This is a genomic window from Polyangiaceae bacterium, from assembly GCA_020633205.1.
GTDB lineage: Bacteria > Myxococcota_A > Polyangia > Polyangiales > Polyangiaceae > JAHBVY01.
In genome coordinates, this window is the sequence record JACKEB010000020.1 from 57,672 (window position 1) to 173,014 (window position 115,343).

Here is a 115,343-nt window from a genome sequence, read left to right on the forward strand (position 1 = left end):
CGCTACGTCAAGCACAGCATCCAGCTCGCGAAGCTCGCCGGCTTCGATCTGGTGATCGTCGAGACGAGCGGCATCGGTCAGAGCGACACGGAAATCACCGAGCACTCGGACGTCGCGCTGTACGTGATGACCGCCGAGTATGGCGCAGCCACGCAGCTCGAGAAGATCGACATGCTCGACTTCGCCGACGTGATCGCCATCAACAAGTTCGACAAGCGCGGCAGCCTGGACGCTTTGCGTGACGTGCGCCGCCAGTACAAGCGCAACCACCAGCTGTTTCAAGCGAGCGACGACGAGCTGCCGATCTTTGGCAGCATTGCCTCTCAGTTCAACGACCCGGGGACGAACCAGCTGTACCAGCGCTTGATGCAGACCATCGCGGAGAAGACCGGCGCGAACGCCCTCGGACCGCAACGGGAACTGTCCGCTGCGGAGAGCGAAAAGCGTTACGTCATTCCGCCTGAGCGGGTGCGTTACCTCGCGGAGATTTGCGACAGCAGCAAAGCCTACGACGAGTTCGTGGACACCCAGGCGGGCTACGCCAGCGCCCTCTACCAGCTGCACGGCGCGCTAGGTCTGTTTGGAAGTACAAACGGCGCACCTCCCCCCCAAAACAAGCGCGAAGTCGGCGCCTTGGTGCCGGACCTGAAGAGCGAAGAAGGGGACGCGACCAGGAAGGCGCTGGTCGATCGCTATATCGAGATCGAGGCCAAGCTCGACCGCGAGTGCAAGCGCCTGCTCACCGAGTGGCCGGCCACCGTCGCGCGTTACCGCGCGGATTTCTACGAGTACAAGGTGCGTGACAAGGTGTTCAAGCAGAGCTTGTTCACGGAGTCCTTGTCTCATCTCAAGGTGCCGAAGGTCGCGCTGCCTCGTCATGAAGACTGGGGTGATGTGCTGCGCTGGCTGCTGACGGAGAACCTGCCGGGCGAGTTCCCGTTTGCCGCTGGGGTGTTCCCCCTGAAGCGCGAAGGGGAAGATCCCGCGCGCATGTTCGCCGGCGAAGGCGGCCCCGAGCGCACCAACAAGCGCTTCCACTACGTGTCCCGCGGTCTACCCGCCAAGCGGCTGTCCACGGCGTTCGATTCTGTGACGTTGTACGGCGAAGACCCCGATCACCGCCCGGACATCTACGGCAAGATCGGCAACAGCGGTGTCTCCATCGCCAACGTTGACGACGCAAAGAAGCTCTACAGCGGCTTCGATCTGTCGAGCCCCTCGACCAGCGTCTCGATGACCATCAACGGCCCCGCGCCGATGCTGCTCGGCTTCTTCCTGAACGCTGCGGTGGACCAAGGCTGTGAGCGCTACATCCGCGAGCAAGGCCTGGTAGCTGACGTGGAGAGCAAGATGGACGCGCTCTACAAGGAGCGCGGCCTGCCCCGCCCCCAGTACAGCGGATCACTTCCCGAAGGAAACGATGGCTTGGGCTTATTGCTGCTTGGCGTCAGCGGCGACGAAGTCTTGCCGCTGGAGACGTACAACAAGCTCAAGGCGGACGTGCTGTCTCGCGTGCGCGGCACCGTGCAGGCGGACATCCTCAAGGAGGATCAGGCGCAAAACACCTGCATCTTCTCCACGGAGTTCGCCCTGCGCATGATGGGCGACATCCAGCAGTACTTCATCGACCACCGCGTACGGAACTTCTACTCCGTGTCGATCAGCGGCTATCACATCGCTGAAGCCGGAGCGAACCCCATCAGCCAGCTCGCCTTCACCTTGGCGAACGGCTTCACCTTCGTCGAGTACTACCTCTCCCGAGGCATGAACATCGACGACTTTGCGCCGAACTTCAGCTTCTTTTTCTCCAACGGCATGGACCCCGAGTACTCCGTGATGGGACGCGTTGCCCGGAGGATCTGGTCCAAGGCAATCAAGCAGAAGTACAAGGGCAACGACCGCAGCCAGAAGCTCAAGTACCACATCCAGACTTCAGGGCGCTCCCTGCACGCTCAAGAGATCGCGTTCAACGACATCCGCACCACGCTGCAGGCGCTGTACGCCCTCTACGACAACTGTAACTCGCTCCACACGAATGCCTACGACGAGGCGATCACCACGCCTACCGAGGAGAGCGTGCGCCGCGCGATGGCGATTCAGCTCATCATCAACAAGGAGCTGGGCCTCAACACCAACGAGAACCCGCTTCAGGGCGCGTTCATCATCGAGGAGCTGACGGACTTGGTGGAGCAAGCCGTGTTGACCGAGTTCCGCAACATCTCCGAACGTGGCGGCGTGTTGGGAGCCATGGAGCGCATGTACCAGCGCTCCAAGATCCAAGAAGAGAGCCTGTACTACGAGCAGCTGAAGCACGACGGGCGCATGCCCATCGTCGGTGTGAACACCTTCCTGGATGACAAGGGCTCGCCCACGATTATCCCCGCGGAAGTGATTCGGTCGACCACGGAGGAGAAGGAGTTCGCCATCTCTTCCCGGGATGCCTTCAAGCTGCGCAACAAGCAGCGCGGCGCTCAAGCGCTGACCAACCTGCAACGCGCCGCGGTGGAGAACGCCAACTTGTTCGAGGCCCTGATGGAAACCTCGAAGGTGTGCACCCTGGGGCAAATCAGTGACGCGCTCTACCAAGTGGGCGGGCAGTACCGCCGAAATATGTAGCGCGGCAAACCGAGGGTCTCTCCATACCACGCCCCGAGCGCGGCCTCGGGTACACTCCAGAGGGTGAACTGGGTGACCGGCTGCGGCCTGTTCGTGCTCCTGCTTGGGGTGGTGATGTGCGGAACAGCGGGTTTGATGTGGCGTCGGCATCGCCAAGAGACTGGCTACGTCACTGCTCCGGGTATCGTCACGAGAGTCGATGCGGACTCGAGCGGTGAGTTCGTTACCGTCCAGTTTAGTCCCGAAGGGCAGCTCTTGGTTGGCGGCCAAGCGGTGCACTTCACCGCGGGGGCGAGCACTGGCGAACACCAGGTTGGAAAGACCGTCACCGTTCACTACGACCCACGACGACCACACCGCGCAAATCTACGCGGAGCCGGAGTCCTCGCGGGCGTGGCGGCGTCGCTCGGTGCGTGCGGCGCGCTCACGTTCCCGTTTGCCGCGCTGCTACTGTTGTGGCTCGGGCCGTTGCAAGCCAGCAGGGATGAAGTACTCGGCTCTTTCATCAAAGCGAGTCGCTTGCGTGATTCCGCACGAATAAGCGCGCTGAGCGTCCCTGGCGCAAAGGTGGCGCCAGAATGGCTGGATCGCGTGGCACGCAGCGGCACCTACCACCTGGGCTCGAACAACATCGGCTTTTCCAGTGACGCATGCATCGAAGTCTTCTTCGACAGCGACCCACGGCCTCACTACGTCTACATGCAGAAGCCAAGCGATTGGCGAATCGTGCGCGCAAACGCCAAAGACGCTCATTGCATTGACGATCTGGACGACTGAGGCGCGGTCAGGCAGAAGCCGAAGAACTCTCAGCGGAGTACCCGCTACACTGACTGGGGTGAGTCTGAGCCTTTTGGGGGTCCTGGTGCTGATGATGGGGCTCTGCCTCATCGCAACCAGCATCTGGTTCTGGTTTCGCTACCAGACCAGGAAGCGCTTTGCCACGACCCAAGGTGTGGTCTCGAAGGTCGACCCGGACTCCAGCTCGCGCATAGGCACGGTGCAGTTCAGCCCCGAAGGACAGCTCTTGGTTGGCGGCCAGCCCTACCAGGTGCGAGCGGGCATTCAGACTGGCGTGAACGTCGGAGACGCGATTCCTGTCTATTACGATCCGCACGACCCAAGCCAAGCCACCATCTATGCGCCAGGGCGTTCACTGCTAATCGTCGCGGTACTGGGCGTGAACGGCGCCATCACGCTGCCACTCGCTGCCATGTTGGGTTTGTGGCTGGGACCGCTCCAGGAGGCTCGGGACGACACCCTCGCGGAGTTCATCTACGCCGTCCGCTCAGACAATTCCGCCCGGATTAGTTCACTCAGTGCTACTGGCGCGCAAGTGACACCGGAGTTCGTAGCGCGGGCGAAGAAGAGCGGGGCACATCGCCTGGGCTCGAACAACATCGGCTTTTCCAGTGACGCATGCGTCGAAGTCTTCTTCGACAGCGACCCACGGCCTCACTACGTCTACATGCAGAAGCCAAGCGATTGGCGAATCGTGCGCGCAAACGCAAACGACCCCTACTGCATCGACGACCTGCGCGACTAGCCTGCGCTGAAAAACACCCGCGCCAAACAACAGACGAGCGCGGTGGAGGACCTCGTGGCCGAACTCGACGTTGCCGCGTGGTACATTGATCGAGGCTACATCGCGGCAAGGGCGATCCAAGAAAGCCATCGTGCAGGGGCGACGATCATCTGCCGCCCATGGCCCTCGCAGGAGTTTTTCAGCATCCTGCTAGTGCGCAAGTCGGGCGGAGGTACAGGGCAGCGCTCTACGCCAGGATTGGCTAGGGTCGAAGCATGACCGCAGGGCAAGTTTGTTTGGTCGTGGCAGCATTCGGCGTGGCGGAACTCGGCGCGGCCGCCGTCTTTCTGAACAAACACCTAACGGAGCAACGAGCCGCAAAGCGCGCTACGACTTCGATGGTCGAGCACGGCCCTGGCCACACACCGATGAAGGCCAAGCAGTCGCTCATGCTCGCCGGGGTCGCTCTGATGTCAGCGCTCATCAGCTTCGGTATCGCGGCGTTCATGTGGTTCGTCGTCGCGCCGAAGGGTGTCGATCGCGATCGGGCGGCCGCCGCGTTTCTCGAAGCGGCGCGCACGAAAGATTCCGCACGACTAAGCTCCTTGAGCGCGCCAGGCGCAGCGCTTGACCAGCAGTTCTTCGCCAATGAAGTTGCGGGCGCCAAGAGCGTGGAAGCGACCAGCTACGATCTCGCGTTTGGGGGGCAGTCGTGCATGGAGTTCGAGACGGACAAGGGAAAGACCCTGTTCCTCTACCTTGAGCAGCAAAGTGGCACCTGGCTGGTCGTGCGTGGCGGCCCGATGGACCCGGCGTGCGACAATCAGCTGAACTCCGACTGACCGCGCTCCGCGGCGCCCGAACTCGACTCCTATTTCGCTGACTCAGCGCCGGCGACGCAAACCGCGCAGAAGCTCGTCGTCGTCTTCGTACGGGTACACCGGTGTCTGGCGATCGTCCCCGGCAGGGAAAGTACCCGAGCTCGCACGCTCCGGGGGGCTGCTCGGTCGCCGCACGGGGAAGCCCCCTGACTCGCGCAGCACAGGCTCGCTCTGCTGACGAAGCTCATACGAACCCGAGATCGGGTTCTGCCGCAGGTTGTAACCGGACTGAGGCCGCGCCTCAGGGGGCGGAGGCAAGATGCTCTCTCGACGCGGCCGCTCCGCATCAGCCGGGACGCGTGAGGACGGCACCACCGGGTACTGCCCAGCGGGGTAGCGCGGAGCGGCGTAGCCCCCAGACGGCGCACGTCCCGTAGAGCCTTGCCCTGTGGAACCAGTAGTCCTCCCACCGCCAGGCTTCTTTCCCATGTCTCCACGCTGACGGATTTCCGAAGCTGGACGTCCGTCTTGACGATCTGCGGCAGTACGCGGAGGTGGGGGGGAGGAACTCTCGCGGTCGAATGCGGGCGGTGGTTGCGATTCTCGAACCGCACGGAAACTGGATGATGAGCGAGCGCCAGGGCGTCGAGACTGAGGGGGCAACGTCGTGCGCTCGAAGATGCGATCGACCTCCGCGCTTAGGCTGCCGGCTGCCGGGATACGGCTCTTGCTCAGGCTGCGGCGGGGGCCGGGTGCTCCGGACTGCGCACCCGCGCTCGGCGCTGGCGGCGGCAGCATGCTCGGCTGCCTGAAGCGACCGGAGATGCTCGCGCGATCGCCGATCACGTCAGCGAACAGCTTCAGCTCTTCGGGATTGCGATTGTGACCGAACGTGTAGGCGGCCTTCACGTAGCCAACGCACAGGTGGCGCAGGATTCGCGTCGACCGTGGGTGGCCAAGCACACCGAGCGCAAGCTCGAACCCGACGTCCGTCTCGGTGAGGTCGAACACCACGCGAGCCCCCTCGTAGGGCAGCTCAACCGGGGTACGCAAACGTGCGATGGTGCGCACCACGTCTCCGGGAACGACCACGCTTCCGCGATGAGAGAGCAAGCGAGAGCCGAGGACGAAGCCTGCGCTCTCCAGTACCTTGCCTGAGCCGTCTCCCAACGCGGCATCGATACCCAAGAGCAGCTCCTCTGCCTCGACGAGCGACATGGTGCTGCGCGGGTCAGCTGCGTTGTAGACGTGGTCACTCAGGGACCGCATGAGGCGCGGGATGAGCCGTGCAGCGAGACGCATCGGCACAGACGCGTCACTGCGCTCAAGCGCATCGATCACGTCGCGTACGAAACGACTCCTGAACCGCGGACCCATTGGCGGCGATATTAGGGGTGGATGTGGTTGTAGCGGAAGCAGTAAGAGGGAAGCGCAGCTGGAAAAGCGACCGTTCGACCGGTCAGTCTCGTTTCGTCTCGAAGTCGTGTTCGCGATACCTCCAGAATCCCAGGAAGATAGCTCCAAACAGCACTCGCTCGATTCGCGCCGGGCACACGCGAACGAGGCAAGAGTCGGGACCGGGCGGCTCTGACGTAGCAGGAACACTGGAAGGCGAAGCAACTTGGGACAGGTGAGTGCAGGGCGCTCCTCGGTCACTGCAAGATCCGCAGTCTCTGGTGCCACAGCGGCTGGAGCGGCTCGTTCAGGTGATCGTCCATCCTGCTCGTTAATTGTCCATGTCGAGCGAGCCGAGCTAGGCACTCAGTGTGGGCCAAAGGTCTTCAGTCGTCAGCGCGTTGCTGTGCCTCGCGTCCTTGTGTGCTGGCTGCAGCGACGACGCGCCTTCGCTCTCGGCTGCGTCGAAGGTAACCAGCCGACACGACGAAGAACTCATCGCGCTAACCGAGCGCGTGGCGTTCAAGCGCCACGAGATCGAAAACCGTGAGCGGGTAAGCTGGGAACTACCCAATAAACCGAACGATAGCGCCTGCCCAAACTTGGCGCGCGGCGACAGCGACGCGGATCAGCTGGTGTTGCTCACGGAAGACGATCGCATCGACACCCGGCAGCTCTTGCCGCTTCGCTTGACCAAGCAGCTGACGAGCCGCGATCTGGAAGCGCTCGAACCGCACTACGACCCCACCTCGAAGGCAGGCGCCAAGCGACGCTTGCGCTCCAGGCGTGATGGAGAGCTCGCGCTGGACAAACTTGGCCACCTCGCAAAGCGACGCTTCGCGGCAGTATTCCACGTCAAGCTGTACGTCGAGCCGCACTTCTTCCACAACCCGAAGAAGCGCAAGCCAGAGTGGGGCCCCGGCCTGATGCTTGGCTGGGTGGCGATTCACGAGCTTGGAGAGCCGGAAGCACTGTGTCAGTGGAGCATCGACGTACGCAGCGACATCAGCGATGCACCGCTAGCCCGTCGCCTCCGCGAGTCAACCCGCCACGACCTCATTAGTGACCTCGGCAAGCGTTTCCGTGAGGCAGGGATGCGCGCATTGGGGAAGCTCGAGAGCGGCCTAAGCGCGCCCCCAAAGTAAACTGAGCGGCGCGCCGACCAAGCAGCGCGGCAACCTGGCCGCCGCTACTAAGCGCTACAGCGACGCGCTGCTGCAACCAAGCGCACTCTCAAGGCTGGTACAGCCTACGTTCGCTGAGCACGATGTCCCACCAGCGGAACGTCTGGGCCAAGACGTGGTCGAGCTGCCACGTTCCAGAGTCGATACGATCGCCTTGGCGCCTGCCAACCGGCTTCAGCTCTTCCCCTGGGAGGCAGTAGGCCGACTGCTCCGCGCACTGGAGCAGGTGGAGCACTCCTTCGGAGAACCCAGCTCCGGCGTAGACGATCACGCCAGGCATGCGCATCGAACGCAGGTCTTCGAGAGCGTAAGGGATCTTCTCGTCAACTGTGCCCGGGGAGTCTTGATACTTGCACTCCACCGCAAGCCCGACGCTGCTCGACACGTGGAGCACAAATAGATCGACCCGGCGCTGCTTGCCGATGATGGAGGTGCCGAGGCTCACCTCTTCGTAGATCTGAATGCCGCGATCGCCGTAGGCGGCTTGCAAGTAGCTAGCGATGAGCCGCCGGTACTGATTCCCTGTCAATCCGTCCTCCAGCGCGAGAGGCCGTGAGTCGCCTGCCCCCCGGCCTCTGTCAAGCGCTGCTTGGAAATCTTGATCGCCTCGTCGCAAATGTCCGATCCCATGAAGTGGCGCCCTTGGCGTAGCGCCGCGACTCCAGCCGAACCGGAACCGCAAAATGGGTCAACCACCAGCTCCCCCGGAGCGGTGCTTTGACTGACCAGGACCTCTGACAGCTCCGCGGGCTTTTCCGTGGGGTAACCCTTGTGGATCCGAGGAAAGGACAAGACGTCCGGCACGCCCAAGTCGTTGAGCTTTCGCTTGCCCTTTTCGAAGAACAGGATGAACTCATACCGAGATCGGTAGTGGTACCCCATCCCGATCTTCTGCTTGTCCCAGACGAGCGGCTTCCAGAAGCGAAAGCCTTGAGCCTCCGCGATCGGTTTGGCGGCGAACATCGTCTCCTGATCGCAGAACAGGTAGAAGTGGCGGTGCTTCTTCAGCACGCGATGGACTTCCGCGAACAGCTCGGGGAAACGTGCGTTGGGGAAGATCTGAAACCAGTCGTTGCTGGAAGCCTTGCTGTGCTTCAAACGCGTGGTGGTGCCCACCGCACGGTGCTTCTCCAGTGACTCGTAGGGAGGATCCGTGATCACCAGATCCACGCTCTGATCCTCGAGAGTGCGCAGCCACTCCACGGCATCCGTCTGCGCGAGGTCGAAGCGCAGCTGAGCGTCAGCTCCGAGGCGTGGGGCCTCCTCTACCAATCCGGCGAACAGACTCGACTGTTGAGTGTCACTCCTGCCCATTGCGTTCCGACCTCGACCCTTCGAGACCGCTCCCCGCCCGGTGCGGAGCGCCGTCTTGTGTGGACCAATCGTCGTGTGAAGTAGCAGCTCGCGGCGCTCGCCCCCAGCCTCTAGCGCACCGGCTGCCGAAACAGCTCCGAAGCTCTCAGCCAGCCCGAAACGCCCATCACCCTCTAGTCGTGTGTCCGTCATCCTGCACACACAGATAGCACTGGGCGGGCGTGCAGTCTCTAGGGGCGACGGCCGCCGCGTGACAAATAATGTCCGCCCGAGAGTCCCGCCGCAAGCCAAGGCGAAGGCCACTCGGATCTTTCACGAGCCCTGTCACACAAACTCGAAGTGAAGAGATGTGTCTCGCATCGACCCCGAGCACGTGGGTGTTGCAGCCGCCATTCCCGGCGCTACCGGGGCGGCCCTCCGATACGCGCCATCACGTTGCCTCCCGGATACAACGAAGCGAGGTTCGCATGTCACATCCTCAACGTGGCGCAGGCCGACCTGCGTCAGTCATCAGGTCTGCGACAGCGCCGGCCTGGGCTCGTCCGCCACGTAGTCCGAGTAACCGCTGGCTACGATCGCTGGTTCCCCTCTTGCTGTGCCTCGTGAGCATCCCGGTCCTTGCAAAATCCACCCAGCGCGATCCGTTCGAACAACCCGTCATCCGCCCGCGGGCGGCTCACGTGGACGTCATCGATGCGCACCCAACGCCAAGACGTGAAGCCACGACGACCCGCGGCGTTCCCCTCCCCCCCAAACCCACGGCCGCCGCTCCTCAGGTCAAACCCAGCTGGCTATGGCTGGAAGCCACGCCCGCTGACAACGCAGTGTTGCTACGTACCCCCGCGGCAACGTCGCGTGCAGCTTTCAGCGCTCGGGTCACCATCATGCTCCACGGCATGTGCGACGTCCCTCAGAACGAATGTCCCAGCTTTGCCTCGGCAACCGACGATGCCTGGTTGCTCTGCCCTCAGGCGAGCATCGGTTGCAATGGTGGCGGAGCTACGTGGAACTGGAAGACACGCGTCGAACGAGTAGAGAGAGCGACGGAGCGGGCGCTCTCGGGCCAGGATGTATCCCAGGATACCCCTCGCACTTTGATCGGCTTCTCTCTAGGCGCGAGCACCGCCCTCGAGGTGGCGCAGAACGGCCACGGCCGCTACGACGCACTCGTGCTGATCGCTGGGCGCATCTACCCCGACGCAAAGAAGCTGAAAGCCCACGGCGTGCAGCGCGTCGTGCTCGCCGCTGGCGACTTCGACGGCAGCGCGCCGCACCTCCGCGCGGAATCTTCGCGGCTCGAGCGCGCGGGTGTCGAAACCCGCTTCATGAGTCTTGGCAAGGTGGGACACCAGTTTGCGCGAGACATGCCCACCTGGCTAGATGATGCCCTGACCTGGGCAGAGCGGCGCCCCGCGCAGGCGGGCTCGCTCAAGCCGTCGCGTTGAGACGCGCTCGCTCCAAGCGGCGCTTGGCGTTCATCCCGAGCAACGCGAACGGTAGGATCGGGATCAAGACGCCGAGCATGGCGGTTCCCGCAACAAGGCCAGCAAAGGACGCCATGACGTAGAGCGGGATGTCCGTCGCTCGCGCGCGCGTCGGCTCGTCCACGCCAAGCTCGTCAGCCACTTCCCCGACTCCACGTTGCAGGAGCTGTGGCAGCTCCAATCCGTACAGTGAGTGACTGCGACGCCCACGGACGAACGCGCGAAACGAGCGTCTCGGAGAGAAGAACAACGCGAAGCCCATCGACGACAGGTTCAGCTGCCACGCCGCGAGGAAGCCCTTGCACCCCGCGCCGATCTCCCAGGCAGCGATTTCAATCTCGCCCTGGAGATCCGTTTGGTAGCCGGTCAGCACATGATGGAGGTCGTGGTACCCGACGGCGCGAACGCGGCCAGCCGTGTTGGGGAACGGAAACGGGATCGGCCCGAGTTTGAAGTCGACCCAAGGGTCGTTGTAGCCCCCATCGGGACCGAAATGATTGTCCTCGAAGTACTGTTGCCGAGCGACTGCGAGGGTGTCGGAACGACGGTAACTGGAACTCATGGCGTCCTCCTCAATAATGACCACGGTCATTAATAGTCTCAAGCCTGGGGCTGGGAAAGGCCTGGACGGCCTAAAACGTCCTGTGCGACAAATTGACCATGGTCATAAAAACTGACCCTCCGTCCAGGAACTCGACCCGCTCCAGGCGAGCCGAGAAAAAGCAGGACAAGCGTGAGCGCATCCGAGCCGCTGCTTGGGACCTGTTCACGCGTCAGGGCTACGCCGCGACGACGACCAAGCAGATCGCAAAACACGCGGGCATCGCCTCCGGCACTCTGTTCCTCTACGCGAAGGACAAGCCCGACCTGCTCTGCATGGTGTTCCAAGAGCGATTGCAGCGGGTGTCTGACGCCCAGCTCGCGACTATACCTCGGGAGAGTTGCCTCTTGGATCAACTGTTGTGGGTTTTCCGTGGGGTTTTTGACAACTACGCAGAGCACCAAAGCTTGGCGCGAGAATTCATCGCCGTGTTTCCTGGTAGCCAAGGCCCCAACACGGACCTGCTCCACGGGACGACGCTCGCGTTTCTGCAAGGCATCGCACATTTGGTCATGGCCGCCCAGCGACGCGGCGAGGTCAGCGAGGAGGTGCTACCTCTGCAGGCAGCGTCCAACATCTTCGCCCTCTACTTCGGAGTGCTCTTGCAGTGGTTGAGCGGCATGCTTGACTTCGACCACGTCCTGGAGCCAACTTTGAAGAGCGCCCTCGACCTGCAACTGCGCGGTTTTTATCCTCGCGGAATTATTTCAGCCACGTAGGCTGCAGACTCGCTCGCTCAAATCGCGTAGTGCGCGCGCAGGCGTCGCCCTCGAGGCTCGCTCAAAAGCGCCAAGAAGGCCCCTAACGCCGGCGTCGCGTGACGCCCGTCTCGACGCACCGCGTGCAGGCTGCGGCGAATTGGCTCGCCGCGCAGCCGAACCTCTGTGAGGCGGCCACTATCGAGCTCGGCGCGTACCGCCAAGCGAGACATCATCGAGACACCGAGCCCGGAGGCGACCGCCTGTTTGATCGCTTCGTTACTCCCGAGGCTCATGCTTGGCCGAAGCTGGACACCGCGCTCATCGAGCGCAGCCTCGATGACGGCGCGTGTCCCCGAACCTTGCTCCCGACAGATCAGCGCGACCTCAGCGAGGTCCTTCCACTCGATTGGCGCTCGACCAAGCAGCGGATCGCCCGGTGCGGTGACCATCACCATCTCGTCCTCGCTGAAGACACTGACCAACAGGGCGCTGGAACTCACGAATCCTTCAGTAAGACCAATATCCACACGGTTATCGAGAACCATGTTTTGAATGACCTCGGTGTTGGCTATCTCCAGCTCTAGCTCTACCCCAGGGTGGAGTCGCCGAAACTGACCGAAGACCGCTGGCACCAAGTAGTTGCCGATGGTCGTGCTTGCTCCTACGGAGAGACGCCCCGATGCGACGCCGAGGAGCGCTGCAAGCTCTGCCTCCAGGCTCTGCTCTTCAGCGAAGATCCGCCGAGAGTGTCTCAGTGCCAGCTCGCCGACCTGGGTGAGCTCGATGCCCCGGGCGACGCGATCGAAGAGCGCTGCCCCGAGTGCGAGCTCGAGCTCCTTCAGCTGCTTGGAGACGGCGGGCTGACTCACACGCAGCTGGCGTGCGGCCCTGGTGACCGAGCCGGCATCGGCAACCGCCTGAAAGACCCGCAGCTGGTTGAGGTTCACACCCTGAGGGTGACATATCTTCTAGTTATCTCAACCATCACTATTATGCCTTTTTCTTATTGGGAAAGCTGCACCAAGTTTCCCCCATGGCACTCCAACTTCCAGCTGTTTTGAGCGGTTCCCTGACGTTGACCGGCGCGCCCGTGTACCTGGCGGCGGGTAGGGACTGGACCCGCAGCTTGTCTGAGGCCGAGGTCTTCCGCTCGACCGACGACCTGGAAGCGTCGCTTACGTGGGCCCGCAGCCAGGAAGCCGTGGTGTGCGACCCGTACGCGTTCAGCGTGGATGCGCAGGCGGATAAGCCCACTCCCATTTCCGCGCGCGAACGCATCCGCGCCAACGGTCCCACCGTCGGCCTGGCGCGAGCGAGCTGAGGACTGCCATGTATCAATACGACGCCATCGATCAGCGCATCGTCGAGGAACGAGCAGCACAGTTTCGCGGCCAGGTCGCCCGCCGCCTAGCTGGCGAAATCACGGAAGACGAGTTCAAGCCGCTGCGCCTGCAGAACGGCCTGTACATGCAGCTTCACGCCTACATGCTGCGCGTCGCGATTCCGTACGGCCTGCTGTCTTCTAAGCAAATGCGGATGCTGGCGCAGATCGCCCGGGTGTACGACAAGGGTTATGGACACCTGAGCACCCGCCAGAACATTCAATACAACTGGCCCAAGCTGGAGGATGTGCCCAGCATCCTGGATGACCTGGCCAGCGTGCAGATGCACGCCATTCAGACCAGCGGCAACTGCATCCGCAACACCACCGCGGATGCCTACGCTGGCGTTGCGCGGGACGAGATTGAGGATCCGCGACCGTGGTGTGAGCTCATCCGGCAGTGGTCAACTTTCCACCCGGAATTCGCGTTTCTACCGCGCAAGTTCAAGATCGCGGTAACGGGCGCCCCGAACGACGACCGCGCGGCGGTGCGCTTCCATGACATCGGGCTGCGCATCGTGCAGGGGCCAGATGGCGAACACGGCTTCGAGGTGATCGTGGGCGGTGGCCTTGGGCGCACTCCGTTCGTCGGCAAGGTGGTGCGAGGGTTCCTGCCGAAGCAGTACCTGCTTAGCTACTTGGAGTCGATTCTGCGCGTCTATAACCTGCACGGGCGACGCGACAACAAACACAAGGCGCGCATCAAGGTGCTGGTCGATGCCCTCGGCGTCGAAGAGTTCACGAGGCTGGTCGAGGAAGAGTGGGCGTTGACCCGCGACGCTTCGATCGATGTGACGGAGCAAGAGCTCGAGCGCGTGCGAGCGTTCTTTCTGCCTGCTCACTACGAGTCACTGCCGAACGCCGACTCCAAGCTCGCCGCGATGAAGCTTGGAAAGAACCGCGACTTCGGCCTCTGGGTAGGCAACAACGTCACGCCACACAAGGTGGACGGCTACGGCATCGTCACGATCAGCGTGAAGGCACCAGGAAAGCCGCCCGGCGACATCACGGACACCCAGATGGAATCCGTGGCGGACCTCGCCGACCGCTTCAGTCAGGGTCGACTCGTGGTGACCCACATGCAGAACCTGGTCTTTCCGGATGTGAAGGTCAGCGACCTCGACTCCCTCTGGCGCGAGCTGGTCAAGCTCGACCTGGCGACCGCCAATGCGGGCAAGCTGACGGACATGATCTGCTGCCCAGGGCTCGACTACTGCGCGCTCGCCAACGCGACCTCGATTCCGATTGCGGAGGAGCTGGGTCGCCACTTCGATGACATGGACTACTTGAACGACATCGGTGAGGTGAGCCTGAAAATGAGCGGCTGCATCAACGCCTGCGGTCATCATCACATTGGCAACATCGGTATCCTCGGCATCGACAAGCGCGGCGAAGAGTTCTACCAGTTGATGCTGGGTGGTTCCCCGGGGAACGACGCGAGTCTCGGAAAGATTCTCGGTCCTGCGTTCGCGAAGCACGAAATAGTAGAGGCCGTTTCTCGCGTGCTCGCGCGCTACTTGGAGCTACGCGAGTCTAGCGACGAGCGATTCATCGACGCTTTTCGGCGCCTCGGCGCAGAGCCGTTCAAGGAGGCAGCATATGCAGATCATCAAGGATAAGCAGATCATCGACGACGCGTGGCTGCACCTCGACGACGACACACCCGCGCCCAAGACCGGCGACGTCAGCGTGAGCCTCGAGCGCCTGCGCAAGCAGCTTGAGGCGTTGCGTGGACGTGAAGGTGGCCTCGGTGTCCGGCTGCGCAGCGACGAACTGGCGGGAGACGTCGCTGACATTCTCGACGCCGTGCAGTTGATCTGCGTGGAGTTCCCCAAGTTCACCGATGGCCGCGGCTACACGACTGGCCGCCTGCTAAGAGATCGGCACGGCTTCACGGGGGAACTGCGCGCGGTAGGCCACGTGCTGCAAGATCAGCTCTTCTACCTCGCACGTTGCGGTTACAACGCCTTTACGCTGGCGCCGGGCAAAAGCCTCTCTCGCGCGCTTGATGGGTTTGAAGACTTCAGCGTCAGCTACCAAGCGGCGGCGGACAGTCGCGAGCCGATCTTCAGGCGCGTGACCCGCTGAACGGCGACTGCTCTCTTGAGCGCAGAGGAGTCAGGCGGTGCGCTTGAGCGCCAAGGTGCGCTCCAGCTGACGCTCGAACTCCTCACGCTTGGGGTACGGGCGAATGAAGTCGCCGATCACGACGTTCACTAGATTGATTCCCATCTCCACGATGCGAGATTGGAAGTGGATGTGAAGCCCATCTAGGCTCGACTTGTGCTCGCTGAGCCAAGAAGTCCATTCCTTACGGAAATCAGAGTGGTAGGAACGTAGGGCGCCGGCGTCGACGAAGACCTCGAGGCGCTCGTCGTGGCGAAGCAGGATCTCGAGCTCCCGGGTCACGTGCTCGGCGAAATCCCGCGTAGCTAGCCCACGATAGCTCACCTTCACGAGCCCTGGCGCCAGATGGAAGAGCTGGCAGTCGCCTCCGCGCGAGCTGAGAGCAAAGCCATCGTCCAGGTCGTGGCGAGAGTAGGGCACGAAGTCTGATGGTAGCGGAGCGACCGATCGACACCCACTTCCGGCCGGATTTTGGTGGGGTGAGGTGCGCGTCGGGAGCTGGTGAGTTCCCATCCTGAGACGGCAGCGCCAGAGCTGGGCATGAAGTGGCACAAAACGCAGCGAGCCTCTCCCGATGGAGAGGCTCGCTACAGTTTGGCGGGATGCCCTTATTCGCCGTCGACTCGCGGCGGCAGCACACCCTTCAAGCGGGCGCGCTCACAGCCTCGTTCCACGCCGGTGCTCCCGTCCTCGGTCTTGACCACCTTGAACTCCACGCGGCGGTTCTTTTCCCAGGCCGCAGGAGTGTGTGCGTCTTCCAGTGGGCAGTACTCACCGTAGCCTTGGCTAACCAAGCGCTTGCGAGCGACGCCGCGCTTGACCACGGCCTCGAGCACCGCCCGGGCACGATCTCGGGTCAGCTTGAGGTTGTAGTCGTCCGAAGAGCGCTCGTCGGCGTGCCCCGCGACCTCAATCGCTAGGAACTCCGGGTGGCCCTTGAGCGTCGCAGCAACGGCGTCGAGGATCGGATTTGATTCCGGGAGGATCTCGGCGCTGCCCGTCTTGAACTGCACCTTGTCCAGGATCATGATGTCGCTGCCTTCGATCAACACGCGGCCCTTGTCGGGGCAACCGTCCTCATCGTCTTGGCCGTTGTACGTCTCGGGCTCGTTCGGGCACTTGTCAGAGACGTCGGGGATCTGGTCGCGATCGTTGTCCGGATCCGGGCAGCCGTCCTCGTCGTCCCAGTTGTCCTTGTCTTCGGGATCCAGTGGGCACTGATCCTCGGCGTCGAGGATGCCGTCCTTGTCGTTGTCCGGATCCGGGCAGCCATCCGCGTCTTGGAAGCCGTCACGGTCCTCCGGATCGTCCGGACATTTGTCGCGAGAGTCCATGATGCCGTCGCCGTCGCGGTCGCCATCATTGCCCTCCGGGCAGCCGTCGTCGTCCTCGTCGCCGTCGCGATCTTCCGGAGTGTTCGGGCAGCGGTCATCGACGTCCAAGATGCCGTCGTTGTCGTTGTCCGGATCGGGGCAACCATCGCCGTCCTCGAAGTTGTCGAAGTCCTCCGGGTCATCCGGACACTGGTCTTGGTCGTCCTTGTAGCCGTCGCCGTCGCGGTCGCCAATCGACGGCTCGAACACGAAGCCCATGACCATGCGCAGGTCGGCGGCTTCGAAACCGGTGGAGTAAGCGCGACTACCGCCGCCGAGCATCAGGTAGCTGTTGCGCTCGACGAACAGCTTGATGCCGCCCAGGTACTCCTGAGAGAGCTTCTGCTTGCTGTCCGACTTACCGTCGAGCAGGTAGGTCGCATACGTCTCTGCCACGAGATCCAGCGGATCGAGCACGCGCCAGGAGATACCAAGGTTCGCCGTGGCGAGGTTTCCATACTCAAACTCGCCTTCCGCCAGCTGGTCTTGCCCGGTGGAGTCTTGCTGGAACACCGGGTTCTTCCCGGTGTGGCCGCGGTAGCCGACGTTGACGGCGACCTTAAAGCGCCGGGTGGCACCGAACTGGTTCTCCACTGCGACCTGAGGCCAGTACCAAACCCCAGGATCCGCGGCGAGGTCCTTCTCCGCGCTTGCCATGGGGATACCGGCCTGGGCGAGCACGGCTACGCCAATGCCCTTGTCCACGCGAGTAAGGCGTACCTTTCCGTGCAAGGACAACGTGGAGATCTTCTGCACGTCGTACTTGTCGGTGTTGTAGAGGCCGCCGTTTGGACCAATCTGGAATGCCTGCCCCGCGTTGTCGTTGGCGCTACCGGTCATCAACACGACCGGTACGGCCAAGCCCACCACGGCGACGTTGGCGATACCGTAGTTGAAGCCGAACGTTCCCTGGAACGAGTCCTCGACCAGCGCCGGCACGCCGGAGCCCGAGCCGACGACGTTCCCACTTGCATCCGTGGGGATACGATCGTCGCGGGTGCGCATGATGTTTCGGCCATAGTCCAGGATCAGACCAAAGCTGATGTCGTTGGCGCCGATGATGTCGGAGCCGTTGGTTGAGAAGAAACCCTTCGAGTCAATCGCCGGACGGAACAGATGGGTGTCCATGCCGTCGCCGTTGGTCTCACTGACACGGGTGTCGCTGGTCGCCTGCGCTTGCGCGTCAGAGCCCGCGGCGGTGACGCCAGCAAAGCACCCAGCTGCCAGGAGACTGGGCAAAACAAAGCGACCAAGCACGCGCTTGGAGCTCTTTGATACTCGGGAGGTACTGGACCCTGCTCGCTTGGCCATGGGGCACTCCTTCAGGCGCGCTGACTCTGTTGCTTCCACGCCGACGCGGCGCGAATTGGGGGACGGGAACGATGCAGCCTGTTCACCAGCGTGCTCACGCAGGGTCCCATGCGGACCTTCTACCCGTGAGCATCGCAGGCGTGCGGACGCTACCACCCCCATTTTTCCGAAGTCAACGAACCTGCCGAAGCCAATGTGGCCCAAAAAGCTGCCTCGAACGCTCCAGGCGCGGTGCTCGAGGTGATCTTCAGCGCACACCTGGAGCACGCCTCCCCGCCGCTCGTGCCTACGCGGATCCCCGGTCGCCGCGTAGCTCAGCTATAACAGCCGCGTGGCTTCGCCCGCTCGTCGGTTTCCGCAACGCTTCGTGACTGGCCGTCTTCTGGGTCACCGTCTGGGAGCACCGTCGTGGATCGGGGGCACACAGGTGCTCTCCATCCTCGCCTGTGTGGTTGCGATCAGCTGGGGAACCGCCCGGGAAGCCAAGGCGGAGCAGCCAACGCTCTCAGGGCGTTGGTCGGCCTCCGCAATGAGCGTGCAGTGGCGGATTGGCGAGTGGGGTGACTCATGCGGCCCCAAGCCGGGTGGTGGAGGTGCGCCCGGAGGTGCCGTTTCCATCAAGCAAAGCGGCGGCGAGCTGGTGATCTACGGAGGCACCCGCACTTATCGAACCAACCAGTGTTGGGAGCAGTACCCCGGACTCGCGGCGCGCTCACACTCTGGGGGCAAGCGTGGCTGGCAGACCACCTGCAAGACGGCCGCGGGTGACCCTCGCCAAGCGACGGTCATCACAACCATGAGCGCGACCGACGACGTCATCAGCTTCAACGAGACGGGCCAGTACGTGTTCGTGGTCGAAGGACAGAACTGCACCGCAAGCGTGCGTCGGAGTCGCAGCTTCCGACTGATACAGCGCGAGGGCGCAGCTCCACCAAGCGAAGCCAGCGCCAGCGCCAGCGCCGCCCCTAGCGCCCCTCCCCCAGTCCCCAAACCAGCTCCCAAGGTGGAGAACCGCTGCTCCGATCCGGGCCCCGTCGCGCGCTTGGAGGTGCGCCCAGCGCGCAAGCTCGTGCTGCCTGGCGAAGAGTTTCAGTTCCGCGCGAGCGTCGTCGATGCGAGCGGTTGCCCCACGGGAACGAGCCCCCAGTGGAAGATCCCTGAGCACCGCGGGGTGGAGAGCGTTGGACCGGGCAAACTAAAGGTCGCCACCGATGCCGAAGAGGGCGAGCTGAAGATCAGCGCCACGGTCTCCGGACATAGCGTCGACGTGGTCCTCGAAGTGGTGTCGAAGGAGCGCTACGACGCGCTACTCGCCGGCGGCGACTTCGATGAGTCTGGTGAGCAGGGAGAGGCCGTCGCGCTGATCGCCGGAGCCGCCGTGGGCAGCAAAGAGGTCACCACCCAAACCAAAGGGAGTCGCAACTGGTTGCTGTTCGCCGGCCTGGGCGGCGGCGCGCTTCTGCTGCTGCTAGGCGGACTCATCTTCGCTCTGCGTGGCCGCAAGTCGGTCCCTGTTGCTCCCCCAGAGTCGCTCTCGCCGCCCCCAGCACCGCCGCCACCTCCACCGGTCCGCAAGAAGATCTGCCCAACTTGTGGGACGGTTTGGGAAGGTGAAGCGCAGTTCTGCGGCAATGACCAGACGCAGTTAGTCCCGATGAACTGAGCGCGCCTCACCCCCGAAAAAGCTTGAGGAACCGACGGGGGATCCAAAAAGAAAGCGGCGCATCCCCGAAAGGACACGCCGCAAAGCATTCGATTCCTAGCGAGCTATTGGTTCCGCTGGGAAACCAAACACCTCACTGGGCAGGCGTCAGGTCTTGGCAGCCGCAACCGCAGCTGTCCGAGAAGTAGCTCATGGTGGCGATGCAGGCGAAGCGGATGACCTGGCACTCCTCGGGGCTCATGCCGACGTAGTGCTTGGTGGGGTCGGCGTCGAAGTCACACTCGGTGTCTTCCTCGCACAGGCCGTTCTCGAACGCGCCCTTGGCCTCGCCCTCAGCACCCGCGTAGCTACGGATGAGCTTCTCGAACTCGCACAGGCTGGCGAAGTTCTTCGGGTAGTCGGCCCACGCCGGCTGACCACAGACGGGAGCGTCATCGCGGCACTCCTTGGTGTTCAACGACTCGCAGGTGCCCTTGTTGATACCGCTCATCACGAACTGGAAGCCGTCGACGAAGTCTTGCGCGGCCTGGAAGTCGCCGGCAGCGAAGTTCTTCGCGTAGACGCGGTTGTCGGCGGTGACGCCTTCGGCGCAGGTGGGCTGAGCCACACAGAGCGCGGGGCACGGAGTCGTGATGCACTGCACCTGCACGCAGGACTCGTCCTGAGCGCAGTCAGCGTCGCTCTGGCAGCCCGCGTCCTGGCAGTGGACGCTCATCGTCATGTAGTTCGTGCCGCTGAGGAAGCGCGTCTCGAGGGGCATGACCCACACGAAGTACGTGTCGTTGCGGTCGAAGTGCGCGTCGAACTTCGTGCTCGAGTAGTTCTCCTCGTAGCTCCAGTCGGTGATCAGACCCGTGCTGTTGGTCACGAAGGCCAGGATGCCGCCGCGGTCATCCCAGGTGCCGTCGGGTGCGAAGGTCACGGTCTCGTTCGCGGTGCCCTCGAACGCGAAGACGTGGCGGGCGTTACCGCGCCACACGCCGGTGCGCACACTGCCGCCGCACTCGAACGCGTCATCGTGGAAGGTCCAGCCACCAGCGCGGTACTCGCGCTCCGCGGTCTGCTTGCCGTGGTCGGAGGGTGCAACGTCAGATGCTGCGGAGCAGCCAACAGCGGAGAAGGCGAGGAGGCAGGTGCTGAGGAGAGCAGACTTGAAGTTCATGTAACGTTCTCTTTCTTTTGGGGGCGCGAGGGGGTGAACTCGGCCCTAGGGGTTGCCGCCGTGAGGGTGTGGTATTCAGCCGCACGGTCGGATTCCACCCGACATGTAGGGGCCGCTGCTAGCTCTGAGCAAGCATCAGGTCAAGGAACGTTTGGTTGTCGAGAAGACCGTGAGGCACCTAACAAGCAGCCAGGCAGCATCAAGGATTTCTCAATGAACTTCATCGGTTAGGCTGCGACATCAAGGCGCCTACCAGTGCGTACTCGAGCCTGTAGAGATACCGCGAGTACGAGGCCGCGCAGGGTCAAGCGGCGCTTACTGGCGTCCACCCACCCGCGTTCTTGCAGACGGCGCAGCAGTCGCAGCGTCTCTCCAATCGGCAGGCGCGCGTGGCGGGCCACGTCGCAAACCCGCACGTGGCGAGCGGCGGGGGACAGGTCGAGGAGGGCGAGCAACAGGCAGGTGTCGGTGGTCTTCATGCGTGCAGTTGTCTCACGACCACTGAAAATCCGGCCAGCTATCGGCGGACGTTGTTTGTCACATCAACTCGTGAGAGCTGAGGCCGCTAGCCAACCGCAGACGCTGTCCGAGACGCGTGAGCCGCTCCTCGCGGCGCACTTCGGAGAGCGCGATATCGAGCGCCTTGGGATCTGCCACCAGCACGCACAAGCGGCGCGCGCGCGTCACTGCCGTGTAGAGCAAGTTGCGAGAGAGCATGACGAAGTGGCTGGTGAGGAGCGGAATGACCACCGCCGGGTACTCACTCCCTTGGCTCTTGTGGATGCTGCAGGCGTAGGCGAGGTTCAGGTTGTCGAGCTCGCCGAGAGCGTAGGGCGGCACCTCCCGCTCCTCGAAGCGCACCTTCACTTGTTTCCGCTCGGTATCGACCTCGATGATGCGACCGATGTCTCCGTTGAACACCTCGCGATCGTAGTCGTTCTTGGTCTGCATCACCTTGTCGCCAACCCGGTAGCGCTGACCTCCCCGCTCGAGCGTCGCCCCTGTTGGGTTCAAGGTCTCCTGCAGCACCGCATTCAGCGCGATGGTACCCGACGGGCCACGATGCATCGGAGTCAGCACCTGCACGTCGCTCAGCGGATCGAGCTGAAATCGAGCGGGAATGCGCTGGGTCACCAGCAGCTGAATCACCTCAGCAGCCTTCTCGGGATCGCTCCTGGGGATAACGAAGAAGTCGGCGTCTGGCTCCTCCGATGGCGCCGACTCGGGGCGCTCTCCGCGATAGATGCGGTGCGCGTTCTGAACGATGCGACTCTGCTCCGCCTGTCGGAAGACTTCGTTCAAGCGCACGGTGGGCAACACGCCCGATTCGATCAAATCGCGTAGTACCGCACCCGGCCCGACGCTGGGCAACTGGTCCGCGTCGCCGACGATCACCACACGCGCAGCTGGCGGGATCGCCGCGAGCAAAGACTCCGCCAGGGTCAGATCGATCATCGACGCCTCGTCGACGATCACCGCACCGACATCCAACGGCTCATCTGCGGACTTCTGAAAGCCACCCCCACGTGGGTCGTACTCGAGCAAGCGATGAATCGTCGACGCGTCTCGTCCCGTCGCTTCACTCAAGCGCTTGGCAGCACGACCCGTGGGTGCCGCTAGGCGCACCTCGAGCTGCGCGCCCAAGAACACGCTGAGAATTGCACGAATAATCGTGGTCTTTCCCACACCGGGGCCACCGGTGATCACCACCACTTTGTGTTCAGCAGCCAGCTCCACGGCTTGGCGCTGCGCCTCGGCTAGCTGAATGTCGAGCCGCTGTTCGAAGAGGCCGATGTGGTGGTCGAGGCCAGTCAGGGACTGGCCGGGACTGTCGAGCAATTCCCTAAGGAAACCCACCACGTTGCACTCTGCTTCATGGTAGCGGCGCAAGAAGACCAAGCCGTCCTCGATGACCACGCGGTTCGCCGCCCACAGCGCGTCAATCGCGGACTCTACGTGGTCTTCACCGACCTGCAGCATACCGGCGGCGCGCTGTACTAGGTCTTGACGCGAGCTCAGCACATGGCCGTTGTCCGCGAGCTGCCTCAACTCGTGCAAGACACCGGCTTGGGCGCGCTCCGGGTGGTCCCCGGCGATGCCGATCGATTGCGCGATCTTGTCCGCGGTGCGGAAGCCAATGCCGCGCACTTCGATCGCCAGGCGGTAGGGGCTCTGCTGAACGATGCTCGCAGCTTTCTCTCCGTAGCGATCCACGATCCGCGCGGCAAGGCTTGGGCTTGCTCCGTGGGATTGCAGGAGGAGCAGCACGCTGCTCTGGAGCTTCTGAGCATTCCAAGCCTTGAACAGCTCCGCTGCACGCTTCTTGCCGAGACCTGGCACCTCCCGTAGGCGCTCCGGGTCCTCATCCAGCACCTTGAGCGTCTCGAGTCCGAAGTGCGCGACGATGCGCTTGGCAAACCCAGCGCCAATGCCTTGAATGAATCCCGAAGACAAGTAGCGCTCGATACCAGCCAAAGTTTCCGGGAGGATTGGAACCAAGGTGTCGGCCTTGAACTGCGTCCCGCGCCGCGGGTCGACCATCATCTCCCCGGTCACCCGCACGCTCGTCCCCACGCCAACTGGTGGCAGCACGCCCACCACCGTCAGGGAACCGTGCGAGCGCACCCCACGCAGCCGGAACACACGAAACCCCGTGTCTTCGTTCTCGAAGACGACGTGTTGCACCTCTCCGGTTAGCGTCTGACCCACGGTGTTCCGGGGTATAGCGGAAAGTTCGCGCGCCCACCTGTTCCCGTGCCACTCCTGCTATGCTCTGGCCCGAATGACAGCGGATCAGGGGGGGAGGCGGCACCGCAGCGTGCGGCCCATCAAGCACGTCAACGCGCCGGGATCTTTCATCACCCGAAGGGTGCGCTGGAGCGCCGCCCTGGTCGCGTTGGGGTCGCTCACCGCGTGCGAAGATACGAAGCAACAGCCAACCGCTGAAGTCGCGCCCAGTGCAGCGGCCGGCGCTACGGGGAGCGTTACCTCGGCCAGCGGTAGCGCAGACCCGCCAAGCAGCTCACTCCCAGCATTGACCGGCCCCGCAGACAAAGTTCCCCCCGGCGCCAAGGCTTGCGGTGAGCTGCGCTGCTTGGAGTTCAAAGACGCCAAGGCCGCATTCGAAGTGCTGCTCGAGCGGCAGCCTCGGGTGCTCGCCGTTGGTGAAGCGCACGCTCAGAAAGGCAGCGAAGGCGTCGAGTCTGGCGCAGCGCGCTTCAAGGACCAGCTGCTACCAACGCTCAAGGGCAAGGCCTCGGACCTACTGCTCGAACTCTGGTTCCCGGATCCCAAATGCCGCAAGGAAACGGTAGCTCAGGTCAAGAAGCAACAAGAAGTCGTCACCAAGAAGCAGGCTGCCACCAACAAGAACGAGTACGTCGAGCTCGGCAACGCCGCGAAGGCGCTAGGCATCACCCCAAGGAGCCTCCACCCGAGCTGCGAAGAGCTCGAAGCGATCACCAAAGCGGGCGCCGGCGACATCGGCTTGATGTTGGAGACGGTCGCCAAGAACACCCTGCACGACGTCGAGGTGCTGCTCAAACGCCAAGCCGAGGCCAAGCAGGAGAAGATCATCCTCGCCTACGGCGGCGCCCTGCACAACGATCCCTACCCCAAGGTCGGCACGGAAACCTGGAGCTTCGGGGCGACGCTGAAAGCTAAGACTCGCTACCTCGCGTTGGACGTCATCGTGCCCGAGTACATCAAGCCGACCCCGGCCTGGCAGGGCATGCCCTGGTACGCTGCCTACACTCAGCTCTCTGCCAAGCGCGGCGATCACGGAGCGCTGGTATTCGAAGCGCGCCCTGGTGAGTTCGTACTCATATTTCCACGTAGCAACTCACCAGCCAGGGATTCGGCGGCGGACTGACCGTCAAGCGTGAGTCATGACCCCCGAGGCACCCCCCGCGTCAGATGCCCGGCGCCGCCATCGCCGCTGGCTCTTGAGCATCGGGATCTCCCTGGTGGTCGCGGTGGCGATGGTGGCACTTTCCATCGAACTAGAGCGCACAGAGCGCACCCACGCAGCCCAACAGAACCAGCTGACGGCAGAGCTCTCCGCGGGCAAGCTCGAGGACTACGTACGCGACCGAGTGCACTCGCTGGAGGTGATGAAGAAGGCCATCCGCGAAGGCAGGCTGCGTGAGCGGGAAGCCTTCGAGGCCAGGGGCGGCGCCGTCGCTGAACAGTTCGGCGGCTATCGCGCGATCAACTGGATCGACGAGCGCGGGGTCATTCGCTTCGCGAGCCCGCGAGCCACGAACCAGATGGTTGTCGGCAAGAGCGTCCTCGAGCACCCCGAAGCCGCTGAGTTTTTTCGCGCATCAATGAAGGACGGACAGGCGCACGCGACGGGTCCACTCACGCTGTTCCAAGGCGAACAAGGCTTCGCAAGCTACATCCCGATCTCTTCCGATCACAGCCTGGGCTACCTGAATGCGGTCTTCGATGCCCGACGCTTGGTAGAGAGCTGCTTTTCGCATCGGCTCAACGCCACGAGCTACCGTGTGAGCGATGCAGGCGAACTGCTCTACCAGAGCCCTTCGTTCGACCACAGTCGAACTGAGGTGAGTACCGCGCAGCTCATGGTGCTGGACCGCCAATGGACTCTGCAAGTGCGGTCCCCTACTGGTAGCGAGCCAAGCCACTGGTGGGCGCACGTGCTGAGCATCCTGTTCGCCGCTGGGGTGGGCGCGTCGGTGCACTTCGCCCTGAGGCGCGCTGCTGAGCGCGAAAGCGAGGAACGCGAACGACGACAACTCGCAGAGCGCTTGCAGGACACCACCAAGCTGGAAGCGGTGGGCCAGCTCGCGGGCGGTGTCGCCCATGACTTCAACAACCTGCTCACCGTCGTGGCGAGCAACGTCGCGTTGCTGCAAGAAGCCACGCTCGATGACACCACGCGAGTAGCGGTGGATGAGATAGAAGCCGCCACGAGTCGCGGAGCGGAACTAACAATCCAGTTGCTCGCCTACTCGCGCAAGCAAGTCGTCCAACCCAGGCCCGTGGACATCGACGCGGCCCTCACCCGCGCGACCAGCATGCTGCGCCGCGTGCTGCGGGAGAACATCCAACTCGAGCTCGATCTGGAACCCGACACGAAGTATGCCGTGATCGACCCAGGGCAACTCGATCGCGCCCTGATCAACCTTGCGCTCAACGCGCGCGACGCCATGCCGGACGGTGGCAAGCTCACGCTCAAGAGCTACGTCCGGGGAGAGCGCATCTGGCTCGAGGTGTCGGACACCGGGCTCGGAATGGCAGAAGACGTCAGCGCACGCGCGTTCGAGCCCTTCTTCACCACCAAACCGGTGGGCAAAGGCACCGGGCTCGGGCTCTCCACGGTGTACGGCGTGGTGAGCCAAGCGGGGGGCGAGATCAGCGTGCGCTCGGAGCCGGGAAAAGGCGCGACATTCCGCATCTGGCTGCCCGTCACGACCGAGATCCCTGAGGAAACCCATCGGCCGCCGTCGAGTTCCAAGTGGAGCGTTGCGGACCATCGTCGCGTGTTGCTCGTCGAGGACGACCCGGGGGTGAGGCGCGGAGCCGCCCGCACGCTGCGGCGCGCCGGCTACGAAGTCGTGGAAGCCTCCAACGGCGTAGACGCGCTGGAGCGCTGGAGCGAAGACATCGAGGCCCTGGTAACCGACGCGGTGATGCCGGAACTTGGTGGAAAAGCCTTGATTGAGGAGCTTCGAAAGCGGAAACCGACGCTCGCGGTGGTGCTCATGAGCGGGCACGCACCGGATGTGCTGGGGGATGCCCTGAACCGCCTGGACGTCGTGTACCTACCAAAGCCTTACTCCCCAGCGGAGCTGCTCGACGCGCTGAAGCGCGCCATCCTGACTCACCTTCCAAGCTAGCCGCCCCAGGCAGCGCGTTGGGCTTGCTCCGAGGCCAGGTGAATACTACCGATTGCAGCCAAGATGCAGGAGTCCTCGCACAACCTCGCTTTGGGACATGCTCTCGGCTGCGCATGCAGCTCCGCGGGGCCGCTCGACCTGACCGGCGGACCGCGAAAGTATGAGCGCGACCGCCCGTTTCGCGTCGACCACCTGGCGCTAGACCTGGAGCTCGACTTCGCAGCGCGCGAGGTGCGCGGCAGCGCACGCCTGGACTGCTCGCGGGTCGACGACGACGCGACCAGCCTCGTGCTGGACGCCCTCGACTTCGAGCTCACCAAGCTCGAGCTTATATCCTCCGGGAAAAAACACGACGGAAACTACCGCTACGACGGTGAATCCATCGAGATCAGCATCCCAAAGCGGCTGAAAGAGTTCAGCGTGGAGATTCACTACAGCGCACAACCGCGCCGTGGATTGTATTTCCTCTCCCCCGACAAATCAGTCCCGGAGCGCCCGACTCAGGTGTGGTCTCAGTGCCAGGACGAAGACGCCCGCTTCTGGTTCCCGTGCCACGACAAGCCGCACCAGAAGATGACCACGGAGCTCAAGGTGAAGGTTCCGGCGGGGATGACCGTGCTGAGCAACGGTGACTTGGTCGCGTCGAGGACTCCCGAAATATCCAAGTCGGGCAAAGCCAAGGCTCGCGTTCCGAAGACCTGGAGTTATCACTTCAGGCTGGAGCAACCCCAGCCAAGCTATCTCGTGACCCTCGTCGCCGGGCACTTTGACGTGATGAGCGAGGAGCTCAACCTCGGCGAACGCAAGGTGCACGTCGCGTACTATGTCCCGCCGGGAAAGCAGACCGACGGCAAGCGCGCCTTCGGTGAGACGCCGCGCATGATCCGCCTGTTCTCCCGCAAGACCGGAGTCCCGTATCCGTACGGCAGCTACAGTCAGATCGTCGTCAGCGACTTCATCTTCGGTGGTATGGAGAACACCACCGCGACCACGATGGAAGAGGAGATCCTGCTCGACGTGAAAGCCGCGCGGGACGTCGACAGCAACTACCTGGTCGCGCATGAGCTCGCCCACCAGTGGTTCGGCGACTATGTCACCTGTCGCGACTGGTCTCACGCCTGGCTCAACGAAGGCTTCGCGATGTTCTTCGAGCTTGTGGAGCGCGAAGATCGCCTCGGCGCCGACGAGTACGCCTACGCCCTACGCAAGAACCTAAACAGTTACCTCGGGGAAGCAGGCGTCTATCGTCGACCCATCGTTTGCCGGGACTACGACTCCCCCATCGATTTGTTCGACCGACACCTGTACGAGAAGGGCAGCCTGGTTTTGCACCTCCTCAGCCAGGAGCTCGGGGAGGCGCGCTTCTGGCAAGGTGTGCAGCTCTACTTGGAGCGCCACGCCTGGGGCATCGTCGAGACGAACGATCTGATGCGCGCCCTGGAGACCGTGAGCGGAAAGAGCCTCGAACGCTTCTTCGATAGCTGGGTGTACCGCCCGGGTCACCCGACACTGAAGCTGAAGGTGGGCTACGCAGATGGGCACCTGAACGTCGACCTCAAGCAGACCCAGCGTGGCCAAGACGTAGCGACCTTCGACTTGCCCCTGTGCATCGAGGTCGCCCACAGCGAAAGCAACCTCAAGCGGCACCAGCGCCGCATCGACACGGCGCAAGGTTCGCTCAGCGTCGCCATGGGGAAGGCTCCGCTGTGGGTTGAGATCGACCCGGACTATCAGCTCCTGGGGCGCGTGGAGATCGACTGCCCCCTCGATATGCTGGAGCGGCAGCTCAAGCATGGGCCGCGCGCCAAGACGCGCTGGGTGGCGGCGGAGCTCCTGGGCAAGAAGGGCGGGCGCCGGGCCGTTCAGGCACTCGCAGCTTGCCTTGGCAACGAAGAAGAAGCTTGGATGGTCCGCGCGGAAGCAGCCTACGCCCTCGGGCGCACACGGGACGAGCGCGCGAAGCTCGCGCTCCTCGAGCACACGGACACGGCGGAGGACCGCGTGCGTCGCGCGGTGATGTGGGGCCTCGGAAACTTCCGCGACGCTGACGTGGAGAAGCCACTGCTCAAGCACGCCCGACGCGAGGCAAGCTATTTGGTTCAAGCGGAGGCCGCGCGCGCCCTCGGCAAGAATCGCGGCAGCGGCGCCAGGAGCGCGCTGGAGAAGCTGCTCGGCGAGGAGTCCTGGGCCGACGTCGTACGTGGCGCGGCGCTCAACGGGCTCGCCCAACTGGGTGACGAAGCTGCGCTGCCCAGCGTGCTCGAGACGTCCCAGTACGGCGTGCCCACACGCGGGCGACGTGCCGCGATCATGGCGCTACCCGAGCTCTCCCAGGAGCGCCGCATCCGCCGTCACCTGGAGGCCTTGCTGGAGGACGCTCACCCCCACGTTCGAGGTGATGTGGCGCGAGCGTTGCAATCGCTGGGCGATCCCGTGGCACGCGGGGCGCTGCGTAGCCAACTCGCACGCGAGAACGACGGAAGGGTGCGCCGGCGACTCCGCGGCGCTATCGACGGCTTGACCAACTCCGGCAAGTCGGTGGACCGTCGCCTGTCACGTGACATGGAAAGCTTGCGTGAGAAGCTCGAGGAGCTCGAGGCCAAGCTAGGCAAGCTCGAGCAGAAGAAAGGAAAGTCCAAGTGAGTGATCCCGTTTCGCTTCGCCGCGAGGAAATAAGCGGTGGCCAGGTCGCCATCGTCACCATCGAGCGCGAAGAGCGGATGAACACGCTCTCTCGAGACACCCTGCTGGCATTCGGGCGCATCGGGCGCGAACTCGGTCAGAGTAGCGACACGCGCGCGGTGGTCATCACATCCGCTGGAACGAAGGCATTTTGCGCTGGCGCGGACCTCAAAGAGCGCAAGGGCATGGACGAGAACGACGTGCGCAAACAGCTCGAGCTGTACCGCTCGGAACTCTTGTGGATCCTCGACTACCCCGCGCCCGTCGTGGCCGCAATCAACGGCGTCGCGCTCGGAGGCGGCCTCGAGCTCGCGCTACTTTGCGACCTGCGGGTCGCGGCGGAGCACGCCCTCTTGGGCCTGCCTGAAGTCAGCATCGGCATCATCCCCGGCGCTGGCGGCACCCAGCGCTTGCCGCGCATCGTGGGTGAGGCGCGCGCCAAGGAGTTGATCCTGTTCGGGCGGCGACTGAAGGCCAAGGAAGCACTCGAGATTGGTCTGGTGAACCAGGTGACTCCGGAAGGTCAGGACGTGCTCCAAGACACGCTGAGCTACATCGCCCCCCTCGCCGGTGGCGCGCCGCTGGCGCAAGCCGCCGCGCTGCGCGCGATCGACGCCGCCTATGAGGTGCCGTTTAGCCATGGCATCGAGCTAGAGCGCATGTTCTACGACACGTGCCTGCGCAGTGAGGATCGAGTCGAGGCGCTCAGCGCGTTCGCCGAGAAGCGCAAACCTGTGTTCAAGGGCCGCTAACCAAGAAAAGTGTGTGCGCCTCCGCCGTTTCTAGCGGCTGAGAGTGTGTTGCCGGGAGGATACAATGCGTATCGTAGTTCAGAAATACGGTGGCTCATCCGTCGCCGATACCGAGAAGATCAAGAAGGTTGCGGCTCGCGTGGTGGAGACCCGCAAAAAGGGCTTCGCTGTGGTGGTGGTGGTCAGCGCCATGGGCAAGACCACCGATCAACTCCTGGCGCGCGCTCGGGAAATCAGCCCAAGCCCCAGTCGTCGCGAGCTCGATATGCTGCTCAGCTGTGGCGAGCGCACCAGCATGGCGCTCCTCAGCATGGCGGTGAGCGAGCTTGGCTATCAGGCGATTAGTCTCACCGGCTCTCAGTCGGGGATCCTCACGAACGACCGCCACTCCGGCGCACGCATCATCGAGGTGCGTCCGTTCCGCGTTCAAGACGAGCTCGAGGCCGGGCGCATCGTGATCGTCGCGGGCTTCCAAGGCGTGTCGTACAAGCGCGAAGTGACCACGCTGGGTCGTGGCGGTAGCGACACCACCGCGGTGGCGCTGGCGGGTGCCCTGGGCGCCGAGTACTGCGAGATCTGCTCAGACGTGGACGGTGTGTACACCGCCGACCCGCGCGTCGTGGACTCCGCGGAGCTGCTCAAGTCGATCACCCACGAGGCGATGCTGGAGCTCGCGGCTCACGGCGCGAAGGTACTCCACGCGGAGTGCATCGAGTTCGCGCGCAAGAGCCAGGTGGCGCTGTACGCTCGTGCGACGTTTGGTGACGCGAACGGCGGCACCCGCATCGATCGCCCCGAAGAGGTGGGCGAGCTCGACGTGGCCGGCGTGTCCGGTACGAAACAGCTCGTGCGCCTGCGAGCAAGCGGCGAGCGTTCCATGGATCGCATGCTCGCGGCCGCCGCCGAAGCGTCGCTGCCGGTGCTGCACCTGGACGCGGATCACGAAATCGCGGACCTCTGGTTCAGCCTGGCGGATGTGCCCGACTGGTCCAGCGTGAAAGCGCAGCTGCTCGATCAGGTGCAGATCGAGGAGGGCTGCGGCGCCGTGAGCGTGGCTGGGGACTTCTTCGGCCGTAACGCCGCCAAGCTTTCCAAGACGCGCTCCGTTGCGGCGGGCGTCGGCGTGCGGCTCAAGGCCATGGCCACGTCTCCTCTGCGGGCGACGCTGTTCTGCGCCGAGGAAGACGTAGACGCCCTGACGTCAGCGCTACATCGCGCCTTCCGCGACTAGCCTCGGGCCCTGGAATCGCAACAGGCAGGCCGAAACATCGGCCTGCCTGTCGTGCTTTGTCGTGCCGCTTTCGCCTCAGCGAGGGTAGCGCTCGACCAGCATGCGGTAGAGCGCGCGTAGCGCAAACGCCTCGCCACCCACGGGGCGCCCCGGGCGAGAGCGCAGGTTCCAACCCATGGTGTCGATGTGCACCCAGCGTTGCCGCTTGGAAATGAAACTCTGAAGGTAGAGCGCTGCGGTGATGGCGCCGCCAAAAGGACCACCCTGGTTGTTCAGGTCGGCCATCGGAGTCTTGAGTTGCTCCTTGTAGGGCTCGTGCAGGGGCAAGCGCCAGAGCGGGTCCCCTTCGCGCAGGCCGGCGCTGAGCACTGCGCCGGCCACGTCGTCGTCGTTGGTGAAGAGCGCCGGTAGCTCCGTGCCAAGGGCTACGCGCGCAGCGCCAGTCAGCGTCGCCGCATCGATCAACAGATCCGGGTTCTCCGTGTCGGCCTCGGCCAGCGCATCACACAGGATGAGCCGCCCTTCAGCGTCCGTGTGCCCGATCTCCACGGTTAGACCCTTGCGCGTCTTGATCACATCGAGCGGATGGAACGCGTTACCCGCAACGCTGTTCTCCACCGCAGGCACGAGCACCCGCAATCGCACGGGAAGCCCAGCGCTCATCACGGCGTGAGCGAGACCGAGCATCAGCGCGGCGCCACCCATGTCCTTCTTCATGAGCTTCATGTTGTCGGCGGGCTTGATATCGAGGCCGCCGGTGTCGAAGCACACCCCCTTGCCAACCAGGGTCAGCTTCGGGTGCTTGGGGTCGCCCCAGGTAAAATCGATGAGCCGCGGCGCGTCGCTGCAGGCGCGCCCGACCGCGTGAATCGTCGGGTAGTTCTGCTCGAGCAGCTTGTCGCCCACGATCAGCTTGAACTTCGCGCTATGCCGCGCGGCAAGCTCCTTCGCGCTCTCGCCGAGCGCGGTGGGACCCAGGTCCCCGGCGGGCGTGTTGATCAGGTCTCGCGCGAGGCTGATGCCTTCGTACAAGCGCTGCACTTCGCCCTGGTCAGCGCCCTCGGGCCAGGCGAGCAGCGCCCCCTTGCCACTATGCGCCTTGTAGCGATCGAAGCGATAGTGCCCGAGCGCCCAGCCGAGCGCCGCAGTGGTGGCGTAGCCGGGCTCTAGCGTGGTGCCGACGTGATAGCGGCCTGTGGGCAGACGCCGCACCAAGCCTGCCCAATCCCAAGCCTCTTTCCTTGAGGAAACGCCAAGCACAACTCGCTCCAGGCCGCCGTCGCGTCCTGGGATCAGCGCAAACTCACCAGGCTTCGCCTTGAAGTCCGTCGCCGCGAGCCAGTTCTTGGTCGCCGCGCGTTGCCCCTTGATCCAAGCCTTTAGCTCGCCCTTCTCCAACGCAACGATGGGGCGCGAAGTCTTGGTGGGCTTCGCCGCGAAGATCTCATTCATCCATGCCTCCAAAAGCAGCGCGCCAGGGCGCGAATACAGGAACCTGTCGCGCTCTGGCGTACCAGCTTTCGAGGCCGTCTACTACTGCTTGGGCGGGCCCATGGGGCCCTTGGCTTGGCTGCCGCTCTTCAGCTTCATGCCGCCGTAGGGCTCGATGCTGGGAACCTTGGCGAACTCAGCTTCGTAGATCTTCTTCATCTCTTCGAGCTTGGTCTCGTCGGTCTTCGCGAGATCCTTCTCCTCGCCTGGGTCGTCCTTGAGGTTGAAGAGCAGGTACTTCCAGCCCTTGCCGTAGACGATCAGCTTGTAGTCCCCGTGGATGACGGCGCGGCGCGGCGGGTTGTGGCTATCTTCAGCCAGCTCGAAAATCAGCGTCTCACGCTTCTCCGGCTTCGCCCCGTAGACTTCGGGGACCAGGCTCTTGCCCATGAATGTGGACAGCGCGTCCATACCCATCAGGTCGACGAGGGTGGGCGCGATATCGAGGTGATTGCGCATCTCACTGATGTGCTTCGGTTCGGCCCCTGGCGCCTTGATGATCAACGGCACCTTGAGCAGCACGTCCCAGACGTCGAAGGCGTGCTTCCACATCCCGTGTTCCCCGAACGCCTCACCATGATCTGCGGTGATCACGATCGCGGTGTCCTTCCACCACGGCTGCTTCTCACCCCACTTGAAGAGCTCGCCGAGCCACTTGTCGGTGTACCAGACCTCGGAGTCGTAGCGATCGCGGTTGCTGTTGCCGAAATCGGGGCTCTCCGCGTGCTTCTGGTACTTGTCGTGTGGATCCATGTAGTGGCTCCACAAGAAGAACTGGCCCTTCGTGTTCTCCGGGTTGCTCAGCACCTCGATGATCTTCTTGGTGCTCTTCTCGCTGGTGATGAAGTTGTCGGTCTGGGCGTCGAAGGTGATTCCAGGCACCATGTCCCAGACATCGAAGCCTTGGTCGATACCTTTTCCACGACCAAAATACATATGAGCTTGCACGCCGAGGGTACGAATGCCCTTCTTCTGCATCGCCTCCTGGATGAAGTCGTTGCCCACATCCCGGTAGCCCGTGAAGAAGTAGCCGTCGCGGTACAGCGTGCCCGCCAAGCGCCCGCTCAGCATGCAGGCGACGGACTGCGCGGTGTAGCTCGTGACCGAGCGATGGTTGTCGTAGACGACGGACTCTTTGGCCAGCTTCGTCAGATTCGGTGCGGTCTCGCGCTTGTAGCCAACCCACGGCATGTCATCGGCGCGCAGCGCGTCGACCGTGAGGAAGAGCACGTTGAGCGGCTTCGCCGGACGCGTGAGCGCTTGCTTCTCGGGGTCCTTCGCAGCGGGCTTGGCTCCGCTCGCCGCGGCAGGCGGCTTCGCTGACACATCCGCAGGGGGCGAAGTCGTCGCGGCTTTTTCAACTGGCTCTTCGGTCTTACCGCAGCCACTCAGGATCAACAGACTCAGGGCAACCAGGCTGGAAGTACGCATTCCCTCCGGCGCCTAGCGCGCTCTAGCGCTTCGGGCCAAGAAAAGCGCCTTGGAGCGGCCGCAGCGGCAAGCACTGCTCCTCACCCCCAAACGATCTTGGAGCGTCAGCTGGGTGGATTGACGTAGGCCTTCGCGGGGCGGCCCTTGGGTGCGACGACCTTCACCACCACGAAGCCCTTCACTGGCCGCGTCTTGCCTATTTCGCGACCGAGCCCCCACAGGCCGACTTGCAGCTCGAGCTCCTGGCCGCCGACGAGCGGCTTCGTGCCCTTGGGTGGCCACGTGCGCTCGAAGTCCAATGGGCTGTCGGGCCCAACTGTCTTCGATCCTTCGCCCTCGCGCGTGTCGCCGATCTCGGTGACGACCTTTTCGCTCTGGGTGACCTTCGTCGCAAAGGCCAACGGGCCCGCATTCGGAGCCATCAAGTAGCGCGTGGCGTCCCCTTCACTCTCCGCTTTGACCTTGACCACCACGCCCCAACCCGCGCCCTGTCGCTTCGCCTCTGCCTTGATGTGGAACATCAGGCCATCGATGCTCACGTCGACGCCTCCGGGGACCATCTTGTAGACTTTATTCCGCGCGGCATCGTCTCCGGCCTCGAGGGGCTTCTCGTCGTCAGGGATCTCGACGCCTTCATCATCCTCATCGGCGTCGTCATCGCCTCCCTCAGCCTCGCTTGGGGGTGAGGTGCTCTGGTCAGACTCCGCGCCAACGGGTTCTGCTGCTTCACCAGCCCCTGAAGCCGCCGTGTCATTTCCCTGCGGCACAGCAGGAGGTTGCCCGCCGCCACAACCGACGAGCAGGAGCGCGAGCAGAGGAGCCAATCCGAAATCGCGGAGCCACATGCTCCGACGATATCAGCCGCCAGCGAGCTTCTGCAGCACCTTTTGCGCCAGCGCCGGGTCCTCTTTGCAGCCGACCACCACCGCCCGGTCATCCTTCACCACGGCGCGCCCCTCGCCAATCGGCTTGGAGAAGTCATAGAGGATGACCGTGGCGTCCGCGTCATCGCCCTTCGCGTCGTCGCCGCGGACAGCCTCGACTTCGAAGCTCTTGACGTTGATCGACTCGTCCTCGTCCTCGGCCCCTTCGTCAACCTTCCAGCCAGCGCCCTTGATGACGCCTTCGAGATCGGGGCGCTTCAGCGTCGCCAGGCCCTTGGCCTTGATCTTCTCCGCAAGCTCTGCAGAGCTCGAGCCGGAGTCGTTCATCGCGGAGACATAGAGGATGCGCGAACCATCCAGCGTGAGCGACGGCTTTGCTGCCGCCTTCTTCCACTGGCTGAAGTCGTACAGGTTGACGAAGACGTCCTTGCCATCCACCTGATACTTCAGCGAGTAGATGGTGCCCGCGTCGATGGACTCATCGTCCTTCGAGGAGTCGGCGTATCCAGCGGCTTTTGCGTTCGCTTCGAGCTTCGCCAGATCCAGAGACGCCAGGCTGAGGCTGGGCGCAGTCTGAGTGGTCTCAGGCTGCGGCTTGTCCTTCTTGCTGCAGCCACTCACGAAGAGCGCGCCAAGGAACAGCGCGCCGACCGCGGCGCCGACCATGCGAGAATTGATTCGACTGTTCATACCCAGGGAGAGTCGCTACCAAAGATGCGTTCGCTACGCACGGATCACTTCACTGTGCCCGCAAGGCTCAGGAGCGTTCATTGGACGGCGAAACGCGACTTCCCATACAGGCGGGCGCTCCCGTGCTACGTCTCAGTTGCAGCAACCCCATGAATACTCGAGCTTTTTCTCTCTGTTTCGGGCTCTTGCTCGTGGCCTGTGACGATGCTCCCCAGGAGCCAACAGGCACCGACGCCAGGTCGAGCGGCCCGGCTCACTCGGGCACGACGGCGGCCCCCTCAGCGAGCCAGACGTTCGAGCCAAAGCGCGTCGATCTGCAGGCCGATGCCATGGGAACCAAGCTCCATTTGGTCAGCTTCACCACGCCACGCTTGGCGGAGCCCGAGGTGAAGCAGGCCATGCAGGCGGCGATGAGCGAAGTGGACCGCCTCGCGAAGCTCTTGAGTGACTGGACCGCGGATAGCGACGTGGGCCATGTGAACGCAGCAGCCGGTGAGTTCGTGAAGGTTTCGCCAGAAACTCTCGAAGTGGTGGAGAAGGGCTTGTGGGCTGGCAAAGTCAGCGAGGGCACCTTCGATATCACCTGGAACTCCCTCGGGGGCTTGTGGAAGTTCGGAGATGCGCGTGAGGCGGATCCAAAGCCACCAAGCGCCGCAGAGATCAAACGCCTACTCCCCCGCGTGAATTATACCCGCGTGGAAACTCAAGATGACCCTCCTCAGGTCAAGGTTCCGAAAGACTCGAAGCTTGGGTTGGGCGGCATCGCGAAGGGCTACATCGTCGACAAGATGGCGGCCGCGATGCGCAAGGCTGGGCTCAGCAGCTTCCTAGTGCAAGCGGGTGGCGACCTCTACGGCGCCGGGAGGAAGCCCGATGGCTCGCCCTGGGTGAGTGGCATTCAAGATCCGCGCGGCAAAGACGGCAGCTTCTTCGCAGTGATCGAGCTGACGGACCACGCCTTCTCCACGGCCGGGGACTACGCGCGCGCCTACGTGCATGGCGGCAAGCGCTATCACCACATCATCGATCCGCGCACCGGCTATCCCGCCACCGCGAGCCGCAGCGTCACCATCTGGGCGCCGTCGGCGTTGTTGGCTGACGCGATCGACGATGCGGTGTTCATCCTCGGTCCGGAGAAGGGCCTGAAGCTGGTTGAAGACACCGACGGCGTTGGCGCCGTGATCGTCACCAAGGACAACAAGGTGATCGTCTCGAAGCGCATCGAGGGCAAGGTGAAGATCACCGCTCAGCCCACCGACGGCATCTGAGCGGCGGCACCTGAGCGGCAGGGCGACAGGCGGGGACGCCGCGTCACTGCGCGTCGTCGTCGTACTCATCCTCTTCGGGCAAATCGTACAAGCCTTTGCCGCCTCGGATCGGAATCGCGCGCGCCGCGGCGAGTCGCTCGAGCTCTGCCTCGAGCGCCAAACGGTCTCGCACGGTAGGTAGCTCTGCACGGCTCCCGTCCCACAGATCGAGGGCGATGGCGCCCACGCCGTCGAGACGAATCAGGTCGATCTGTGCCCACTTGATCCGGCGCACCCGCGGCCAGAGCAACCCGGAGATCTCACGGCACTCGAGCCCATCCCCGCGGATACGCACGCCGCGCATGCTGGTGCGAAGCAATGCGGCGACAGCGCTCGCTGTCAGCAGCAACGCCAGCCCACGCGAGGAGATCAGGCGGTAGTCATCACCCCGGATGAAGTACTCGTACAGCCAGCTCCCAGGCGTGCTGCGCTCTGCGATCAACACCATGGCGCTCACCACCAGGGCGATCCCCAGGTAGCTGAGTGACGGCACCCAGATCAGCAGCGGAGGGCCATACACCGCCTCGCTTGGGCGATAGGCCATATCGAAACCGGGAGGACGAGAGATGCGAGCCACGTGCGCCATCCACCTTAGTACGCTGCGCGCGGCTTTCCTTGGGCCCACTCACCTCAGCTGATCGCTTTGCAGCCCGAGATGCGAGGTGGGCCGTTGACCTACACACGGAAGAGCCGCGTCGCTTGGCAGGACGTCGCTCAACACCTGCCCAACGCGCCAAACACCTGTCTGGAACGTCCTATCCAGCCGGAAACGTCTGCTCTCAACGTTGCGGGCATCCGTGGCACTCAGTACCCTTTACGTCCCCTGCTCGAGGAGACCCGATGACACGCTCGCTCCGTCCCCATGCGCTCCCAAGCGCCGTTCGCCCCGCATTCTCCAATCGCTCTCGCTTCCAGCTCGCCTGCCTACTCGGCGCGGGCGCGTTGCTGCTCGGCTGCTCGGACTCCGGTTCGGAGTCCACTGGCTCGGGCGAGCTGTTGGCGCCTCCCCCGGAGGGCCAAGGCATCCAGCTCGAGATGCGCACCGAGATCGAGCCAGGCGAAGAAGTGGAGCACTGCAAGTTCATCCAGATGCCGGCTAGCGGCCTGAACGTCAACCGTACGGAAACGCGCTTCACCTCAGGCAGCCACCATGTGCTGCTCTACCGCACGCAGTACACATCCATCCCGACGCAGAAACAGGATGGCACGCAGGTGGACACCAGCGATGTCTTCGATTGCTCGGACGGTGCGACCAACGGCTGGGACGTGCTGGATGTGATCGGCGGCTCCCAGAACGCCGAGGGCGGGACGTTCTCCGAGTTCCCCGACAACGTCGCGATGCGCGTCGAACCGAATACCGTGTTGATGATCAACGCCCACTACATCAACACCACGCAAAAGCCGATCGAGCCTCTGGTCAAGATCAACCTCGAGACGATCCCCGACTCCCAGGTGGAGCACGAAGGCGGGATCCTGTTCTATTACAACATCTTCATTCGCGCGAACGGGATGGCCAAGTCCCAGGCACGCATGCGCTGCGCGGTCCCGAACGATATCACGCTGCTCAACGCGCAAAGTCATATGCACGCGCGCGGCGTTGATTACTCCGCGGAAATTCTCCAGGAGGGCAAGGAGGCACAGCCTCTCTACCAGAACGACCGTTGGGAGAATGTGCCGGTCAAGACCTGGGACAGCGGACTGGCCATCCAAGGCGGAAGCCAGATCGACTATCGCTGCCACTACGACAACCCCGAGGAGCGGACCGCCTGGCAAGGCCCGCGCACCACGGACGAAATGTGCATGTTCATCGGCGCGTATTACCCGGCGACCCCGGGCGCGAGCTTCTGCTCCTACGACCTCGATAACGGCATCGACACCCAGCAGATCGGCGCCAAGTGGATCGGTAACGGCACCAAGACCTGCGCGGAGAGTCTGCTCTGCTTGCAGACCTCAGCCAGCAAGGGTCTCGAGGGGGTCACTGACTGCGTGGCAGACGTGAAAGAGGAAGACTCCGTCATGTTCTCCAACGCCCTCGGCTGTGTGTTCGCCAACAGCGGAAGCACCAGCGCCTGCCAGACCGAAATCGACACCTGCCTCGGCAAGTGAACGTGGGCTAGCGGGCGCTAGAACGCGAGCGGACACCCAGCGTCAGTCTCGTGCTAGCGTCTGCGAAACGGACGCATGACCCAGCACGCCGATTCCGTGTTCCTGAACGCCTCGTTCCACATCGGCGACGTGAACGAGGTCACCGTGGCGGTGATGGACGCTCTCGCACATCCGCCTTGGCCAATCCCAACCCAGTACCGAACGCCGATGTCGGTAAAGCCGACGCCGTCCACCGAGGGCACACCGCTCGCTCTAGCCCAGGCCGGTGCGCTCGGGCGCTCCGTGGAGTGGGAGTGCCCCGGGATCTATACCTGCTACGTCGCGCCTCGGGAGGAGTGCGTCGTGCTGCAGGTCGACGTCTCTGACGTCGGGACTGAGCGGACCTGGCGCTGGGTGCGCGCTCTCGAGGAAATCCTCACCCGTCTCCTCGAAGCCAACGAGACAGTCGTGGTCGGAACCGCTGCGATCTTCCCAAACGTAGGCGGCGTCGGCTGCTTGCCATACCTTCCGCTGGTGGGGCACAAGGCGTACGTGGTGGCAGCGGACGATGACGCACTGAACTACTACTTCGAGAGCGCTGAAGCCATGATCGCTGCGGGGGGTTGGGAAAAGCGCACCATCAACGACTGCCATCTGCTGTCTCGGGCCATGCACGGCGAGACCAACGTCGAAATGCTGGAGGCGGTGATCGAGGGTCAGTTCGCCATGGCGCGCATCGCCAAGCCTGGCTTCACTCGCTACGATCTCATGTACTCGCCTCGCCCCGAAGAGCTCGAGATTGTCCAGGAGGGGTCACCCACCCTGGAAGCAGTGGGCTACGCACCAGACGACGCCGAAGCGATCTATTCATGTACCGCGGGGAAACGTGAGCACGTTCGCCCCTGGGAGATCTTGATGCTCAAGCGCCTGATTGACGACAAGCAGCTGGCCAGCGGAGAGCCAGTGCGCCAGGTGACCGTCATCTTCCCGGATCGCGCCACCGCAGATCGCGAGAAGCGGCCGCTGCTTGACCTGGGGGTGCACGTCCAGTGCTACGATGAGCGCGGTGAGCTGGTCTCGCTCTGAGTTGAACTTGTGCAGCCCGTAGACGAAGCACCAGTCGACGAACCCCCGATCGACCCGTTTGCGCCACCGAAGGCGGAGCTCACTACGGGTCCACCTTCCGCCGTCGATCTGCCGAAGGACGTCCACTTCACGCTGATGCGCGTGGGCATGTGGATGATGTTTGGGGCGTGGGTGATGCTCGTGCTGATCAGCGTGCCGGCCTACGTTTCGATCGCCCATGACCAACCACCGTTCGGTCGTGGCATGGATCCCACGCTGCAAGGGCTCTTGATGGCGCTCTTGGTGGACGTGTTCTATTCGCCACCCGGCCTCTGCGGCTTGATCGCGAACTTGGGGTTTCGCAAGCGTCGACGCTGGGCCCACGCCGTTGCTGTTGCCGCGTATGCACTCGCGTGCCTGTGCTGCTTGCCCCTGGGTGGTTACGGCCTGTGGGTGCTGCTACGTGAGCGCACGCGGCGACACTTCTACGCTCCTTGACGTCAGCCGGCGCGCGTCTTGAGCGTATCCACCGCGTGCACTGGTGCGAGATCGCCAGCCATCAGGTGAGCGATGGTCTTGTAGACCATGCGCTGACTCTCGAGCATCGACTTGCCTTCGAATATGGCCGCGACCACCTCGATGCTGAAGTGACCACCGCTGCCCGTCACCTGCGCCGTTGCCCCCTCGATGCCAGACTCGATGGACTCCTTGATGGCCAGGGTGACGTCGCCTTGGAAGTTCGTCGGGTGTGAGCTCATGCGGCGCTTATAGCTGACGCTTCACCTGCTGCCCACCGCCCTGGTCAGTACTCAGTAGAGGACTCCGCCCGGGCCACGGAGATGCGGGCGATTTCCTCCGGCAGCTTGTCGGATAGCATGAGCTTGCCCAGCGCCAAGCCAATCACTGCGATGAGCCCTGAGCCGATCAGCACTGCCAGCTTGGAGACACCAAGAAACGGACTGCCAGCGAACGCCAGCTCCGCGATGAAGATCGCCATCGTGAAGCCGATCCCACCGACGCAACCGACGACGAACACCCCCCTCCAATTGACTCCGCGCGGAAGCGCTGCAACTCCAACCTTCACCGCCAGGAACGCGGCCAGAGTGATGCCGATTGGCTTGCCCAACGTCAGGCCGAGCGCGACTCCGAAGCCAACGCTACCAGCGTGCTCCATGTCGAGATCGATGCCCTGAAGGTTCACGCCCGCGTTCGCCAAGGCGAACACTGGCATGATGAAGTAGGCGACGTAGCCGTGGAGATTCGACTCGAGCCGCTGCAGAGGGCTGAACGCTTCACGACGGGCCGTCGCCAACCTATCGAGCGGCTCGAACAAAGAATGATCGTCCGCTTCGGGGTCCTCGAGCTTCTGGTTGAAGTCACCCAGGGCCTTGTTCGCCTCTTTGAGGAACCCTTCCTTGCCAAACCAGGACACGTGGGGCGTGGCGAGGCCGAGCAGCACCCCTGCGATGGTCGGGTGAACACCAAAGCGCAACATCCCAGCCCAAATCAGCACGCCACCGGGGATGTACATGGTGGCGAGACGCACGCCAAAGCGCTGCATCATGAACACCAGAGTGAAGCCGAGGCCAACTAACACCAGGCCGTCAATCTGGATCCCCTTGGAGTAGAAGATGGCGATCACGATGATCGCGCCAATGTCATCGATGATCGCCAACGCCAGGAGCAAGATGCGAAGCGCAGCTGGCACTCTGGAGCCCAACAAAGAAAGGATCCCCACGGCAAAGGCGATGTCCGTGGCCATGGGGATGCCCCAACCGGAGTGCGGCTCTCCACCTGGGTTGAGCGCCATGTAGATCCCAGCGGGCACCAGCATGCCCCCAAGCGCCGCCGCGATCGGCAACGCCGCACGCTTCAGCTCGCTGAGCTCACCGTCCAAGATCTCGCGCTTGATCTCCAAGCCGACGACGAAGAAGAAGATCGTCATCAGCCCGTCGTTGATCCAGAAGTGGAGCGGGCGCTTGAAGTTCAGGTTGCCCGCTTCCACTCCGAGCTCGAAGTGCCACAAGTGAGCGTAGCTCTCGTGCCAGGGAGAGTTCGCCCACACCAACGCGATCACCGCCATCGCCAACAGCAGCAACCCGCTCGCCGCCTGCACGTGCAGAAATGCTTCGATGGGCGCCATCAGCGCGACCTTCAAGCGGTTGGCCGCCAGAGACGTCTCGGGAGGTGCACCGACGTTGGACTGCGAGGAGCGAATAGCCATCCCAATGGTTTTGATAGTCGGTCAGCCCCCGTTTGCCACCCCGGCACTCTGCCAATCGGCAGCTTTGGCGTCGCGAGGGCGCGCAGCGTGCTTGGCTGACAATCTGGCAGCGCTTCTTCTTCCCCTAGCGCTGGGCGAGTCAGTTTGTCCTCGATCGGACACCTGGCTCACGCAACGCCGTGCCTCACCCCCAGAAGCTAAACCTGCAGCAGAAAGGCTGTGAACCGCGCTTCCACGGCAGTGTCCATGGTGTCGGCATACGTCTTGCTCCTGTCACTCTCAGAGCCGCGCAGGGCTCCCATCCCAAACCCAAGCGCAGAATCGAAACAACCAAACCAAGCCAAGCGTTACGTGCCGGAAACCTGCCAAGCGACCTGCACGTGGAGAAAGCCAAGCCTCCAATCGCGTGGGATCACGACCGCCAAGCCGTGATCCAAGTCCCTGCGCGGCTCGAATATCCAACGCGCGCCCGTTTCCAGACAACGTGGCGACGCAAGAAAAGTGAACGTAAGGCGCTCCCCACTTCCTCCGTTAACGAACGCGCATCAGCCAGCCTTCAACTTCAACCTCGATGACACGCTCCAACCCAACCCGCCGTCGCTCACTGTCCCGCTTCGAAGCGGTTGCTCTGCTGGGAGCAGCGCTCGCCCTGGGCGGAGGCTACTGGCTGTTCAGCAGCGATGCCGCGGCGAAGGACGACGCGGGTCAAGCGGTCAAGACGGCTGGCAAGATTCGAGATGCTGCCCGGGACTGGCGTTCCGATCACAGCGGCTGTCCATCGCTCACGCAGCTCCAGCAGGCCAAGGTCCTCGACGACGAAGTCGAGGATCCGTGGGGCTCGCGCTTCCGTGTCAGCTGCGACGCTGATGAAGTCACAGTGTTTTCTCCTGGTCGCGACGGCAAGCTCGGAACATCGGACGACGTGAAGAGCCGCGGGTAGCCACTCAGCGCCACGAGCGTTAGCCTTGCCAGGATGGCGAACGTGGACGCGATCTTAGAGTTCTGGTTCGGCACCGAACAGGACGACCTCGCGGTCATCCAGAAGCAAGGCAGCCTGTGGTTCGCGTCCAAGCCTGAGCTAGACGCTGAGATCAGGTCGCGCTTTGGCGCTGATGTCGAAGCCGCGGCCCGCGGGGAGCTAGAGCACTTGACCGCTGAAGCGCGAGGTCGTCTGGCGGTGATCATCCTGCTGGATCAGTTCACGCGCAACATCTACCGAGGCACCGCCCAGGCCTTCGCGAGCGACCATCTGGCGCTCGGCCATTGCCGCACGGCAATTTCTTCGAAGCAAGACGAGGCACTCCGACGCGTGGAGCGACCGTTCCTCTACATGCCACTGATGCACAGCGAAGACCTCACGGCACAAGACGAAGCGCTGCGCGTCTTCGGCAAGCTGGTGGAGACAGCAGAAGGCGAGCTCAAGAAGACCTTCGAGAACAACCTCAAGTTCGCCCACATGCATCGCGATCTCATCGTGAAGTTTGGCCGTTTTCCCCATAGAAATGCGATTCTAGGACGCGAGAGCACCGCGGAGGAAGCGGCATACCTCGCAGACGGCGCGGAGACCTTCGGGCAAGGTAAGGCGTGACCTCCCCCGCCCCCACGCCGAAGGCGGGCGACAGCTTGGGCAGAGGTCGTTACGCGGTCACCCAACTGATCGGCGAAGGCGCCCAAGGCCAGACCCTTCAAGCTATTGATAAGCGAGACGGCACACTCGTCGCGATCAAGCGCTTCAGCGTGCGTGGTGCGAGCAGCTGGAAGGACGTCGAGCTCGCCGAGCGCGAGGCGCGCGTGCTTGCTCAGCTCGATCATCCAGCACTCCCGCGTCACCTCGATCACTTCGAAGAAGATGGCGCGCTGTACCTCGTGATGACCCTGGTCGAGGGAGAGTCGCTCGCCGAGCTGCGACGCCAGGGCAAGCTCCTGGGCACGGCTGAGGTGCGCACTTTGCTCACGCAGATGGCCGATGTTCTCGGGTACCTCAGTCAGCGTGCCCCCCCGGTCATCCATCGCGACATCAAGCCGAGCAACATCGTGCGCCGCCCCGATGGGTCGTACGCGCTCGTTGATTTTGGTTCCGTGCGGGACCATCTGAAAGCGGATGGCAGCACCGTGGTCGGCACGTTCGGCTACATGGCGCCGGAACAGTTTCAAGGTCGCGCGCTGGCAGTCAGCGACGTCTATGGTCTTGGTGCAACGGCGCTCACGCTGCTCACCGGCGTCGCACCTGACCAGCAGCCACATCGTGGCCTCGGCATCGACGTGGAAAGCGCGCTCGGCGCTGGGGCAGACTCGGAGTTGGTTGCGCTGCTGAGCGGGATGTTGACCCCAGATCCTGACGTTCGCACTCGGGATCTGAAAGCCGCGCTGCGAGCGGCCCCTCCGCCTCCGCACGCGGACTACTGGCAAGCTGGATCGCCCAGTGTCGATGACTCGCGGCCCGCGCCCAGCGCGCGTCCATTCGCTCCGCCGTTCATCCTGGTGATCTTCGGTGCCGGGTTCTGGTTCAGTAGTTCCTCGCAGTTCAGCTTGATGTTGCCGCTCATGAGCCTGATGATTGCCGGCGTTGTCTGGTACTACATGAGCGGTGGGCTCAAGCGAAAGAGCACCGGCGGGCGCGAGCGCGTGAGGGTCAGCGACCACACGCGAGTGCGAGTTCAGGAGCGCCTAGCCGAGCCTTTGGAGGACACCCGAGCCGAAAGTCCGGCCCGAAACGTATCCACGCGGCAACGTCACCGGCGTTAGGCGGTCTCCCGAGTCAGTGGAGCGGCGAGGTAGCCTAGGCAGCCTGGGGCTCTGGGTCTGCCCCAGGGATCACGCGATTCGGGGCGCGACCAGGGGGAGCCGTGAGCATGGCGTTGGAGAGGTAAGGCATCGCCAGCGGCACCAGGTCAATCTCTGGATCGAGCTGCTTTCCCAGGCCCTCAGCGACCAACATCGCGAGATTGACCACGGTGAAGCTGGGGTCGATCTGAACGCGATGCTTGCGCAGCACGTTCATCATTCCGCTCACCGCCTGGGAGACCTCGACCTCGCCGAGAGTCTTCCCGTACAGGTTGCTCAGGTAGCCCTTCACTTCGGCTTCGAATGCGGCGTAGTCGTCGCAGCCCACGCTGGGCGCGTAGCCGTAGAAGACTCTGGCGGCGCGCGCACCGTCTTGCTGACTGAGCGCCACGAACGTCTCGACCCAAGGGCGCAGCAGATCACCCGGGATCTCCGTCACCATCCCGAGGTCGATCAGCACCACCCGGCTGTCGCGCGTGAGGATGATGTTCCCGGGATGCAGGTCCGCGTGCACGAAGCCGTCGGTGAAGGTCATCTTCAGGATGCATTCACCGCCGAGACGAGCCAGTCGTTTACGGTCGCCGCCGACCTTCTCGGGCTCCGTGGCCTTTACGCCATCAATGAACTCCATGACGATGACGCGCTCCGTGCACAGCTCGTCAAACAGCCGTGGCACGTCGATGCCGTCGACGTCGGCAAAGTTCACCGCGAAGCGCCGATTGTTCTCAGCTTCCTTGCGGAAATCGAGCTGGCCCCGCAGCGACTCGGCGAAGCGCTCCACGGAGCCAGGCAGGCTCAACAGGTGAAGCGTGGGGATCTTATCCAAGATGCGCGCCCCGATGGCCATGATGGCCAAGTCGCGTTCGATCTGGCTAGGGGCATCCGGGCGTTGCACCTTGACGGCTACGGCTTCGCCGGTATCGAGGACACCCTTGTGGACCTGCGCCACGGATGCGGCGGCGACGCACTCGCTATTGATCTCGACGATGCGGCCCCGCTGGTCGCCTAGCTCGCGGTCGAGCACCGCGCTGATTTGGGCGTAGGGCGCAGGCTTTACCGCGTCCTGAAGCTTGGCGAGCGCCCCGGTGTACTCCTCGTTCAGGAGGTCTGGCCGCGTGCTGAGGATCTGGCCGAACTTGATGAAGGTCGCGCCCAGGCGTTCCAGCAGCTTGGCTAGCACGTCCCCTCGCAGGCGATCCCGTTCTTGCTTCGAGATAAATCCCCGTGGAATTCTTCTCAGCCAGTAACCCAGGAAGGCCAGGCTACACACGAAGGAGATGTGTACGAAGCGAACGGAGAGAGAAAGGAAGCGCATGGCTCGAGGGGGGCGAGAGGTCGGCGGACCCTAGCACAACACCCGTCGCGGTCTCGGGAGGTCGCCCTCCGGGGCGTGTTCTTGCGATTTGTGGGCGCCAAGCGTCACCTGAAGCCCTGAGTGGAGTGGGGGTCAGACGCAGCGTGGGCTGCTACCAGTGAACGGCGCTCCTCGCTGCTATGCTCCCAACGTGCACCGTCCGAGCCCGCCGAAACTCCTACACCCCGGTCGCCGCGAGGCGTTCCCCGACCCGCGTCTCGCAGACGATGAGGGTCTGGTGGCGGTTGGAGGGGACCTCTCACCATGGCGCCTCATGGCCGCCTACGAGCGCGGGATCTTTCCCTGGTACAACGGCGGAGTACCGCCCTTGTGGTGGAGCCCAGACCCACGCACGGTGCTCGACCCGTCAGACGTCCACGTGTCTCGGAGCTTGCGACGCGTCCTGCGTCGAGGGGTCTTCGAAGTCACGACTGATCGGGCATTCTCCGAGGTTATTCACGCGTGCGCCGACGAACGCAGCGAAGGCACCTGGATCCTCCCGGAGATGATCGAAGCGTACGAAGAGCTATTCCAAATGGGCCACGCCCACAGCTTCGAGGTCTGGGAGGCGGGGCGCCTCGTCGGTGGCCTGTACGGAGTAGCCATCGGTCGAGCCTTCGCGGCGGAGAGCATGTTCCACCGCTCCACGAACGCCTCCAAAGTGGGTCTAGTGGTGTGCGTATCGAGCCTGGCGCAGGTCGGACTCGAGTTGTTCGACGTGCAGTTTCTGACTGATCACCTCGCCAGCCTCGGCGCGAAGGAGATCCCGAGGAGCAACTACTTGGACCGCTTGAGGTTGGCTCAGACGGGAGAAGCGTTGAATTGGTCGCAGCTCGACCTCGCCCAACCGTTCGAACTTCCAGATCAAATGGCATAATCCCGACTAATTACATCGGAAAAGACGTAAAAAAGAAGTGCCGGTTCCAAGGCTCAACGCTATGTGAAGCGCATCCCTGTATGGAGAGCGCCGTGAATGCCCCCCTGCTGACCCAACGCCTGACCCACCTCAAGCAGCTCGAAGCCGAGAGCATCCACATCATTCGGGAGGTCGCCGCCGAGTTCGACAACCCGGTGATGTTGTATTCAATCGGGAAGGACTCCTCGGTGATGCTTCGGCTAGCCCAGAAGGCGTTCCACCCCGGGAAGCTGCCGTTCCCCCTGCTCCACATTGATACCACGTGGAAATTCAAGGCGATGACCGAGTTTCGGGATGCCTACTGTGCCGAGCTCGGGCTCGACCTCAAGGTGCACACGAATCAGGAGGGGAAAACGCAGAACGTCAACCCGTTCGACTACGGGAGCCAGAAGTACACCACGATCATGAAGACCCAGGCGCTGCTCCAAGCGCTGAAGGCGGGTGGTTATGACGCGGCGTTCGGCGGCGCTCGTCGAGACGAAGAGAAGAGCCGCGCCAAGGAGCGCATCTACTCTTTCCGCGATGAGCACGGCACCTGGGATCCCAAGAACCAGCGCCCCGAACTCTGGAACGCCTACAACGGTAAGATCACCAAGGGTCAAAGCATCCGCGTCTTTCCGCTTTCGAACTGGACCGAGCTCGACATCTGGCTTTATATCCATCGGGAAAATATCCCGATCGTGCCGCTCTACTACGCGGCGGAGCGCCCGGTCGTCGAGCGCGACGGGCAGCTGGTGATGGTTGACGACGAGCGCATGCGCTTGCTCCCGGGGGAGACTCCGAGCCTCGAACGAGTTCGCTTCCGTACTCTTGGCTGCTACCCGCTGACCGGTGCCATGCGCTCGGACGCGACGACGCTCCCGGAGATCATCCGCGAGATGCTGCTCACCCGCTATTCGGAGCGCGGCGGGCGTCTGATCGACTTCGATGAGGAAGGCTCGATGGAGACCAAGAAGCGCGAGGGATACTTCTAATGACTCACCAGTCGGAGCTCATCGAGCAAGACATCGAGGCCTACCTCGAGCAACACCAGAACAAAGAGCTCTTGCGCTTTGTGGCGGTGGGCAGCGTGGACGACGGCAAGTCGACCCTCATCGGGCGACTGCTCCACGACACCCACGGCGTATATGAAGACCAGCTATCGGCGGTCAAGCGCGCCTCCAAGCAGACCGACATCGAGATCGACTTCTCTCTGTTTACCGACGGTCTGAAAGCCGAGCGCGAGCAAGGCATCACGATCGATGTCGCCTACCGATATTTCTCCACAGAAAATCGCAAGTTCATCATCGCCGATACGCCTGGGCATGTTCAGTACACGCGCAATATGGCGACCGGAGCCTCCACGGCCAACGTCGCGATCATCCTGATCGATGCGCGCCTCGGCGTACTGCAGCAGTCGCGGCGCCACGCATACATCGCCTCGCTACTGGGCATCCCCCACCTCTTCGTGTGTATCAACAAGATGGATCTGGTCGACTACGATCAGCGTCGCTTCGAGGAGATCCGCGAGGAGTTCAGCCTGTTCGCCAGGCGCCTGGGCTTCAAAGACGTCACGTTCATCCCCATCAGCGCGCTGCGGGGGCACAACGTCGTGCACACGAGCGACCAGATGCCCTGGTACAGCGAGGCGGGCGGAAAGACGCTGCTCGCTCACCTCGAAACCGTGCCTATCGCAGAGGACCGCAACCTCAGCGATCTGCGCTTCCCGGTGCAATACGTTCAGCGCCCGAACCTCGACTACCGTGGCTTCGCCGGGCAGATCGCTTCCGGGCGGATCAAGCGTGGCGACGAGATCGTGGTGTTGCCATCGCTGCGCACCAGCCGAGTAAAGAGCATCGACACCTTCGACGGCACGTTGGATGAGGCGTTCGCGCCGATGAGCGTCACCTTGCGCCTCGAAGACGAGGTGGACGTCAGTCGGGGCGACATGCTGGTGCACGCCTCGGAGCGCCCGAAGGTGGCGCAGAACTTCGAGGCCATGTTGGTGTGGATGAGTGAGGCTCCGCTAGACGTCGGCAAGAGCTACTTCATCAAGCACACCGCGCAGTACGTCAGGGCCGAGGTCAGCGAGGTGCTCTCCCACACCGACCTCGAGACTCTGGAGCCCACCCAAGCGAGCGGACTGGCGCTGAACGAGATCGGCCGGGTCAGAGTGAAGGCGCACCGCCCGCTCTTCATCGACATCTACTCGCAGAATCGCGCTACCGGGGCCTTCATCGTCATCGACTCGGTCACCAACGACACGGTGGCCGCCGGAATGATCGTGGATTCAGGCCAGACTAGCGCGGAGGGATCGTCCCCGGGCGACGGCGCGTTGGACCAAGGCAGTCAGGTCTCGGCGCTGGAGCGTCGTCAGCGCCTCGGCCACGCCGCGCTCTTGATCGAACTGCCCGGTGATGCCGCGACCAGCAAGCAGCTGGGCTTCGCGCTAGAGCGCGTGCTATTCGACCGTAATTACCTCGCGGTAACGGTTGATGGCAGTCAGGTCGGCAACGCGGAGGCGGCGCTCTTCACCCTCAGGCCCTTGCTCGAAGTGGGCGCCATCGTGGTGTGGGTCGGAAACCTGTCGAGCGACACTCGTAGCGCCCTCCAGGGCTATCGCAGCGCCACGCCTCAAATGATCGGCGGAGAGCAACCAGCGGCGCCGAGTGACGACATGGACGCGCTGGCGGTGCGCGTGGTCGAGCAACTCACCAGCTCCGGGGCGCTCACGGCCTGAGGCAGTACGCGGCGCACCAGCGCCGCGAGCGCCACCTCTAGCTCGGCGGTGTCGAGCGCCTGCGGGCGGTCGAGCGCGACGCGGTCGACCGCACCGCTAATTGCGCTTGCCGCGAGGAAGCACTCGACCTCCGTCAGCTCGGGGGCACAGCGCTCTAGGGTCTGGAGGATCGCGCAGAAGCTCGGGTCACAGTTCGAGCCATCCACCGCGGCACGATACAACGTGCGATCGCGCCTGCGACGCTCGAGCAGCAACCGGCCCAGACGAGGCAAGCGCTCCTTCGAGAGCTCGCACAGCTGCTGTTCGAACCACCCTGACTGGCTCGCGAACAGACTTCGCACCAACTCCCGCTTCCCGGAGAAGTACTGATACAGGCTGCCGATACCGACGCCTGCGACCTTTGCGACCTGTGTGGTGGACAGTCCCTCGTAGCCCTTGTCGAGTAGGACTCGTTCCGCCGCGGTCAGGATGACCTCGACCGTGTTGCGGGCGCGACGCTGAATCGGCATGCGCCGTAGCTCCTCACCCACGCTCAGCTCCTGGAGATCTTGATTTTCCACTCCATCAGCATGGGCGGAACGCCATGACGCTGCTTGAGCGCAGCCTGAGCGTTGTCTGAAGGCGACGTGAACTACTTCAGGCAGTGCCCGTCGCGACCTGCTGGTTGTGACGCACGTCAGTTCCCGCCACCATGAACACCACCATCTCTGCGATGTTCGTCGTGTGGTCGGCGATCCGTTCGAGATAGCGCGCCACAGAGAGCAAGCGCTGCGCGTTTTCGGGGTCGCTCGCCATGTGGACACTCAACGCGGGAAACGTCTGCGCATAGGCCGCATCCACCTGAGAATCTCGCTCCATCACGCGCTGAGCTTTCGGGACGTCCTTCGTCACGAATGCGTCCAGGCAATCCCTCAACATGCTTGAGGTCACCTGAGCCATCTCCGGCAGGTCGGTCTCGACCTCGAGGGGTGGATGGTCCGAGAGCTCGATGGTGCGCTCACAGATGTTCGCAGCCAGATCCCCGATGCGCTCCAGATCAGTCACCAACTTGAGCGCGGTCGTGATGAAGCGAAGATCGCCCGCCACCGGCTGGCGCCGGGCAAGCAGCCTCAGACAGCGCTCATCAATGTCCACTTCGAGGCGATCGATGTGGGCGTCGATGCTGGATGTCGTGCGAGCCAAGCGGGCGTCTCGTGTGGCGAACGCCTGCATCGCGTCGTGCACCATCTCCTCGACTCGCGAACCCATGAGCAGGACGCGCTCGCGCAGCGCGCTCAGCTCCTTCTCGTATTCGCGGTCAGTATGCAGACGGGACATGCTTCGAACTCGATCACGGTACGTTCCGGCTTGCCTCAGACTTGGCCCCAGAACCCCCAACTTGGCCTCTTGCCAGAGTTAGCTACGACGGAAATCGCTGGCTTCATGAGCCCCCAACCGACGTGTTGGGAACAGTAGCTCAACGAATGTTCAAGCGTACCCCGGCTCCCCTGAATTGACCACGTTGCCGCAAGAACGTGCACAGATGAGCCGATACCGAGACCACAACGACGCAAGATGCCGCAATTCCTCGGGCGGCATTTGAGACGGATCCAGCCACCAAACGACGCTTCCCCTACGCCTCGAGCGTGCCGAAGCTGCGCCGCAGTGTCGTGGCCGAATTGGAAACCTTTGCCAGCCGGATTTCCGAATCAGAACAATCCATGGCTTTTTTGGGGGGAGAGGAGCCCCTACAGGTGCCGTCGCCGCGACGCGGCAAAGACCGCCTGCGCAGGCCTTGCACCTCGGCCATGCCACTCTGCCCCGCCGCTCTGCCCCGCCGCTCGTGCAGCGGCCCACCTTTTGGTGGTCAACCGAGCTACTGCAGCCGCTCGGCGACTGCGACTGGCATCGAACTCGCCGAGGGGTGGCTCGTCATCTCTTCGCGCGCGACGGGCAACGTCACCCAAAACCGTGTACCCACGCCCAGGGTACTCTCGACCCCCACGTTGCCACCATGAGCTTCGACGAGGTGCTTGACGATCGAGAGGCCAAGACCGGTACCGCCGAGGTCCCTGGAGCGCCCTTTATCCACACGATAAAACCGCTCGAACAGTCGCGCGAGATGCTCTTCCTGGATACCAGGTCCGGTGTCCGACACGCCGATCTCGACCACATCGCCAACGCGTTTGGCAGCGATACGGACGGCGTCTCCGTCCGTGGTGTACTTGATAGCGTTGTCCACCAGATTGCTGAGGATATGCTCCATCGCGCGGCCGTCCGCGTTGATACACGGTAAATCCTCAGGGAAATCCTGATCGATACGCAAGCGACGGTTCTTGATTCGCCCGTCAAACATCCCGAGCACCTGCTGCACGAACGGACGCACCGCCAGGGGTTCCCGTCGCAGGCGGAAAGAACCAGACTCGATGCTCGACAAGCTCAGCAGGTCCTCAACCAAGTCACGCAGGCGGATCGCATTGCGGTCGATGATGTCGATGAAGCGACCCGCAAACTTGGGGTCGTCCTTGGCGCCTCCCATTAGGGTCTCGGCCGCGGAGTGAATCGAGGCAACCGGGGTGCGCAGCTCGTGGGAGACGTTGGCCACGAAGTCGCGCCGCATGCCCTCGAGTCGCCGCATCTGAGTGACGTCCAAGAACACCAAGAGCCATCCCTGTTCCGGCACGGGTTGCACCTGCACGAGCAGGATGCGGGGCTTCAGACCCCGCACCTCGATCTCACCGCTGCCGGGCTTCCGCGACTTCTTCGCGGCCTCGAGCAGTTCGTGAAGCTCGGACTGGCGCACGGTCTCCAGCAGCGTCTTACCCACGACGTCGTTGTTCAGCAGCAGCATCTCGCGGAGCGCGGGGTTGACGTGCTGGATGTGACCCGACGTGTCGATCAGCATCACTCCCTCGCGCATGCTCTCGAGGATGCTGCTCATCTTGTCGCGCTCGCTCGTGAGCTCGTCCAGGGTCGAAGACAGGTTCGTGGCGAGCAAGTCGAGCCCGGCACCGAGGGGGCCGAGTTCGTCTTCCTTGCGGATACGCGCGCGAGCCGTGAGATCGCCGTCTGCCATGCGCTCGGCCACCTCTGTAAGGTGAGTCGCAGTGTTGGCGAGGCTCTTGGCAGCGAAGCTTGCGAGCAGCACGGCGATCGCGAGGCCCAGGATTGAAGCCAGGAGCAGCCCTTTTTCCAGGGTCTGAAGCGCGCCTTCCACTTCCTCCAGCTCGATCGACAGCCTCGCCACCTTTGGACCACCCGGCGCCATTCGCTGAACAGGTACCGCAACGTAAAGCTGACTTTGACCAATGGTGGCGCTGTGGCGCTCTGAGATTCCGCGCCCTGAACTCAATGCTTCGACCACCTCCGGCCGCTCCGAGTGATTCTCCAGCGCCGCCAAATCGCCGGTGGGCACCTCCGAGTCACCAAGCACCCGCCCGTCGGCGGCAATCAAGGTAACGCGGGCCTTGGAGGCTTTGCCGAGGCGATCGGCCAGCGCGTCCCAGTCCTTGACGTCGTCGTCAGGTAGCTGCACCTCGCTGACTTGATCGGCGATCAACTGCGCGCGCGTCACCAGGTCGCGGGTCATGTGGTCCACGAGCACGCTGTGGACCTCACGACGCATGAACAAGAACGCCGCCGTAATGGCGACGCCAATCAACAGCAGAGCAACGAGCGTCAGCTTCGCTCGCAGGCCTAGCTTCAATGCATCGCCGCCTCTTCCGGCGTGCCCACGAATCGATAGCCCACACCACGCACGGTCTCGATGTAGTCCCGTGCGTTGGCGAGCTTCTCGCGGAGGCGCTTCACGTGGGTATCCACGGTGCGCGTGGTGATGCTGGAATCCATGCCCCAGACGTCTTCGAGCAGGGTGCCTCGAGACTGAACTCGGTTCTTCCGATCGTACAGCGTGGTCAGCAAGCGGAACTCGAGGGCCGTGAGATCCACGAGAGCGTCCTCCACCCAGACCCGATGCGCGTCGCGAGCGAACTTCAAGCAACCGAACTCGACGACGTCCTCTTTGATGTCGCCTCCGGATTCGGCGCGGCGCAGCACCGCGTTGATACGCAGCAGCAGCTCCCGCACGCTGAAGGGCTTGATGACGTAGTCATCGGCGCCGAGCTCGAAGCCGACCACGCGATCGATCTCCTCCCCCTTGGCGGTCAGCATGATCACCGGCACGCCGCGGGTGGACGAGTTGTCCTTGATCTGCTTGCACACCTCGGTGCCCGGCATGTCGGGCAACATCAGGTCGAGCAAGACCAGGTTGGGGCGCTTCTCCCGCACGAGGTTCAGCGCTTCGGTACCACGCAGCGCCTGGAGCACCTCGTGCCCTACTTGCTCCAAGTTGTAACGCAGGACTTCTTGGAGATCGGTTTCGTCTTCGACGACGACAATTCTGGCCATTGGGTTGCCCCTGAGTAACGCCCCAGTGTGACGCTGAAGTGACAGGTGTGGAGCCTATCCGGGGCCGACAGCCAGCGCCAGCTCGGGTAAACCGGCTGTTCGCGATCGGCAACGTCACAGAACGGCGCGCCTCACCCCCAAACGAGCGAGCCAAAGCGCCGAAACTGCTCACGGTTCAGCCCGCGGAGCAGCGACAGCCCGCAGCCACTACGGCGTCGAATCATCTACCTTTGGCAGGTCTCAGCGCTTCACTGGCGGGTCCTCGCGCGTGGTCAGCCGCGGCCAGTGAAGCGGTAGCCAACGCCGCGCACCGTCTCGATGTGGTTTCGCGCGTGCGCCAGCTTCTCCCGTAGACGCTTCACGTGTGCGTCGACGGTGCGGGTAGAGGAATCGCCACGCATACCCCACACGTTGTCGAGCAGGACCGAGCGACTTTGCACCCGCTCCCGACGCTCGCAGAGCGTCACCAGCAGCTTGAACTCCAAAGCGGTCAGCTCGACCTCGGTCTCACCAACCCACACGCGGTGGGCATCGCGATCGATGCGCAGGTCGCCAAACTCGAGGGTACCGTTTGCGGGAGGCGGACCTGACTTGCGGCGTAGTACCGCGCGGATTCGCAAGGCCAACTCGCGCACGCTGAACGGCTTCGTAACATAGTCGTCCGCGCCGAGCTCGAAGCCGACCACGCGATCGATTTCCTCGGTGCGCGCTGTACACATGATCACGGGAATGTGCGCGGTCACGGGACTGGATCGCAGTAGACGACAAATCTCCGTCCCTGCGAGATCGGGGAGCATGAGGTCCAACACGACGAGTTCCGGCACCATTTCCCGACAAAGCTTGAGCCCCTCTTTGCCGTTGAGTGCCGAGGTCACGTCGTACCCAAGCTGCTCGAGGTTGTATTGCAGGACGGTGTGGATGTCCTCTTCGTCGTCAATGACGAGAATGCGAGTCATCTGAGCCGGTGGCAGTACCGAGGCAGCGTGACCGTGAGGTGACGTGATCGTAGCGCTCTCGAACAATCTGTAGATGAGCGCTCCACAGCGGCCATTGCGTGACGGTTTGATGGCTACGACTGCCGGCGACGACGAGGCTGGACTCGTGTGACAACGCTGCAACGCCTTGGAGCGTTCGTGACGCCAAACCGACTTTCCTTTACTCCTATTTTGCCGAGACGCCACGATGCCGTCACACAACACGAGCAGGGTCCCGACCACCGATGGACCCCAAGAAGTGGACGAACGACGACGGCGACAGCGGCCGTTTTGGACGGCTCTCTGCAGGCCTCGCCATGGGCGTCCTCTGCATGTCGGGGCTTCTCGCCTTCCTGACGGTTGCAGGTGGCAATGTCACCGAGATCATCCAGAAGGAAGAAGACATCGTCGACGTTCAGCTGGCAAAGACTCCTGAGCCTGAGCCCGAGCCTGAAGTCGAAGAAGAGGTGGATCCCGAGCCGGCGCCACGCGCTGCCGGACCGGTGATGCCGAAGCTCGTCGTTCCGAAGGAGATCCCCAAGGAAGCGCCCAAGGAGACCGACGCACCCGTGGGTGACACGCCTGGTGGCGGCGACCCCTACGCGAACGCCGGTGGTGGCGGGCGCGGCAAGGGCACCGGCAAAGCGGCGCCAAAGCCGACGGCTGAACCCACCGCAGAGAAGCCCAAGCCTCCGCCGCCGAAGCCTGAGAAGAAGAAGGTGTTCCGCGCCAACGAGGTCGCGGTACAGCCAGTTCCTCAGAACCGCCCCTACCCGAGCTACCCCTCTTCTGCGCGCTCCGCGGGCATCGAAGGCGTGGTCGTCGTGCGCTACGTCATCACCGAGTCGGGCAGCACTGCCGCAGTCAAGGCAGTGCGCGGCCCGGCTGAACTCACCGGCGTGTGCGAGGCCGCCGTGAAGAGCTGGACCTTCAGCCCCGCGAAGAACGAGTTGGGACAAGCCGTCCCGGTCGTCAAGTTCGCGCGCTTCCCCTTCAAGATCAAAATCTAGCGTCTGACCCCAGAGCGTCTCGCGCAAACCATTTTCCACAAGCAAATACTAGTCCTTGCACTCGCAACGCGAACCCCAAGCGAACCGAGCTGCCCAAACGGAGCACTTCAATGACCCTCGACCCGATTGAAATCTGGCATCACATGAGTGGCCTGAACAAGGCCATCGCCGTCATCCTCCTCACGATGGGCGTGTCCACCATCGGCGTGGTGGTCGAGCGCATCCTGGCGTTCTCCAAGGCGAACAGCGAATCGCGCACCTTCGTACAGAAGGCGGCCGCACTGCTCGACGAGTGGCGCATCGAAGAGATCATCGCGCTGACGGAGAAGCACAAGGCGTCCACCCTGGCGCGCACCATCGGCGCGATGATGCAGCGCTATCAGCGCGGCCTCGAGCGAGCTGAGAAGGGCCTCACCCCGGTGGAGATGGCGCGCAACGAAGCAGAGCGCACCAAGGAGACCATCGGTGCGGAGCTACGCCGCGGCTTCACGGTGCTGAGCTCCGTCGCTTCCGTCGCGCCCTTCGTTGGTCTGCTCGGAACCGTCATCGGCATCATCATGAGCTTCAAGGCGATCGGCTCCGGTGGCGACGCGGGTATGGCCGCCGTCATGACCGGTATCTCCGAGGCGCTCTTCGAGACCGCGCTCGGCTTGATGATCGCCATCCCGGCAGTGCTCTTCTTCAACTACCTCACCGGCCGTGTGAACCAGATCGAACTCACCTTGGCTCGCTCTTCCAGCGAGCTACTCGACGAGATGGAGAATCGCTATGGGAATGAGCCTGGGCTCGTCGAAGCGCGGAAAGCAGCCTGAGCCGGACATCAACATCACGCCGCTCGTCGACGTGGTGTTGGTGCTGCTCATCATCTTCATGGTGGTGGCGCCTGCGTTGAACAACGACCTGGTCCGCCTGCCCGAGATCGAGCAAGCGGATCCAAAACCGAAAGACGACAACGCTGTCGAGATCACCCTCTCCGGAGATGGCACCACGGTACTCGAAGAGAAGAAGGTGGATAAGGAGACGCTGAAGCGTGAGCTGAAGCAGATCCACTCCACGACGGCGGACCGCCAGCTGCTGCTGAAGACCGACGTCAACGTGCCCTACGAGCGCGTGCGCACGACGCTTGGCCTGATCCAAGAGATCGGCTTCAAGGGCGTCAGCCTGAAGGTCGAAGAGAAGAAGAAGGACGGCTGAGGTCGGCCCACAGCTGGCTCGGCCCCACACCAAGACATCGCCATGGCATTCACCGCACCCTCTGGATCTTCCAAGCACGGCAACCCGCCTAACGTGAACATCACCCCGTTGGTCGACGTGGCGCTGGTGGTGTTGATCATTTTCATGGTCGTGGCCCCGATGTTGACCAAGACCTTCTGGCTAAACCTGCCGAAGAAGGACAAGGAAGACACGCCGCCACCTGCCAACCAGCCCGAGCCGCCGTTGGTGCTCACCCTCAATGCTCAAGGCGTGGTGAAGCTGAATCAGACCGTTGTCACCAAGGGCGAGCTGCCGACTCGGCTGCCACGCATGATGGCGTCGCGAAAGAGCAAGGTGCTCTACTTCGACGCCCACGACGGCGCGAGCTACGCCGAGGCCGTGGAGGTGATGGACCTCGCACGCCGCGGAGGCGCACGCTCAATCGCGATGCTCACGGACAAGGTCGCGGAGTAGTACAGAACGAAAGCTCGTTCCAGACGTATGCCGACTTGAATATCCCCCAGGAAATTCCACTTCGACACGCCGACCGAAGTGTTACAGGGCAGTAACGAGCTTGTAGCGCTTTCGACCGACTCCCCCCGGAGCCTCCCGAATCCTCTATCTTCCCGCCCGCGAACCGGCCATACGCCACCTCGCCTACACCCCGCGCCGCTGAGCGGCACAGACGACTCGAAACGCGCCGCGCTGGCGCGATGAACTAGCAGGCGTACCGGCGGAGGTACGTCGCGAACAACCCAGCACTACCGGACCCATCGCTTGGTGTCCGTACGACGCCGAGCTGCGTCCACTGGCGCGGCTCCTCGAAGAGGTTTCCATGAGGTCCCGCTTTCGCTTCCTCCCAGTCCTTGCCTTACTCGCGCCGCTAACGCTGAGTCAGCACGCCTTCGCTCAACCGGCAGACGATCCGGGGGACGAAGAAGGCGAGACGATCGTCCCGACGGATGAAGGCGACGAACCGCCTCCCGAGGACAAGAAGCCTGAAGACAAGAAGCCCGAGGACAAGAAGCCCGAGGACAAGCCCGCCGGAGGTGGTGACGACTCGGGCTATGACCTCGAGGAGTACAGCGACGAGGAGATGGGCGAGACCGATCTCTCGGAAAAGCCAGAGGCAGGAAAGGGCGCACTCACGGGCACCGTCCGCGACACCAAATACGAGGAGCCACTAGTCGAAGCCGAGGTGGAAGTCGTCGGCACGGACAAGAAGGTGTTCACTGACGTCAACGGGCAGTTCCGTCTGGATCTAAAGCCAGGCACGTACACCATCCGTATCGCCTACGACGCGCACTACACCCAGCGCCTGGACGGCATCATCATCACCGGCGGCAAGATCGCGAAGCTGGACATCAAGCTGCGTCCCGACGAGAAGGCAGTGGAGACGTTCGTCGTGGAGACCAAGGCGGATACGTCAGGCCTCGCCGGCTTGTCGCTCACGCGTCAGCGCTCAGCCGCGATGGGCGACAGCGTGGGTCGCGGTGAAATCTCGAAAACTCCAGACAAGGACGCAGCCCAAGCCGCCCAGCGCGTCGTCGGCGCGACCATCGTCGATGGGCGATTCGTGTACGTGCGCGGCCTCGGCGACCGCTACGCCAACGCCCAGCTCAACGGAGCGCCCCTTCCGAGCCCAGAGCCTGACCGTCAAGCGGTGCCCCTCGACTTGTTCCCGAGCCTGGTGCTCGAGAGCCTGACCATCGCGAAAACCTTCACGCCGGACAAGCCGGGCGACTTCGCCGGCGGTTCCGTGCGGATTAAAACTCGCGATCTGCCCGAGGAATTCCTGTTCAAGGCGACCCTCGGTGTGGGCTTCAACACCCAGGCCACCTTCCAGGACCGCTTGAGCTACCGAGGCAGCAACACGGACTGGCTCGGCTTCGACGGTGGCACGCGCCAGCTCCCGGATGTCCCCGACTACAAGCTCTCGCGCACCACGCGCAAACCCGACGGTGAGTTCCTCACCCAGGACGAGCTCACAGCGAACGGGCGCAAGATCAACTCCTTCATGAGCGCCCAGGAGAAGTTCACGCTACCAAGCCACAGCGCGTCCGTCGTGATCGGAAAGACCTGGAAGCTCGGGCAGGAGCAGAAGCTCGGTCTGGTCGGCTCCCTCAACTACTCGCGCTCCTGGGAGGTGGTCGAAGATCGAATCCGCCGCAAGTTCGACTTCAACGACACCGAACAGCGGCTCGATCTGCTCGCTGACCTGCGGGAGCAGAGTGGCAAAGAGAAGGTCCGCTGGGGCGCCTTCGGCACCCTGACCTATCAGCTGAGCCGCAACCACAAGATCACTCTGACCGGCCTTCGCAGTCAGAGCTCCGACGACACCGCGCGCGTGCTTCAAGGCTTCTACGAGACGCGTCAGGCGGTCTTGACCAGCACCCGCCTGCAGTTCATCAGCCGCGTCTTGAACTTCGGACAGCTCCAGGGTGAGCACACCTTCGAGGACGCGAACCGAGGCTTGCTCGAGTGGAACCTGTCCCTTGCGAAGGCTTTCCGCGAGGAACCGGATACCCGCGACACCGTCTACAAGGGTCAACCCGACGGCTCCGTGGTGTACATCGACGGCTCCGAGAGCGGCTCGCACTTCTACGCCGATCAGTCCGAGACCTCGATCGGCGCCGGCATCGACTACACCCAGCCACTGAGCGAAGATCAAGAATCCGCCAAGGTGAAGTTTGGCGGCCTCATCAGCACCCGCGATCGCGAGTTCGACTCTCGGCGCTTTGCTTTCCGGCGGCGCCCCGGGTCACCGGACGATGACTTCGTGTGCGAGAGCTGGCGCCTCGATTGCCCAGACAAGCTCTTCACTCAGGACAACATCGGCGACGTCATCCAGCTAGACGAGACCACCTTCGATAACGACGCCTACACCGCGGGCCTCGACGTCTACGCCGTGTACGTGATGAGCGACACGGCCCTGACTGACTGGCTTCGCGTCATCGTCGGCGAGCGCATCGAAGTCACCCGCCAAAACATCAGCTCCTTCGACCCGTTCTCACCCGACGACCGCGCCGTCTCGACGGACCTGAAGTCCACCGACATGTTGCCATCGTTGGGCTTGGTGTTCGACACCTCGAAGAAGACCAAGCTGCGCTTCTCCGCGACGCGCACTCTTGCGCGCCCCCAGCTGCGTGAGCTCGCGCCGTTCACCTTCAGCAACTACTTCGGCGGCTACTCCGAGGCCGGTAACCCGAACCTGACGCTGACCAAGATCACGAACCTCGACGCACGCTTCGAGTTTTACCCAACTCTCGAAGAGATCGTCGCCGCCAGCGTGTTCTACAAGTACTTCAAGGATCCCATCGAGCAGACCGTGCAGTCCGCTGGTGACGACGGCCTCTACACCTACCAGAACTCCGAGAGCGCGAAGATGGTTGGCTTCGAGGTCGAAGGCCGCAAGAGCCTCGGCTTCGTCTCGAAGTCACTCAGCGACTTCAGCGCCGTGGCCAACGCGACAATCGGCATTTCGACCGTCACACTCTCGGACGCCAACGACTTCAGCACGTCGCGGGAACGCCCGTTGTCGAATCAGCCGCCGTTCACCATCAACGCTGCGATCGACTACTCGAGCAAAGAAAACGGCGTCAAAGCCCGCCTGCTCTACAACGTCGTCGGTAAGCAAATCGTCGCGGTTGGCTTCGAGGGTCTGCCCGACGTCTATCAGCAGCCGCGTCATCAGCTGGACTTCGTCGTCGCCAAGGACTTCGGGGAGCACCTCGAACTCAAGTTCTCTGCCGCAAACCTCCTGAACTCGCCCTTCACGCGCACTCAAGGCAAGAGCGACGACGGCGACAACGTGATCGACGAGTACACCAAGGGCATGGACTTCTCGATCGGCGCCGGCTACACCTATTGATTCCTCAAGGAAACATCAGTTCCGAACATCAGAGCGGGGCGTCGGCATGGCTGCCCCGCTCTCCTCGTTTTGTCTACTTCACCCCGCGTCCGAGGGCGACGATCGTCGGCTTCTCCTCGCCTGCCGGCCAGTTCACGAAGAGCACCGCCTCGCCGTCCTTGCCGCGTTGGATGCGCAGCTTCATGGTCTTGCCCTTGCGTAGGCGCACCACGAAGTCAGCGACCTTACCCGGCTTCACCGACTGGAAGTAGTCGGCCATTTCGTTCCCGAAGTTCTCCATTCCGGTGAAGCCCTGCACATCCCCTTCGCAGTTCACCTTCAGCCACTCGCGCACGATGCGCATGAAGCACTTGTCAGGCTGGGAGTTGACCTCCTGCGTGTTGATGTTCGTCGCTGCTTTCCACTCCGCCACCGTCGGTGGCTTTGAGCGACCTTCCGGGATATCGGGGATGGGGCTCTCTTCCTTCTTCTCTTCCTCGGTTGCGGCCGGAGCGGCCGTTTCCGTGGGGGTAGGCGCTGGAGCGGCAGCGGTGGCAGCCGTGGCGGCCGGTTCTTCCTTCTTCTCTTCCTTGCAGGCCAGCAGGGCAAGCATCAGGGTCGAAAGCGCTAGGGTCGTGGTCTTCATGGGAGCTCCTCAGTAGACCGAGAAATATATCGAAGCTGCGAGCCTGCGTAAGGGGCGCTACTTAGGCAGCTGTTTTTGGCTGGAACGGAGGCCCCCTACACCGGTGCCTCTTGGTTTGAGTGGCCGTTGGTTTCAGCGGCCGTTCGTTTCAGCGTGGCTGGTTTTGGGGGTGAGGGTGCGCCCGGGAGCAGATGAACAGAACTCGTTGCGACTTGGGCTGTCGACCACGGCGTGAGGTCGAGCAGCGCCCCCGCCCTCATTGGGAGGCCGCGCGTGTGGTATCCCCGGGTCCGCAACGGTTAGGCAGGGCACTTGTCGTCACTCCATGCCTTAGTTTCCTTACGGATTTACAATCAGTGGTTCAAAGTGACTCGCCCAGGCTGCTTCAGGTGTAGCGGACGTGCAGCGTCTAGGGACGCGGTGCCGCCTCCCCCAAACCCAAAATCCACGACAAAAGGGCTGATGCTGACTCACATTTGCCGCGCTTTGGACGCCAGGCTGAGGCCGCTTCTCGAACGCCATTCCGCTACGTCACACGCGCGTTACCAAGTGAGCGTTTCTCTCGCACTGCCATGGAATCGTCACGCAGGCTTTATCTCGGGGTCACGACGCATAGGCACTCTCCGCGCACCCAAGGAGGACTTCTATCATGCGAATTTCCCATCTAGCCTTAGCGTCCGCGATCGCACTGCTTCCCATCGCAGTGACGGCGTGTGGCAGTGACGACGACACGCCCGGCAGCGGCGGCAGCGGTGCCCAAGGTGGCGCTGGCGGCAGCGGTAACGGCGGCAGCGGAGCCGACGGCGGCACGGCTGGCAACGGCGGCAGCGCTGGCAACGGTGCACAGGGCGGCACCGCAGGCAACGGCGGAACGGCCGGCACTGGCGGAACCAGCTGTGACCTGAGCGGCGCTGGCCTCGAGCACGCCGACGTGACGGCTCCCGCAGCGGGCCAGACCGTGACCCTGACCAGCGACAAGGTCTGGGACCTGAAGGGCAAGATCAACGTGGGCGACGGCTCCACGATCGTCATCGAGCCTTGCACGCGCATCGAAGGTGATGGCGCATCCCTCGGCACCCTGGTCATCCAGCAGGGTGGCAAGATCATGGCCGAAGGCACCGAGGCAGAGCCGATCCTCTTCACCAGCGCGCTTCCCGAGGGAAGCCGTGGCCCCGGTGACTGGGGTGGCGTCATCGTTCTGGGCAAGGCGCCCAACTTCAAGATCAGCGGCACCGACCTGCCCAGCATCGAGGGTCTGAACCCCGGTGAAGGTCTCTACGGCGGCACCGATCCCGACGACAACAGCGGCGTGATGACCTACATGCGCATCGAGTATTCCGGTGTGGAAATCGGTGACGGCAACGAGATCAACGGTCTGACCCTCGGCTCCGTCGGCCGCGGCACCACGATGCACCACATCATGATCAGCAACACCCTCGACGACTGCTTCGAGTGGTTCGGTGGCACCGTGAACGCGCATCACCTGGTATGCAACAACGCCGGCGACGACATGTTCGACATGGACCAGGGCTACCAAGGCTCGGTGCAGTTCCTCTTCGGCCGCCAGGTTGCGCCCATCAGCGACGACCCGAACGGCTGGGAGTGTGACAGCGACAAGGGTGGCGCGGTCCCCGTGTCTCAGGTCACCGCGTCGAACGTGACGCTGTGCGGCCTCGGCACCGACCCGGCGAACCCGCAGTACGGCGCCGTGTTCCGTGAGGGCCTCGAAGGCGACTACAGCAACATGATCTTCAAGGGCTTCGAGGCGAGCTTCGACGTCCGTGACGACGCTGGCACCACCACCGCGCCCAAGGTCAAGGTCACCAACACCACCGTCAAGGGTGTGACCGAAGACATCGCGTACGCCGAGTCGGGCGCGACGGACAACGACAACGGCTTCGATGAGCAGGCGTGGTTCACCGCTGGCACCGGCAACTCCGTTGCTGACCCCGGCATCGACTGCGGCAGCGCTGGCGTGGCTCCGAACCCGGTCCCGACCACGGCGATCACTGGCGGCACTCCCCTCACCACTGGTGCGGCAGGCACGGCCACTGGCTTCGACACCTCGGCGACCTACCAAGGTGGCTTCGACACCGCGAACTGGATGTCGGCCCCCTGGTGCGATTGGGCAGCCAACTGAGCACCCTTTGCGCGCCCGCCACGGCGCGCTGTTAATGACCCAAGCCCGAACAGGCGGCTCGATTTCGAGTCGCCTGTTCTTTTTTTGTGCTTTGAGGAAGGCCCTGCGGCGCTGGTTGGTTGCCCTCGAACAGAACCTTCGCCGGGCGCAACGGGTTGCACCCAGGCCAAACGTGGTTCTATTGCCTCACTCGTGATCTCTTTCGTTCTCCTCGCCCTCAACATCTACAGCTGGATCGTACTCGGCTCGGCACTGTTGTCGTGGTTCGGGCTCTCCGAAGACAACCCGCTCGTCAAGATCAGCAACACGCTAGTCGAGCCAGTGCTCGCCCCAATCCGCAAGATCCTACCGTCTCTCGGCGGATTGGACTTCAGTCCCATGGTGCTCTACCTGGGTATTCGACTCGTCATCCGCCTGTTGGCTGCCAAAGCGGGCGTCTGATCTCACACCCTCCGCCTTATTGCCACGCGGAACTAAAGACACCAAAGCCAACAAGACACCACGAAGACACTTGGGCGTTGCCTTGACGCCATTGCCCCCAAGTTCTCCGTAATGTTTCCGCACGTCAACTAGTCCGACATGGCCCACTCCTATCGTGTCAATCCCGAGGGAGTGAAGCATGCAGTCACTGGTGGCCGATGCAGGATTGCTCGCGGCGGCGAGCTCTTTCGGTTTGGTTCTGCTCACCCACGGTTGTGTCCGCCGGGTGCTACGAACTTCAGAACGCTCGGATAGCGCTCCGCAGGCGACTCCAGCGATTTCCGTGTTGAAACCGCTGAAGGGAGTCGACGAAGAGCTGCTCGACAACTTGCGGGCGCTCGCCCTTCAAGACTACCCGGCGTTCGAGCTGGTACTCGGGACGCGGGACGCCGACGATCCGGCGCTTCCGATCGCCCGGCAGCTAGTCCGGGAGTTCCCCGACGTCTCGATCCGCGTGGTCAGCGGCGCCCCCGACATTGGCTTGAACCCCAAGGTAAGCAACCTCGAGTGGCTGACACGACACGCCCGCCACGGGGTCCTGCTGGTCAGTGACGCTAACGTACGGCCAGGCCCAGGCTACCTGAGAGCCATGGCAGAGGAACTCAGCCGTCCAGATGTTGGCCTGGTGAGCAGCGTGTTGGTTGGCAGCGAACAGCGCTCCGTGGGTGCCCTGTTCGAGAACCTGCACCTCAACTCCTTCATCACGGCGACGGTTTGCGGCGCACATCTCTTGGCGAGTCACCCCTGTGTCGTAGGCAAATCCATGCTGCTGCGCCGGGAAGCGCTGAATGCCCTGGGTGGTTGGTGCGCTGTGAAGGACGTGCTGGCCGAGGACTACCTGCTCGGGCAGCGCTTCAAGCAAGCCGGCTACGACGTGGCCCTCTCAGGTTTTGTGCTGACAGCAGTGAACACCGAACGCGGCGTGAAGGACTTTGCCGCGCGGCACTTACGCTGGAACCAAATGCGGCGGCGCATCGCGCCGCGGATGTACGTGCTCGAGCCGTTGCTGAACCCTGTCGTGTGGTGCGCGTTGTTGCTCGCCTTTGGGGCGCTGGGCTTGGCTTCACGCTGGGCCGAGACGTCCACACTGATGCTCATTGGAGGCGCCGGCATGCTGTTGAAGGCCGCCCTCGACTCGCTGATCAGCGAGCGGCTCGGGGCCGGACTGCGACACCAACGTCAGGCCTTGTGGGTTCCCGCCAAGGATCTGCTCGTGTTTGCGCTGTGGATGATCGGAGCGTTCAAGCGCAGCGTCACCTGGAGAGGCAACGCGATGCGCATCTGCGATGGCTCCAGGCTGATTCCAAGTCACCCCAAGCAAGCCGGCAAGGCGCTTGCAGAGGTTGTGTAGCAAGAGATGAACACGCTACCTCGAACGCGGTTTTCCAGGCTGATGCAGCAGGCGCTGCTGCTGGTCGCGTGTCTGACGTGCACCCTCACCTGCGCACCCGTGGCGAATGTGCGAGCCGGTACCCCCGCGGAAACACCCGTGCGAATTGCACGGGAGATCCCCGAGCCAGCCGACCACGTGGTGCTTCTAACGACGGATGGCGTGCGTTGGCAGGACGTGTTCAGCAGCCGAGGCGCCGATGAACTTCCGACGCTCAATCGCTTGATGACCTCAGACGGCGCAGCGATTGGGGCACCCAATGGCCGCAGTGCAATCACTGCCAGCGGTCCTGCATTCCTTTCGCTGCCCGGCTACCGCGAGCTGCTGTCGGGGCATGCTTCTCAGGGCTGCCAGGCGAACGACTGCAAGGCTCCCACCGAAGCCGGTCTAGTCGAAGAGCTGTCAGGAGCAGACCCGGGAGACATCGCAGTCTTCTCTTCCTGGGGCACGGTTGGCGACGCGCTCACCCACGACGCGAACGCGGTGGTTAGCGCGGGAAAGAAGTACTTGCTCGGTGAGCCAGAGCTCGCGCGCGTCGGCTTGCTCGGCGCCTGGGAGGACGCCCAAACGGGTAAGTCGACCCCAGGCTGGGGTAGCTACCGCCCTGACGCGCGAACGTCGGCGCTCGCGATCGAATACTTGGAGCGTCGCGAACCTCGCTTCATGTTCTTGAGCCTGGGAGACACCGACGAGTACGCGCACCAAGGCAAGCGCGACGACTACTGGCGCGCGCTGAGGAACTTCGATGACACCGTGGCCGCCGTCGAACGCAAGCTGACGGAGTTTGCCGCCCGCGGCGATAGGACTCTACTCATCGTGACGACGGACCACGGCCGTGCGGACAACTTCACCGAACACGGCCCCAAATTCCCGGAGTCTTCCCGGGTTTGGCTAGTCGCCACTGGAAGTGTTGTGAAAGCACGTGGGCGTATCGAGTCGCCCTCGGTCCGTCATCTGCGAGACGTCGCCCCGACGGTCCTCCTGGCTACGGGCTACGCGCCCAATGCGAATCACGATGGCGAACCGCTGCTAGAACTCTTCTAGCCAGTTTCCGCAAGGTAATGTTTGCCGTTACCCAAGCGAGACAGCGCTGAGGACACAGCCTGCTACAACTAGCGCCGCAAACAGCCAGACCTCTTCGCGATGGATTCGCTCAAAAAGCGGCAACGCCCAGCTCGCGAGATCGCGCCCCGTGCGCCACGCGCGCGGACGACGCACGCGCTCAAGCGGGAAGCGGATGACGACGGCGCCAGCGTGTTGCATCGACTCAGTATGGTCCGGCGCCCAGCATGTGACAACTCCGTAACGATTCTCTGTCGTTTACGAAACGCAAACGCATTCCAGTGAGGGTTTCGCCGACGTCACGCAGCGCCGACGTCACGCAGCGCCGACGTCACGCAGCGCCGACGTCACGCAGCGCTGTCACCCCGCGCTCATGGGAGCGAACCAAGCTGGTCCACAGATGTTGCGGAAGTCACATCCGGCAGCCATGAAACCCATAGAAACTGCTGCATATGGCGCAGTTCTCTTCGCCGCAGCTTTCCTCGCCACAGTTCTCCTCGCCGCAGTTGACCTCTGGGTGGGCCGCGTTGGCGAGCCCCGCCGGGCGCTCTCACGCCGCGGTTCCGGTCATCTGGCTGCGCTGGATATGCGGAACTCTGCTGGTGTGTTTGCTGGGTTGGCTCGCCATCGCCAGCTGGGCAGCTGAAGGCGACGCAAGTTGCACGCCTTCGCAAGTCCACTAACGAAGCCGGAGTTGCTCAGCCCGCCGCACTCGCGCCGAACGGCCGTTTGCCCGCGTTTTTTGCACGTTTTTGGCGAGCGAATCCGAAGCGACGCCTGTTTGACACGTTGCGGCAATCCTGGCCTGGGATAACCGCTATGCCGCAGTGCGGCATGCGCTCCACCCAGAGTTTTGGGCGAACCGCCCGCTCACTCTGCCAAGCCCGCACGGCTCGGGGGGTGGCAGCGCGAAACCCGGCCTGACCGGCCAACAACCAGGAGATCGCGCGATGTCAGAAGAAACCACCACAGAGACCGTCATCGAGTCCGTCGAGTCCGAGACCCCAGCGGAAGCCAAGCCAAGCAAGGCCAGCGAGCTGCTGGGACTCGGAAAGTCGAAGCTGGGCGAAGCGCTTCACTGGATCGCCCAAACCCTGACCAAGGCGTCCGCTGGGTTGAGCGCTGCGGCAGCCAAAGTCGACGCCGTGGGCACCTCCCTAGCTGTCACCGAGTGAGCCGAACGACCAACCCGGCGCTCGTTTCCGCGCTGTATCGCCCTTCGTAGCGCCCCGCTGCGAAGGGCGTTGCGCGTGTAGTTACGTGTAGGACAACGCCGCGCTGGCCAGAATGGACATGCACGCGCGACGTGTTGCCAAGCGAGAACAATTGGCGCCCGGAAACCGGGCACAGAACACTTCAGAGACGCTGTGGGCCCATGGTGTCACCGCGATGATCCGACGACCCCATCGCGCAGCTCACGGTTTGCCTATTTTTTAGCGGGTTTCGCTTTTCTGCAGGTTCCGTGGCGAACTGACGAAACCGCGCAGAAATGTCCCGTTTGGCACGGTCCGTTGCAAAGCTGTAGCCCAGACCAGCCAACGAATATCCACAGGCAATCCCCTAACTGTGGAGAACTGTCAGCGGGACTGAGTTTCCGCGTCCCAGCTCAAACGGAGCTCCCCATCGTCGAAGACGCGGCCGGTCGTCCCCAGTTCGGTGGAGCCATTGACGATCTCCGAGTGGACGTTACGGACTCGACCGAGCAGCGCGTCACGCCCCAAATCGAAGCGTTGGCTCCGTACCAGGGCGCGATAGGCCTGGTTGAGCTGGAGCGCGCGCGCGCGGCTGGGCAAGACGAGAGCGGTGATATCAGCGCGCTTGCTGTCCACTTCGGTCGCTGCAAGGTGCCCAGAAGGAAACAGCCGCTGAAGCACCTCGGCGTTGGCGCGGAACTCATCGCCACCACCAACTCGCTCCAAGTAAGTGGCGATTTCGCCCTTCGAGTGCCCGAGCTGCGGCGCGTCGGGGATACCGCGCAGGTCCTGAACGGCCCAACCGCCCGCGCCAGGTAGTTTCCGCACGAAAGCGAACGTCTGATCAACCGTTACTCCCAGCCCCGAGTGGCAGCCCATGCAATATCGGTGTTCTTCGTCGGACTGCAGTCGCAGCCGCCCTTCAGCGTCTTCGATGAAGCCCTGTAGCTGCCACCCAAACTCATTCTTGAGACCAACCAGCGCATCTCCTGGGAATACGGGGAGCGCGCCACGGTCGCGCTTGTCGTGCTCCTCCTCGTAGGCACGCATCACGGCCCATGCATCGAGTTCGCGAGTTTTCTTCATGTAGCGGAGTTCCTTCATCCGACGCGCCATGAAGCTCGGTGCATCCGGATCGAGGTAACGCACGCTGTGCAGGAACTCAGTGCCCCGAGGAAATAGTCCTCGCCGCAGCTTGATGGCCTTTGCGGCCCCGAAAAACGTCGTCGGTAACGCGTGGAGCTTCTTAGCTTCGCCTGCGATGCGCCCGTCGCCATTCAAGTCGTAGCCAACCACCGTCTCCGACAACGGTTCAATGGGGTGGTCGAGCGCAGCGCTCTCTAGAGCGGGGTCGCTCGCCAAGCTAGCTTCAAGCAGGCTCAGGTTGGCGCGGTAGGTCTCCGCGGAAGCCTCCCCCTTGTCATCCTCCCGAAACTGCTTCGGCAAGCGAACGAATACATCGTCCGTGCTGCCGTTCATGGGCCAGAACGTCGCAGGAAAGGGCTTGTACCGCAGGCTGCGCCAACCAGAACCATCACGAGCGAAACCAAGCTCGTCGAACCCCGCATCGAAATCGAGATCTGGCTTGTATCCAGGGAAGTCGCTGCGCGAGCGAAGCGCCTCACGTAGCGCCGCGTAGTTGTCCTGTCGCACGTAGCCGAGCAGCGCCGCCTCCGTTTCTTGGCCAGGGGCGACGGCAGGCTCGAACAGATTGCTCCAGTGATTCTTCAACGCGAAGTCACTGAAAGCGTACGCACGCTGCAGGTGCGCGTCGGACATCGCGTTCATGCCGTGACTTTGGGTGTGACAGGTCCAGCACGGATTGCTCACCCCGTCGGTCTTCGTGTAGCACTGCGGCGGAACCGAAGCCTCGAGGTTTTCCACCTTACCAACTCGCGCCTTGGCAAAGGCCAGGGGGTCGTAGGCGGCCGCCCGCGGCTGCTGTTTCTCTCGCTCAGTCGCGCAACCGAAGAGCAGCGCGAATAGCAGGAGCAACCAGGTCCAGACGAGATTTAGATCCCGGAGGATACAGCCTTGTTGATGGTGGCGCAGCTGCATGGCGACGGCGACATTGCCGCACATCGCGAACATCCAGGTGACATCTGAGACACAGCTACGCGCTCAGATCGCACCTCACCCCCGAGACTGTTGCTTGTTCTCGCGCCTCCCGGGCGCGAAATTCTCATCGCCAATGCCGTGAGACGAGTCGTCTCCAGCATGCTCGACCTCCCTGCCCATTGCGTTTGTCTTCTTTTGGGGGGAGGGAGACCCAAAAGAAAACGAGCAGCGACATCAAGTCGCTGCTCGCTGCTGGCTGCGCTGCCAGCTGCCCAGCTCGCTCCGGGTGTGTCAGGTCGCGTGGACGACGCCGCACACTTCTAGTCACGGGCGCCTGGACGCGGACGGCCGACACGCGGGACGGGAGTAGAGTTCGCCCCGCGTCAAGCCGCCTGTACTCGTGCTCAGTTAGGCCAGCGCGAGAAGACTTCCTCGCCGGGGTGCTGCACATTGAAGAATAGTGTGCTCATTCCCGAAGAGAAGGCCGGTCCCGTGGCTTCCGCATCGCTCGGCGTCGCTACCACGCGGAAAGCAAGTCCGTAGGTAGGCGTGGCCGTCGAGGCGTGAGCCGGGTTCAGGTCGAGGTAGTAGAGCGCGTCGGCGTGGTCGTTCGTACCCCAGTTGCCATCGGTGCCGAACCACACGCCGCCATCGTGGTCGATCACGATGTTGTCGGGGTTGGCGGCGTCGAACACGCCTACACCCTCGCTGCCGTGCCACACGTCGAAGTACTCGAAGGTGGTGGAGCTACCGGGGTTCGCCGCGTTGGCCTCCCGTAGCGCAAACACCGCGCCCACCGGATCAGGTCGGGTCGGGGAGTTGGCGTCGTGAGTCGCCGGGTCGTAGAGCACGCCGTCTTGGTCGTTCGCAACCTTGCGGCCGTTCTTGGTGAACGCGATGTAGAGCAGCGGGCTGCCGCTGGGGTCGCGGGGGTTCCACTCGAGGTCCTCCGGGCGGTTCAGCTCCATCACGCCGACCTTGGTGGCCGCGGTGAAGAGCGCCGAGCGGACGGTGTTGTCATCCGGGAAGCCGCCCAGCGAGTTCCAGGTGTTGCTCGTCAGCGCGTCTCCGACGGTGGTGTTGGCGCCGAGCTTCCCGGCGTTGGGGGCCACGTCGGAGCTGGTGGTGCTCATCTCGATCCAGCGGCCCTGACCAGGAGCGCTGGAGGTGGGCTTGGCGCCGCCAGTCAGCACCAGACCGTCAGCGTTGTCCAGCCCGGCGAAATGCGCGACGTACACCTTTCCAGAGCCCAGCAAGTCGCGGATCTGCGCCTTCGTCATCCCCGAGGTGTAGTTCCCCGTGGTAACGAACTTGTAGATGCGACCGCTGCGACGGTCGTTGCCGCCGTAGATGACGACAGGCTGGTTGGGGATCAACTGCCAGTCGTTGTCGACCACGAAGGTGGCGTTCTCCCAGCGCGCACGCCCCATCGCGCCGAGCTTCTGATGGCCGACGCCGGCGGTGGTCTTGCCGTAGTACTCGTCCGCAGGGGCACCGGGATCCATCTCGACCATGAAACCGTAGTTGTCCCGTGCATGGGTGGTGTTGGCGTCGGAGTGAGCCCCGAACAGCGCGCCGCTCGACGGCATGTGGTCGAAGCTGACCGCCGCGCCAGCGTCGCACCCAGCGCCCGCGACGAGCTTCTGGTTGCTGGTCCAGCAGCCTTCGAGGTCGCCGTAGTAGTCCTGAACGTTCTCCTCGGCGGTGATCACGGTTCCCCAGGGAGTTACTCCGCCGGAGCAGTCACCCATGATGCCAGACACCACGCCGCTCGGCAGCGCGTTGCCCGCGTCGTCGTGATCCGCGCTGGCCGGGGTGTAACCGGTGATTTTCACCAGCGTGTTGCTGGTGGCGTCGTAGCGCACGTTCTTCGCGTTGCGGTCGACGCTCCAGCTGCCGGTGCCCGGGTCCTTGATGACGCGCATCCAGGATCCACCCACCATGTGCTTGTTCATGGTGATCATCATGTCGACGTCCGCGGCGCTCCAGACCTCGGCCAGTGGATCGGTCTCGATCATGCCGGCCTTCTTGGTCCATGCCGCGAGCGTGAGCTGCTGACCGTCCGGTGCGCTGGTCGCGGTGGGCGCGTTGTTCGAGACGTACTCGTGGTTGACCCACATCCAGCCTGCCTCGTCGCTACCATTGAACTGAGGGGCGTTCCCACCGGCAGACCAACCGTCACCGAAGTAGGCGATGTAGTCCGGGTTGGCGCCAAACCGAGGGGCGTCGGCTGCGTCATCCCAGCTGAGCGGATCGAGCCAACTCATGACGACCTCGTGCCCGAGACCCTCGAGCGAGCGCACCGTGTCCGTCGACGCCGCGGCCAACGGGAACTGTCCTACTGGAAGCGCCTGATTCGTCGCGTACAGCTCCACCAGCGCACGCACGTACTCCGAGAGGTTTGTCGCGCCAGTTCCGCGAGGATCTCGCAGCGTGATACCGACCATCGAAGGCTTCGGGCGATCGTTCAGATCGACGCCCAGCCCGCCGGGAGTTCCCGGATCTCCCGGGTCACCTTTATCGCCCGGGTCTCCCTTGGAGCCAGGGTCACCTTGGCTGCCAGGGTCGCCCTGGCTACCAGGGTCGCCCTGGCTACCGGGATCACCCTTGGAACCGTTGTCGCCATTGGTACCATCGCTGCCCGTGGCTCCGTTGGATCCATCGGAGCCACACGCGCCAACGCTCAGCGCACTCAAGGCGCCGAGCAAAATAATGCCGTATCGAAGTCGGAGTCTCATGTTTCGAACCCTTCCGTGGTGGCCGGGAACGTCTCGTAATCCGGTGAACGCCAGGTGAATCACCGGTAACCCTTCGCGCAATTGCGCGTGTCCACGAGGCAACGCCAGTGACGACTAGGGGGCGTCGACTCGACAACTGAAGGCTCACTCCACAACGCACGGAAATGTGGCGCGGAAAAAACCATTCGAACTGACGACCGGCCCAAGTTATCACTTCGAAACAGTGGAGAAGCTGCTCCCGTGTGAGCCACCACGGATTCGGCGTATCGCCATGGTCGCTATCAGCGAAGGCGAGGGCCGCGGATTGTCAAGCGGAAAGCCCCTCGTCGCCCCATGGGCACCGCGACCTTTCGCCACGCGGTCGAACCCCTGCGATGCCGCTCGCTACCTAGCGGCACGTGTACGGGCTCCGTTCGCCCGCATTCCTCGAGAAATTGTCCCAGCACGAGCTGCCAACTCCAACTCCAGCGCCTTTTGTGTAAGCGTTGGGCCCTCGGTCGACGTGACCGCGGGAGAACAGGATGAAACGAAAACTCAGCGTAGTTTTGGCGGCCTCGCTGCTATCCGTCGCGTGCGGATACTCCGAGGAAGAGTGGAAAGCCCAGCTCGACAAGTACGCGCAGCTCGACAGTCGCTTCAAGCAGGAGCAGACGGAGCACGCCGCGACCCGAGCGGAGTTGGAAAAGGCGATGCAGCGCGTTGCAGCGCTTGAAGCCAAGCTCCAGGAAATGGGCGTCAACGTGGACGAGCTGAACAAGCAGCTCGAAGCAGAGGGCGCAGAAAAGGCGAGGCTCTCCGCGAGCCTCGACGAGACCACGCGCGCGTTGGCGGAGTACAAGGCACGCGCCGCTCAACTCGAGCGCATCAAGCAGCGCTTCGAGCTCTTGCGTCAGAAGCTGGAGAAGCTGACGACGCTCGGCTTGAAGGTGTCCATCCGGCGCAACCGCATGGTCATCTCGCTACCCGGCGACGTGCTCTTTGCCTCGGGGAAAGAGAAGCTGCGCAAGGAAGGCGTCGAGGTGCTCGACCAGGTCGCGGCGGTCATCCGCAACGACGCGACGCTCAGCAAGCGCTTCTTCCAGGTCGCGGGTCACACCGACGACGTTGCGCTGAAGGGCGGCCAGTTCAAGGACAACTGGGGCCTCTCGGCAATGCGCGCACGTGAGGTGCTCGTGTACCTGGTATCGCCGACGGACGCGAAGGGTGGCGGCGGCGGCCTCGACCCGACGCGCCTGCATGCGGCCGGGTACGGGGAGACGGATCCCATCGAGGCCAATGACACCGATGAGCACCGCCAGGCGAACCGGCGGGTCGAGCTGGTGCTGATGCCCGACGTCTCGGAAATGCTCGACCTCAAAGAGCTGATCTGAGGCGGGGCCTCGATTTTTTCGACCCCAGGCCTGATGCCGCGAAACGGCGCCGTGAGTCCAGCGGGCTCACGGCGCTGTGGCGCTCAGATCCTTGAAACTCGGCCTGCTTTTGCCGCGTATCCATGGGTTGTTGTCCCATGTCCGTTGCGCGAGCTGAAACCTGGAGCGGCTGGTCCCTCGAAGACCCTAAGGGAGCGCTGCTCGACGGTTCAGCAAAGCCCGCGAGACCTCCCGCCACAGCTGCGCTAACGCGTAGGGGCAGCAGCATGGACGGGGAGCAGATCGAGCTGACCTTGGAGCTCCTGATGGAGCAGTACACCCAAGGTAGCGCAGAGGCCTTCGACGAGCTGTATCGGCGCTCCTCTGCTCGGGTGTTTGGCTACTTGCTCCGCCTGACGCGTCACCGGGAGCGCGCCGAAGACCTGTTGCAGGTGACCTACTCCAAGCTTCACCGCGCGCGAGACAGCTACATCACCGGAGCGCCATTCATGCCCTGGGTGTTCGCAATTGCCCGGCGCTCCTTCCTAGACGAACGCCGCCGAGCGAGCAGCCGCAACGAGGACCTGAGCGACGACGGCACCTTGCCAGAGCCCAGTGCCGGCGAAACGAATGGGCTGCCCACGGACACCGTCGCGGCCCTGGAGCGCGCGATGAACCGCCTACCCAGCGCCTATCGCGAGGCGATCGAGCTCACGAAGGTGAGTGGCCTATCCATCGCTGAAGCGGCGGAGGTGCTCGGCGCGACCCCTCAGGCGGTCAAGCTTCGGGTACATCGAGGCTACGCGCTCTTGCGCAAGTCTTTGGACAGCTTCTCCCGAGGTGCGCCGTGAGCCCGCCATCACGCCCAGCCCTGCCAGACGGCTTGGATCCGGACGATCTGGACGCGGAGTTGTCTGAGATGGACGACCTGCCGTGGTCGGAGCTGGGGCGCAGCGAAGAGAGCCACGGACCGTGCTCCAAGGTCTCGGCTAAAATCCGCGCGGAATGCACGCGCGACCTGTGCCCGAGCAAGAACCTGAGCGTACGCTCGCGCCTCTTGATTTCGGTGTTCTTTTCGATGGGCTTGATGGCTGCGCTGGTCGTCTTGTTTGGACACCACGCCGAGCCGCCCGCCGCGTTGCGAACCGCCCTGTTGGGTGCCGTGGGGTGGGGCGTGGTGATGCTCAGCGTGCTCGTCATCGGCTTCGCGAAACCACCTGGCAAGCGAGGCGGGGTGCGGCTGCGTACAGCGATCGCGTTTGGCCTGCCGGTGCTCTTTTTCGCCTACCTGCTGCTCACGGGCCAACCCGGAGAATCAGTCGGCGACTTCGTCAGCCACAGCGCGTCAACCTGGCGCGCGACCGAGTGCGGCATCTTCTCCCTGGCCATTGGTGGGCTGAGCTCTGCCGGCGTGCTCTTCGCGTGGCGTCGCACAGACCCGTTGACACCGCGCCTGAGCGGCGCGCTCGCTGGGCTGGTTGGCGGCCTAGGTGCAGCCCTTGCCGTCGGCATGGCGTGTCCCACGACGGACAAGCTCCACTTGCTGTTCTCCCACGGAATCGTGGTGATTGCCTTCACCGTGGTTGGGGCGCTTGCAGGGCGCCGCTTGATGACCCCCTGACGCGCCCAGGGAGGATCATGGCGAGTGGGCGGGCACGACGAGCGCGGCGCTGACCCAATACGCCGAACAAGACGCGGCGCCCCTGAAGGCGCCGCGTTCTTTTTTTGGCTGGCTACTCAGGGGGCCGTGGGCGCCGGCTTGAGCGGCGCGGGCTTCTTGGGGGCCGGCGGCTTGGGCGCTGGAGCACTGGCGCTGGGCGCCGGAGCCGTTGGGAGAGCAGACGGAAGGCCCGTGGGCATTGCTGTGGTGGGCGGTGCGGCGGTCGCGCCGACGGGGGCTGGCCCCTGCGCATCTTCCCGTGCGGAAACACGGTACTCGTTGCCGTCACGCACCAACGTGAGCAGCTTGTACTCCCACTTGTCGCCCTCTTTGCAGCCAACGCGGACTGCCGCGCCAGCGGCGCTGCGAGTCATTACCGCACCCTCGCAGAGGATCTTTCCGTGTTCCAGCTCGGGGCAGCTGGAGCCGCAGGCCTGCTTTGCCTGCGCAACGATCCCCTTTGCGGCGCTGGCGGCGAGCTTCTCCGAGATGTCGAAGCGATGCTCCCGCAGGCGGATCTCGAACTCGATCGCTGCGTCCTTCGGTTCCCGCGCGAGCACGTCCAGCTCAGCCAACTTGGGCTTGTCCACCTGAGGTGGGTTGAAGTTGCAGGCGGTGCGGGCGAAGCCCCAAAGCAACAAGGTGACACCAACCAGAGACCAGATCATGAACGTCGTCGAGCGATTCGGGCTGTCGAGTTCTGCTTCGGTCTTGGGTAGAGGCGGGCGCTTGACGCGCTTCTTGCGGCGCTTCTTCTTGCCTACCTTGAGGCGTTGGGCTCGGCGCTTTGCGCGACGCCGACGAGCGAGTTCGGCCGCGTCGTCTTCATCTGCGTCCTCATCTTCATCTTCATCGTCGTCATCGTCATCGTCATCGACCACGGGACGCCTGCGCTTCGCGGGAGCGGGGTCTTCGTCTTCCTCGTCCTCGTCGTCCTCGTCCTCGTCGTCGTCTTCATCGACGAGGGGGCGCTTGCGTTTCGCGGGGGCAGGCTCGTCCTCTTCGTCTTCCTCCGAGCCGTCCTCAGCGTCGGAGTCATCCGAATCATCCGCTGCGGCGGACGGCTTCTTGGAGCTGGCACCGGTTGACGCTTCGGGCGCGGAGGTTGCTTCCACGTCGCTGTCTGCTTCTTCGTCGCGATCCAATTCGTCGCGATCTACGTCGTCTTCGTCGTCCGGAACCATGGGGGCCGAAGCTATCCACATCGATGCCCTGCTTCGCAACCGCCTTGACCAGACGCGAAACCCGAGCGCCGGTGGGGCAGCCGACGAATTGCACACGATTCGCGACTTGGCAGTTGGATGAGCAGAGACTGGACGTGGGATCTCTCCCCCAAAAGCAGAGGAAACAGCGGAAATCGCATTGTTCGAGCGGAGACCGGAGCCCGATTCCAGCCTCACTAGAATGCGAGGCTTCGCGCAACCGGAGCGCCGATTGACCCGACCAGGGCGGCATGCACCGTTTCGCGATCTGCGTGGGGCTGCTGCTAGCCGCGTGTGCGGGGGCAGCACCGCTTCCGCCCAAAGCCATCCAACTGAACGACCAAGGAACCCAAGCGCTGGCAGAAGGCGATCTCGAGACGGCGAGCGCCCGCTTCGAAGTGGCGCTCGAGTACAACCCGCACTTCGTCGAGGCGCTGACCAACTTGGGATTGGTCGAGCTACAACGCGGAAACTTCACGCGAGCTCGCACGCTACTCGCCAGGGCGAAGCGTCTGAACCCCGACGTGGCCCAGCCACATCATGGGCTGGGTGTCCTGGAAGAGCGCAAGGGCCGACCGGACATCGCGTCTCGGCACTACCAAGAAGCCCTCAAGGTCGACCCTGGCTTCGCGCCGGCGCGCGCAAACCTCGCACGCCTGTACTTCAACGCAGCGGACTTCGAGCGGGCGCGCAGTCAGTTCAAGCGCCTCACCGAAGTCGATCCCGACGAGCTCCTGGGATTCACCGGGCTCTGCGAGAGCCTGTTGAGCTTGGGACGAACCGCCGAAGCTGACGCGGTGAGCCGCAGGGCGCTAAGTCACTTCGGCCCTGAGCCGGAGCTAATCCTACTCGAGGGGCGACGGCTGCTGCGCAAGGGAGAGCCCACCCAAGCCATTCAGTTGTTGCTCCCGCTAGCGACGGCGGAGGATAGCTACGCGGCGGCCGCCCTCAGCTGGATTGCTACCGCAGAGCTCGAGCGACGACGTCCCGCGTTCGCCGTCGGCGCGGCCAAGCGGGCGCTGGAGCTGGAGCCTGACGCCGCAGTCGCCATCTACTGCCTGGCGCTCGGCTTGCATGCCCTTGGCGACGCCAGCGCCAGGGCTTGGCTGGAGCGCGCCGACGCCCTGGAGCCAGGCCGTCCTTTGATCCGCACGGCACTGGCCGAGGAAGAAGCCAGGCGGAACGTGCGCTAGCGAAGCGTGTGTTGTGCTGGGTCCATCACTGGGGGACTGGCGGGATAACGAACAGCACTTCTCGCGGCGAGCCAACAATCAGCTCATCTGTCTGACCGACGTTCTTCGCTTGCACCTGAATGCGCGCGCTAGCGACCTGCACCTGCGACGTTTGTTGGATGCTGGTGTTCGACTTCGCTTTGATGCGGAAGCAGATGCGCGTACCTGGGACGAGGTCCGTCACCGTGTCGTCGTGACCGTCAGTGCCGGGGGTGATGCCGTAGTTGTCGGCCCAGTTGTCTTCTATATTCGCCGCTGGCAAAAACTCACAGAACGTCCCGGGCTCCGCCGGATCTTGAATGTTCCCCTGCGGATACACCTCGATAGAGGAAACGAACTCGTCGACGGCGTTGATCGCCAGGTAAGGCGGATTCGTATCGTTCTTGGCGCGCAGCCGCACATCGACCTCCAGACCGCTGAGCAACGCCTTGATGCCTGCAGAGATGGTGTTCGCGACCGTCGAACCATCCTTGTGGCTTGCGAAGATCAGACGACACGTCGCCAAGCTGTTGATCAGGGGACCGTCGGGAATGACCGTATTCGAGTACACATCCGTTGGGCACTGACTCCCGCTGAAGCTGGCGGCCTTCACGTGAGACCCCGTTTGGTCAACCAGGTAGGCCATGTCGGGATAAGGGCCGGCGTAGCGCTGGGTGCCGCCGTCGTTGAGGGCAACACCGATGAACTTCGCCCCGCGACCCTGCATCTCCGTCACCAAATCGTCCGCGTTCGCGGCGGTGAAGGAGTACTCGTCGTGCCGCGCCGCCTGAACCACGTTGCAGCAACCCGCGCGACACGCCTCGAACGGAGATTCTTTACAAATCATGCGTCGGCCGTTGTGAGAGGCGGCGTCGCTAATCAGCACCAGGATAGGCAAGGCGTCGCTGCGGAAGCCGAGCGCGCCGTAGTCGCCGACGCCGGGGGTGAACGGGGCCTGGTAACCACCGCTCGGCCAGAACGTCGCCTCGTTGGCGAGCACCTTATGCAGCGCAGGGATCAGCGCCTCCGGGCTGTCCTTGCCGTCATCCGTCGTCAGCGAGTCCACCGCCGCTTGCGTCTTGGCCGTGTCAGTCGTCATGAAGCCGTTGGTCGGGACGCTGACAGGCTTGTTCGTGGAGGCGCCGTATGGATCCACGGGGAAATCCTGAGCGGCGGCGACACCGAATTGAGCTTCGGGGACGTCGTTCTTGATCGTGGTGATCAGGTTGTTCAGGTTGGTGCGGATATTCGCGATTGCCGGACCCATGCTGCCCGTTGCATCCACGACGAACGCGATATCACCCTTGTTGAGGTTCGTCCGCAGGACAACGTCCTGTTGCGTCGGAATCGGAGATTCCTGGTAGGGCATGACGAAGTAGTAGCGACCAAGCGACTGCGGGGTTTCTGCGCTACGAGTCGGATCGCTGCCCAACGTGTTCTCGATCAGGTCATTCGCACCATCGCCGTCGGTGTCCGCCTTGATGCGGTCCGTCTCTCCCTGGTTAACGGTGCAGTCGCCGTTCTTGTCTTCTACAGAGTCCACCAAGCCGTCGTTGTCCGAGTCGCGGTCGTACGGATCCGCGTTCGCGTCGGAGTCGGTGTTGGCGGCGTCTTGGTCGAGTTGATGCCCAAAGCCAGCTTCGCAGGCATCCGGCACCAGATCTCCATCCGAATCTAGATCGCGGAAGTCAGGGGTGCCGTCGCCGTCCGTGTCGTCGGTGCCCTCGAAGTCATCGCGGATCCCGTCATCGTCGGAGTCCGGATCGTTGTGGTCGTAGTCCCCGTCACTGTCGGTATCGACCGGCGGCTTCCCGCCTAGCTCATCCACGTCCTTGACGAAGTCCCCATCGTTGTCGTCGTCGTATGCGTCGGGCAAGCCATCGCCGTCCGCATCACCAGCTGGCTTGTTTTCGTCGTACGCGGATCCGTCGGGATAAAACTCGTCCTTATCCGGGATCCCGTTGTCGTCGCTGTCGAGGTCTAGGTAGTTCGGTACGCCATCTCCGTCAGAGTCCGGCGCATCGCACCCGGAGGGATCCCCTTCGAAGAGATCGGGGATGCCATCGTCGTCGCTGTCCGTGTCGAGGTAGTCGGGAGTGCCGTCTTTATCGGTATCGCGGTTTGAGTCCCGACCCTCGAACTCGTCCAGGATATTGTCGTGGTCCGCATCGGGATCGCACGTGGCAACCCCTCCGGTGCCGCCGCTGCCCGAAGCTCCCGCCGCGCCACCCACAGCAGCGGTGCCTCCGGTGCTGCTGCCACCAACGCCCGCGGCGCCACCGCTCGTAGCGCCCGCAGTGCCCGCGGCGCCTCCGGAAGCGCCAGAGCCTCCTGAGGAGGATGCGTCCGCACCGCTTCCACAAGCGGCAACGGTGGCCCCAAGAGCAACCAAGATCCAAGCAGAAGCGAAGCGCGCGTTCATCAAGCCTCCCGAGTCGCGACGCCAACTGGTGTGGTGCGAACGAACGCGCCCTACGCCGTCTGCGCGCGATTAACCCATGGTCGCTGCCCGCCCAGAAGGTAGAGCAACGGTGTCCAGTCGCGGAAATCGCCCCCGCGACCTGGATAACTTAACCGATTTGGCGACGCGACTCCGTAGTTCGCTCGAAAGATTATCGTTACCCCAACCCTGAGCAGGCGCTTGCCCTACTTCTGCTCACCTCAGGCGCGCTTTCTGACTGCGCGCTGCGTTGGTCGTGACTAGTGTACGCCCTTCCCATGCAGCCCCTCGCCCCCTCCCCGCGCGCGTTCGATCGGCTGATTGCGCGCCGCATCGGCAGGCTGGGATGGGCGCGATTCGCGACGTTTTCTAGCGCACTGGTGAGTATCACCACGTTGGTGTTGATGGTCGTGGTTCGCGCCGGATCCCGTGGGGATTTGGACAGTATCGCTGTGCGCGCTCTGGGCTGGGCATCCTGGCTCGTCGTGGTGCCCGCGACTCTAGCCGCCATCAGCTGCCTTTCCCGGCTGCGCCAGGACTCGCGTTTACCCCGCACCTTGCATTCCCTGGGTGTGCCCCACACGCGGCTCGAGCTCGCAGCGCTGCAAGGAGGCGTGCGCTTCGTGTTTTCCCGCTTGGCAATCCCCGGCTTCATCGCCCTTGGGTGCGCCTTGCTGTTGAGCCGAAGCTTCGCAGAGCTGCCCGCGCGAGGTCTTCAGCTATTGGCTGGAGGCGCTTACATCGCGGGACTCGCCTTCGCCGCTGGGCTCGCGGGGGCGGGCGCCTCGCTGCTTGGAGAACGCAAAGGGCGCTGGCTGCTGCTCTTCGTCGTGCTCGGGCCAATGTTCCTATCAGAGCGCTGGTTCAAGCTGATCGATGTACCCCGCGCGCTGGACGCGATGCTCGACGGCATCCTGCGTCTGGGGGGTGCGTGATGTTGCAGCTACGCGGGTTGTGGTCGGGGTTACTACGAGGCGTCACTGCGGAATTTCCCCAAGGCTATCATGTCATCCTGGGTCGCCAAGAAGACGGCTTGGTTGACCTCGCGGAGTGCTTGACGGGGGCGCGCGCCACGAAGCCTGGCTGCGTCGCCCTATCAGGCGCTGACCCGTTTCGTTCGGCGCACACACGCCGCAAGATAGGCAGCGTGCTCCCCCTGGAACCCGAATTTCCCCGCGGCAACATTGAACAACTGCTCACCCAACGTCTGCCTCGGCAAAGCGAGCAAGCAGCAGGCGAGCTCCTCGCCACCTGCAACCTACTCGACCGCAAGGCCCAGAGCCTGACGGCTGACGAACGGCGCAGCGTCGCGTTCCTGTTGGCCACCTCGGTCGCGCGGGTGGCGCTGATTGCCTACGAGCCGTTCACCGCCTTGCCAGGGATCCCCGCACAGGTCGTGATGACGCGTCTCGCGCATCAGGCCGAGCGCGGAGCCTGCGTTATCGTACTCACCAGCAACCCGAGCCACGCTCAGTACCTCGAGGGGCGGGGATGGCTGCTGGATCGCGGCAGGTTGCTCGAGCTCGAGCGTGACCACGCGCTGCTCGGTGGGTCGCAACAGTTGGTGATCGAGTGTGAAAAGAGCAGTCGCCTCGCGCGAGCGTTGCTGGAAGTGGGAGGCTTGGGGGTCAGCTACGATGCGGGTCGCCCAACGCAACTCACCCTGACTGGTCCCAGTGAGCGAGCGAGCCTCGCGGCGATGCACGCTGCACTGGAGCTTGGCTTGGAAATCACCCGCATCAGCAGCGTCACACCCACCGTCGATCAGCTGCGCGCGCGTGCTGCAGGAGCAGCGCAAGCAGCTTTCCATCAGGCGCGAATCCAGCCGAGTGATGCGGCACAGCGCGGTGCCGTATCAAGCGAGGCGCCAGTAGCGACCGACGCGGCAGCGCAACGGGAACCGGAACACCAGGCATGAGCGGATTTCGCATTGGCCTGTCCCTGGCGCGGACCCGCCTCACGAGCTGGGGCTCGCTCGGAGTGCTCGCCCTCGGGTTGTTGATTGCGGGTCTCGGCTCCGTCTTGTTTCGCAGCCAGCCCGAAGGTCTCGATCTGAGTCTGCTGGGCCTGGCCTTTGGTCTGATCATGCCTTTCGGCGCGCTCTCGCTCAGCCGTCGGGCGTTCGGCTCAGGTTCGCTGCTCGAGAGCGTGGCGGAGCCCGCGCGCTGGGGTGCGGATCGGCGCGGTACGTTGCTCGGGTTGTGGTGCGGTCTTTCGCTGACCTTGCTCGTCTGGTTCGCGCTGCTCGCTCTCGAAACGGTGCTCCTCGGTGGCGGCACCGGCGGGGACGCGCTGCGCTCCGCGGGTGTCGGCGTGGAGGCAGGCATCGCCTACGCAAGCTACCTCACCGCTGCCTCCGGGTTTGGGCGCCACGGCCACGCGCGGGTTTGGTTCATTGGTGCTGACTGGCTGCTCGGGGCGACGACCGGCGCCCTCGCGCTGCCTTTTCCACGCGCGCATATCGCCAATCTCTTGGGTTCGACTCCTCCGGCCAACCTGCCACAACTTGGGAGCGGCCTGGTTCTCGCATGCTGCTGCTTGGTCTGCCTGGGCATGACCCGGGTGCGCGTCCCTAGCTAGACTGCGGTGGTCGTAAGGGGAGAAAGCACACCCAAGCGGTAGCGTGCCCCCTGGCTTGTACTAGTCTCCGCCTCGTGCGTTCCGTGGTGTTTCGCTTTGAGTCGCTGGATCAGCTAGCGCAACAGCTGGACCTGAGCGGCGACGATCAAGATCTCGATTTGCCGCCCGGAGAGCGCTTTCGGGAGGGCGAGTGGGTGTTGGCGCATTTCTGCGTCGGCGAAGAGTCCACCTCCGTCGCTGCCTGCATCGCGGATCGAGGCGCAGGCGTGCGCTTGGCCTTCGAGGAGCGAGACTGGGAGCATCTGCTCGACTTCACTCAGGTCGATGACGACAGCCGCGCAAGCCTACCTCCCCCCAGCGTCCCGGTGAACCGTATTTCCTACGTGGAAAATGTCCCCCCAAACACACGGGTGCTGCTGGTGGACGACGACCAGGATCTGCAGCGCGTGGTGGGGGCGCTCTTGGTGCACGCCGGCTATGAAACCAAGACGGCGTCCAGCGCCGAACAAGCACTCGACGTCCTGCGAAAGGAGCAGTTCGATCTGATGGTGTTGGACTGGAACTTGCCAGGCATGACCGGACTTCAGCTCTGCACCCGACTGCGCGAGATCGGATCACGCTTGCCCATCCTGTTCCTAACGGCTCACTCGGCGAGCGAAGACATCGTCGCGGCGTTCGATGCTGGCGCAGACGACTTCGTCCCCAAGCCGTTCCGTGCACCCGAACTCACGGCGCGGGTCATGGGCTTGCTACGCCGCTCTCAGATCCCGATCCTGCTCTGAGTGGCGCTCACTGCTCCCGGAAGGCTTCCGCGGGGCGCAGTGTGGCTGCGTGAACTGCGGGCCAGAGGCTGCCGATCAAGCACACCACCATGGAGAAAATCCCTGCCGCGAGGAACCACTTCGGGTCCACCTGCACCGGCAGGTGCGAGATGAAGTAGACCTTCGGATCCAAGGGGAAAGGTTTCACCGTCAGGTAGTAGCAAACGGCATAGCCGAGGCCGAGACCACCGCCAGCGCCAAACACGCCGATGATGCCGCCTTGGTACAGAAAAGCCCGCACCAGCGCCCAGTCGGTGGCGCCCATGGCCTTCATCACTGCGATCTCGCGCTTCTTGTCGAGCACCACCATGATCAGCGTCGCCAGCACCGTGAAGGCCGCCACGAGGATCATCAGTGCCAGCACCAAGCTGATGGTGATTTGCTGGATCTGCAGCGCGGTGAAGAGCCCGTGGTTCAGCTCCTTCCAATCCATCGTGTGGTAGATGGAGCTCTTGAGCTTTTCGTCGACGAGGGCTTTCACGTGCTGTGAGTCGTCGATGTTCGAGATCTTCATCTCCACACCGGTCACGCTGTCGCCGTTGCTGTGAAAGGCCTGGGACTCGTAGAGGTCCGTGTAGACCAGCTTCGAGTCGTACTGGTCAAAGCCAGCGTCGAAGATCGCGATCACGCGGAATCGCTTGGCCACTGGGGGGCGAAAGCCTCCGGAGCCGAATGAGAAACCGACCGTGGGCGAGGTGACCTGCAGACAAGAGCCGAGGTCAGCTCCCAGGTACTGCGCGAGGCTCTTCCCGATGATGATGCCGGGCAGCTTCTTCACTGTCTCCGCGCTCTTGCACGGGTCCTCATCTAGTTCCTCGGGGATATAATCGGGGTCCGGTAATACGCTGTCGTACCCGCCATCGGGGACGATGGAGCCCACGGGAGCGTCCGGTGGGAGTTCATCGGTTTGGGGGGGAGGAGCGTCAGGTGCCTCCGCGGCATCCCCCGAGTCCTGCGCAGCCCCGTTCTCCTTGCGTGGCGCCGTATCCTTCGCGACGCCCTTTGCCGCAGCCCGGTCCTGCTTGCGGGGTTTGGTCAGTCCCGGCTTGGAGTCCTTGCTTGCCTCCCCGTCCTCGTCCTCGGCGTCTTCGAGCAAGTCCTTAGCGGAGAGCCCCCCGTCCTTCGCCGTGTCCTCGAGATCGACGATGTAGTTTGGATCGCCTTGCTTGTTGTTGGGCGCGTCGAGCGGAGACTCTCGCACCCTCAAGCGGCGGGTCGACTCTGGCGGCTTCGCACCGGGGACTCTTAGCCCTTCCGTACCGCCTTTGACGATGTGCTTCGGCAGATCCAGCACGTCGCCAAACACATCGGGATCGACTCCCTTCAACAAGACGCCGGTCGCCGTCTTCTCCCCGTGACTCACCATCATCGGGTTGATCACGAAGGGAGCAACGCCGACCACACCGGGCACTTCCTTCATGTCCTTCATCACGCTGCGGTACTCGCGAAAGTCGCTCGAGTACTTCAGCACAAGCACGTGCGCGTTCACGCCGAGCACCTTCTCTCGGAACTCGGAGCGGAAACCGCCAGTCACGCTGACCACGATGGACAGGCAGGCGGTGCCGAGCGCAACACCCAGGATCGCTAGCGAAGTGCCAAGCGAGACGAAGGCGCGCTTCTTGGAGCCCATGTATCGAAGCGCGATTTGAAGCGGGAATCCCATGCTGTCTCTCGGCGCGCGCCCGACTGGACAGCACGCCGCCGGTCTTATAGCTGAGCCGTCGATCGGCTCAACGCTTGAGCGGCTAATCGCTTGCATCCCGACTCTGAATTCCAGGGTGTGCAAGCTTTGCGGACCCGTGCGTTCGGTGCAGTGGCCTGTGAACCAGCACTACCCGAACTGCGCGACCTGAGGCTGACACTGGTTGCCGGAGTGTGCCGCTTGGGTCCTTCGCTTTGACACTGAACCCCCGGGCGGTGTCTTCCCCCAAGGCGGGGTGACGCCCAGGCAACCCGCTGAAAAGCCCCGGCAGCCGCGAATGCAACCCTCCACCGACCAAGGCATGGTTTCAATCCCCACGGATCTTCGGGTGCCAGCCTCCAGACTTACCGAAGCCAAGACGAACGCGAGCACGGATATTGCACCCATCGACCGGCCGGGAGTGCAGTTCTCGGGGATACGCCTCGGTATTGAGGAACACCTCGCCGCAGTAGGTCGAGGCCACGGCTCAAGCGTAGAAGCCAATCAGCATGGAAACAGCTAGAGCCCGCGAGAGCGCACAGTTGGTCGGTGATTCTTGGGTGTCACCTCATTAGAGTGGAGCCGGTCGTGAGCGAACAACGCCAAAAGACGATGGAGAGCGAAGCGGCGGGAGCCGTCTCCTACCCTGACACGCCGATGGAATCGAAGCGGGCGGATACCGGCGGGCTGAAGCTCGCGACGATCGCACCAGGCAGCATGGCGTCCATCCCGGATATGCCCGCAGTGGAGCTCGGAAAGAAGCCGGATCCCTACCTCGGGTGCACCATCGACGACCGCTACAAAGTCGAGGCGATCCTGGGCGAAGGCGGCATGGGCGTGGTGTATCGCTGCCGTCACAAGATCATCGACAAGAAGGTCGCGATGAAGATCCTCCGTGCCGACCTGGCACGGGACGCCGAGGTCACCGAGCGCTTTCTGATCGAAGCCAAGGCCGCGAGCTCCATCGGTAACCCCCACATCATCGACATCAGCGACTTTGGTCAGCTCCCCGATGGTTCGACGTATTTCGTCATGGAATACCTCGAAGGCACACCGCTCTCCAGCCTGATCGACGGTGGCGCTGCCCTGGGGATACAGCGCATCGTACACATCGGTCGTCAGCTGGCTGAGGGCCTGGCGGCTGCCCACGACGTCGAGATCGTCCACCGCGACCTGAAGCCAGACAACATCTTCTTGATCGACCGCGGCAAGGAGAAGGACTTCGTCAAAATCCTCGACTTCGGCATCGCGAAGGTCTCCACCGCCGAGCACGGCATCACCCGCGCGGGCTCTGTGTTCGGAACGCCCCACTACATGTCGCCCGAGCAGGCTGCCGGGGCGCCCGTTGACCATCGCGTGGATATCTACGCTCTGGGCGTGATCTTGTACGAGATGGCGAGCGGCAAGGTGCCGTTCGACGCCGACAACTTCATGGGCATCCTGACGCAGCACATGTACAAGGCGCCCGTTCCGATACGCGCCCTAGTGCCGCAGCCCAACGAGGTCCCCCCAGGCCTGGAAGCCATCATCCTGAAGTGCCTGAGCAAGCGGCCGGAACAGCGCTACCAGAACATGAACGATCTGGTAGAGGACCTGAACCGCCTCGAGACGGGCAATATCCCCACGGCAGTGCCGGAGATGATGCAGCGCTCGGGTGGCTTCAACGTTCCCGCGGACTACTTCAACAAGGGCGCCATGCCGGCGCCAGTCCCGGCTGACCCGGGTCGCCGCGGGCGCTCGAAGTGGCCGGTCTACGCTGGCGTCGCTGGCGTCGTCGCAGCTATCGCAATCGTCGGGACGATTTTCGCAGTGAGCCCACCGAGCTCCGCGACGCAGCCCACCGCTGCACCCGAAGTCGTGAAGACGGAGACTCCAGTCGCCACTGCCGCCGCAACCGTGGCAGAGAAACCGGCGGAGCCGAAGTCCACCGAGGTCATCCTCGCGGTTGCGCCGCTGGACGCACACGTCTTCAGGGGAGAAGAAGACCTGGGAGCATCCCCCGTCTCGCTGAAGGTGCCGGAAGGCGACACCGTTGACGTCGAGATCCGCGCGGAAGGCTACAAGACCCAGAAGCTCGCGCTCGACGGCAAGGAAACGAAGCAGTCGATCAAGCTGGAAAAAGAAGCCAAGGCGGCGGTCGGCTACGCGCGCCCGGTAGCCAAGCCAACGGCAAAGCCGGAAGCCAAGCCCCAACCGAAGCCCAAGCCCAAGCCCCAAATCGGCGGAAGCGACATCGTCAATCCCTGGAACTGAGGCGCTTTCGAGCGGAGACGGGGTTGCTGCGCTATAAGCGCGCCCATCGTGGATCTCCAAGCTCTCAAGAACGCGGTTCCCAGCGATGTGCTGAAGCTCTGCCAAACGCTCAAGCGAGCTGGACATCGCTCCTGGGTGGTCGGCGGCTGTGTGCGTGATCTGTTGCTCGCCTCGGATGCCTCGGCGGCGTCGATTCGCAACGACTGGGACATCGCCACGGACGCCCTACCGGAGCAGGTTCAGAAGCTCTTTCGCAAGGTGATCCCCACGGGCATCAAACACGGCACCGTCACCGTGCTCTTGAGCGGGGTCGGTTACGAGGTGACGACCTTGCGCGGAGAGACCACCTACAGCGACGGGCGCCGCCCAGACGAAGTCTACTTCGTAGATGATATCCGCGCGGACTTGGCCCGACGAGACTTCACGGTAAACGCCATCGCCTACGATCCGCTGGAAGAGCAGCTGATCGATCCATTTGGCGGCGCCCTGGATCTGGAGCAGAAGCTCCTACGCGCCGTCGGTGTCGCGAAAGAGCGCTTTGACGAAGATGGTCTACGCATCTTGCGCGCCGCGCGGTTCGTCGCGTCTCTGGGTATGGAACTCGAAGAGAGCACTGCAGCCGCGATGCGTCCGTCGCTGCCGACCTACCGCAAAGTGAGCCCCGAACGCATCCGTGACGAGTGGATGAAGACGCTCAAGACGGCGAAGCCGAGCCGCGGCTTTCAGGTCATGCTCGACCACGGAATGCTGGAAGTCAGCGTGCCGGAGCTCTTCAGCTGCGCCGACTTCGTGAGCGGTCACGCGGAGCTTGACGGCCCGATCTGGCAGCATTTGATGCAGGTGCTCGACGCCTGCCCGGCAGACCCGGTCCTGCGCACCGCGGCGCTGCTTCACGACGTGGGCGAGCCGCGCCTTCTGGCTACTGATGATGCTCGCGAGCACGCGAAGCTAGGCGCCCAGATCGCGGAAAGCGTGTGTGCGCGCCTGCGCTTCTCCAACGCCGAGCGCGAACGCGTGGCGGCTCTTGTGCGGCACCACGTGATCGATTTCCAGTCACTGAACGACCCCGCGAGCCTGCGCCGCTGGCTGCGCCAGGTTGACCCATGCCTGCCGCAACTTTGGGAGCTTGTGAACGCTGACCTCAGCGCCACCGCTCCAGAACGCATACCGCAGCTCAACGGTCTCATTTACCGCGTAGAAAAAGAGCTCCAGTGCGGGATGATCTGGAGCACTCGCGATCTGGCAATAGGCGGCAAGGACTTGATGCAGGAGCTGGGGCTGCCGCCGAGCAAGCAGCTGGGCGTCATCCTGGACGCCTTGCTGGAGCGGGTCACGGACGAACCGGCGCTCAACCAGCGTGACACGTTGCTCGAGCTGGCGCGGGGGCTTGCGGCAGACGCTGACTGAGACCAGTGCGCCTCACCCCCAAACCCCGCGGAAACGCACCATTAGAGTGAACGCCGCTCGAATGAGCGAACGCCGCTCAATTGACTGAGCGACAAAAGAGCAAACCCCGCGACTCCGAGGGGAGTGCGGGGTTCTTCACTCGCGCCTTCCTTCGAGGCGCACCACGCTAGGCTACCGTCAGGTGCTCGGCGCAGGCTTGGGTGCGCCGAAGATGCTGGCGGGGCGCTTCTTCTCGCTGTTTTCGCGACGCTTGTCGGTCCAGCGCGGGATCAGCACCTTGGCTCGCTCAGGTAGCGGCTCACCCTTGATGGCGCAGCGGATCTCTTCAGAGCTCAAGGTCTCACGCTCCAGGAGGGCTTCGGCTACGCGATCCAGCGCGTCGCGGTTTTCCTCCAAGGTGCGCTTGGCCAATGAGTACTGCTCTTCGATGATCTTGCGCAGTTCCTTGTCGATTTGACGAGCGGTGTCGTCGGAGTAGTCGTCGCGACGCGACGCCATCTCACGGCCGAGGAAGATGCTCTCTTCCTGCTCACCGTAGGCGATGGGACCAAGGGCGTCCGTCATGCCGTGCTCACACACCATGGCGCGAGCCATGCCGGTGGCGCGCTTGATGTCGTCCTGAGCGCCGGTGGTGATCTCCGTGAAGACCAGCTCTTCCGCGACGCGGCCACCGAGGGCCATCGCGATGCGAGCCAGGGTCTGCTTGCGCGTCATCAGGTGACGGTCTTCCTGAGGCAGGAACATCGTCACGCCGAGGGCGGCGCCGCGGGGGATGATCGAGACCTTGTGCACCGGGTCGTTGCCGTCGACGAGCATGCCCACCAGGGTGTGACCCGCCTCGTGCCACGCAGCCGTGCGACGCTCCGTCTCGCTCATCACCATCGACTTGCGCTCGGTGCCCATGAGGACCTTGTCCTTGGCCATCTCGAAGTCGATCATCGACACGCAGTCTTTGTCTTGCCGCGCGGCAAGCAGAGCGGCCTCGTTGACCAGGTTCTCGAGATCGGCTCCGACGAAGCCCGGGGTACCCGCCGCCAAGATTGACAGGTCCACGTCGACTCCCAGCGGCACCTTCTTGGTGTGCACAGCCAGGATGCCTTCACGACCGCGGATATCCGGGCGCGGCACCACGATGCGGCGGTCGAAGCGACCAGGACGCAGGATCGCGGGGTCGAGAACGTCGGGACGGTTCGTGGCGGCGATGATGATCACGCCTTCGTTGCTCTCGAAGCCGTCCATCTCCACCAGGAGCTGGTTCAACGTCTGCTCACGCTCGTCGTGTCCACCACCGAGGCCAGCGCCACGATGACGGCCGACGGCGTCGATCTCGTCGATGAAGATGATGCAGGGCGCGTGCTTCTTGCCTTGCTCGAACAGGTCGCGAACGCGACTCGCACCGACACCCACGAACATCTCCACGAAGTCGGAGCCGGAGATGCTGAAGAAGGGCACGCCGGCTTCACCTGCGATGGCGCGAGCGAGCAGCGTCTTACCCGTGCCGGGGGGCCCCATCATCAAGACGCCCTTCGGGATGCGCCCGCCGAGCTTCTGGAACTTCTTTGGATCCTTGAGGAAAGCGATCAGCTCCTCAACCTCGTCCTTCGCCTCGTCCACACCCGCGACGTCGGCGAAAGTGACCTTGTTCTGCGCCTCGTTCAGCAAGCGCGCCCGGCTCTTGCCGAAGCTCATCGCCTTGCCTCCACCGGCCTGCAGCTGACGCATGAAGAGGTAGAACATCACCAGCAGGATCACCATCGGTAGCAAGATGGTGAGCATCGTGGTGAGGATTGGATTGCTCTCCTCCTGCTCGTAGTTGACCTTCACATCATTGCGCAGCAGGCGCTTCATGATGGCGTCAGAGACAGCCGGTCCGATGGTCTCCTTCTTTTCGCCCTTGGGGTTGTTGGGCTCGACGACGGTGAAGCGATATCGCGTATCCTTGATATCGACTTCTTCGACGTGCTTCTTGTCCGGAGGTGCCTCCACCAGCGCCATGAACTCACTGAAGGCGACGGACTTGCGATGCTGGCCGTCGCTATCGACGAAGTGCCAAATCGCGAAGAAGGCGACGATCAGGACGACCCAGAGGAGGACGGTCTTATGGGGTTGCTTCACTGTTCCTCAGCGGCTTGCGATGCGATGGTGAGTAGTGACGTGCTCGAGCCCAAGCGGCGCGAGATGAATCGGTAGTTGGTCGTTCCCTACGAGCGGTGATGACTTGCTTCATCATGCCATCGCCACGCCGGCAGTGCACCCGAGGCCCGGGCAGTCCGGGTTCTTAACCGGGAGAGCATGCGCTGGCGATGGTTTCGCGTTGGTTTTTCACCCTCGTAGTGAGTCCCTCTCTACCTAATGTCGAACCGGCGTTCGTGCATCCCTTGACGACCCACAATGCCGTCGACCTAAGAGACGCAAAAATCCCGAGCAAATGCCCGGCTCTTCAAGTACGCCGGGCGACGCCACTGAGTTTCGCCGGTCACTTGCTGCTGCGTCTGAGCGACAACGTGCCGCGCGTCCCACGCGAAGGCTGTTCAGTGCCTGAAGCGCTCTCGGGTGCGAATTTCAGTGTTTGTCCGCCCTTGAGCGCCAGCTCCACGGGTTGCTGCTGAATCAGCGCGTGCTGCAAGGCTTGAACTTGCGCCCGGTTCAGGCCGCCCCGCAGCGCCGATTCCTCCCCGAGCTGATCCGCGAGCGCGGTGAGATGCCCCACGATGCCCGGGGATAGCTGCTCGAGCAGCGGCAGCAGCTCCCGCCTCACCCGCACGCGCAAGAATCGCGGATCCGCGTTGGATGGATCACTGGCGACTTGGAGAGCGTGGCGCTCGACGTGGCGGAGTACATCACCGCGTGTGGCGCGGATCATCGGTCGTACCCGATCGCCACTTCTCGGAGGCAGCACAGCGAGGCCGCCGGGGCCCGAGCCGCGTAGCAAGCGCAGTAGCAGCGTCTCCGCCCGGTCGTCCGCGTGGTGCGCGGTGCACACCAGGGCCTCGTGGTGCTGGGCCACAGCTTCGAGCTCACGGTAGCGCGCCACCCGAGCGCGCTCCTGGAGGTTGCCTCCCTTGGGCAGCGAGATGCGAGAGCGCGTGAACGCGACTCCGTGCGCTTCCGCCAACGCCTGCGCCAAGTCGAGCTCGGCGCCAGCCTCACCACGCAGGCCGTGGTCCACACCATGCGCCCAAACTCGAAGCCCAAGCTTCTGCTGCGAGAGCGCCAACACATGGAGCAGGGCCATCGAGTCGGGGCCACCACTCACCGCCACCAGCAGCCTCGCCCCGCGCAGGTCGAGGTCCTTCAGGGTCGCCTGAACCAACTTGATCAGGGTTGGGGGGTGAGAGCGAGACACAACGCAGCGCTTCGAACCGTCAAGCCAGCTCGAACTCCTTGCAGAACACCAACTCCGACCCCACGTCGCGCTGCTGCTCGAGATGTTCGGCGTTGGGATAGCCCAGCGCGCAGCAGCGAGTGTCCTCGGCTGGTGCGAAGTAGCAACACGACTCACAAGCGAAGCGGAGCTGGAAACGCTCCGCTTCGTCGAGCAGGCGGCGGTCGACGCGGGTCTTCACCGGAGCCCCGTCATAGGCGTCTCACTCGCTGCAGGACAGCACCGCCCAGCCACCGGTCGGCTCACCAGCGCTGAGCTTCGAGCGCGTCATCCAGGCGACCGCGACCAAGCCACGCGCGGCGGCCATGCTCACCAAATCACCTTCGAAGCCCGTCAAGTCGGTGCTGCCCACGGTCCCGTCAAAGACAGCAGCTGTCCCCGCGGTGAGCGTGGCGTTCGCCCCGGTGTACGGGATGATGGTCAGCTTCTCTGACGCACCGGTGAGGAAGAACACACGATCCCCAAGTTGGGCGACGTCACCACCACGAACGGAACCACTACCGGCGCTGCCCTGACCGAGGTCTGCACCAGTCGCGTCAGTCAACTGGTAGTGGATGCCTGTAGCCTCGGGCACCATCGCCAGCACGCGGTCGTCCCACGAAGTGATCGCACCCCAGGTCGCGTCGGGCAGCTCGATCTCCGTTGGCGTGGCGGCTTCGGGTGCACCAACCTGGAGCACCACCGCTGCGCGATCGGGGATTTGGCCAAGCAGGCCACGCACCGTTGCCGTGCGGCTCACTTCCGCGAAGCCGGCCGGGGCGGCCATGAACAGGTTCGAGGTGTTCACGCCCCCTTTGAAACCCGCCCCCTCGAGGGTCGCGCTCTGCACCACGACACCACTGGTGGTCAGCACGCGATACACGAACTCGAAATCATTGGCCGACCCAGCGACAGGACTGGCAGAGTGGTTACGCGCCAGTGTGAGTTCGGAGAACGCGGGGTTCGAGACGGAGTTGTTCCCCGTGGAAGCGCCGCCGGCATCAAAGGTCGCGAACACCGCGCCTGCGCCGCCGCCGGTGCAGTTTGGAAGGCTCGCGGTGAGCACACCCCCTCCGTCACCAAACGCGATCCCGAGCCCCGGGTCCTTGGGGGTCTCTGCGCAGGCGGAGAGCGGGATCTTGCTGGGCGACGCGGGCGCGCCGGCGTCTGTCACGCCCTGTAAAACCAGCTGAAGCGTCGTGGTGGCGGGGTTCTGCTCGCGGAAGCCAATCACGAATCCGCTGGGGGTCGCGACGATCGCCGGACCGGACAGATTCGCATCCTCCGCTGCCGCGGCCGGGAGTTCACCGCTCGCCACGACGCTCAGGCTGCAGCCGCCCCCACCGCCGTCGGTGGAGGAATCTCCGGTGCCACCGTCGCCAGGCTCGCCTTCGCAGCGACCCCCGACGCAGGTCGAGGGAGCGATACACGCGGTGCTCGCTCTGAGTGGCGTGCAAGCATCGACCTCTGAGCACTGCCCGTCCACTGGGCAGTTCGCCCAAGCAGCAACGTTGATCTCCACTTTCTTGATGTCATCGAGGTTCGCGCAGGTGCAGCCAGTGGCGATGGGCTTGCACGTGTCATCTTTGAGGATCACGCCGAATGCATATTTCCGCGCAGAAAGTGTACCAACCTCAGGGAGTCCGTTGCCCTCGGCCACAACCGAGCGGAACACGGCACCCGTAGTGTCTCCGGCCGCGAGCTGGACCTCTACATCCCCACAGGTGTTGCCGGGGCATTCCGATTCAAAAACGGCGAATTCGGCGTAGGCGGTGCCCTGCTGACGGAAATTGCACAGGTCGTGCATGACCAGCTCGAGGTCGCGCGAGGAGCACGCTGAGCCGAGCAGGCCACTGCCGAGGAGAAACACTGCCCCCGACATCCAACCGAAAGCTCGCACACCCTTCAAAGTATAAGTTCTCATGTCGCTGTATTCGCTGAAAGTTGCGGTCGGCTCAGCCTGCACCGCAGCTCAAGAGGCCATATCAAGTCGGCGACTCAGTTGGTCAGGTTCGCCCCAAAGAGTCGTTCAAGATCCCATGTTCACGCGTTGTGCCGTCGTCTTCCCGCTCGTGATCTTCACGCTGATGGACTTTGACGCGGCGCCCTTGCGTCGCAGGGACACCCCGTAGTTCCCTGGGGCAAGCGAGGCACGCACGACGGGCGAGGGCCCCAGGTTACGGCCGTTTGCGCTCACGCTGTCGCAAGCCGGGTCACACACCACGGTGAGGAAGCCGGGGGCGGTGGACGCCGCGGGCGTCTCCTCCTTCTTCGGCAGCGGACCAGGCACCCGAGCGGGAGCCGAGGTCGGCGTTCCGGCGGCCGTCGGTGCCTCCGGCTTCTTTTCCTCGGGGAGAGAAGTCGGGTCCAACGTTTCGCCCTCAGGAGCGGCGGTAGCGGTGGCGGTCGCTGTTGCCGTTGCAGCCGGCTCCGCCGTCGCAACAGGAGGCGGCGTGGTAGGCGCCGTGGGAGCTTGCACGGTCGCGACGGTGGGCACAGGCGCCGGCGCCGGCTTTTCAAGCACCTTCAACACCACGAGCGCCGTGAGCGCCAACGCTGCGAGCGTCGTCGTCGCGGCGATGACGGCGATCATCAACGAGCGCGAGTCCTTCTGCGGAGGCGGCTGCGAGTAGATGACCTGCGGAGCAGCCTGCTGCACTGCCGCTGGCGCCGGGGTGGGAGCCATCTGAGCCGGCGGCGGTTCCGATACGACCACGGGAGCGGCGGGCTGCGGCGCCGGCTGGTAGCTCTTTGGCGGAACGTGGACCGCAGTCGAAATGGACGCCGTGTTCAGGTCCTCGTCGTTGAGGTCCATCGGGCTGTCCATGATGCGAGTGACCGCATCGTCGTCTTCATCGTAGCTGTGAAAGCCCGCGTGCTGCACGGGAGGCTGTGGCGCCGGCGCCGAGTAGCTGGGAATCACCTGTGTCTTGGCTGGAGCCGGACGCGGAGGCGGCGGAGGCGGAGCACCAAGGCCTAGCTGAGTGCGCTTCGGAGAGTTCATGGCGGAATCTGGCTGGGGCTGAGAGGATGGCCCTTCCAAGGGGTAGCCTGGAAGTGCCTGTGGAGGCGGCACCGTTGGCGGCCGTCCAGCTGCTGGCCGAGGTGCTGCGAGGGGTTGAGTCGCCCCAAAGGGGCGCATGGCACTGGCCGCCGCAAACGCGGGGCCCGATACGGGAGTGGAACTGGGAATCGCCTGACGCGTGGGTTGAGAGGGCCGCCGCGCGGAAACATCTGAGGGAGCCGGAGTTGCGCTGATCGGGGGCAAGCGTGCGCCTGGGCTCGCGAGCGCAGTGGATGTCTTCAGGGGCCCCGGCTGGCCGGGCACTGACTGCACGTCGCTCTCCAGCGTCAGCAGGCTCACCTCGTCCAAGTTGCCAGCAGAGGGCCGCTCCAGCTTGTCTAGGCTGATGGTCTGAGTGACCTCTGCTGCCCACTGGAGATGCGCCTCGCGCTTCTCGTAGCGATCGGCGAGCACCTGCTTCATGTAGCCGCCGATTTCGTCGGCGCCGATGAACTGCCCCGTCTTCATCAGGTACTGCTGCAGCGCTCGGGAGAGCTCACGAGCCGTCTGGAAACGGCGGTTCTTGTCCTTCGCCAGCGCGCGCATGACGATCGACTCGAGCTCCACCGGGTAGTTCGCGACGATGCTCGATGGCGACGGCACGATGCACGCCTGGACACGCTCGAGGGTGTCCAAATCGTTATCCATGCGGAATAGACGACGCCCGGTGGTGATCTCCCAGATCACGACGCCCAGCGCGAATACGTCGGTGCGCCGATCGACATCCTCACCCCGCACCTGCTCCGGGCTCATGTAGGCGAGCTTGCCCTTCAGGGTCCCGGCGCGCGTCTTGGTCATGCGGTCAGTGACCTTGGCAACGCCAAAGTCCACGACCTTTACGCTCCCGTCGTAGGTCACGAACAGGTTGTGTGGCGTCACATCGCGGTGGACGAGACCGAGCGTTTTGCCGTGCTTGTCCGCCAACTCGTGGGCGGCGTGGAGGCCCTCCGCGGCATCGGCCACGATCCGCGCCACCATCGCGTGGCTCATTGCGGGGCCGCCCCCCTCATCGAGCACGCGCATGACCTCCCTCAGAGGTTCGCCGTGCAGGTACTCCATCGCGATCCAGTAGCTGTCGCGGTGGGTACCAAGGTCAAAGACCTGAGCTACGTTTGGATGAGTGATCCGCGCGGCAATGCGCGCCTCATCCAGAAACATGGAGATGAAAGTCTGGTCTTCCGCCAGGTGCTTGTGGATGCGCTTGATAGCCACCCACTTTTGGAAGCCGCCAGGGCCATCTGCACGCGCCAGATGCACGGAGGCCATTCCACCGACGCCGATCTCATCGACAACGCGGTAGCGCCCCAGAAAGTAGGTCCCACCTGAGGGGAACGAGGGTTCACTGTATTCGAGACGCGAGTCACTCTCCGACCCGGAGAGCCGGGGCGCACGTGGAGGCCGAGGCGCAGGGCCAGGGCTCATTGCCAAGCCGGCGCTCCAACGCTGACATCATCGGACGGCCGCGTTGCAAAGAACACCACCGCAGCGGTCGCTACGATGGCCACGCCGCCGGCAATCCAGGGCACGGGCCCTGAGAAGATGCCTCCCTCGTCCTTCTTCTTGTCCTTCTTCTTGTTCGCGAAGGGATCCTCTTTGCCCCAGCTTCCGCTGGCAGGCGCCGCGCCGGTCGAGCGCTCCCCTTCGACCTTGATCTTCAGGCTCTCGGCGACCCACGCGTTGTCCTTGCTGTCCATCCCCGCGACTCGAACCTTCAGACGCGCGCCACGCTCCGCAACCTTGGGCGGAAACTTGAAGGTGAGCTTGCCGGATGAATCGAGCTTCTTGCGCCACTTCTTGCCAGTCAGCGTGTCTTCGATGGTCACCACGACTCGGGTGACGAAGACGGAAAATCCCTCCGGAATTTCTGTCTCGATGACAAACGCTTGGTTGGCGGGGATCTCCTCGGGCGCGCTGATGTTGAGGCTGAGCTTTTCGCCTTGCTCACCCGCCTCCGACTTCGCCTGCGCGTAGAGCTTGCGTGCGACGGGACCGCTGTCTGCGGGCAGCTCGAAGTTTGGATCGACGACGGACGCCACGCGGAAGTCGCTCAAGGCACCGGCCTTGTCCTTCAACGCCGCCTTCACGGTGCCAATTCGGCTGTAGGCGATGACGACCTCTTCAGGCTCGAGCCCACCCGCGTCGAGCGCCTCTTGGTAGAGCTTTTGAGCCTCCTCGAGTTCGCCGCGGTGCCAAGCCGCGTCAGCTTTGCCAAAGGACTTCGGGGCAGCGAATGCCGTCGAACCAAACAGGCTCAGAGCAAACGCGAACAAGGCGATGAAGAGGAAGCGCGGATACATAGGAAACCGTTTGAGAAATCGTATCGGTCAGACACCCGACGATCAAGGCGGCGGGAGCGTATACTTCCGCCTGCGCCAAACAGACGGATGAAGCCAGTAGCTGGAGTTGGAGGGCGCGCACTCACGGCTGCGTCGCCACCATGCTTTGAACAAGCCGCCGCGCACACCGAGCGGTTGGCGACCAGCTGGTGACTGCCGCGAACGAACACCGAATTGTCGTCTGCAGAAGCGCGGCTTGCCAAGCTTCAATCCCGCTTCTGGGCAAGGTGGCGTGCCTTGATCAAGCTCACCGCTCCGCCGCTCGGCATGGATTGCGCGGCGCGTTGTCGCGGAGTAGCGAGCGCTTATGGAAACGGCTGCGCTGGCTGACCGCGCTGGAAGAAGAAGCGAAACCGTCCCGTCACACGGCTGGTGCGCCCCGCCGGATAACTGCCATCCGCCGTGGCATCTCGTGGGTCGACGAAGGTCGCGTCAAACTCCGCATCCGTGAGCCGATCGTCGCCGTTCGTCTCGTTTGGATCGCCGCTGAACAGATCGCTGAAGGTGATCGTGCCATCTACCGCGTGCAACGTGCCGTTCTGCTCGTGACACGTTTGGTGCAGGTACAGGCTGAGGCTGACCAGCGGCTCCTCGAGTTCGCGGATTGGAGTCCCAACCGGTTGCACTCCCGACGGCAGCCCCACGGGAATCGAGGTTCCGAGCAAGCCCTTGCGGATCCCGTCCACGTTATTGACCATCACGATCAACCCGTCGCTCAGCTCCTCGATGTCTTCCCCACGCTGGATGCGGATGAGCATCGTGTCGCGGTAGGGGTTCGCAGCGAAAAAGCTGGGCTTCAAATCATAGCTGCCGTTCCAACAGCCCTCGATGAAGAGCCGGTCGCTCTTTACTTCGCCCTCGCCTTCGGCGGTGCTGCACGCGCCCCCCAGGAGACCGAGCAGCAACAGCGCAGCGCCGGAGCTCCTTAGCCAAGGCCTCAGGCGCCGTCGCAGGTTTCGCATGCTTTGGGTTTGGGGGTGAGGGGTCATGGCTGCGGCTCTGGGCGTGCAGGTGGGCTAGCGACTTTCGGCTCCTGCTCGGAGCTGTGGAGCCAGCTCCTCTGGATGGTACCACCCCCAAGCACTCGATCCCCGTCGTACATCACCGCAACTTGTCCCGGCACGATAGCGTGCAGGGGCTCCGCGAACTCGAGCTGAAACTCCCCGAGCCGGTTTGCGAGCTTGGCGGGCTGAGGTGTTCCGCGGTAGCGGACCACGGCTTGGCAGTCGAAGGGCGCGGCTTGCCCCGTCGCCAGTGCGACCTCGGCGAGCTTGGCGCGATCGGCGAGGAGTTGCTCCCGGGGCCCGAGTTCGACCGTACCCCCGCGGTCTACTCGCACGACGTACAAACGTTTCCCCGCGGCAACTCCCAGGTTCTTGCGCTGGCCCACTGTGAAGCGGTGGATGCCGTCGTGCTCAGCGAGCACCCTCCCCCCCTGATCCACCAGCTGGCCCTTGGTGACGCGATCCCCGGCACGTGAGCTGACCAGTGCGTCGTAGCGCCCTCGAGGAACGAAGCACAGCTCTTGGCTCTCGCCCTTGGTTGCTCCAGGCAGAGCCAGCGTCTCGGCCTCGGCGCGGATTTCCGCCTTGGTGGCGTCACCCAGAGGAAACATCAAGCGGCCCAGCGTCGCCGCGTCCAGCATGTGCAGGAAGTAGCTCTGGTCCTTGGCCAAATCCCGTGCGCGAAAAAGCGCCGGACGCCCGGCGTGCTCCCGAATGCGCGCGTAGTGCCCGGTCGCGACGTGGCTCGCTCCCAGGCGATCCGCCAGTTGCAACAGCTCCCGCAGCTTGACTCCGCGATTGCAGCGCACGCATGGGCTCGGCGTTTCCCCCTCGAGATAGGCATCAACGAAGGGCCCCACGACTTCGCGCTGGAATAGCTCGCGACGATCGAAGGCGAAGTAGGGAATGCTCAGCGCGTCGCAGACTCGGCGAGCGTCGTGGACGTCTTCCGGTGCGCAGCAGCGCCCTTTGACCTGACCGTCGTCTGGATAGTCCCAGAGATGCAGCGTGACCCCAACGACATCGTGCCCCGCAGCGACCAAGCGGGCAGCGGCGACCGACGAATCGACGCCACCGCTCATCGCAACCAGGATGCGCTCGATCTGCTCCACGTCCTCTCAATAGCCCGCTTCGGTCACGGGGCAAGCTGGCATCTTACCCACAAAGCACGCAACCAACCCGAGTCCTGGTCGACAGCTAGCCATGGAAATCGGAACTGGAGCCCCGAGCCCTCCCCCCGCCACCGCGTCGGCACCTTCAGCGTCAGCTGAGCCCGAACACGTCGAGAGTCGCTTCAAGCAAGCGCTCAGCGCCCTCGGGGGCGAAATCGATCGCGGGGAAAAGACGGTCAAGCGGGCCTTGAACGGCGCGCAGATGGGAGGCCTGGCCGCGGGCGACTTGATCGCGCTCCAAGCTGGCATCTATCGCTACAGCGAAGCCGTGGACCTCGCCGGAAAGCTGGTGGACCGCGCCGGCAGCGCCGTGAAGACGACCCTGCAAAGCAACGGCTGAATGACCCACCTGCAAGCAATTCACCCGCGCGAGGCGCGGATGAACCACAATTCCCCAAGGAAATTTAAATCAGCTACGTTGGCCCAATAGCCCGCCCAAGTTGCGGGGGCGAGGATCGGGATCGTGATGCTTCAAGAAGCGCAGGTTGACCGCGTTGATCAAGCCATGGGCGAGCAGGGGCCCTAGCAAGCTCCCCGTGGCGGCGTAGACCAACCCCAGAATCAATCCAATGGCGGCTGCCCAACCCGCCCATACCCAACGGCTCGGACCAGGAACGTAGTGCACCAAGCCGAAAATCAGCGCTTGTAGCCAAACCCCAGCCAACGGCTGCAGCGCCCCGCGAAACAGCAACTCCTCACCCAAGGAACTGAGCACAGCGAGCGCCAGCAGACCGACCGGGCTCAATCCCCGCGCAACGGGACGCAGATCCCGGTGCAGCTGCCGCGCCCATTCAAAACGCACCACGCACACTCGGGTGAGTACGACCACCAGCAATCCGACGCCCAGCCCAGCGCCTGCGCTCCAGGTATGGGAGGGAGCAATCGTTAGCCAAGCCACTGGAAGGGTGAACAAGGACTCACCACGCCAAGCACCGATAACCAACGCGAGCAGGGCCAGCCCGACATAGGCTGCGGCGTATCGTCCCCACCTGCTCATCCTCTGACTATGGCACGCGCAGCTCAACGATGCGTGCCCGAGTTTCCCCGATGACTCCCCAACCCACCCCAGCACAGCCAGCACCCCACGCACCGCCGCGAGCCGCGCAAGGATGCAGCGTCCCAGCCCCGGTCTTTCGCCTGCAGAGCGAAGGGGCGCGAGCGGAGGATGCTTCACAGCACTCCGCCAGCAGCCCCGCGCCGGGGCGATTCTCAGTCGCGATGTCACCGCAAGCTGCGCTAGTGTCCACAAACGCCCCAGCGGCTCACGACTTCGCTCGTCGAGGTCACCAGCCGGCCCCCGCGCAGCGTGGGGGGGGCTCCACGGCAAATGCAGAATGCGCCGTGGTTCGTTCTCCCGCAGATCTTCGATTCGCTTTGCCAGGTTGGCTGTTGTGACGACCCCGGACTCACCGGAAGCGCTCGCTCGATTCCATGACCACTTGGACTTGTGCGAGATCATCGCCCGACACGTCGGGAGAGGCGTGCCGAACGCCGCCTTGGATGAACTCTTGAGCTTCGCCAGGGAGGGCCTACTGGACGCGGCGAGGCGCTACGACCCAGAACGCGGAGTTCCGTTTCGCGCGTTCGCCAGCTACCGCGTGCGCGGTTCCGTCATCGATGGTCTTCGCAGCCTCGCGCATCTGCCCCGCAGAGTCCACGAGCGGCTCCGCGCCCTGGAAGCTGCAGGCCGCGTCAGTGAAGGTGTGGTCGAGGATCTACAAGGGGGTGCGCCGCCGGGTAGCGCGCGCGCCGACGCAGAGCGGGCCTTGAATGATCACTTGGCGAACATGGCAACCGCCATGGCCACGGGAATCGTCAGTCAGACAGTGCCCGGTGAAGACGGCCCCGACCACCTCTCCCTCGACGCCCCTGCTGACGAGCAGCTGGAGCGCGCTCAGCTCCTGCAGCTGATCCAAGAGGGCATCGCCGAGCTCCCGGAGCAAGAACGGGAGCTAGTGCAGCGCCACTACTTCGAGGGGGAGCGCTTCGACCACGTCGCCGCGGAGCTCGGGCTCTCGAAGAGTTGGGCGAGCAGGCTGCACACCCGCGCAATCGGTCGCCTCACCAAACGCTTACAACAGAAACTCTAGCGGGCGGCGCCCGCTTTCTGCAGCTGCGAGCCAGGCTGACGTATCCTCGAGGTAACGCTGGCCAAGCCAGCACGGAGCATCAGCGCTTGCTGGGCGCGACGTCCTCGTCGAAATAGTCAAGCTTGTGCAGTGGCATCAGCACGCTGCTCAGCACGTTCAGCAGGTGCATTTCCACCCGCTTGAAGAAGCGCGCTCCAAGGGTGAGCGCGATCGCGATGTTCGCTGGGTAGTCTCCAGCGGCGACACGCACCACCAGCTGATCGCAACGCTTCGCGATGCTTCTACCCTCGACGGTGAGATCCCTGGCGCGAGCATGATCGCTGTTCGCGTAGACAGGACCGACTTCGGTTGCGAGCGCCACCACGCTGCGCTTGATCTCGAGCAGCTCCTGGTAGTTTGAATCCTCAGGGAAATCATCCCGACGGAGCTCCGGCACCTCGATCAGGTTCTTCGCGTAGTCCCCAAGACGCTCGACGTCTTTCACCAGGCTCATCAAGAGCAGGCCGTAGGGCACGTCTGCTGCCCCCGCTCCGCTGAGGTGTGCAATCACGAGCTTGCGCACCTGGCGCTCGTATTGATTCACACGCACGTCCTGCTCGTAGAACCGCGTGCGTTCAGGAGGGGAGAGGGCAGGCCCGAAGAAATCCTCGCTCGCGCGCTCGACCATAGACAGCGCTAGCTCAAGCATGCGTGAGAAGTCTTCGGTGGCGGCCTCGAGCGCGCTCGGCCCACGAAACACATTCAACAGCTGCCTCAGCAAACTCACGACGAGTAGTCCCTTCTTCCATCGCTGATGCGCCCCATGCTTCGCACAGGTCGCCTCAGAAGCCCCTCGTGACCCAAATCAAGCCAGCCGGGAGGCCATAAAACAACACCACAACGTAGCCGAAAGCCAAGGCCCGGCTGCGCACTGCCAAATCTGCGAGCTTCTCCGCTGCACGCACCGGGATTTCGCGAGTGAAGCGCAACGGGTACACCATCAGGAGCCCGGTCAGGTTGAACAGCAGGTGCACCAGGGCGATTTGCACGCCGAGCTGAGCGGTCTCCGGAGGCAGCGCCATCGACGCGAGCAGCGCCGTGATGGTCGTCCCAATGTTCGCACCGAGCGTAACCGGAAACACTTGCCGCACGGTAACAATTCCAGCACCAGCCAAGGGCACCATGACGCTCGTCGTGATCGAGCTAGACTGCACCATGACGGTCACCAGCACGCCAACGATGATGCCCACGTACGCGTTGGTGTCGAGTGCCCGAGCCACGTATGTCTGTAGACGCGTCCCCGTGAGTGCGCGGAGGGTCTTCACCAGCAGGAACAGCGAAACGAAAATCAGGACCGCGCTGACGACGAGCAGCACCACCGCTGCGACCTTCTGGCTCGGGACGAGCGCGTCGATCGCCTTGTGCAGCGGTTCCAAGCCGTAGTGGACCGCCTGCTTGATGGGGTTCGGCGGTTTGGCACCGCCACCGCCGCCCACCAAGCCAACGAAGAGACCGCTCACCTTCGCGAGGTAGCCGGTGGCTAGCTCGAGGGGGAGCAGGACAGCCACCGCCAAGAAATTGAAGAAGTCGTGGCAGGTGGCAGCGGCGAAGGCGCGCCGAAACTCGTCCTTACGCCCGGCGTGCCCCAGGGAAACGAGCGTATTCGTCACCGTAGTGCCAATATTGGCTCCCATGATGATCGGGATCGCGTTGGCGAGGGGGAGTGGCGAGTTGGGCGCTGCAACCAGGGCCACCACCATCGAAGTAGTGACGCTCGAGCTCTGCACCAGAGTCGTCGCCAGGATGCCGATGGTCAGCGCAATGAAGGGGTTCGAGGTGGCGGAAAAAACCGAGTCCAGCGCGTGCTTGCCAAGGCCCTTGAAGCCATCGCTGAGGCCGCCGATGCCCACCAGAAACAGATAGAGCAAGACGAAGACGAGCAGCGCCCGCAGAAGGACCTCTTGGCGCGAGGTTGGCTTGCGCGGAGGCGGCGCGGCGCTCACTTCCCCGATCTCCGAGGCATGCTCCGGGGCGCGATCGGCGGGCTTCTCCGCTGCGCGTCTGCTCTCAGAGATCGCCATCAGGCGTGCTTCTGGCACTGACGTCGTGGAATGGGAAGGTGATTTTTTCGCCGCGCAAGCGCATCACGGGGCGTCGGTCAGCTCATCCAGGTGCTGCAATCCGAGCTCGCGGTGGAGCTCCGGGAGCGACAGGCTCGCTGCGTCCTCCCACGTCCCGCTGGCGTCGAGGCGTCCGCAAAGGCTCTCCAAGGCCTGCTTCGAGGCGCTGGCTGCGTCGACGCAGACGCCGGTCAGGCTCTCCACCGACGCGACACCGTACTTCGTGATTCCGCACGGCACAATCAGCTGAAACAGGCTAAGATCCGTGGTCAGGTTCAGCGCAAAGCCATGCATCGTAACCCAGCGCGAGACCCGCACACCGATGGCGCCGATCTTCAGCAGGCGGCGCGCCTCCTCGGGGCCGGGCCAGCGGGCAGGCGCGGCGGCATCCACCCATAGCCCAATGAACTCGGGAGCGTTGGGGATCGCTCCGGCGCCTATTCCGTGGGCCGCGACCAAGTCGCCCATGGTCTTCGTCAAATCGCCGACGTAACGCCGGATATCTTGGCGATCTGGAGCCAGGCTGATGATCGGATAGCCGACGAGTTGGCCCGGAGCATGGAGCGTGACGTCACCCCCACGGCCAACCTCGAAGAGTTCGATGCCCCGCTCTGTGAGCAGCGACTTCGAGAGCAAGACGTGTTCGAGTTTGGCGCCGCGTCCCAAAGTGATAACCGGCTCGTGCTCAAGCAGCAGGACGGTGTCTCCGATCAGCTGCTGCTGACGGGCAGCCAGGAGTTGTTGTTGGAGCTCGTGTACAGCGCCGTAAGTGCGTCGCCCAAGCCACACGCCGCGGAGGGTTCGAGTCACCCTTGGTAGCTAGCCCTCCACCCGGCGGCTGCCAAGGGGAAGCAGCGATCCCACGGTCCCCGGATGAAATCGCGGGACGTGCGACCGAATTGTGTGCCCAAGAGGCGTTCGGCTGCGGCTAAGATCCCGTGGGTGAGCCCGAGCCAGAGTTCGAGTTCTTGGGCGCTCCATGGGCGCGCTCAAGCATCAACCCTCCGTGTCCGCGAAGCGTTCGTCAAGGAGCGCTACGGGGACGCCGGCCACGCGCGTTTGCTCGAGCACGCGAGCGAGCGTCTGCGGCAAGTGCTCACGGTCGCCGATCCGTCTGATGGCTGGGTCAGCTTCGATCACTTCATCGAGCTATGCGTGCTGATCGATCGCTTGTTCGGTCGTGGAGACCACGGGCTGATCCTACAGATGGGGCGCTACTCCGCCGAGCACACCTCGGGCGTGTGGAAGTCGATGTTCCAGCGAGGGATGGATGTGACCCAGTTCCTGGAGATCGCCTCCGGGCTTTGGCACCGCCACTACGACTCCGGGCGCGTGTTGGGTAAGAGCTCGCGCGAAAACGAAGCGGAGCTAACCATCGAAGAGATGCCGCTCCCCCATCGCGCCCATTGCCTGAGCGTGAAAGGCTGGCTCGAAGGCGTGTTCAGCTTCAGCGAGAATACTCGCGTGGAAATCTTGGAATTGAGCTGTCGCGCTTCGGGAAACCCTGGGTGCCGCATGCGCCTCACCTGGCGCTGAGCCCCACTACTCGACTTCGCCGTCGTCGGTGGCGGGCTGGGCCTTGAGCAAATCCTCGTCGCTCATGTTCACCGCCTTACTCAGGTCGACGCCCCGCTGACCTCCGGACGCCGCGGGCGCGGCGGTCGGCTTGATCATCACGTCAGACTCTGGCAGCCCCGATGAACCACTCCCGTCGTCACCGGGATCATCGCTTTCGTCGGCGCCTTCACTGGTCGCGGCGGCGGCGGGAGCTTCAGCTTCCGGCTCCGCGAGCGCGGCGGGCAGCTTGATCTCGGCGAAGAGCGCGTCGTACGGCTTCTTGAACTGTTCGAACTCACCGCGCTCACCGCTTGGGAGCACGTGCAGCGCGTCGAACTTGAGCGTCTTCATCGCGTCGACGAACTTGCCGTTGTGCTTGCAGATGAAGTGCAAGTGAGGCCCCGTCGCGCTACCCGTCGAGCCGACGTAGCCGATGACCTGCTCTCGCTCCACACGATCCCCAACCTTGAGTCCTTGAGCGAAGCGCGACATGTGCGCGTAGCCCGTCTCGTAGTCGTTGTCGTGCTTGATCATCACCAGGTTGCCGGCGCGACCCGCAACACCAATGAACTTCACGGTGCCATATGAGCTGGCGCGGATCGGCGTGCCCGTCCCCGCCCCGAAGTCTGTTCCGGTGTGCGGCATGCGCTTCTTGAGCACCGGATGTAGGCGATTGGGGTTGAAGTTCGACGTGACTGGTGCGCCGGGGATCGGGCGCCGCCAGAACCCCTCGCCCGGGGAGCGCCCCTTCTCGTCGAAGTAGCCCTTGGAGCGGCTACCGCGGAAGTAGTAGATGCGGACCGCCTTGTCAGGATTTCCTTGAGGAATATATTCGAGCGCTTCAACCCCCGCATAGCGCGCGAACTCACCGAGCACGGTGACCTCTTGGGCGACCACCTTCAACACGTCGCCCTTGTTGAACTGCTCGATGGACATTTGCCCCTTGAGCGCCTTGGACACCACGCTTGCGAGGCCCGCTTCGAGCCCAGCGTTCTTCGCGTCCTCATCGAGCCCAGCCCCGCTGATGCGGATCGCTCCCTTCACCTGGGCGCGATCCACCTTGAGATCGAGCTTGCTGCCACGCAGCAGACCAGCGCTGTCTTCCTTCGCCTGGTAGACCTCTTCTTTGCTGACCTCGTACTCGAAGGCTTTGAGCCGGTTGCTGCCGCGCTCCACCAGGGCAATGAAGCGGTCGCTGCGATCGCACTTCTCGAGGTCGCGCAGATCTTTGAGCGCGGTGAGCGCGCGGTACGCCTGAGCCTTCTCGAGGCCTGCGTCCTGGATCGCCTTGAGAAAAGGATCGCGGCCAATTTCGCCATCGATCACCTTCATCCCCGGCTTGTCCTTGTCATCGGCGATGCGCCAGGGCCCAGGCAGCTTCACCCGCTTCGGTCGCTCGGGCTCGGCCTCTTGAGCAGCGACCGCCTCAGGCCCGGCGTCCAGCAGCGCTGCTGCCGGCTCGACGTCGCTCGGGAACTTGCGTGGCGCGACGTGGATCAAGACGAAGATCAGCGCGGCTACGATGGCAACGCCGAACCCTGTGGCGAACACCGCGAGCCAGGTCGGGGACACACCGGGCTTGGAGCGAACGATCGCCGGCAAGGAGCGGCTGCTCGGTCCATCCACCCCAATTTCATCGAGCTCGCGCTCCAGCGGGTTGGTCGGGGGCGAGAAGTCGCGCCCAATTTCGTCTAGGCCGCCGTCTTGAGACTCTAGCTCGAGCTGGCGCGCGCGGTCCGGATCCGCTTCGCGCACCTTGGCGAGCAGCAGCTCTCGCATGGCACCACCGCGAGCAACGGGGGTTGGCGTGGGCTCTGGGATGTCCGCGTCCAGCTCGCCCAGCGACTCCTCGTTTCCGTGAGGTTCTTCCTCACCCCCGAAATCCGGAGCGGCGGGTGCGGCCACTTCAACGACGTCTGTGGGCACCGAGCGGGGCGCCGGCGGCAAGTCGATGGGTGGCAGCGACACCTGACGGGTCTCGGCGGGCGGACCATCGGAGACGCGACTCGGCGAGGCTTGCGTCGACTCCGACGCGCGCGAAGCGGGCGCCGCGTCGGCTTCGGCAGCCGAAAAGACTGGTTCTGTCTCGCCGGGGTCGCCCACCAGCGGGTCGACGACACGGCCGACTAGTCGAGGTCCACCTGGCTGCGACGACACGGCTGGCGACTTAGCAGCGGCTCTGAACCGGAGCAAGCGAGCACGCGCTACAAACACTGAACTTGCGTCAAGCACTCGAGGCGGATGGCCAGCGCGATTGTTTAAGGGTCAAGTTTGGTCGACACTGATCTTCTATGGACGACCATCTCAAGCAGATCCTCCTGCTCGGGCGTGAGCACTACGCCAACCGCGAGTACGACCAGGCGGAGTACTTGCTCAAGCAGGTGGCAGAGCAGGCCCACGCCTTCGCGGACGTCCACAACATGCTGGGAGTCATTGCTCACAGCCGCGGCCATTTCAGTGAGGCAGAACGCCAGTTCGAGACCGCGGTGTCGATCAACCCTCGCTACACCGAAGCCCAGCTCAACCTGATGGTCACCTACAACGACCTCGGGAAATACGACAAGGCGCGGGGGATCTACGGCAGCGTGCGCACGCGTGACGTGAGCGGCCGAGCCCAGCCCGACTCATTCGTACGTGGAAAAATCGCGAACATGCACGCCGACGTGAGCCAGGCCTACCTCGACGCCGGCATGCCCGAAGAGGCCACCCTGGAGCTCGAGCGCGCCGTGGCGCTGTGTCCTCGCTTCGCGGATCTGCGGACGCGCCTCGGAGTGCTGTATCGCGACGCCACGAAGACCGACCGCGCGCGGGAAGAATTCGAGGCCGCGCTCCAAGCGAACCCAAGCTACCACCAGGCGCGGCTGATGCTCGCGGTGCTCATGCTCACGACGGGTGAAGAGACTCAAGCCATCGCAGAGCTCGACAAGGTGCTGGCCGCCGACCCGGAAAACAAGTCAGCTCAAATGTACCTGCGCATCGCCAAGGGCTACAGCGCGCGCGACTCCAAAGCTTGAGTCCTCCGTCAGCCGCCCCTAAATCCGCGCGGAATAGCGGCCTGCGAGTTGGCGCCAAGCGCCTCTATCGGCGCCTGCGCGGCGGCACGCTGACGCCTGCGCGCGCCGCTCTGTCCGTCGGGGTTGGTGTGTTCATCGGTTGCCTGCCGCTGTACGGGCTGCATCTGCCGCTATGTGCGCTGGTTTGCTTGCCCCTGCGCCTCGACCTCGTGACGTGTTACCTCGCGGCAAACATCTCGAACCCGTTCTTCGCACCCTTCCTCCTGATCGCGGAGGTGGAGCTAGGGAGCCGCTTGCTACATGGCGCAGCGGCGGAGCTGGATCGAACGCGCCCGCTAGCGGAGATCGCCGCCCGCTTCGCTTCGGAGCTGGCTGTTGGCGCGCCGCTCGTAGGGCTCGGTCTCGCACTGGTGTTCGCTGCTATCGCCTTCAAGCTGGTGGAGCGGCAGCGCTCCCACGGTCCCGAGCTCGATGCAGCCATTCAACGCACTGTTGCGCGCTACGCTTCCGCTCTCCCCAAACATCGCTACTACGTGCGCGGCAAGCTGCGCTTCGATCCACTCACGGCTCAGGCACAAGCGCTGAAGGAGCTTGGGCACCTCGTGGATCTAGGTTGCGGTCGCGGACAGTTTGCGCTGCTCTTGCTGGAGCTGGGAGTTGCCGAGCGGGTCACGGGCTACGACTTCGACGCCGAGAAGATCGAAGTCGCGAAGCGGGCCGCAGCAGGCGCGCCGAACGTCCAGTTCTCCGTCGCTGACCTCGCCGCTCCGCCGCCGCTCAGCGGGGACAGCTTCCTCGTGCTCGACGTCTTGCACTACTTGCCTGAGGACGCGCAGCAGCGCCTCCTCGAACGCATCACGCGGGCGCTGCCAGCGGGCGGTCAACTGATGATCCGCGAGGCATCACCAGCGGCTCGGCCAAGCTCCGCGCTGACGCGCTTTGCGGAACGCATGGGGCGAACCCTGCGCATGAATCGCGCAGACGAGTTCCGCTTCGTTGATCCAGCCGAGCTTCGTGAACGCCTCGAGGCGCTGGGGCTCAGCTGCGAGCTGACAGATGCCTCCGAGGGCACGCCACTCGACAACTACCTCATTGTTGCCTCACGGATATGTTCGTCCCACGCAACAGAGTCAGAGCCCGCTCTTCTGCACGAAGAAGGCTAGCGCCGCGCGCAGCTCGGGGTCGAGCTTCTCGAAGCCGAGCACGCTGGCCGCTTTGGGGGACAGACCTTCGACGCGGAACACTTCCTCGCCGCTCTCCTTCTTCGCTTCGACCCGCGAGTCTTTTTGCTTCACGGAAACGACGGGCGTGTCGCTCGCGTCGCTGACCTTGTAGCCGTAGTCCTTGGGCTTCGCGATGTAGAGGCGGCCACCGCCGGCGTCTTCTAGCTCGAGCTTGCCATCTGACTTGAACTTCAACTTGTGGGTGACCGTTTCCCCGTCAGCTCCACGCAGTTTGATGCGGTCCGCCTCCCTGGTGAACTTGGCGATACGTGCGCCGCCCTTCTTCACCTCGAGGTTGGTGCCCACTTGAGTGAACTCGAGGGCAACCCCACTGACGCTCGCGCTACCGGTAGTCTGGATGGTGATGTCGAGCCCACCAGACACGCTGATGGGGCCACTCGGCACCGCGGTCGTCTGAGGTGCGTTACCGTTCGACTCGCTCTTCTTGCAGGCGAGCAGCGCGATACCGAGCACAACCAAGAGCAGCGTAGTCCGGAGCCAGCGTGACATCCCACGCATCATCACGAGGAGTCTCGTATCTTTCAATAGCCGCGTGGTTTGGGGGTGAGTAGCCTCGCTTCGCCATGACGCGCGCTTCCAAGGTGGTGTTCTTTGCTCCTCATGCTCCGGGAGAACATGGGGGCGTCGCCAATGCCACCTGGCGGATCGCGCAACAAGCGGCGGCGCGCGGCGAGGAAGTGCACCTCGTGTGTTGGTCGAAGCACGCGCCGCCCGGGGGCTGCGTCACCCGTGAGAGGCACGGCCGCGGCGAAGCGCTGGACAGCAGCGAGGAACCGAGCAGCGAGGATCAAGGACGCAGCGAAAAGCAGTGCGTGTTCGAGCATCATGTCGGGCGCCAGGGAGATCTGGAACGCGACCTGATGGCACTGGTCGAGCATGGCAGTAGCGTGCTCCAGCGCAGCGACGCGGATCTGGTCCACGCGATCTATGGGAGCGATGCGGGCTACGCTGGAGTGCTCGCAGCACAGCTAGCAGGGGTCGCCTCCTTACTCAGCCTGCGCGGTAATGACGTCGACCGGGGTCTCTTCCGCACGGATCAATTTCATCTACTCAAACACGCCGTGGAGAACGCCACGCTGGTCAGCGGCGTCTCACGGGAGATTTGCATGAAGGCCGGGCGCGCGTTCAACCGCTCGGTGAATCACGTCACGAACTCCGTCGACGCACGGGTGTTCAAGCCCGAAGAGCCTGACAACAGCCTGCGCGCGGCCCTCGACCTGGAGCCAGGGGCGAAGGTGCTCGGGTTCGTAGGTGAGCTGCGAGAGAAGAAGGGCATGCGCTTCTTGCTGCCCGCCTTCGCCGAGCTGAGTCGAGGGGCGCCGCTGCATCTGCTGCTGATCGGCGGTGTGCGGCGCGATGCCCAGCGGGCCTACGCCGCATTCGAAGCCACCGCTCCCGACGCTGCCGCGCGCATCAAGCTGCTCGAGTACTCGGGGAGTCCAAAGCGCCTGTGTCGCCTGCTCGCGCTGTGCGACTTGGTGGTCTTTCCGTCGCTCTTCGAGGGCACGCCCAACGCGGCCTTGGAGGCGATGGCCGCCGCGCGTCCCGTACTCGCAACCCGAGTGGGTGGGCACATCGACATCATCGAGCACGGCGTCACCGGCGCACTGCTCGACACTCATGATCTGGACCAGTTGCCCGACGCGATGCAGGAGTGCCTCGAGAGCGCCGAGCGTCTGACCTGGGGCAAGCGGGCGCGCAACTACGTGCTCCAGGCACACGCGCCTAGCCTGGAGAGCGAAACCTACGAACGACTCTACGCAGAGGCCCGGGCCGCCAAGCTCAGCCCGCTGACGTAGAAGTCAACCAGCGCGCTGCGACGCAGCTCCCAGCTAGCCTTCTCCTCGATGTATTGCCGCGCGGCATTACCGAGCGCCGCCCGGCGCGGGTCGTCCGCCAGCAACTCGAGCAGCGCGTCGGCAAGCGCCTTGGGCCGCGGCGACTCGATCAGCTCTCCGGTGACCCCAGGCTCGATGATCTCGCGCATGCACGGGAGATCCGTCGAAACCACCGGGCGGCCACAGCTCATGTACTCAAACACCTTGATTGGACTGCAACCCTGATGCTTGTTGCGCACGTCACGCCGCAGAGGGGCCAAGCACACATGGGACGCCTGGATCAACCCGGGTAGTTCACCCGCCGGGTAAGCACCGAGCAACGAGACGCTGCCATCCAGCTTGAGGCGGTGGACACTGCGCTCGATCTGTTTGCGCCACTTGCGACGCATCGGGCCGACGATGGAGAGCTCTACCGGTAGCTCTCGCGCGAGACGGCGGGTGGCCATCAAGAGCTCCAGCGTGCCCTGCCACGCTTGAGTCGCACCCACGTAGAGCAGCCGTGCGGGGCTGCCAACGCTGGGCGACGCAAGCGCCCGCGAACCGGGACAGAACAGCTCCGGGTCCGCCGCGTTTGGGATCACTCTACGAGGCGTTGCTTGCGGCAAGCCGCGGCTCTGCATGAACCCGAGGGTCGTCTGACTCTGGGTGAGCGCCCAATCGGCGCCCTGGAGGATCCCTGACTCCAGCGACCTCAGCTTACCCTGCATGCTCTGCGAGCTCGCCAGGGCCTTGTAGTGATACCCAAGCTCGATGGAGGGTAAGCCGTTGAGCTCGAACAAGGTCGGGACACGACGACGCTGGCCGTAGGCCAGCGCTGCCTCTCCCTCGAATACCCCACGGAAATGCACGACGTCCGGTCGAATCGCCACCAGCTCTCGAAGCACACGGTCGCGAAACGCGAGGGCGCGGGCGAGCAGGTTGTCTTCGAGCAGGTTCACCGGATGCAACACGACGCCTGGCGGTGGTGCGCCCGCGCCCGGTTTTGGTGCCAGAGTGACCAGGTGCACCTCTGCACCGGCGTCGCTGAGCGCCCGAGTCATTTGCCGGATGCGCGTGCCAGAGCCCTTCGAGTTGGGGAAGCCTTCGAAGGCGACGTAAGCCACTCGCAGCCCGGCGAGGCGCGCCTCCCCCCCAACAAAAGCTGCGCTGGAATCCGCTGCGACGTGCGCCACGGGCGAATGCTACACTGATTTCGCGCGTCCGCTGACGCACGATGAGGGCAGGCCATGTACGACGTCCAGCAGCTGATCCACGAGCCAGAGCTCTGGGGCCCGCTCGAGAAGAGCGTGCGCGACCTCACACCTCCCGCCTACCTGCGCGCGGTGAAGATCAAGCTGACTGCCCGCTGTAACCTCAAGTGCGTGATGTGTCGCTACGGGCGCGGCTGGGCGCCGCCGGAGTTGCCCGGTGAGCGCTTCATCCAAGTGCTGCAAGAGATGGCAGACCTCGGCTGCCGCAAGGTGCACTTCTCGGGTGGCGAGGTGCTGTCGCGAAAAGACTTCGAGCGCATCGCCGGTGCTGCGGCGGACGCTGGTATCAAGGTGACGCTCACGAGCAACCTGACGTTACTCACGAAAGACCGCGCAAAGAGCCTGCTCAGTCATCGCATCAGCAGCATCAGTACATCCCTCGACGGCGCGAGCCCCAAGATCCACGAGAGCGTGCGTGGCGTGCCTGGGAGCTTCAAAAAGACCCTGCGCGGCATCGAGTACATCGCACGCTACGCCAAGAAGCGTCCACCCAAGCTGCGCGTGAACTTCGTGATGCTGCGCCAGAACTTCCGCGACTACCCGGCGTTGATTCGCTTGGTCGCCGAACGCGGCGCGATCGACTTGGTCCCGATGCCCGTCGACAGCAAGCGTAGCGAGCTCCGTCTGAGCAAGCGACTCATCCGGGAGTACAACAGCGAGATTGCCCCCGAGGTAGAGGAGCTACGGCGTCACTACGAATTTCCGCTCGGCAACGACTACGTGTATCCCTTCGGGCGGGAGAAACACGAACTCGACGCCTCCGCGGAAGGCGACTACGCGCTCTCCTACTACCGGCAGCACCAATGCCTCGCGCCCTGGCTGCACCTATTCGTAGCGTGGGACGGTAAGGTCTACTTGTGCTGTATGACCAACGGACGCATCGAGCCTTTGGGGGATCTCGCGACCCAGAGCGTGCGAGAGGTGTGGCACGGAGAAGCATTTCAGCGCATGCGAGAGCAAATGCGCGCCGAGCGCATCCCAAGCTGCCACGCTTGCGATATGTACCTGGTGGAGAACCGCGAGTTGAATAGCGCTCTTGGCGAGATCTCGATCCCTACAGCAACAGCCGGTTCCAGTACGACGCGACGTTTGCCGTTGATTTCAGCCTAGCTGCTTGGCGTATTCGAGCAGCCGCGCTGCAAGCTCTGCATGCTCGATCACTCCGCCAGCTGGCCGCGGCCCGGCGCTCTCAAGGGTCCGTAGCCGGCGCTCGAGCGCTTGCGGACTGTAAACGCTCGCCCCCAAATGCTCAGCACGGCGTGCTTGGTCATCGATGGGGCGCTCGGTGGGCAACGCCACGTGCCATATCCCTAAGGCCGCCAGCTCGTAGCTCAGATTGTAACCCGCCCGACCAATCACGATTGGAGCGCAGAAGCCCTGCGCCAGCTCGCCGGTTTCTGCCACGACGTAGGCAAGCCCAGCGCGTTCGAGCACCCCAATCACGCGTTTCCG

At 63.7% G+C, this 115,343-nt stretch carries 99 protein-coding genes (2 of these 99 cut by a window edge); 53 read left to right on the top strand and 46 right to left on the bottom strand.

Features of this window, described 5'->3' with window-relative positions:
• The 4 genes from H6718_31495 to H6718_31510 all read left to right on the top strand — a co-directional run.
• On the top strand, positions 1–2,616 hold the 3' portion of the coding sequence (locus H6718_31495) for a methylmalonyl-CoA mutase family protein (protein MCB9589981.1). 897 nt of this gene lie to the left of the window's left edge; 2,616 of the gene's 3,513 nt are visible here — the last part of the coding sequence; its start codon lies beyond the left edge, outside the window; it ends in the stop codon at positions 2,614–2,616.
• 63 nt (positions 2,617–2,679) lie between these two features.
• The gene (locus tag H6718_31500) at positions 2,680–3,393 is read left to right on the top strand and encodes a DUF3592 domain-containing protein (protein MCB9589982.1); all 714 of its coding nucleotides are present in this window, start codon (positions 2,680–2,682) and stop codon (positions 3,391–3,393) included.
• 58 nt (positions 3,394–3,451) lie between these two features.
• Positions 3,452–4,159, top strand: a complete 708-nt coding sequence (locus H6718_31505; GenBank protein MCB9589983.1) for a DUF3592 domain-containing protein — start codon at positions 3,452–3,454, stop codon at positions 4,157–4,159.
• Positions 4,160–4,413: 254 nt separating this feature from the next.
• The gene (locus H6718_31510) at positions 4,414–4,980 is read left to right on the top strand and encodes a hypothetical protein (GenBank protein ID MCB9589984.1); all 567 of its coding nucleotides are present in this window, start codon (positions 4,414–4,416) and stop codon (positions 4,978–4,980) included.
• A 42-nt stretch (positions 4,981–5,022) separates the two neighbouring features.
• On the opposite strand, the gene H6718_31515 is transcribed toward H6718_31510, so the two are convergent.
• Complete coding sequence (locus H6718_31515; protein ID MCB9589985.1) at positions 5,023–6,228, bottom strand: hypothetical protein; 1,206 nt, start codon at positions 6,226–6,228, stop codon at positions 5,023–5,025.
• A 497-nt stretch (positions 6,229–6,725) separates the two neighbouring features.
• Between H6718_31515 and H6718_31520 the strand changes: the two genes are divergently transcribed.
• Positions 6,726–7,499 carry a hypothetical protein gene (locus H6718_31520; protein ID MCB9589986.1) on the top strand — a complete coding sequence of 258 codons (774 nt, stop codon included), beginning with the start codon at positions 6,726–6,728 and terminating at the stop codon, positions 7,497–7,499.
• 88 nt (positions 7,500–7,587) lie between these two features.
• On the opposite strand, the gene H6718_31525 is transcribed toward H6718_31520, so the two are convergent.
• On the bottom strand, positions 7,588–8,067 hold the full coding sequence (locus H6718_31525) for a hypothetical protein (protein MCB9589987.1): 480 nt from the start codon (positions 8,065–8,067) through the stop codon (positions 7,588–7,590).
• Positions 8,064–8,852 carry a site-specific DNA-methyltransferase gene (locus tag H6718_31530; protein ID MCB9589988.1) on the bottom strand — a complete coding sequence of 263 codons (789 nt, stop codon included), beginning with the start codon at positions 8,850–8,852 and terminating at the stop codon, positions 8,064–8,066. The genes H6718_31525 and H6718_31530 overlap by 4 nt, the downstream gene beginning before the upstream one ends.
• A 602-nt stretch (positions 8,853–9,454) precedes the next feature.
• Here H6718_31530 and H6718_31535 point away from each other — a divergent pair.
• A complete protein-coding gene (locus tag H6718_31535; GenBank protein MCB9589989.1) occupies positions 9,455–10,297 on the top strand; it encodes a hypothetical protein in 843 nt (280 codons plus the stop codon).
• Here the strand turns inward: H6718_31535 and H6718_31540 are convergent.
• Positions 10,281–10,898 carry a hypothetical protein gene (locus H6718_31540; protein ID MCB9589990.1) on the bottom strand — a complete coding sequence of 206 codons (618 nt, stop codon included), beginning with the start codon at positions 10,896–10,898 and terminating at the stop codon, positions 10,281–10,283. The genes H6718_31535 and H6718_31540 overlap by 17 nt on opposite strands.
• A gap of 98 nt (positions 10,899–10,996) precedes the next feature.
• Between H6718_31540 and H6718_31545 the strand changes: the two genes are divergently transcribed.
• Positions 10,997–11,656 (top strand): TetR/AcrR family transcriptional regulator, encoded by a 660-nt coding sequence (locus H6718_31545; GenBank protein ID MCB9589991.1) that lies wholly within the window; start codon positions 10,997–10,999, stop codon positions 11,654–11,656.
• Between the two features lie 17 nt (positions 11,657–11,673).
• On the opposite strand, the gene H6718_31550 is transcribed toward H6718_31545, so the two are convergent.
• Positions 11,674–12,585, bottom strand: coding sequence for a LysR family transcriptional regulator (locus tag H6718_31550; GenBank protein ID MCB9589992.1), 912 nt, complete (start codon positions 12,583–12,585; stop codon positions 11,674–11,676).
• 86 nt (positions 12,586–12,671) lie between these two features.
• On the opposite strand from H6718_31550, the gene H6718_31555 reads away from it, so the two are divergent.
• The 3 genes from H6718_31555 to H6718_31565 are packed head-to-tail and all read left to right on the top strand — an operon-like array spanning position 12,672 to position 15,107.
• Complete coding sequence (locus H6718_31555; GenBank protein MCB9589993.1) at positions 12,672–12,959, top strand: DUF2849 domain-containing protein; 288 nt, start codon at positions 12,672–12,674, stop codon at positions 12,957–12,959.
• A gap of 8 nt (positions 12,960–12,967) precedes the next feature.
• Positions 12,968–14,638, top strand: a complete 1,671-nt coding sequence (locus H6718_31560) for a nitrite/sulfite reductase (GenBank protein MCB9589994.1) — start codon at positions 12,968–12,970, stop codon at positions 14,636–14,638.
• Entirely contained in the window at positions 14,619–15,107 is a 489-nt protein-coding gene (locus H6718_31565) for a DUF934 domain-containing protein (protein MCB9589995.1), read from the top strand. Before H6718_31560 ends, H6718_31565 begins: the two co-directional genes overlap by 20 nt.
• 30 nt (positions 15,108–15,137) lie before the next feature.
• Here H6718_31565 and H6718_31570 read toward each other — a convergent pair whose 3' ends face one another.
• Both H6718_31570 and H6718_31575 read right to left on the bottom strand, forming a co-directional pair.
• Positions 15,138–15,566, bottom strand: coding sequence for a hypothetical protein (locus H6718_31570; GenBank protein ID MCB9589996.1), 429 nt, complete (start codon positions 15,564–15,566; stop codon positions 15,138–15,140).
• Positions 15,567–15,754: 188 nt separating this feature from the next.
• The gene (locus tag H6718_31575) at positions 15,755–17,830 is read right to left on the bottom strand and encodes an OmpA family protein (GenBank protein MCB9589997.1); all 2,076 of its coding nucleotides are present in this window, start codon (positions 17,828–17,830) and stop codon (positions 15,755–15,757) included.
• Between the two features lie 331 nt (positions 17,831–18,161).
• Here H6718_31575 and H6718_31580 point away from each other — a divergent pair, with 331 nt between their 5' ends.
• Positions 18,162–19,493 carry a hypothetical protein gene (locus H6718_31580; protein MCB9589998.1) on the top strand — a complete coding sequence of 444 codons (1,332 nt, stop codon included), beginning with the start codon at positions 18,162–18,164 and terminating at the stop codon, positions 19,491–19,493.
• A 133-nt stretch (positions 19,494–19,626) separates the two neighbouring features.
• On the opposite strand, the gene H6718_31585 is transcribed toward H6718_31580, so the two are convergent.
• The 3 genes from H6718_31585 to H6718_31595 form a co-directional block, all read right to left on the bottom strand.
• Complete coding sequence (locus tag H6718_31585; protein ID MCB9589999.1) at positions 19,627–20,655, bottom strand: hypothetical protein; 1,029 nt, start codon at positions 20,653–20,655, stop codon at positions 19,627–19,629.
• A 227-nt stretch (positions 20,656–20,882) separates the two neighbouring features.
• Positions 20,883–21,134: a helix-turn-helix domain-containing protein gene (locus H6718_31590; GenBank protein MCB9590000.1), complete on the bottom strand. Its 252-nt coding sequence runs from the start codon at positions 21,132–21,134 to the stop codon at positions 20,883–20,885.
• A gap of 58 nt (positions 21,135–21,192) precedes the next feature.
• On the bottom strand, positions 21,193–23,364 hold the full coding sequence (locus H6718_31595; protein MCB9590001.1) for an ATP-dependent RecD-like DNA helicase: 2,172 nt from the start codon (positions 23,362–23,364) through the stop codon (positions 21,193–21,195).
• A 376-nt stretch (positions 23,365–23,740) separates the two neighbouring features.
• On the opposite strand from H6718_31595, the gene H6718_31600 reads away from it, so the two are divergent.
• From H6718_31600 to H6718_31620, 5 genes are all read left to right on the top strand, one after another.
• The gene (locus H6718_31600) at positions 23,741–24,526 is read left to right on the top strand and encodes a hypothetical protein (GenBank protein MCB9590002.1); all 786 of its coding nucleotides are present in this window, start codon (positions 23,741–23,743) and stop codon (positions 24,524–24,526) included.
• Between the two features lie 16 nt (positions 24,527–24,542).
• The gene (locus H6718_31605; GenBank protein ID MCB9590003.1) at positions 24,543–26,519 is read left to right on the top strand and encodes a response regulator; all 1,977 of its coding nucleotides are present in this window, start codon (positions 24,543–24,545) and stop codon (positions 26,517–26,519) included.
• A 63-nt stretch (positions 26,520–26,582) separates the two neighbouring features.
• Positions 26,583–29,162, top strand: coding sequence for a HEAT repeat domain-containing protein (locus H6718_31610; GenBank protein MCB9590004.1), 2,580 nt, complete (start codon positions 26,583–26,585; stop codon positions 29,160–29,162).
• A 77-nt stretch (positions 29,163–29,239) separates the two neighbouring features.
• Positions 29,240–29,953, top strand: coding sequence for an enoyl-CoA hydratase/isomerase family protein (locus tag H6718_31615; protein MCB9590005.1), 714 nt, complete (start codon positions 29,240–29,242; stop codon positions 29,951–29,953).
• 64 nt (positions 29,954–30,017) lie between these two features.
• A complete protein-coding gene (locus tag H6718_31620) occupies positions 30,018–31,184 on the top strand; it encodes an aspartate kinase (protein MCB9590006.1) in 1,167 nt (388 codons plus the stop codon).
• A 75-nt stretch (positions 31,185–31,259) separates the two neighbouring features.
• Here H6718_31620 and H6718_31625 read toward each other — a convergent pair whose 3' ends face one another.
• From H6718_31625 to H6718_31640, 4 genes are all read right to left on the bottom strand, one after another.
• Positions 31,260–32,636 carry a leucyl aminopeptidase family protein gene (locus H6718_31625; protein ID MCB9590007.1) on the bottom strand — a complete coding sequence of 459 codons (1,377 nt, stop codon included), beginning with the start codon at positions 32,634–32,636 and terminating at the stop codon, positions 31,260–31,262.
• 81 nt (positions 32,637–32,717) lie between these two features.
• Positions 32,718–34,106, bottom strand: coding sequence for a sulfatase (locus H6718_31630; GenBank protein ID MCB9590008.1), 1,389 nt, complete (start codon positions 34,104–34,106; stop codon positions 32,718–32,720).
• Positions 34,107–34,210: 104 nt separating this feature from the next.
• Positions 34,211–34,951: a hypothetical protein gene (locus H6718_31635; GenBank protein ID MCB9590009.1), complete on the bottom strand. Its 741-nt coding sequence runs from the start codon at positions 34,949–34,951 to the stop codon at positions 34,211–34,213.
• A gap of 12 nt (positions 34,952–34,963) precedes the next feature.
• Positions 34,964–35,680, bottom strand: a complete 717-nt coding sequence (locus H6718_31640; protein MCB9590010.1) for a hypothetical protein — start codon at positions 35,678–35,680, stop codon at positions 34,964–34,966.
• A gap of 149 nt (positions 35,681–35,829) precedes the next feature.
• Here H6718_31640 and H6718_31645 point away from each other — a divergent pair, with 149 nt between their 5' ends.
• A complete protein-coding gene (locus H6718_31645) occupies positions 35,830–36,948 on the top strand; it encodes an FAD:protein FMN transferase (GenBank protein ID MCB9590011.1) in 1,119 nt (372 codons plus the stop codon).
• A gap of 43 nt (positions 36,949–36,991) precedes the next feature.
• On the opposite strand, the gene H6718_31650 is transcribed toward H6718_31645, so the two are convergent.
• Positions 36,992–37,564, bottom strand: a complete 573-nt coding sequence (locus H6718_31650) for a hypothetical protein (protein MCB9590012.1) — start codon at positions 37,562–37,564, stop codon at positions 36,992–36,994.
• 263 nt (positions 37,565–37,827) lie between these two features.
• Here H6718_31650 and H6718_31655 point away from each other — a divergent pair, with 263 nt between their 5' ends.
• The 3 genes from H6718_31655 (at position 37,828) to H6718_31665 (ending at position 40,635) form a co-directional block, all read left to right on the top strand.
• Positions 37,828–39,093, top strand: a complete 1,266-nt coding sequence (locus tag H6718_31655; GenBank protein MCB9590013.1) for a hypothetical protein — start codon at positions 37,828–37,830, stop codon at positions 39,091–39,093.
• 75 nt (positions 39,094–39,168) lie between these two features.
• Positions 39,169–40,158, top strand: coding sequence for a hypothetical protein (locus H6718_31660; protein MCB9590014.1), 990 nt, complete (start codon positions 39,169–39,171; stop codon positions 40,156–40,158).
• A 9-nt stretch (positions 40,159–40,167) separates the two neighbouring features.
• On the top strand, positions 40,168–40,635 hold the full coding sequence (locus tag H6718_31665) for a hypothetical protein (GenBank protein MCB9590015.1): 468 nt from the start codon (positions 40,168–40,170) through the stop codon (positions 40,633–40,635).
• 2 nt (positions 40,636–40,637) lie between these two features.
• On the opposite strand, the gene H6718_31670 is transcribed toward H6718_31665, so the two are convergent.
• Both H6718_31670 and nhaA read right to left on the bottom strand, forming a co-directional pair.
• Complete coding sequence (locus H6718_31670) at positions 40,638–40,895, bottom strand: BolA/IbaG family iron-sulfur metabolism protein (protein ID MCB9590016.1); 258 nt, start codon at positions 40,893–40,895, stop codon at positions 40,638–40,640.
• Between the two features lie 44 nt (positions 40,896–40,939).
• On the bottom strand, positions 40,940–42,361 hold the full coding sequence (gene nhaA / locus H6718_31675) for a Na+/H+ antiporter NhaA (protein ID MCB9590017.1): 1,422 nt from the start codon (positions 42,359–42,361) through the stop codon (positions 40,940–40,942).
• A gap of 571 nt (positions 42,362–42,932) precedes the next feature.
• Here nhaA and H6718_31680 point away from each other — a divergent pair.
• From H6718_31680 to H6718_31690, 3 genes are read left to right on the top strand one after another with little or no spacing between them, the layout of a single operon-like run.
• Complete coding sequence (locus H6718_31680; GenBank protein MCB9590018.1) at positions 42,933–43,301, top strand: hypothetical protein; 369 nt, start codon at positions 42,933–42,935, stop codon at positions 43,299–43,301.
• Positions 43,302–43,334: 33 nt separating this feature from the next.
• Positions 43,335–43,949, top strand: a complete 615-nt coding sequence (locus H6718_31685) for a DUF924 domain-containing protein (protein ID MCB9590019.1) — start codon at positions 43,335–43,337, stop codon at positions 43,947–43,949.
• Entirely contained in the window at positions 43,946–45,106 is a 1,161-nt protein-coding gene (locus H6718_31690) for a serine/threonine protein kinase (protein ID MCB9590020.1), read from the top strand. The genes H6718_31685 and H6718_31690 overlap by 4 nt, the downstream gene beginning before the upstream one ends.
• 34 nt (positions 45,107–45,140) lie before the next feature.
• On the opposite strand, the gene H6718_31695 is transcribed toward H6718_31690, so the two are convergent.
• Positions 45,141–46,460 carry an AarF/ABC1/UbiB kinase family protein gene (locus tag H6718_31695; GenBank protein ID MCB9590021.1) on the bottom strand — a complete coding sequence of 440 codons (1,320 nt, stop codon included), beginning with the start codon at positions 46,458–46,460 and terminating at the stop codon, positions 45,141–45,143.
• Positions 46,461–46,650: 190 nt separating this feature from the next.
• Between H6718_31695 and H6718_31700 the strand changes: the two genes are divergently transcribed.
• The 3 genes from H6718_31700 (at position 46,651) to cysN (ending at position 50,134) form a co-directional block, all read left to right on the top strand.
• A complete protein-coding gene (locus H6718_31700) occupies positions 46,651–47,376 on the top strand; it encodes a leucyl/phenylalanyl-tRNA--protein transferase (GenBank protein MCB9590022.1) in 726 nt (241 codons plus the stop codon).
• An 80-nt stretch (positions 47,377–47,456) separates the two neighbouring features.
• Positions 47,457–48,389, top strand: coding sequence for a sulfate adenylyltransferase subunit CysD (gene cysD, locus H6718_31705; GenBank protein MCB9590023.1), 933 nt, complete (start codon positions 47,457–47,459; stop codon positions 48,387–48,389).
• Positions 48,389–50,134, top strand: a complete 1,746-nt coding sequence (gene cysN, locus H6718_31710) for a sulfate adenylyltransferase subunit CysN (GenBank protein ID MCB9590024.1) — start codon at positions 48,389–48,391, stop codon at positions 50,132–50,134. The genes cysD and cysN overlap by 1 nt, the downstream gene beginning before the upstream one ends.
• On the opposite strand, the gene H6718_31715 is transcribed toward cysN, so the two are convergent.
• The 5 genes from H6718_31715 to H6718_31735 all read right to left on the bottom strand — a co-directional run bounded on the left by H6718_31715 (position 50,029) and on the right by H6718_31735 (position 55,476).
• A complete protein-coding gene (locus H6718_31715; GenBank protein MCB9590025.1) occupies positions 50,029–50,694 on the bottom strand; it encodes a TetR/AcrR family transcriptional regulator in 666 nt (221 codons plus the stop codon). The genes cysN and H6718_31715 overlap by 106 nt on opposite strands.
• Before the next feature lie 76 nt (positions 50,695–50,770).
• Positions 50,771–51,451 carry a phosphate signaling complex protein PhoU gene (gene phoU, locus H6718_31720; GenBank protein ID MCB9590026.1) on the bottom strand — a complete coding sequence of 227 codons (681 nt, stop codon included), beginning with the start codon at positions 51,449–51,451 and terminating at the stop codon, positions 50,771–50,773.
• Between the two features lie 538 nt (positions 51,452–51,989).
• Positions 51,990–53,819 (bottom strand): PAS-domain containing protein, encoded by a 1,830-nt coding sequence (locus tag H6718_31725; GenBank protein MCB9590027.1) that lies wholly within the window; start codon positions 53,817–53,819, stop codon positions 51,990–51,992.
• Entirely contained in the window at positions 53,816–54,520 is a 705-nt protein-coding gene (locus tag H6718_31730) for a response regulator (GenBank protein ID MCB9590028.1), read from the bottom strand. Before H6718_31730 ends, H6718_31725 begins: the two co-directional genes overlap by 4 nt.
• A gap of 272 nt (positions 54,521–54,792) precedes the next feature.
• A complete protein-coding gene (locus H6718_31735; GenBank protein ID MCB9590029.1) occupies positions 54,793–55,476 on the bottom strand; it encodes a response regulator in 684 nt (227 codons plus the stop codon).
• 263 nt (positions 55,477–55,739) lie between these two features.
• Between H6718_31735 and H6718_31740 the strand changes: the two genes are divergently transcribed.
• The 5 genes from H6718_31740 to H6718_31760 all read left to right on the top strand — a co-directional run bounded on the left by H6718_31740 (position 55,740) and on the right by H6718_31760 (position 61,569).
• On the top strand, positions 55,740–56,504 hold the full coding sequence (locus tag H6718_31740) for a TonB family protein (protein ID MCB9590030.1): 765 nt from the start codon (positions 55,740–55,742) through the stop codon (positions 56,502–56,504).
• A gap of 110 nt (positions 56,505–56,614) precedes the next feature.
• Positions 56,615–57,316: a MotA/TolQ/ExbB proton channel family protein gene (locus H6718_31745; protein MCB9590031.1), complete on the top strand. Its 702-nt coding sequence runs from the start codon at positions 56,615–56,617 to the stop codon at positions 57,314–57,316.
• The gene (locus tag H6718_31750) at positions 57,273–57,698 is read left to right on the top strand and encodes a biopolymer transporter ExbD (GenBank protein ID MCB9590032.1); all 426 of its coding nucleotides are present in this window, start codon (positions 57,273–57,275) and stop codon (positions 57,696–57,698) included. The genes H6718_31745 and H6718_31750 overlap by 44 nt, the downstream gene beginning before the upstream one ends.
• Positions 57,699–57,740: 42 nt before the next feature.
• Positions 57,741–58,172 (top strand): biopolymer transporter ExbD, encoded by a 432-nt coding sequence (locus H6718_31755; GenBank protein MCB9590033.1) that lies wholly within the window; start codon positions 57,741–57,743, stop codon positions 58,170–58,172.
• Positions 58,173–58,533: 361 nt separating this feature from the next.
• Entirely contained in the window at positions 58,534–61,569 is a 3,036-nt protein-coding gene (locus H6718_31760; protein MCB9590034.1) for a TonB-dependent receptor, read from the top strand.
• 73 nt (positions 61,570–61,642) lie between these two features.
• Here the strand turns inward: H6718_31760 and H6718_31765 are convergent, their stop codons facing one another.
• Complete coding sequence (locus tag H6718_31765) at positions 61,643–62,194, bottom strand: hypothetical protein (GenBank protein MCB9590035.1); 552 nt, start codon at positions 62,192–62,194, stop codon at positions 61,643–61,645.
• Between the two features lie 649 nt (positions 62,195–62,843).
• On the opposite strand from H6718_31765, the gene H6718_31770 reads away from it, so the two are divergent.
• From H6718_31770 to H6718_31790, 5 genes are all read left to right on the top strand, one after another.
• On the top strand, positions 62,844–64,334 hold the full coding sequence (locus H6718_31770) for a hypothetical protein (GenBank protein MCB9590036.1): 1,491 nt from the start codon (positions 62,844–62,846) through the stop codon (positions 64,332–64,334).
• Positions 64,335–64,526: 192 nt separating this feature from the next.
• On the top strand, positions 64,527–64,775 hold the full coding sequence (locus H6718_31775) for a YggT family protein (protein MCB9590037.1): 249 nt from the start codon (positions 64,527–64,529) through the stop codon (positions 64,773–64,775).
• A gap of 178 nt (positions 64,776–64,953) precedes the next feature.
• On the top strand, positions 64,954–66,165 hold the full coding sequence (locus H6718_31780) for a glycosyltransferase (protein ID MCB9590038.1): 1,212 nt from the start codon (positions 64,954–64,956) through the stop codon (positions 66,163–66,165).
• 6 nt (positions 66,166–66,171) lie between these two features.
• On the top strand, positions 66,172–67,248 hold the full coding sequence (locus H6718_31785) for a hypothetical protein (protein ID MCB9590039.1): 1,077 nt from the start codon (positions 66,172–66,174) through the stop codon (positions 67,246–67,248).
• Positions 67,249–68,216: 968 nt separating this feature from the next.
• Complete coding sequence (locus tag H6718_31790; GenBank protein ID MCB9590040.1) at positions 68,217–68,441, top strand: hypothetical protein; 225 nt, start codon at positions 68,217–68,219, stop codon at positions 68,439–68,441.
• Between the two features lie 402 nt (positions 68,442–68,843).
• On the opposite strand, the gene H6718_31795 is transcribed toward H6718_31790, so the two are convergent.
• Positions 68,844–70,550, bottom strand: a complete 1,707-nt coding sequence (locus H6718_31795) for a hypothetical protein (protein MCB9590041.1) — start codon at positions 70,548–70,550, stop codon at positions 68,844–68,846.
• A gap of 371 nt (positions 70,551–70,921) precedes the next feature.
• Positions 70,922–73,255 (bottom strand): DUF839 domain-containing protein, encoded by a 2,334-nt coding sequence (locus tag H6718_31800; GenBank protein ID MCB9590042.1) that lies wholly within the window; start codon positions 73,253–73,255, stop codon positions 70,922–70,924.
• Positions 73,256–73,776: 521 nt separating this feature from the next.
• Here H6718_31800 and H6718_31805 point away from each other — a divergent pair.
• The 3 genes from H6718_31805 to H6718_31815 all read left to right on the top strand — a co-directional run bounded on the left by H6718_31805 (position 73,777) and on the right by H6718_31815 (position 76,225).
• Positions 73,777–74,625, top strand: a complete 849-nt coding sequence (locus H6718_31805; protein MCB9590043.1) for an OmpA family protein — start codon at positions 73,777–73,779, stop codon at positions 74,623–74,625.
• 266 nt (positions 74,626–74,891) lie between these two features.
• A complete protein-coding gene (locus H6718_31810) occupies positions 74,892–75,455 on the top strand; it encodes an RNA polymerase sigma factor (GenBank protein ID MCB9590044.1) in 564 nt (187 codons plus the stop codon).
• A complete protein-coding gene (locus tag H6718_31815) occupies positions 75,452–76,225 on the top strand; it encodes a DUF1109 family protein (GenBank protein MCB9590045.1) in 774 nt (257 codons plus the stop codon). Before H6718_31810 ends, H6718_31815 begins: the two co-directional genes overlap by 4 nt.
• 116 nt (positions 76,226–76,341) lie before the next feature.
• Here the strand turns inward: H6718_31815 and H6718_31820 are convergent, their stop codons facing one another.
• The gene (locus tag H6718_31820; GenBank protein MCB9590046.1) at positions 76,342–77,448 is read right to left on the bottom strand and encodes a hypothetical protein; all 1,107 of its coding nucleotides are present in this window, start codon (positions 77,446–77,448) and stop codon (positions 76,342–76,344) included.
• A 269-nt stretch (positions 77,449–77,717) separates the two neighbouring features.
• On the opposite strand from H6718_31820, the gene H6718_31825 reads away from it, so the two are divergent.
• Positions 77,718–78,659: a tetratricopeptide repeat protein gene (locus tag H6718_31825; GenBank protein ID MCB9590047.1), complete on the top strand. Its 942-nt coding sequence runs from the start codon at positions 77,718–77,720 to the stop codon at positions 78,657–78,659.
• A gap of 25 nt (positions 78,660–78,684) precedes the next feature.
• On the opposite strand, the gene H6718_31830 is transcribed toward H6718_31825, so the two are convergent.
• Positions 78,685–81,099, bottom strand: a complete 2,415-nt coding sequence (locus tag H6718_31830) for a hypothetical protein (protein MCB9590048.1) — start codon at positions 81,097–81,099, stop codon at positions 78,685–78,687.
• Between the two features lie 296 nt (positions 81,100–81,395).
• Between H6718_31830 and H6718_31835 the strand changes: the two genes are divergently transcribed.
• The 4 genes from H6718_31835 (at position 81,396) to H6718_31850 (ending at position 84,479) form a co-directional block, all read left to right on the top strand.
• The gene (locus tag H6718_31835) at positions 81,396–82,052 is read left to right on the top strand and encodes a hypothetical protein (GenBank protein ID MCB9590049.1); all 657 of its coding nucleotides are present in this window, start codon (positions 81,396–81,398) and stop codon (positions 82,050–82,052) included.
• Positions 82,052–83,035 carry a hypothetical protein gene (locus tag H6718_31840; protein MCB9590050.1) on the top strand — a complete coding sequence of 328 codons (984 nt, stop codon included), beginning with the start codon at positions 82,052–82,054 and terminating at the stop codon, positions 83,033–83,035. Before H6718_31835 ends, H6718_31840 begins: the two co-directional genes overlap by 1 nt.
• The gene (locus tag H6718_31845) at positions 83,032–83,697 is read left to right on the top strand and encodes a hypothetical protein (protein MCB9590051.1); all 666 of its coding nucleotides are present in this window, start codon (positions 83,032–83,034) and stop codon (positions 83,695–83,697) included. The genes H6718_31840 and H6718_31845 overlap by 4 nt, the downstream gene beginning before the upstream one ends.
• Positions 83,698–83,771: 74 nt before the next feature.
• Positions 83,772–84,479: a response regulator gene (locus H6718_31850; protein ID MCB9590052.1), complete on the top strand. Its 708-nt coding sequence runs from the start codon at positions 83,772–83,774 to the stop codon at positions 84,477–84,479.
• Positions 84,480–84,486: 7 nt separating this feature from the next.
• Here the strand turns inward: H6718_31850 and H6718_31855 are convergent, their stop codons facing one another.
• Positions 84,487–86,181: an ABC transporter permease gene (locus H6718_31855; GenBank protein MCB9590053.1), complete on the bottom strand. Its 1,695-nt coding sequence runs from the start codon at positions 86,179–86,181 to the stop codon at positions 84,487–84,489.
• Positions 86,182–86,527: 346 nt separating this feature from the next.
• A complete protein-coding gene (locus tag H6718_31860) occupies positions 86,528–86,683 on the bottom strand; it encodes a hypothetical protein (protein ID MCB9590054.1) in 156 nt (51 codons plus the stop codon).
• Between the two features lie 128 nt (positions 86,684–86,811).
• Here H6718_31860 and H6718_31865 point away from each other — a divergent pair, with 128 nt between their 5' ends.
• Both H6718_31865 and H6718_31870 read left to right on the top strand, forming a co-directional pair.
• Positions 86,812–88,452 carry a serine/threonine protein kinase gene (locus tag H6718_31865; protein ID MCB9590055.1) on the top strand — a complete coding sequence of 547 codons (1,641 nt, stop codon included), beginning with the start codon at positions 86,812–86,814 and terminating at the stop codon, positions 88,450–88,452.
• Positions 88,453–88,500: 48 nt separating this feature from the next.
• The gene (locus H6718_31870; GenBank protein MCB9590056.1) at positions 88,501–89,859 is read left to right on the top strand and encodes an HD domain-containing protein; all 1,359 of its coding nucleotides are present in this window, start codon (positions 88,501–88,503) and stop codon (positions 89,857–89,859) included.
• A 177-nt stretch (positions 89,860–90,036) separates the two neighbouring features.
• Here the strand turns inward: H6718_31870 and H6718_31875 are convergent, their stop codons facing one another.
• The 8 genes from H6718_31875 to mnmA all read right to left on the bottom strand — a co-directional run bounded on the left by H6718_31875 (position 90,037) and on the right by mnmA (position 100,709).
• On the bottom strand, positions 90,037–91,854 hold the full coding sequence (locus H6718_31875; GenBank protein ID MCB9590057.1) for an ATP-dependent zinc metalloprotease FtsH: 1,818 nt from the start codon (positions 91,852–91,854) through the stop codon (positions 90,037–90,039).
• A gap of 481 nt (positions 91,855–92,335) precedes the next feature.
• Positions 92,336–93,205, bottom strand: coding sequence for a tRNA lysidine(34) synthetase TilS (gene tilS / locus H6718_31880; GenBank protein MCB9590058.1), 870 nt, complete (start codon positions 93,203–93,205; stop codon positions 92,336–92,338).
• A 19-nt stretch (positions 93,206–93,224) separates the two neighbouring features.
• Positions 93,225–93,425 carry a hypothetical protein gene (locus tag H6718_31885; protein MCB9590059.1) on the bottom strand — a complete coding sequence of 67 codons (201 nt, stop codon included), beginning with the start codon at positions 93,423–93,425 and terminating at the stop codon, positions 93,225–93,227.
• Positions 93,426–93,446: 21 nt separating this feature from the next.
• Positions 93,447–95,147, bottom strand: a complete 1,701-nt coding sequence (locus H6718_31890; GenBank protein ID MCB9590060.1) for a hypothetical protein — start codon at positions 95,145–95,147, stop codon at positions 93,447–93,449.
• A gap of 105 nt (positions 95,148–95,252) precedes the next feature.
• Positions 95,253–97,709, bottom strand: coding sequence for a protein kinase (locus H6718_31895; GenBank protein MCB9590061.1), 2,457 nt, complete (start codon positions 97,707–97,709; stop codon positions 95,253–95,255).
• A complete protein-coding gene (locus H6718_31900) occupies positions 97,706–98,584 on the bottom strand; it encodes a tetratricopeptide repeat protein (GenBank protein MCB9590062.1) in 879 nt (292 codons plus the stop codon). Before H6718_31900 ends, H6718_31895 begins: the two co-directional genes overlap by 4 nt.
• A gap of 344 nt (positions 98,585–98,928) precedes the next feature.
• Entirely contained in the window at positions 98,929–99,531 is a 603-nt protein-coding gene (locus tag H6718_31905) for a hypothetical protein (GenBank protein ID MCB9590063.1), read from the bottom strand.
• Between the two features lie 77 nt (positions 99,532–99,608).
• Entirely contained in the window at positions 99,609–100,709 is a 1,101-nt protein-coding gene (mnmA, locus tag H6718_31910) for a tRNA 2-thiouridine(34) synthase MnmA (GenBank protein MCB9590064.1), read from the bottom strand.
• Between the two features lie 121 nt (positions 100,710–100,830).
• Here mnmA and H6718_31915 point away from each other — a divergent pair, with 121 nt between their 5' ends.
• Positions 100,831–101,139, top strand: coding sequence for a hypothetical protein (locus H6718_31915; GenBank protein MCB9590065.1), 309 nt, complete (start codon positions 100,831–100,833; stop codon positions 101,137–101,139).
• 69 nt (positions 101,140–101,208) lie between these two features.
• Here the strand turns inward: H6718_31915 and H6718_31920 are convergent, their stop codons facing one another.
• Complete coding sequence (locus H6718_31920; protein MCB9590066.1) at positions 101,209–101,796, bottom strand: CPBP family intramembrane metalloprotease; 588 nt, start codon at positions 101,794–101,796, stop codon at positions 101,209–101,211.
• Between the two features lie 394 nt (positions 101,797–102,190).
• Here H6718_31920 and H6718_31925 point away from each other — a divergent pair, with 394 nt between their 5' ends.
• Complete coding sequence (locus H6718_31925) at positions 102,191–102,889, top strand: sigma-70 family RNA polymerase sigma factor (protein ID MCB9590067.1); 699 nt, start codon at positions 102,191–102,193, stop codon at positions 102,887–102,889.
• 79 nt (positions 102,890–102,968) lie between these two features.
• Here the strand turns inward: H6718_31925 and H6718_31930 are convergent, their stop codons facing one another.
• The 3 genes from H6718_31930 to lipB form a co-directional block, all read right to left on the bottom strand.
• The gene (locus H6718_31930; GenBank protein MCB9590068.1) at positions 102,969–103,655 is read right to left on the bottom strand and encodes a hypothetical protein; all 687 of its coding nucleotides are present in this window, start codon (positions 103,653–103,655) and stop codon (positions 102,969–102,971) included.
• 55 nt (positions 103,656–103,710) lie between these two features.
• A complete protein-coding gene (locus H6718_31935; protein MCB9590069.1) occupies positions 103,711–104,949 on the bottom strand; it encodes a Na/Pi symporter in 1,239 nt (412 codons plus the stop codon).
• A 63-nt stretch (positions 104,950–105,012) separates the two neighbouring features.
• A complete protein-coding gene (lipB, locus tag H6718_31940) occupies positions 105,013–105,798 on the bottom strand; it encodes a lipoyl(octanoyl) transferase LipB (protein ID MCB9590070.1) in 786 nt (261 codons plus the stop codon).
• 132 nt (positions 105,799–105,930) lie between these two features.
• Here lipB and H6718_31945 point away from each other — a divergent pair, with 132 nt between their 5' ends.
• The gene (locus H6718_31945) at positions 105,931–106,524 is read left to right on the top strand and encodes a hypothetical protein (GenBank protein MCB9590071.1); all 594 of its coding nucleotides are present in this window, start codon (positions 105,931–105,933) and stop codon (positions 106,522–106,524) included.
• Positions 106,525–106,530: 6 nt separating this feature from the next.
• On the opposite strand, the gene H6718_31950 is transcribed toward H6718_31945, so the two are convergent.
• A complete protein-coding gene (locus tag H6718_31950; GenBank protein ID MCB9590072.1) occupies positions 106,531–108,702 on the bottom strand; it encodes a M23 family metallopeptidase in 2,172 nt (723 codons plus the stop codon).
• A 134-nt stretch (positions 108,703–108,836) separates the two neighbouring features.
• On the opposite strand from H6718_31950, the gene H6718_31955 reads away from it, so the two are divergent.
• Positions 108,837–109,559, top strand: coding sequence for a tetratricopeptide repeat protein (locus H6718_31955; protein ID MCB9590073.1), 723 nt, complete (start codon positions 108,837–108,839; stop codon positions 109,557–109,559).
• Positions 109,556–110,722 carry a DUF2062 domain-containing protein gene (locus H6718_31960; protein ID MCB9590074.1) on the top strand — a complete coding sequence of 389 codons (1,167 nt, stop codon included), beginning with the start codon at positions 109,556–109,558 and terminating at the stop codon, positions 110,720–110,722. Before H6718_31955 ends, H6718_31960 begins: the two co-directional genes overlap by 4 nt.
• Here the strand turns inward: H6718_31960 and H6718_31965 are convergent.
• Positions 110,690–111,292 carry a hypothetical protein gene (locus H6718_31965; protein MCB9590075.1) on the bottom strand — a complete coding sequence of 201 codons (603 nt, stop codon included), beginning with the start codon at positions 111,290–111,292 and terminating at the stop codon, positions 110,690–110,692. The two genes, H6718_31960 and H6718_31965, sit on opposite strands and share 33 nt — an antisense overlap.
• A gap of 74 nt (positions 111,293–111,366) precedes the next feature.
• On the opposite strand from H6718_31965, the gene H6718_31970 reads away from it, so the two are divergent.
• Positions 111,367–112,602 (top strand): glycosyltransferase, encoded by a 1,236-nt coding sequence (locus tag H6718_31970; GenBank protein MCB9590076.1) that lies wholly within the window; start codon positions 111,367–111,369, stop codon positions 112,600–112,602.
• On the opposite strand, the gene H6718_31975 is transcribed toward H6718_31970, so the two are convergent.
• A complete protein-coding gene (locus H6718_31975; GenBank protein ID MCB9590077.1) occupies positions 112,560–113,813 on the bottom strand; it encodes a glycosyltransferase family 4 protein in 1,254 nt (417 codons plus the stop codon). The genes H6718_31970 and H6718_31975 overlap by 43 nt on opposite strands.
• A gap of 54 nt (positions 113,814–113,867) precedes the next feature.
• Between H6718_31975 and H6718_31980 the strand changes: the two genes are divergently transcribed.
• Entirely contained in the window at positions 113,868–115,001 is a 1,134-nt protein-coding gene (locus tag H6718_31980; GenBank protein ID MCB9590078.1) for a radical SAM protein, read from the top strand.
• Here the strand turns inward: H6718_31980 and H6718_31985 are convergent.
• On the bottom strand, positions 114,993–115,343 hold the 3' end of the coding sequence (locus H6718_31985; protein ID MCB9590079.1) for a hypothetical protein. The gene runs 519 nt beyond the window's last position; only the last 351 of its 870 coding nucleotides appear in the window; its start codon lies off the right edge, out of view — the gene reads right to left on this strand; the stop codon is at positions 114,993–114,995. The two genes, H6718_31980 and H6718_31985, sit on opposite strands and share 9 nt — an antisense overlap.

Bases quoted from the DNA above. Each gene is read 5' to 3' on its own strand.
- H6718_31510 (MCB9589984.1), top strand. From the start codon at position 4,414: ATGACCGCAGGGCAAGTTTGTTTGGTCGTGGCAGCATTCGGCGTGGCG.
- H6718_31660 (MCB9590014.1), top strand. From the start codon at position 39,169: ATGACCCAGCACGCCGATTCCGTGTTCCTGAACGCCTCGTTCCACATC.
- H6718_31765 (MCB9590035.1), bottom strand. From the start codon at position 62,194: ATGAAGACCACGACCCTAGCGCTTTCGACCCTGATGCTTGCCCTGCTG.
- H6718_31835 (MCB9590049.1), top strand. From the start codon at position 81,396: ATGCAGCCCCTCGCCCCCTCCCCGCGCGCGTTCGATCGGCTGATTGCG.
- H6718_31530 (MCB9589988.1), bottom strand. From the start codon at position 8,852: ATGGGCAGGAGTGACACTCAACAGTCGAGTCTGTTCGCCGGATTGGTA.
- H6718_31840 (MCB9590050.1), top strand. From the start codon at position 82,052: ATGTTGCAGCTACGCGGGTTGTGGTCGGGGTTACTACGAGGCGTCACT.
- H6718_31895 (MCB9590061.1), bottom strand. From the start codon at position 97,709: ATGAGCCCTGGCCCTGCGCCTCGGCCTCCACGTGCGCCCCGGCTCTCC.
- H6718_31970 (MCB9590076.1), top strand. From the start codon at position 111,367: ATGACGCGCGCTTCCAAGGTGGTGTTCTTTGCTCCTCATGCTCCGGGA.
- H6718_31585 (MCB9589999.1), bottom strand. From the start codon at position 20,655: ATGAACTTCAAGTCTGCTCTCCTCAGCACCTGCCTCCTCGCCTTCTCC.
- H6718_31560 (MCB9589994.1), top strand. From the start codon at position 12,968: ATGTATCAATACGACGCCATCGATCAGCGCATCGTCGAGGAACGAGCA.
- H6718_31825 (MCB9590047.1), top strand. From the start codon at position 77,718: ATGCACCGTTTCGCGATCTGCGTGGGGCTGCTGCTAGCCGCGTGTGCG.
- H6718_31875 (MCB9590057.1), bottom strand. From the start codon at position 91,854: ATGGCGCTGGTGGAGGCACCTCCGGACAAGAAGCACGTCGAAGAAGTC.
- H6718_31620 (MCB9590006.1), top strand. From the start codon at position 30,018: ATGCGTATCGTAGTTCAGAAATACGGTGGCTCATCCGTCGCCGATACC.
- H6718_31655 (MCB9590013.1), top strand. From the start codon at position 37,828: ATGACACGCTCGCTCCGTCCCCATGCGCTCCCAAGCGCCGTTCGCCCC.
- H6718_31805 (MCB9590043.1), top strand. From the start codon at position 73,777: ATGAAACGAAAACTCAGCGTAGTTTTGGCGGCCTCGCTGCTATCCGTC.
- H6718_31625 (MCB9590007.1), bottom strand. From the start codon at position 32,636: ATGAATGAGATCTTCGCGGCGAAGCCCACCAAGACTTCGCGCCCCATC.
- H6718_31735 (MCB9590029.1), bottom strand. From the start codon at position 55,476: ATGACTCGCATTCTCGTCATTGACGACGAAGAGGACATCCACACCGTC.
- H6718_31605 (MCB9590003.1), top strand. From the start codon at position 24,543: ATGACCCCCGAGGCACCCCCCGCGTCAGATGCCCGGCGCCGCCATCGC.
- H6718_31750 (MCB9590032.1), top strand. From the start codon at position 57,273: ATGGGAATGAGCCTGGGCTCGTCGAAGCGCGGAAAGCAGCCTGAGCCG.
- H6718_31915 (MCB9590065.1), top strand. From the start codon at position 100,831: ATGGAAATCGGAACTGGAGCCCCGAGCCCTCCCCCCGCCACCGCGTCG.
- H6718_31760 (MCB9590034.1), top strand. From the start codon at position 58,534: ATGAGGTCCCGCTTTCGCTTCCTCCCAGTCCTTGCCTTACTCGCGCCG.
- H6718_31685 (MCB9590019.1), top strand. From the start codon at position 43,335: ATGGCGAACGTGGACGCGATCTTAGAGTTCTGGTTCGGCACCGAACAG.
- H6718_31900 (MCB9590062.1), bottom strand. From the start codon at position 98,584: ATGTATCCGCGCTTCCTCTTCATCGCCTTGTTCGCGTTTGCTCTGAGC.
- H6718_31610 (MCB9590004.1), top strand. From the start codon at position 26,583: ATGCAGGAGTCCTCGCACAACCTCGCTTTGGGACATGCTCTCGGCTGC.
- H6718_31865 (MCB9590055.1), top strand. From the start codon at position 86,812: ATGGAGAGCGAAGCGGCGGGAGCCGTCTCCTACCCTGACACGCCGATG.
- cysN (MCB9590024.1), top strand. From the start codon at position 48,389: ATGACTCACCAGTCGGAGCTCATCGAGCAAGACATCGAGGCCTACCTC.
- H6718_31965 (MCB9590075.1), bottom strand. From the start codon at position 111,292: ATGTCACGCTGGCTCCGGACTACGCTGCTCTTGGTTGTGCTCGGTATC.
- H6718_31555 (MCB9589993.1), top strand. From the start codon at position 12,672: ATGGCACTCCAACTTCCAGCTGTTTTGAGCGGTTCCCTGACGTTGACC.
- H6718_31935 (MCB9590069.1), bottom strand. From the start codon at position 104,949: ATGGCGATCTCTGAGAGCAGACGCGCAGCGGAGAAGCCCGCCGATCGC.
- H6718_31670 (MCB9590016.1), bottom strand. From the start codon at position 40,895: ATGAGCTCACACCCGACGAACTTCCAAGGCGACGTCACCCTGGCCATC.
- phoU (MCB9590026.1), bottom strand. From the start codon at position 51,451: ATGTCCCGTCTGCATACTGACCGCGAATACGAGAAGGAGCTGAGCGCG.
- H6718_31830 (MCB9590048.1), bottom strand. From the start codon at position 81,099: ATGAACGCGCGCTTCGCTTCTGCTTGGATCTTGGTTGCTCTTGGGGCC.
- H6718_31645 (MCB9590011.1), top strand. From the start codon at position 35,830: ATGAATACTCGAGCTTTTTCTCTCTGTTTCGGGCTCTTGCTCGTGGCC.
- H6718_31590 (MCB9590000.1), bottom strand. From the start codon at position 21,134: ATGAAGACCACCGACACCTGCCTGTTGCTCGCCCTCCTCGACCTGTCC.
- H6718_31730 (MCB9590028.1), bottom strand. From the start codon at position 54,520: ATGGCCAGAATTGTCGTCGTCGAAGACGAAACCGATCTCCAAGAAGTC.
- H6718_31640 (MCB9590010.1), bottom strand. From the start codon at position 35,680: ATGAACAGTCGAATCAATTCTCGCATGGTCGGCGCCGCGGTCGGCGCG.
- H6718_31695 (MCB9590021.1), bottom strand. From the start codon at position 46,460: ATGCGCTTCCTTTCTCTCTCCGTTCGCTTCGTACACATCTCCTTCGTG.
- cysD (MCB9590023.1), top strand. From the start codon at position 47,457: ATGGAGAGCGCCGTGAATGCCCCCCTGCTGACCCAACGCCTGACCCAC.
- H6718_31855 (MCB9590053.1), bottom strand. From the start codon at position 86,181: ATGGGATTCCCGCTTCAAATCGCGCTTCGATACATGGGCTCCAAGAAG.
- H6718_31575 (MCB9589997.1), bottom strand. From the start codon at position 17,830: ATGGCCAAGCGAGCAGGGTCCAGTACCTCCCGAGTATCAAAGAGCTCC.
- H6718_31795 (MCB9590041.1), bottom strand. From the start codon at position 70,550: ATGTTCGCGATGTGCGGCAATGTCGCCGTCGCCATGCAGCTGCGCCAC.
- H6718_31785 (MCB9590039.1), top strand. From the start codon at position 66,172: ATGAACACGCTACCTCGAACGCGGTTTTCCAGGCTGATGCAGCAGGCG.
- H6718_31810 (MCB9590044.1), top strand. From the start codon at position 74,892: ATGGACGGGGAGCAGATCGAGCTGACCTTGGAGCTCCTGATGGAGCAG.
- mnmA (MCB9590064.1), bottom strand. From the start codon at position 100,709: ATGAGCGGTGGCGTCGATTCGTCGGTCGCCGCTGCCCGCTTGGTCGCT.
- H6718_31820 (MCB9590046.1), bottom strand. From the start codon at position 77,448: ATGGTTCCGGACGACGAAGACGACGTAGATCGCGACGAATTGGATCGC.
- H6718_31630 (MCB9590008.1), bottom strand. From the start codon at position 34,106: ATGCGTACTTCCAGCCTGGTTGCCCTGAGTCTGTTGATCCTGAGTGGC.
- H6718_31565 (MCB9589995.1), top strand. From the start codon at position 14,619: ATGCAGATCATCAAGGATAAGCAGATCATCGACGACGCGTGGCTGCAC.
- H6718_31790 (MCB9590040.1), top strand. From the start codon at position 68,217: ATGTCAGAAGAAACCACCACAGAGACCGTCATCGAGTCCGTCGAGTCC.
- H6718_31515 (MCB9589985.1), bottom strand. From the start codon at position 6,228: ATGCGGTCCCTGAGTGACCACGTCTACAACGCAGCTGACCCGCGCAGC.
- H6718_31890 (MCB9590060.1), bottom strand. From the start codon at position 95,147: ATGAGAACTTATACTTTGAAGGGTGTGCGAGCTTTCGGTTGGATGTCG.
- H6718_31800 (MCB9590042.1), bottom strand. From the start codon at position 73,255: ATGAGACTCCGACTTCGATACGGCATTATTTTGCTCGGCGCCTTGAGT.
- H6718_31845 (MCB9590051.1), top strand. From the start codon at position 83,032: ATGAGCGGATTTCGCATTGGCCTGTCCCTGGCGCGGACCCGCCTCACG.
- H6718_31635 (MCB9590009.1), bottom strand. From the start codon at position 34,951: ATGTGGCTCCGCGATTTCGGATTGGCTCCTCTGCTCGCGCTCCTGCTC.
- H6718_31980 (MCB9590078.1), top strand. From the start codon at position 113,868: ATGTACGACGTCCAGCAGCTGATCCACGAGCCAGAGCTCTGGGGCCCG.
- H6718_31680 (MCB9590018.1), top strand. From the start codon at position 42,933: ATGACACGCTCCAACCCAACCCGCCGTCGCTCACTGTCCCGCTTCGAA.
- H6718_31770 (MCB9590036.1), top strand. From the start codon at position 62,844: ATGCGAATTTCCCATCTAGCCTTAGCGTCCGCGATCGCACTGCTTCCC.
- H6718_31780 (MCB9590038.1), top strand. From the start codon at position 64,954: ATGCAGTCACTGGTGGCCGATGCAGGATTGCTCGCGGCGGCGAGCTCT.
- H6718_31755 (MCB9590033.1), top strand. From the start codon at position 57,741: ATGGCATTCACCGCACCCTCTGGATCTTCCAAGCACGGCAACCCGCCT.
- H6718_31745 (MCB9590031.1), top strand. From the start codon at position 56,615: ATGACCCTCGACCCGATTGAAATCTGGCATCACATGAGTGGCCTGAAC.
- H6718_31615 (MCB9590005.1), top strand. From the start codon at position 29,240: ATGAACACGCTCTCTCGAGACACCCTGCTGGCATTCGGGCGCATCGGG.
- H6718_31740 (MCB9590030.1), top strand. From the start codon at position 55,740: ATGGACCCCAAGAAGTGGACGAACGACGACGGCGACAGCGGCCGTTTT.
- H6718_31540 (MCB9589990.1), bottom strand. From the start codon at position 10,898: ATGAGTTCCAGTTACCGTCGTTCCGACACCCTCGCAGTCGCTCGGCAA.
- H6718_31545 (MCB9589991.1), top strand. From the start codon at position 10,997: ATGGTCATAAAAACTGACCCTCCGTCCAGGAACTCGACCCGCTCCAGG.
- nhaA (MCB9590017.1), bottom strand. From the start codon at position 42,361: ATGGCTATTCGCTCCTCGCAGTCCAACGTCGGTGCACCTCCCGAGACG.
- H6718_31920 (MCB9590066.1), bottom strand. From the start codon at position 101,796: ATGAGCAGGTGGGGACGATACGCCGCAGCCTATGTCGGGCTGGCCCTG.
- H6718_31955 (MCB9590073.1), top strand. From the start codon at position 108,837: ATGGACGACCATCTCAAGCAGATCCTCCTGCTCGGGCGTGAGCACTAC.